Below are 115,343 nucleotides of genomic sequence, written 5' to 3'. Positions count from 1 at the left end.
CACGAGCTGCAGGCCAAGGTGGATGAGCTCATGCTCGCCAGCAGCGACATGGCGAACCTGCTCAACTCCCTCGACATCGCCACGCTGTTCCTCGACAGCGCGCTCAATGTCCGTCGCTTCACCACCAAGACGGCAAGCCTGATCAAGCTCATTCCGACGGATGTGGGGCGCCCGATCACCGATATCGTCTCGTCGCTCGAGTTTGCCGACATGGCCACCGATGCACAGGCCGTCCTGCGCACCGTGCAGCCCCTCGAAAAGGAAGTGGCGTCACGCGACGGGCGGTGGTTCGCCGCCCGCATCATGCCCTATCGCACGCACGATGATCGGATCGACGGGGTCGTGATCACCTTCACCGATATCACCAAGGCCAAGCAGCTCGAAGCCGAGCTGCGGGAGCGGCGCCCATGACCGAACGTCCCACGCCCCAGCATCCCATTCCGCCGCCCGCCAGCGCGGATGCCCTGCGCCTGATCCACGAGCTCAAGGTCCATCAGATCGAGCTCGAAGTGCAGCACGAGGAACTTCAACGCTCGCGCGCGGAGATCGACGCGACGCGCCGACGCTATACCGACCTGTTCGACTTTGCGCCGGTCGCCTATCTGTCGGTATCCCGTACGGGACACGTGATTGAGGCGAATCAGGCGACGACGAGTCTCACCAACGTCGCGCCGGGCCTGCTCACCGGCCGCCCGCTGCGCGATTTTGTCAGCGAAGCGGAACGCCCGGCGCTCGCGCGCGTAATCGCCGAGGCCTTTGCCACCCATGCCCGGCAGCGTGGAGAGTTTCACATCGTCCCCGAACCCTCGCCGGGTGCGACGATGGCCGAACCCGTGCCGACACAGATGGACGTGCTGGTCCCGGTGGACGGCGACCACGGGCTCGTCAGCCTGACCGATCTCTCGCAGCACCTGCGCTCGGAGGCGGCGCTGCGCGAGCTGCAGCAGGCGCTCCACGACAGCCAGCGCATGGAAGCGATCGGCCGCCTGGCGGGTGGCATCGCGCACGACTTCAACAACCTGCTCATGATCATCAACGGGTACGCCGAGGTCCTGCTCGCGGGGCTCCCACTCGATAATCCGATGCGGGACAGTGTCGATGAGATCGCCCACGCCGGCGCCCGCGCCGCGGCGCTCACCAAGCAGCTGCTGACCTTCAGTCGCAAGCAGGTGCTCGCCCTGCGGGTCCTCGATCTCCGGGACGTGGTACAGAATACGAGCGGCATGCTGCGGCGCCTGCTCGGCGAGCACATCGCCATCACGGAGGAGCTGCCGCACCGGGCCCTGCTCGTCCGCGGCGACGCGGCCCAGCTGGAACAGGTGCTCGTCAATCTCGCGTCAACGCGCGGGATGCGATGCCCCACGGCGGCACGCTGGCGATCACGCTCACCGACATCGAGGCCGGCCCCACGACCGGCCCGGGTTGCGAACAGCTCACGGCGGGGCCGCACGCGCTGCTGGTGGTCCGCGACTCCGGGGAAGGCATGGCGTCGGAGACACAGGCCCGCGCCTTCGAACCGTTCTTTACCACCAAACCCATGGGGAGCGGCACGGGGCTGGGGCTCTCCATCGCATATGGCATCGTACAACAAGCCGGTGGGGCGATTCTCATCGAAAGCCGGCAGCAGGCCGGCACCACGGTGCGCGTGCTGTTGCCCTTGGTCGCCACCGAGTCGGCGGTGACACGCGAGCCGCCGGACCCGGCCGCTGCCCTGCCGCGTGGCACCGAAACCATTCTGATCGCCGAAGACGAGGCCGCTGTCCGGGCGCTCGCGGCGCAGGTGCTGGGACGGCTGGGCTACACGGTCCTCGTCGCGAGCGACGGCGCCGCCGCGCTCGCCCTCGCCGACCGCCTCCAGGAGCCAATCCACCTGCTGCTGAGCGACGTCATCATGCCCCACCTCGGCGGTCGCGAACTCGCCGATGCGCTCACGGCCGCCAGACCGGGGCTGCGCGTGCTCTTCGCCTCCGGCTACACCGACGACATCATCCTGCAACAGGGGCTCGTGGCGGCCGAACGGCGGATGCTGCACAAACCGTATACTTTGGCAGCCTTGGCGCACGCCGTGCGGGAAACGCTCGACGCGCCCGACGCGGACGCGCCACATTGATCCCCGCCCTCGCCACCCCGCCGCCGTGACCATGCCTGCCACGCCCGCCACGTCGCTGACCGTCACGCGTCATCTCGCCGTGCCGGCAACCACCGTCTACCGCGCGTGGGCCGGCGGATTCGCGCACTGGTTCGCCGAGCCGGGCACCGTGCGCGGCACGGTGGAGGTTGGCGAGCCGTTCTTCTTCGAGGTCGTCCCGCGGGATGCCCAGGGCGCCGTGCTCGGGCGGCATCCGCATTACGGGCGCTATCTCGCCCTCGAACCCGATCATCGCGTCCAGATCACCTGGTTCACGCGCGGCACCGGCGTGGAGACCACGATCACCATCGAACTGAGCGGCGCGGCCGATGGCACCGCCCTCACGCTCACCCAGAGCGGCTTCGTGAGCGAAGAATCGTGCGCCAACCACGCGCAGGCGTGGCCGCATGTGCTCGGCGCCCTCGAGCAGAAGCTGCACGCCCTCGGCGCCGCCGGCATCCCGACCGACTCGCTGGCGGTGAATCGCTCCATCCCGCACGCGACCTTCATCCCGGTGCGCAGCTACCCCGACCTCTCGGTCGCCACGCAGTTTCTCGGCGACGTGCTCGGCGCGCGCCAACGGCTGCGCATTGGCGACCATCGCGTGCAGTTCACACTCGGCAATGGCGCCATGGTCGCCGCCCAGTGGAACCCCGAGGCCAACCCCGCCGGTGGCCGACCGCCCGCCACCCTCATGGTGCGCGTCGCCGATCTCGATGCTGTCTGGGCCCGCGCCCTCGCCATGGGCGCCGTTCCGGTGACCGAGCCCACGGATCACCCCTATGGCGAGCGGCAGGCCGTGCTCAAGGACCCGGCCGGCCACTCGTGGACACTCACGCAAACCATCGCCGACGTTGACCCGCCAACGTGGGGAGCCACGCTGGTCTGAACGGATCAGCGCACCTTCGGCGTCCACCGGTTGGCGTCGCGCGTCTCGACCTTGGCCATCATCCGGTCGAACGCCTCGTCCATGTCGATCCCTTCCCGGTTCGCCATGCAGATCAGGACGAACAGGATGTCCGCCATCTCCATCGCGAGGTCGGCATCCGGTTCGTCCTTCTTCTTGGGCTTCTGCCCAAAGCGGTGATTCACCTCGCGCGCGAACTCGCCGACTTCTTCGGTGAGACGTGCGAGGTTCGTGAGGGGATGGAAGTATCCTTCCTCGAACTGGCTGATCCAGCGGTCAACCCGCTGCTGGTATTGGGCGAAGGGCATGCCGAACGCTACGTTCACCAGATGCCGATCTCCAGTCGTTTCCTGCGCGGCAGCGGCGCCCTACTCGTGGCGGCCGTGCTCTTCACGGCCCCGGCTCACGCGCAGCCCGGTGTCATCCCGCACCGCGTGTGGCAAGCCAAGCCGCCCCTGGGCGTCTCCGCCGACGCCGCGCGCCGCAACAAGAAGGCAGGCGATTCGCTGAGCTTCCACGACATCACCGTCACCGTGCTCGCCACCATGGTGGACTCGAGCGGCGCCAAACCCGTGGACGTGGCGCGCGTGCGCCTCGCCGTGCCCGGTACGAACGCCGTGCGCGAAGTGCGCGAAGGGGCGGCGTTCAACTGGCAGGGCTACCACATCGCCGTGGTGGCGGTGTACGGCCCGGGCGAACTGGGCGCGGGGCTGGTGGCGCTGGAGATCGCGACGGTGGCGTCGCTGCCGCCAGCCATCGCCACTAGCGACAGCGCGGGCGGCGCCGCGATGCGCCTCCGCATTCCGCACCAGATCACGCACGTCACGTTGCACCACACCGGCGACACCAAGCCGCTCACCCGCGCCGACGACCCGGCGCAGCGCCTGCGCAATCTGCAGGAATGGGGCGCCCGCGACCGCAACTGGTGGGATGTGCCCTATCACTTCCTGCTCGATCTCGACGGCCGCGCGTTCGAGGGGCGCGATTACCACTTCATGGGCGAGACGAATACGACGTACGACCCCAGTGGCCACTTCCTGATCAGCATGATCGGCAACTACGACGTGCAGGAGCCGAGCCCGCAGCAGCTCGATGCGATCGCGGATCTGATGGCGTGGGCGCTCAAGCAGTACAACCTGCCCATCGACCGCATCGGCGGGCACTTCATGTACGCCGACACCGGCTGCCCCGGCAAATACCTGCGGCCGTACATCGGGAACGGAACGCTCAAGCGGATGGTGGCTGAGCGTCTGGCCAGGTAGTTGATCGGGATTCCGACTGCTGAGCCCGATCGGGATTCGGAATTCTGTTTCGCCTTCTGGCGTCTTCGGCTGGCCTCGGGATTCTGAATTCGGAGCCGAGGTCAGAATCCAGAGGCCAGTGCGCGATGGCAGACGGCGAGACCGAATTCCGAATCCCGATCGGGCGCAGAAGTCGGAAGCCCGATCAATACACGCGCACCCCTCGCACCATCCCCAGCATGCTGTGCGCCTTGCAGTCCTTCTCGAGCGTGCACGCCAACACGTAGTCGCGCCCCGCCTCGAGCGTGACCTGCAACTCCGCCGTGACCGTCTCGCCCACCGCCGTGTAGAGCAAGCCTTCGCCCGGATCGTAGAGCCCGTCGATATCACCACCGGCGATTTCCACGCGCAGGACGGAGTCGAGCGAAACACCCCGCTTCACGCGGGCAATGGCGACCTCGTGCGGCACGGTGCCATCGCTGCGAAACGCAAAGCGGGTGGGGCCGGGCGGCAGCGAATCCGGCGCCTCAAAGGCGAAGTCGTGCCCGACGATCTGCACGACCGGAACGGCCACCGGGTGCTCCGCGGGCGCCACGGTGCAGGCACTCCAGACAACGACCGCCGCTCCGAGATACCGCAATCGCGTCATTGGACCGTCACCAGTTTGAACATGCCGAGCGTGTTGTGCTTGGGAGCGCCGGCCGAATCGGCGAACTGACAGACGATCGCCCAGTGCTCGCCCTCCGCGAACTGCAGCCGCAACGACACGACCTCGTTCCGCTGCCCGGCCTCGGCGAACAGCACCGCACTGCCCGACGAACGCAGGGCATTGGTGCGCGCGCCCTTCGTCAGGGAGTCCGCGACCTCGCGGAGCGAGAGCCCGTCCTTGAGGCGTACGAACACCATCTCGTGGCGATGCTTCCCGCGGTTTTCGAACGTGACGACCGCCGGCCCCGCCGGCACCGTGTCCGGTGCTGTGAAGGCGTAGTCGAAGCCTTCAATGTGCAGCGCCGTCGGAGGCGCGGGCGGCGCCGCCGGCCGGGCGCAGCCGAGTACGGACGACGAGAGCGCACAAACAGCGAGCACAAGCGTGCGGGGGGCTGAGACCATGCGCCAACATGGCGGCCGGCTCATCCTCACGCCACTCGGACCGCCGGTCCGACTCGGCCATTCCATCCATCGACCAGCAGCGGGCTCCGAGAAACCGTATGTTTTCGTCGGATTCCCGCGCTTACCCTCTGCCCCGAGGCCCCGCATGACGCCGTCCCCGCTCTCCCGTCGCCAGTGGCTCAAGTCGTCCGGCATGGTCGCCGGCAGCGCGATCGCCGCTGGATCGCTCACGCCCGCCCTCGCGCAGGCACTCGACACCGATGCGCCGCATGTCGTGGACGGTATGACCACCGCCGCCGGCTTTGCCGCGCATGAGCGCATGATCGAAGCGATGCGCCGCGCCGATGGCCCCATTCGCCTCGCGTCGAACGAGAACCCGTACGGCATGGCGCCGAGCGCGCGCAAGGCGATCGAGGACGGCTGGAAGCAGCACTCGTGGTACAACGCGCCGGCGCTGCCCAATCTCAAGAAGATCTACGCCGCGTCGGTGGGCGTCCCCGAAGATCACATCATGATCGTGGCCGGCTCGAGCGAGCTGCTCAGCATCGTGAACCTCGCCTACGGCATGAAGGGCGAGATCCTGACCGCGTGGCCCACCTATGAAGGGCTGCCGCGCTACGCCGAGTCGCTCGGGCTCAAGGTGCACAAGGTGCCGCTCGCGGCCGACCTCACGCACGATCTCGACACGATGGACAAGCGGCTCACGCAGGCCATCGACCTCGTGTTCGTCTGCAACCCGAACAACCCCACGGCGAACCTCACCGAGAACAAGAAGCTCCGCAGCTTCGTCTCGAACGCGTCGCGCCGCGCCATGGTGCTCGTCGATGAGGCGTATCACGACTTCGTGACCGACCCGAGCTACAGCTCGTGCATCGACATGGTGAAGGCGGGCGAGAATGTCATCATCTCGCGCACCGGCTCCAAGATCCATGGCCTCGCCGGTCTGCGCACGGCGTTTGTCATTGCGCGCCCCGACATCATCGCGCGCATGCAGCCGCTCAGCACGAGCGCGCCCGGCGTGTTCGGTGCCCTCGGCGCCGCGGCCAGTGTGCAGGACACCGCCTTCCAGGCGATGGTCAAGCAGCGCAATACTGAAGGCCGCGAGATCATGAAGGCCGCCATCGCCAAGATGGGGCGCAAGATGACGGACTCGCAGACGAACTTTGTGTTCTTCCATACCGGCCTGCCGGTGGAACAGGTGCAGAAGGCGATGCTTGCGAAGGGCTTCCAGATCGGCCGCGCCTTCCCGCCGTACACCGACTGGGCCCGCATCTCGATCGGCACCCCCGATGAAATGCGCGCCGTGGCCGCGGCGCTCCCCGAGATCATCGGTGGCGCGCCCAAGTCCCTCGGCTCGTCAGGCCTCTAGTGCCATGACGCGGCGCACGCGGCGGTGGCGGTTCGCCCTGATGGCCCTCGTGGCCATCGCGGCCGCCGCCCCGTTCGCGTGGTCGCAGCGGCGACAATATCTCGAGCCCAATGTGCCGTACGATGGGAAGTTCACCTTCGTACGGCTTCGTTATACCCAGGGCTATCGGATGGCGTGGATCAATGACTATCCCGCGATGGAGCGGAATTTCATGACGATCCTCAAGGACCTCGCCAGCGTCAGGGTGCACGACAAGGGCAGCAATGTGCACACGCTCGACGATCCGCAGCTCGGCCAGTACCCCGTCGCCCACCTGACTGAGCCCGGCTACTGGTATCCCACCGACGAGGAAGCGCTCGCGCTCCGCAAGTGGATCCAGAAGGGCGGCTTCCTCTGGGTCGATGACTTCTACTTCGACCGCCAGTATCAGGTCTTCGAAGCCGCGATCAAGAAAGTGCTGCCCGACGCGCGCATCGAGCGCCTCGACATCTCGCACCCGATCTTCAACACCTTCTTCAGAATCAAGACGCTGGACGGTATGACGCACCCCGCCACGCGCGAGGCGAAAGCCGTGTACCTCGGCATCTACGAGAACAACGACCCCACACAGCGGCTGCAGGTCGTCGTGTCATACAACAACGACATCGGCGACTATATGGAGTGGTCGGGTGAGGGGTGGTATCCGGTGAATATGTCGAATGATGCGTATAAGTTCGCGACGAACTTCATTGTGTATGGGCTGACGCACTGACGGCTGAGACATCAGACTTGAGTAACCCCCGAGAGTTCAGGGGGAAGAATTTCAGGGGGGAGAGCTCAGGACTGCACGCGGTCCTGAGCTCTCCCCCTGACGTTCTCCCCCCTGAGCTCTCAGGGGTTCCGCCGTTTCACCAACGAGTCTGTCTCCGCCAACCGAAACCTCGTCGACACGATATACGGCAACTCCCCCGCCTTCCAATACCCATACGTCGTCCCCACCACCGTCCCATCCTTCAGTTGCTCGAGCCCCGGATAACTCGAGTCCCATCCGTCCGTATTGTCGCCGAGCCGCAGCCGATACTGCCCCGGGGTGCCGTTCACGAGATCGGCCCACTGCCCCACCCACGCGACCCAGTCGCCCTTCGTGGGCGAATCGGCGGCCATGTCGCGGAACGTCACCACCAGGCGTCCATCCTTCGCCACCTGCACCGTGTGGCGATCGCCGGTGAGTTCGCGCGCGAGCGGCTTGGGCACACTCCACGTCGCCCCCTCATCGGTCGTGAACATCACGTGCGATTCCTGGCGGCGTCGGTTTTCGCGCAGCAGCAGCGCGACGGTCTTGCCATCGGGGGAGCGGACGGCGCCCGGTTCACACAGGTGAATGGCATCCCCCTGCCAGATGGCACGTGGCGTGTCCCAGGTGCGCCCGCCGTCGCGTGAGCGCACCTGAAAGAGTGTGAACGTGCCCGTGGCCTTGCCGGCGTTCGCGAAGAAGCGGCCGTCGTCGTGAAAGAACGCGAGCAGGCTCTTGTCCTGCATGACCATCACGCTCCCCATCACCACGATCCCGCCCCAGTTGCCGATGGGGGCCAGCGGCGACCACGTCTTCCCGTTGTCGTCGCTCGAGGCGATTCGCGCCGGGTAGAGGCCACTGAACAGAATGAGCCGCGTGCCACCCTTCACCGGATCAGGGACCCGATGAATCGTCGGCACTTCCTTGCTCGTGGCCCAGTTCTCCGGCACCGGGAGGCGATCGCTCCACGTGCGCCCGGCATCGGTGCTGCGCTTCATCACGATCGCGCCCTGCCCGTGCCCCTTCGGGTACACCGCCAGCATCGTCTTCCCGTCGCCGAGAAGCGTCGTGGTCACATGACCGAGGTACTGCCCGGGTTCGCGATCCACCACCACGAGGCGGGAGGAATCACGCGACAGATCGAGCTGTGGCACGCGAAAGGGCACCGTCGGCGGCGCGAATTCCACGCGCCCGCCGGCCAGCGGCAGCACATGGTTCACCAGATGCATCAGGAAGACACCCGGCTGCTCCAGAAACGGCACATGCGCCGAGCGCTCGAGCGTGAGGAACTGTTTCTTGGGCGCCTGCAGCTGCTCGACGTACGCCTTGGCCGGTTCATATGGTGTGTGCAGGTCATGCCGCCCCTGCAGGATCACCACCGGCACGTCGAGCGTCGTGGGCAGCGTGAGCGGCGCCGCGTCCTTTCCCACCAGCGAGCGCGTGGTCCACTGCGTGGCCTGCATCTGCACGTCGAGATCCGCCTGCGTGTACTCGGGCGCAAACTCCGGCAGCGAAAAGAGCAGATCGAACGTCGGCTTGCCGTACCAGCCGCCGTTGAACGCCCGCGCCCATTTCCGCGTCACCAGCACGTCCTGAAGGGGCGCGCCAGGGCGTGGATAGGGCGCGATCGCCTTGAGTTCGCGCAGCGCCTGCGTATCGCCGCGCTGCGTCGCCAGCTCGAGCAGCTTGGGATAGAGCCACGCGTCTCCGCTGCCGCTCGTCTGCCCGGTGCCCACGTACACCGAAATCCACTCGGGATGCCGCGCCGCGACCTGCATGGCGAGCATCGTGCCGTACGAGTACCCCATCAGCACGATCTTGTCCTTGCCGAGCCGCTTCCGCACCCACTGCACCATCAGCTCGGCGTCGCGGACCAACCGCTCGCCGCTCATCGTCGCCGCGAGGGAGTCACGATTGGCCGTGCGCGCGTTCTTCCCCACCCCGCGCTGATCCCACTGCACCACCGTGAAGAAGTCCTCCCACGGCGCCTGATAGGCCCAGGATATCGGCATATTCGGCGTGCCCGGCCCGCCATGCACGAACAACAGCACGGGGTTGGCCTTGTTCTGCCCGCGGATCGAGACCCATTGCGTCGTGCCGTCGATCGACACCGGCTCGAGCGACTCGATCCCTTCCGGCGCATGGATCGTGCGCAGCTCGGCGAGCCGCGCCGTGATGTAGTCGTGCCCGGGGACGCGCACGGGCTTGGCGCTCTGGGATCGCGCCACAGCCGGCATCACGGTAAGCACCAACCCCGCGAGCCAGCCGTACGAACTCCGTCGTCCGCGCATCGTTACTCCCGGTCGCGCAACACGTTCAGATACGCACGCCACGGTCCGACGTCGTGGCGGTAGACCTTGGCCATCGTGCGCGCGATCTGCGTGAGGTGATCGAGGTCGTGCACGACCCAGGTCGCCAACAGCTGGCGGAGCGTGACGGCCCCCAGGGCGGGGTGCAGCCCCGGCCGATCGAGATCGGCGTCGGTCAGCGCGAGCCCCTGCAGCGTCTGCAGGCTCTCCCGGCGCAGCGCGGCAAAGGTCGCGAGGCGTAGATGCAGCGATTCATCGGTCGCATCCACGAACTGCGCCGTGCGATCGAACGGCGGAAATGCCTTGGGATTCGCCGACAGGATGTGCCGAACCCGGGGCAGCCAATCGGTGCGCTCACCGTGCACCAGATGCCCGAGTACGTCGAACGGCGACCAGGTCCCGTCGCCTTCGGTTGCACTGGTGAAGGTGGCCGGCAGGCCGCTCAGAAGCGCCGAGAGCGACGTCGGCGTGCGTTCCAGCAGGGCCACCGCATCGGCCAGCGAAAAGCGGGTTGCGTCAGACATCGGCACTCGGCGCCGTCGGGCGTTCGATGGTGTAGTGGAGCTCCACAAAGGCGGTCCCGACGGCCTTGGCGGAGCGCAGCTGGAGCGCTGGCGGCTGAATGCGGCGCGGCAGCAGCGGCTGCCCACTCCCCAACGTGGCCGAGCCGATCTGAATGAACAGGTCGTGCAACAGCCCCGCATCGTGGAACTGGCCGGCCAGATCGCCACCGCCGCAGACCCAGATATGCTTGCCGTTCGCCGCCCGCATCATGTCGGCATGCACCGGGCGCACATCCCCCTGCACGAAGCGGAGGTTCGCGCCGGGCACCATCTCCAGCGACCGGGTGGTGAAGACCCAGGTCGGCATCGGGTACGCCCACGGCTGGGGTGGGTCGGCATGGATGGCGTGCCGCAGCAGCCATTCGTAGGTGCTCGACCCCATCGCGATCGCCCCGATGTCCTTGATGAAGGTCGGGTAGGAGGTGTCCTCGGGATCCCCCAGGGCAAAAAGCCAGTCCAGGCTATGGGTCGCGTCGGCGATGAAACCGTCGAGGCTGGCGGCGGTGAAATACTGGGTGCGCGTCATCCAAAGATTTTCCTTGACAGGCCGCACTTTCGCCACCAAGCTTTGTTCGACCATCGAACAAGGCGGCCTCCAATCCCTCCCCGAGTCCGCCCCGTAGAAGCCCCGTTCCCCCCTGGAGCGCTTCCCCATGCCCGTCCGTGGCCTGACTTCCCGCCGCGCCATCGCCGTCCTTCTTGCCGGCGCTGTCGGCATTTCTGCTGGCTGTAGCCGAGACACGACCGGTCTCGAGCCGGCCCCATTCCCCTCGGCCGGCACGGTCTTCACCGACGCCTTCGCGCAGGGGGTCGATTTCCAGGCCTTCTCCGGGTCCAAGGTCGACGCCCTCGCTCCCGACGCCAACGTCAAGCGCGTCGGCAGCACCGCCCTCAAGGTGACCATCCCGGGACCCGGGAACGCCACCGGTGGCTATGCCGGCGGCGCCTTCGTGGCCAGTGTGGCGCGCGACCTGAGCGGCTACGACGCCCTCACCTTCTGGGTGCGCGCCAGCCGCACCGCCAAGCTCGACGTGGCCGGCATCGGCAACGACAACACCGGCACCTCGCGCTTCACCGCGCAGCGCACCCAGATCCCCGTCACCACCGAGTGGACGCAGATCACCATCCCGATTCCGGTGGCCGCCAAGCTCACCCAGGAAAAGGGGATGTTCTACTTCGCCGAGGGGCCGGAAGACGGCGCTGGCTACGATCTCTGGCTCGATGACATCAAGTTCGAAAAGCTGGGGACGCTGACGCCGACGCCCTCGATCGGCACCAAGTCGCTCAATCAGGAGGTCGGCGCCACGGTGACGGTCACCGGCACCACGGCGACGTACTCGATCGGCGGCACCACGGCCACGTATGACGTGGCCCCGGCGTACTTCACCTTCGCCTCGTCAAACGCGGCGGTGGCCACGGTGAGCGCCGCGGGCGTGATCACGGTCGTGGGCACCGGCACCGCAAACATCACCGCGACGCTCGGCGCCACGCCAGCGACCGGCACGATCACCCTGCGCGCGGTGGCCGCCCCGACCGCCGCCGCCGCGACGCCCACCCGCGTGGCCGCCGACGTGATCTCGCTCTTCAGCAACGCGTACACGAATGTGGCCGTGGGCACCTGGTCCGCCGATTGGGATCAGGCCGATGTGGCCGACACCAAGATCGCCGGCAACGATGTGAAGAAGTACAGCAACATGGTGTTCGCCGGCATCGAGTTCACCAATCCGCGGGTGAATGCGACGAGCATGACGCACCTGCATCTCGACGCGTACGTCTACGACGTCGCCAACTTCCGCGTGAAGCTCGTGGACTTTGGGGCCAACGGGGCGTTCGGCGGCGGCGATGACTCGGAGCATGAGCTGGTGATCCCGTCGGCGTCGCTGACGGCCGGCGCCTGGAACAGCCTCGATCTGCCGCTGTCGAGCTTCACCGGCCTCGCGGCGCGCGCCAATCTCGCGCAGATGATTCTGGTGGCGTCGAGCCCGACCGTGTACCTCGACAACGTCTACTTCTACAAGGTGCCGGCGCCGCCGACGCCGACCGCGCCGACCACTGCGGCGCCGACGCCCACCGCGGCGGCCGCCAACGTCGTGTCGCTCTTCAGTGACGCGTATACGAACAAGACCGTGGATACCTGGTCAGCGGACTGGGACCAGGCCGATGTGAGCGATGTGCCGATCGCCGGGAATGCCACGAAGCGGTACGCGAATCTGGTCTTCGCCGGTATCGAATTCACCAGCAAGCCCGTGGATGCGTCGGCCATGACGCGCTTCCACATGGACATCTGGACGCCCGACTCCACCGTGGCGCCGGCCAACTTCAAGATCAAGCTGGTGGACTTCGGCCCGAACAACGCGTTCGCCGGCGGCGACGATACGGAGCACGAAATCACGGTGACCCGCGCCACCACGCCGGGCTTCACCACCGGCAGCTGGATTGCGATCGATGTGCCGATGAGCGACTTCACCGGCCTCACGCGGCGCGCGAACCTGGCGCAGCTGATCATCTCCGGCTCGCTCAAGACGGTCTTCGTCGACAACGTCTACTTCTACAACACGGCCGCGGCCACGGCGCCGACGACGGCCGCGCCCGCCCCGACGTTCGCGGCGGCCAACGTCATCTCCCTCTTCAGCAACGCCTACACCAACGTCACCGTGAACACCTGGTCGGCGGATTGGGATCAGGCGGACCTGGCCGACCTCAAGATCGGCACGGATGACGTGAAGAAGTACTCGAACCTCGTGTTCGCCGGCATCGAGTTCACGGCGCCCCAGATCAATGCCACGAACATGACCCATCTCATGTTCGACCTCTGGACGCCGGAGACGGTGACGGGCAAGAACTTCCGGGTCAAGCTGGTGGACTTTGGCCCGAACGGGGCCTTCGCCGGCGGCGACGACACGGAACACGAGATCACGCTCACGGCGACCACGACGCCGGCGCTTGGCACCGGCACCTGGGTGCGCTTGGACCTCCCGCTTTCCAGCTTCACGGGGCTCACCCGTCGCGCGAACCTCGCGCAGCTGATTATTTCGGGAGATCTCAAGACCGTGTTCGTGGACAATGTGCTGCTGCATCGGTGAGGCTTCCACCGGTCGGCTGCACGCCGCCGGAGTGAGTGATGCCGTCATCGATGCCCCGCTGTCAGGTGGGGGCGCGTCAGCCCGACGCCACGCGCCCCCGCGATCTCGCGACCGCGATGCTGCGGTTGATCTGGGAGGAGCGCCGCATCTCGCGCGCCGACATCGCGCGGCGCCTCGAGGTGTCGCGCTCGACCGTGTCGGAGATCGTCGACCAGCTGCTCCCGGTCGGGCTGGTACGCGAAGCGGGCGTGGGCGCCTCGAGCGGGGGTCGGCGCCCCATCGTGCTGGAGTTCTGCGATGACGCGTACACGCTGCTCGGGGTCGACATCGGCGCGTCGCACGTCTCGGTCGTGCTCACCGATCTGCGTGGGCAGGTGCTCGCATGGGAACACCGTGAGCATCCGGTGCACGACGATCCGGATGGCACGCGCGCACTCGTCGTGGCGCTCTGCGATGCCTGCCGGGAACAGGTCGACCTCACCCGATCGCCGCTGGCCGGGATCGGCGTGGCCCTCCCCACGCCCGTCGATCCCAAGCATCCGGAGCGCGTCTCCCGCCTCGCCATGTCGCGCTGGCAGGAACGCCACGGGCTCGAAGCGCTCGTGGAACGCTACGGGGTGCCCGTCTTCCTCGACAACGACGCCAACCTGGGCGCCCTCGCCGAGCATTGGTGGGGCGCCGCGCGCGGCCGGCAGACGTTCACCTTCATCAAGGTCGGCACGGGTATCGGCGCCGGGCACTTCATCGACGGCCACATCTTCCGTGGCGCGAGCGGGGTGGCCGGCGAAATCGGTCATGTCTCCATCGATGTGCACGGCAAGCCCTGTGTGTGCGGGAATCGCGGATGCCTGACCACGTACGTCGGCGCCAAGGAGCTGGTGCAGCGGGCCCACGAGCTCGCGCCGGAGACCCCGGGGCACAAGCTCGAGCTCGGCACACTCTCGATCATCGAGCTCGAGAAGGCCGCACTCGTTGGCGATCCGCTCGCGCGGAAGGTGATCGAAGAAGCCGCCCAGCACCTCGGTACGGTGATCGCCGGCATGCTCAACCTCATGAATCCCGAAGCGGTGATTCTCTGGGGCCGCCTCGCCCGACTGCGCGAGCAGGTGCTCGTCCCCATTCGCGAGGCGGTCATGCGCCGCACCTTCGTGAGCGCCGTCGCCTCGTCGGAGATTCACGCCAGTGCCCTGGGCGATCGTGGTATCGCCATTGGCGCGGCGACGCTGGTGCTCGACGCTGTTCTGCACGACCCCACCTTGTTGCCGGCGACGCACTCCCCGTAGGTCGTCCCTCCCTCTCCTCCCGCCCGGTCCCGCCATGCTGACGCGTCGCTCTGCTCTGTTGTGTGCCACTCTGGTCGCGTTGGCGGGATGCTCCGCATCCGAAGGCTCGACCGTGCCCGATGGCTATCGCCTCGCCTGGTCCGACGAGTTCGATGGCGCCGCCGGTGCGCGTGCGAATGCGGCCACCTGGACCTACCAGCAGGGCACCGACTGGGGCAATCAGCAGCTCGAGTACGACACCGATCGCACCGAGAATGCAGCCCTCGATGGCAACGGCAACCTGGTCATCACCGCCAAGCGGGAAAGCTTCCGCGGGAGCAATTACACGTCGGCGCGCCTCAACTCCACGGGCAAGCGCAGCGTGAAGTACGGGCGCATCGAAGCGCGCATGAAGCTCCCGCGCGGCCGTGGCCTCTGGCCGGCGTTCTGGCTGCTGGGCAGCAGCTGCGCGACGGTGGGTTGGCCGTTGTGCGGCGAGATCGACATCATGGAGTACAAGGGGCAGGAGCCGAGCACGGTGTACGGGACGGCACACGGGCCCGGCTACTTCGCTGGCGGGGCGCTCTCCGGCAAGAAGACGCTCACCGCCGCGCGCCTCGACAACAGCTTCCACACCTATGCCGTGGAGTGGACGGCGACGCGCATCGACTGGTTCATCGACGGCGAGCGCTATTGGACCGTGCAGAAGGGCGCCACACCCGGGCCGTGGGTCTTTGATGCGCCCTTCGACATCATCCTGAACGTCGCGGTGGGCGGCAACTTCGTGGGCTCGCCGGATAACATCACGACCTTCCCGCAGTCGATGACGGTGGACTACGTGCGCGTCTACGAGGCGATTCCGTGAGCACCACGCGCGCCGAAGATCGCATCCCCTTCGTGGGGAAGGTGGCGTACGGGCTTGGCGCGTTCGTGAACAACCTGCTGGCGGCCGCGGTCGGCGGCATGATGATCATCCTCAATCTCGGGTTGGGGATGAATCCGGCGATGGTCGGGCTGCTGGGGGCCTTGCCGCGGGCGGCCGATGCCATCATGGACCCGCTGATGGGGTACGTGTCCGACACCACCCGCTCCCGCTGGGGGCGACGTCGGCCGTACATCTTTGCCGGCGCACTGCTGTCGGGGATCACGTTCATCGTGCTCTGGATGCTGCCGGCCGGGCGGAGCGAGTCGTTCTACTTCTGGTATTTCCTCGCGCTGTCCATCGTCTTCTACTTCGCGTACACCGTCTTCGCCGCCCCGTGGGTCGCGCTGGGGTACGAACTCACTCCCGACTACCACGAGCGCACGCGCCTGATGGGCGTGCAGAACTTCATCGGCCAGATCGCCTACCTCGTCTCGCCATGGTTCCTGTGGATCATGACGAACAAGACGTGGTTTCCCGATGCGATGTCGGGCGCGCGTGGCCTCGCGATCGGGGTGGGGGTGCTGGCGATGATCATGGGCATCATCCCGGCCATCATGCTGCGCGAGCGGTTCACCGAAGCGCACGTGCCGGCGCCGTCACCCGACGGGGCCTCGACCGGGCTGATGGCCAAGACCATGGCCTTCCTGCGCGGCTGCCGTTCCACGCTGCGCTCCCGCAACTTCCTGCGCCTCTGCTTTGCGACGTTCCTGGTGTTCAACGGGTTCATCATGATCTCGTCGTTCCAGTCGTACGTGATCATCTACTACGTGTTCGGCGGAAACCAGGAGCTGGGCGCCAAGTACGCGGGCTATGCGGGGACGCTGGGCACGATCTCCACGTTTGCGGTCATCACGATCGTCACCTCCATCGCGACCAAGGCCGGCAAGCGGGCAGCGTTCTTCACCTCCACCGGGCTGTCCATGGTGGGGTACGCGCTCAAGTGGTTCAGCTACAGCCCGACCCACCCGTGGCTCGTGCTGCTGCCGGCACCGCTCATGGCCTTCGGGCTGGGTGGCCTCTTCACCGTGATGGGGTCGATGATCGCCGATGTGTGCGACAGCGACGAACTCGAGACCCAGCAGCGCCGCGAAGGGATGTTCGGGTCGATCTACTGGTGGGTGGTGAAGGTCGGCATGGCGGCAGCGCTGGCGGGCGGCGGCTACCTGCTGAACGCGACCGGCTTCGACGTCGCGCTCGCCGGTGCGCAGAGTTCGCACACCATCACGCTGCTCCGTCTCTTCGATGCCGGCGTGCCGTTCCTCACCTCGGCCCTCGCGATCTGGATCATGCTCGGCTACGACGTCACCGAGGCCAAGGCCGGCGCCGTGCGCGCATCGCTCGAGGAGCGCAAAACGGCCGCGGGGAGTATCCCCGCGGCCGTCTGATCGCGAACGGACCGCTCGCGCCTTAGCGCGAGCGGTAGGAGAGGCCGTCGCCGCGCACGAAGCGCGGCGCGGCCGTCGCGAACGCCTCACCCGCCACACTCGGCCAGGTAAAGGAGAGGCGCCCGGTGAAGTCGTGCGCCCCGAAGAGCACGTCCGCCACGCCGGCGCCTTCGGAGCCGGGTAGCCACGCGGCGACGAACGCCGTGGACGCATCAAGCTCCTGGTTCACCACCAGCGGCCGCCCCGCCACGAACACGGTCACGACCGGCAGTCCGCGCGCCCGCAGCCGCTCGATGAGCGCCAGATCTTCGGGGTGCAGAGACGCCAGTTCGAGCGTCGCCCCGTACGGGTTCAGCGTGTGCGGCTTGACCTCCCGCTGCGAGCCGCGCTGCACACGCCCGCCCGACCGCAGGTCGCCCATGCCTTCGGCATACGGACGCTCGCCGATCACCACGATCGCCGCGTCGAACATCGCCGTGTCGGCCGCCGCGCCATCGGGAGAGAGCACCGCGTGTGGCGCGACCTCACGAATCCCCTCCCAGATGCTCGTGCCACCCACGATCGACTCGTTGTCGGTGACCCCCTGCCACGCCACCGTGAAGCCGCCGCACTGGTGCCCGCGGTTGTGCGCGCTCTTGCCCGCCACGAGCAGACGCGCGCTCGGCGCGAAGGGGAGCACCGCGCGATCATTCTTCAGCAGCACGAGCGACTTGCGCACCGCCTCGCGCGCCACGTTACGATGCGCCACGCTCCCGAACGTCGGCGACGCCGACATGGGTCGCTCCGACGGCCGCGGCCGCTCGAACAGCCCACTCCGCCACTTGACCGAGAGGATACGCCGCACCGCATCGTCGATGCGCGCCATGGGGATCTCGCCGCGCGTGACCGCGTCGCGCAGATGCGCGAGACACGCCTTCCACTCCACCGAGACCATCAGCATGTCGATGCCGGCATTCACCGCCATGGTGATTGCCGAACCGTAGTCCTCGTGCAGATAGTCCACGCCGTCCCAGTCGGAGACCACGAGGCCGTCAAAGCCCAGCCGTCCCTTCAGGACGTCCGTGAGGAGATAGCGATGCCCATGGCACTTGTCGCCGTTCCAGCTGTTGAAGCTCGCCATGACGGTGTACACGCCGGCGGCGATGGCCGGCGGGTACGGCGCCATGTGCACGCGCTCGAGCTCGGCCTCGGTACAGGCGGTGTCTCCCTGATCATTGCCGGCGGTGGTCCCGCCGTCACCGATCCAGTGCTTCGCGCACGCCAGCACCCCGCTGTCGCCGGCCTCGCCCTGCACGCCACGCACATACGGCCCGGCATACTGGGCGACGAGCGCCGGATCGTCGGAGAAGCTTTCGTAGGTGCGCCCCCAGTGCGGATTGCCCGCCACGGCGAGCGTGGGCGCAAACGTCCAGTCCACACCGGTCGCGAGGACCTCCTGCGCCATGATGCGCGCGGTACGCTCCACGAGCTCGGCATCGTGCGCGCAGCCCAGGCCGATGTTGTGCGGAAAGACCGTCGCGCCGAGCACGTTGGCGTGACCGTGAATGGCGTCCACGGCATAGAGCAGCGGAATCGGCACCCGGTCCGGTCCTTCGCTCATCGAGGCGGCCCAGTACGCGTCATTCATGGCGACCCAGTCCGCCAGCTGATTGGTGCCCGGGGCGGAGCCACCGCCACTCAACACGGCACCGATGTGCGCGTCGCGCACCTCGTCCGGCGTGATCGCCATGCGTTCGGGCATCATCATCTGCCCGAGCTTCTGCTCGACGGTGAGCTGCGCGAGCAGGGCCTCGACGGGGGCGGGCACCGTGAGGCGCGTCGAATCGGTGGTCAGTGTGGTCGACATGAGCAGTTCCGTCAGTCCACGAGGGTGAAGGACGCGTGGAGTTCAGCGGTGGCGTCGCCACCGACCCAGAGGTGAAACACCCCGGCTTCCGCGGTACGGCGGTGGTGCCGGTTGGAAAAGGCAAGGTCCGACTCGGTGAGCGTGAACGTCACCGTCTGCCGCGCGCCGGGCGCGAGTGCCACGCGTGCAAACCGACGCAGCTCACGCACCGGTCGCGTCAGCGACGCCACCGGATCATTCAGGTACAGCTGCACCACCTCGGTGCCCGCGCGATCTCCCGTGTTGAGGAGATCGACCGCCACGGTGAGCGATTCGCCACGGCGAAGCGTGTGATGCGACACCCGCAGCTGCTCATACGCAAAGCGGGTGTAGGAGAGGCCGTAGCCGAAGGGAAAGAGTGGCGTCGGATGCACGTCGAGGTGAAACGAGGTGTTCCCCACCGACAGCTGCGGCACACGTCCGGTGATAGTGGACTCGTGCACGATCGTCTCCGGCGTGGCAGGCTTGCCGGTGCGCTTGTGCGCGTAGTAGAGCGGCACTTGTCCGGTGACGCGCGGGAGCGAGACGGGCAGTCGCCCACTCGGCGACGCGTCGCCGCAGAGGACGTCCACAATGGCCGCGCCCCCCATGACGCCCGGATGCCAGGCATACAGCACAGCCGCCACGCCATCAAGCGCACCCTCGAGCGCGAGCGCCCGCCCCGCCATGATGACCACCACGACCGGCGTGCCGGTGGCCACGACGTCCGCGATGAGCGCCCGCTGGTCGCCCGGGAGCGACACGTCGGCACGACAGTGCGCCTCACCCGACAGAATGGCGTCTTCCCCGAGCACCAGTACCGCGACATCGGCCGCGGCCGCGGCGGCGACCGCCGCCGCATGCCCCTCGCGATCGCGCGCGCGGGGATGGGTGTGGCCGCGCTCGTAGCGCAGTGTCACCGCGTCCCCCAGCCGTGCGGCCAGCGCCTCACGTACCGTGACCGCGTGATCGGTGCGCCCATCAAAGATCCACGTCCCCAGCTGTTCCCACGGATCATCGGCGAGCGCGCCGACCAGCGCCACCGAGCGCAGCGAGGTCAGATCCAGCGGCAGCAGCGCGTGCGCATTGCGCAGCAGCACCAGACTGTCGCGCGCCACGTCGCGCGCCGCTGCCAGCGTGGCCGGCGCCCCCGAGGGCGGCACCGCCGCGGGATCCACAAGGGGCCGATCGAAGAGCCCCAGCCGCACCTTCACGCGCAGGATATGGCGGACCATGGCATCGATCGTCGCGTCATCCACGAGCCCCTCGGCGAGCAGCGCGGGCAGGTGGTGCGCGTAGGTCCGGCTCGCCATCTCCATGTCCACGCCGGCCTGTGCGGCCGCGAGCGCCGCCTCGCGATCGTCGGCCGTCAGCCCATGCGTGGTGAGCTGGGGCACTGCATCCCAGTCGCTGACCACCAGTCCGTCGAAGCCGAGATCATCGCGCAAAATGTCGCGCAGCAGGGTCGCGTTCGCCGTCGCCGGAATGCCGTCGACATCGGAGAACGACGTCATCACCGTCAGCACGCCGGCATCGACCGCCGCCCGAAACGGCGGCAGATGCACATTGCGGAGCTCATGCGGCGGGATGTTGGTGCTGTTGTAGTCCTTCCCCGCCTCGCTCGCGCCGTAGCCCATGAAGTGCTTCGCACAGGCGGCGAGCGCATCAGGGCGCGTGGGATCGTCCGTCTGAAAACCGCGTACGGCGGCAGCGCCCATCTCGCCAATCAGGTATGGATCCTCCCCGTACCCCTCGGCGACGCGCCCCCAGCGCGCATCACGCCCGACATCGAGCATGGGCGCGAAGGTCCAGTTGATCCCCACCGCCGTCGCTTCCTCGGCGGCGAGCCGCGCCGCCTGCTCCACGGCCTGCGGGTTCCAGGTCGCGGCCTGCCCGAGCGGAATCGGGAAGACCGTATGAAACCCGTGAATCACATCGCGCCCGATCAGCAGCGGAATGCCGAGCCGCGATTCATGGCGTGCGATCCACTGCAGACTGCGAATCGTGGCCGGATCCACCTCATTGATGATCGACCCGACCGCCCCTCGCCGCACCGCGTCGGCCAGATGATCGGCCACGTGGCCGTTCGTGCCCTGGACCTGTTGCAGCTGGCCGAGCTTCTCCTCTCGCGTCATGCGCGAGAGGAGATCGGCGACGAAGGCCTCCACTTACCAGTTCACCGAGAGGTAGGTGCGGATCTCCCACTCGCTGCCCCGCATGCCGGGTACGGTCGGATCGCACGTCAGGATGCCGGTCCGGTCGGCCGGGACCCGCTCGGGGCAGAAGCGCGGCGAGAAGCGATCAAGCGCACGCCACGATCCGCGGACACCCACCCGCGTCTCCGGCACATCGAACCACTGCGGCGTGCCGAGCACGTACGACACATCGGCCATGTACTGCTTCGGGAACGTGAGGTTGAAGTCGCGATGGTAGTCGAACGGGCCCCAGTCGTTGAACTTGGCAAACGCCTGGATCTTGAGCTGATGCGTCACGGCGCGCACGTCGAGCCCGGTGCGATGCAGCAGACGCGTGTCGTTGCCGTTCGGCTCAGCGGTACCCGTGTAGACGTTGGCCACGAGGCGCAGATCGCGGGCCACCTTCGAGACGATACGCGAGCGTACTTCGTAGAGGCTGCGCGCCGGCGTCGCCCCCGGGAACGCGAAGGTGGTGCGCCCGTTGGCGAGAATACCGATCGCGGCGTCCATCGTCGTGGGGAACTTGCGATAGACGTAGCCGAGGTTGAACGCGAGCTTCGCGTCTTCGCGGGCGTCGTTGTCCCACTGGTACATCCACGTGCCCGGCGTCGGATCGTAGGTCAGCAGCATTTCCGCGCCCTGCGTCTCGCGGTTGGCGCGTACCACGAATGGATCCTCGAGGATGTTGCGCGGCCGCGCCGGCGCCGGCGCGCCTGCACCCACCGGGCCCACGATGGGCTTCTGATAGAGCACGTTCGGCGCGAACTGCCACGACCCGAAGGTCGCGGTGAAGCCGGTGATCACGTTCCACTGGTTGTTGAGCCCCGTGTCCTTGAGGCTCCACCCGGTGAAGGTCTGCACCGACGTCGGTCCACCGTCGGCGACGAGCCCCATCACGGCGCCCTGCCCGTACCAGTTCACGCGACCGCGGGTGTACGTCAGCTTGCCCTTGGCGCCGAACGCATCGCTGTCCTTGATCCGATCCTGAAGCACCCGCGCCGTGCTTCCCACGCCATCGAGAATCTGGAAGGGCACGCCCACACGCGTCGACCCGGCCCAGATGGCGCCCGCTTCCACACCAACGCCCTTGATCGTATCCGCCAGCGCCAGCGTGGCGCGACGCGTCTTGGGGATGGGAATCGCGAAGGAGCTGTTGGTGGCATCCGTCGTGAGCTGCGCGAGGTCTTCCTGATAGAGACCCGTGACGTTCACACCACCCACCGACCGGTGATACTTGGCGAGTGCCGTGGGGTTGGCACCCCACCACAGCTCGGGTCCGATGGCGAACTTGAGGCCGGCCAGCTGCTTCTTGCCGGTGAACTCCATGCCGCTGGGCGCCCGACCGTTGTAGATGTCGATGTTGCGCCCGTAGTTCGCTTCGCGATACAGGCCGAAGAAGTCGCCTTCGTAGCCCCAGTGGTAGTGGCCGCTGCGATAGAACGCGTCGAGACGGAAGAGCTGGTCATCCCACGACACGTTCGCCCGATACACGGCCACGCGCTCGTTGTCGCCCACCCGCAGCGTCGATCCATCGAGCTGCGGGACGAACCGCGTACGCCCGCGATTCTCGTAGAAGATCTCGTCGATCGGATTCGTGGGCACGTTCCCGAGCACGTTCAGCGTCACATTCGCCTTGAACGTCTCGGTGGGGCGCGCCTCGATCGTGCCGTAGTACGAGTCGAGATGATCGAAGCCCTTGAACGCCGGATAGCTGTTGCTGCCGGCCACCGCGCGCGCCGGCGTGCTGATCTTGCTGCCACCGGTGCTGATCGTCTGCAGATCCATGCGCAAGCCACTGACGCGCAGCGTCTGCATCTCGGCGCCCATCGCGGCGCGATCGCCGCGCGCCTTGAGCGCCAGCGCCGCCGGTTCGATGGCGGCGAAGTGTGTCGCGATGCGACTACCGGTCACACCGCTCGCGTACGGATCGAGCTGATAGGCCTGCTGCAGGCCGTAGTACGCCGCGCGCGGATAGATCTCATAGAAGCCCTTGCTGTCGGTGGGCCCCTTGGCGGCAATGCCCCACCACTCCTCGTTCATGTTGTTCTGACCGGCGACGTAGTCGTCGGCATAGGCCGCGTTGCTCCACGAGGCGTTCACATCATGCTCGTCGAGTCGCGATTCCTGCCCGAACTTCCACCACCCGTCGGTCCACTGGAAGGTGAAGCCGCCGATCGCGTTGCCCTCACGCCCCTGGCCGGCAACGTGCTCGTAGATCTCCCGCCACTGGCTGAGCACGTACTTCGCCTGCGACACCTGATCCTCGCGCATCGTGCGCGCGTTCCACGCATCGGCGCCGAACTCCGTGAACATCACCGGCAGGCCAGCCACCTGCTTCACGCGCGTGAACAGATCGCCGAACGACGCGCCGCGATACACGTTGGTGCCGAACACGTCCACACCCTTCGCCTCGGCGGCGAAGATCTCGAGGTATTGCAGATCACCGTTCGCAAACGCGACCGGACGCGTGGCATCGTGCTGCTTGAGCGCCCGCGCCGCCTCGCCGACCAGCGAGTAGAGGTAGCGTGCCTTGGCGGCATCGCGCTCACCGACCGGGAGATTCTCCGTCGCGGCCGACTTCCACGTCAGCCCATAGTTGTTCTCGTTGCCCAGAAGCCACATGAGCACGCCGGGCGTTCCGCGGAACTGATCCACCAGCGCGGTGATCTCGCCCACGAGCGCGGCGCGCACCTTGGGATCGGCGTAGTTCGTCTGCGCCGTGTACACCCCATTGATGGTGGTGCCGTAGCGGCCCAGCGGATGGTTGAGCACCGTGAAGATGCCCCACCGTTCATAGATGTAGCGCACCCACTTGGGCGGGATGCCGTTGTACTGGCGAATGGCATTGACGCCCATTGCCTTGAGCAGCGCCATCTCGCGGTCGAGCGCCGCTTGGATGGTGGCATCCGGCTGCGTCCACAGGCTGTAGGCGTAGTTGGTGCCGACCGGGAAATAGTCCCAGTTGACCCCCTTCACGAGGAAGTCGCGGCCGTCGACCTGCAGACGACTGCCGCGGTCATCGGAGACCACGGCGATGCGGGGACCGGCTTCGGCCTGCGCGTGCAGCGCGTGCGCTGACGGCAGGAGGAGAGTCAGCGCGGCCATGCCGCCCTGCAACCGGCGCAGCAGACGGGGAGCGGTGGATGAACGGGCCAGCGGGCGACGCATGGGCACTCCTCCGCAGGAGGGAGCTACGGGGCGGAAGGCGGGGACCGAGGGTGGGATCGAACTTTGTTCGATTGTCCAACAAAGTGGGATTCGGTGGCCGGGCTGTCAAGAACGAGTTCAGGGAGCCCGGCCGCTACTTTATGGAGCATGGGCTCCCCGTCATCGATCCTGGTCGTGGCCGCGACGGCGCGTGAACTCGCGCCGGTCGACGGCTGGCGCATCCTCGAGTGCGGCGTGGGCCCGGTCGAGGCGGCGGTACGCACCGCGGCCGCCATTGCGGCCGTGCGCCCGGCGGCGGTGCTGCACGTGGGGATCGCGGGGGCCCGCCGGGCCGCGGCGCTCGCCCCGGCCACGATCGTGATCGGCTCCGAGGCGCAGTACAGCGATCTCGGGGTCGGCCCCGAGTGGGCACCCGGCACGGTCCCCGCCACGGCCGCGCTCCTGGCCGCGGCGCAGCGGGTGCTGCCGGACTCGCCCGTCATGCCGATCGGCACCAGCGCCCGGATCGGGGGCACCAGCGACACGCTGGTCGAGGCCATGGAGGGCTTTGCCGTGCTCCGGGCCGCCCAGCTCGCCGGCGTCCCCGCGCTCGAGGTCCGGGCCATCGCCAACGACATCGAAGAACAGGACCGCGCCCGCTGGCACTTCGCCGCGGCGTTCCATGCCATCACGGCGGCCACGCCGGCGCTCGTACGCACGATCGCGGCGGCCCTCTCCGACTGACCTGGTCGTGCACACCCTCACGTTCGGCTATTCGCCCTGCCCCAACGACACGTTCGCCTTTCATGCGCTCACGCATGGTCTGGTCGACGCGCCGTTTCGCATCGAGCCGGTGCTGCTCGATATCGAGGAGCTCAACCGGCGCGCCCACGACGGTGCGTTCGCCCTCACCAAGCTGAGCGTCGGTGCCTTCGCCGCCGTGGGCGATCGATACCGCCTCCTCCGAAGCGGCGCTGCCCTCGGCAAGGGCGTCGGTCCGCTGGTCGTGACCAAGGATCCGCTGCCGTTCGCCCACGCCGTGTCGCGCCGCATCGCGATTCCCGGGCGTGAGACCACGGCCTATCGCCTGCTCCGCCTCGCCGCCCCCGCCCTCGGCGAGGTGGTGGAGATGCGCTATGATCGCATCCTGCGTGCCGTCGAACAGGGGGAGGTCGACGCGGGGCTCATCATCCACGAAAGCCGCTTCACCTACGCCGATCACGGCCTCACCAAAGCCATCGACCTCGGTGATTGGTGGGAACGTGAGACGAACCTCCCCGTCCCCCTCGCCGGCATCTGCGCCCGCGCCGACCTCCCCGCCGATGTCGCCGCCGCCGCCGAGCAGGCAATCCGCGCCAGCGTGCAGTACGCGTTCGATCATCCCGACGCGAGTCGCGCCTACGTCGCGGCCAACGCGCAGGAGATGAGCGCCGAGGTGTGCGCGCAGCACATCGCGCTGTATGTCAACGAGCACTCGCTGGATGTGGGGGAGGAGGGACTTCGGGCCATAGAGCGGTTGGTACGGGGATGAATTTGGGGTTGCCTTGAGAGGCGAGACGCGAGTGGGAGTTGGAGTGATGGGCCTGCGTGGTGAGCGCACCACTCTCCCTCACCACCTAAACTCCCACTCGCCTCTCGCTTCTCAACGCAAACCCCTACCCAACTCCTTAGAGTCCGCGCGCCGTCAGCGACCCCGTCCGCTCCAGCTTCCCCCAGCTCGGAATCCAGCCGCGCGCCGCCGCCCGCATGGCTTTCAGGAGCGCGATGTAGAGCACCTGCCGGTAGGCGATCCGCTGCAGCGGCACCAGCAATGCCTGCCAGATCGACTCGCCCTTCTCGTAGCCCACGCCGATGAGCGCGGTGATGAAGTCGATGAGCAGGAAGAAGGCGTACAGGGAAACCACGGGGAGTGCGTGGCCCCACGCGGTGGTCCAGCCGAGAGGGGCGAACTCCATCGCGAGGCGCACCATGCTCCACACCAGCGCAATGTCCGCGGCCGGTGCCAGGAGCGGGAAGATGAGCTGAAAGAGCCAGATGTTGGGCAGCCCCACCATCCCCAGCGAGCCAGCGCTTCGACGCAGGAACGCCGCGCGGTGCTTCCAGGCACACTGCAGCGTGCCGAAGCTCCAGCGGAAGCGCTGACGGAGCAGCGCGTCCAGCGTTTCCGGTGCCTCGGTATACGCGATGGCGCGATCGGCGAGCGCGATGCGATGCCCGGCGCGCAGGAGCGTGAGCGTGAGATCCTGGTCTTCGGCCATCGTCTCATGCTTGAAGCCGCCCACGTCGAGAATCGCGCTGCGCCGCCACGCGCCAATGGCCCCCGGCACGACAGTGATGCAGTTGAGCATCACGAATGCGCGCCGGTCGAGATTCTGACTCGTGACGTACTCCACCGCCTGCCAGCGCGTCACCAGGTTCACGCGATTCCCAACCTTCGCATTGCCGGCGACCGCCCCCACGCGCTTGTCGGCAAGCGGGCAGACGAGCTGTCGGATAGCATCGGGCGCCAGCACCGTGTCGGCGTCGATTACCACGACCATGTCGCCGGTGGCGTCCACGATGCCGTGATTGAGCGCCAGGGCCTTGCCCCCGTTGGGCTGCGTGAGCACGACGACGCGCGGGTCCCGGACCGCCTGCGCCGCGGCCAGCGTCCCATCGGTGGAGCCGTCGTCCACCACAATGACCTGCAGTGCCGGATAGTCCTGCCCCAGCACCGACAGAATCGTGCGGGCGATGACGCGCTCTTCGTTGTATGCGGGGATGACCACCGACACGCTGGGCGTGAAGACGTCGTCGGCGAGTCGGCGCGCGTAGCGCGGCCGGAATCGCTGCGCCGTAGCGAGGCCGCCGATCAGCGCCAGTCGCACGAGCCCGAGCACCAGCGCCACGAGGAAGGCCGTGACCAGCGTGTACTCCACCACGTTCGCCACCTGCAACGTGGCGATCGTGAGCATCCGCTGCGGCGCTTCATTGCGGGGCACCGACGGATTGCCAGCGGTGGGCGCAGCATCGAGCAGCCCCGCAATGGTGGTGAGTTCGTAGCCGCGCGCCCGCAGGGTATCGATGAGCGGCCCGAGCGCCGCGACCGTGGCCGACCGATCACCACCCGCGTCATGCAGCAGCACCACACGGCCGTTGTTCTTCTCGAGGTCGCGAATGGCGTTCGCGATGATGCGCTGCGGGTCCTTTTCGTACCAGTCCTTCGGATCGATCTCGAGACCGGCGATGCGATAGCCCATCTCGTTCGCCACCGCCATCGGCCGCAGGCGCTCCTCCGTGCTTGGCTGCGCATCGCCGATGTACGGCGGACGGAACACGATGGGCCGCTCGCCGGTTACCGCTTCGATCGTGCGGCCAGCCGCAGAGAGCTCCATGCGGATGGCCTGCGGGCTCAGACCGGCAAAGTCCGGATGGCTCCACGAGTGATTGCCGATCTCGTGCCCTTCCTGCGCGATGCGTCGCGTCAGGATCGGCAGCCGCTGCACCTGGCGGCCGATCAGGAAGAAGCTCGCGATGGCATCGCGCGACGCCAGCGTGTCGAGAATGGCCGGCGTCCAGTCTTCGTCCGGGCCATCGTCGAACGTGATGGCCACCTTGTTCTTGTGAAACCCGCCGCGCGAGATGAAGTAGCCGCCCGGCGGCCGCACCAGCTGTTCGCTCTGGATGTAGCCCTGCCTGTCGAGCGCCACGGCGCGTTCGCCGCGCCCTTCGTAGCCCTCCACGGCGAGCACTTCGCCATCACCCACGATCACCGACGCGCCGTTGTTCGGCAGCCAGCGCAGCGAGTCCACCGGGGCGTTGAAGCCCTGGCGGCCAAGCACATTCCAGAGCGTCGCGTCTTCCGACCCCAGGCGCCAGATCGCGGCACCCGCCGCCCCGGTGCTGAGCCCGGCGCGAATCTGATTCCACGCACTCACCGCATCGAGATACCACACGCGATGCGAAAGCCCCGAGGTTTCGCGCCAGCCGGCCATGGGGTTGCGGGTACGCGCATCGAGATGCGGCCCGCCCGGGGCGGCGCGACTGAGCGCCATCGCCTCACTCACACTGAGGTTCACCGCCTCCGGTTTGTCGCTGCGCCAGTGATAGCCGTATTGCCCGATGCCCAGCATGAGCTGCGCCGGCGGCACCGAATCGAGCACCGCGTCGAGCCGCTCGGCGAACCAGCTCGCACTCGCCACCGGGCCAGCCTCATTGAGGCCGCCATGTTCATCGTACAGCATGGCCATGACGTAGTCGGCATTCGCCGCATACGCCTTGGTGGGATAGCCATCGCCTTCACTGATTGGCACCGCCACCGACAGGATCGCACTATCGGCCTGCAGCGCCGTGCGCAGCTCCTGCAGAAACGCGAGCATCGGCGGGTGCAGCGACGCTGGCAGATTTTCGAAGTCCACGAAGACGCCGGCGAACTCATTGGCCGTGACCGCCTCCATGAGCTGCGCCACGGTGGACGCACGCGCGGCGGGGGTGGCGATCACGTTCGCGGCCAAGAGCGAATCGAAGCCCGACGCGCCGTAGTTGGTGATCATCAGATGCGGCGCCGCGCCCCGTTCGCGCGCGGCGGCGATCAGATCCTTGTCCACCTCCACCGTGAGCTGCCCCGGCTCCTTGCCGCGGCCAAGGAAGACCGACTCGAACACCGCCCAGTCGAGGTGATCACCCACCCGCTTGAGCGCTGCCCGGCTGCCGGCGTCCCACTGCACCACGAAGGCGGCGACGATGGGATCGGCGACTGGTGTACCCTGGTGGCGCGGCAAGGCCATCGGCGGACAGGCCGGCCGGCCGCGCGTCCCGCACGCCTGTGCGCCCCCCTTTCCCCAGCTGCCGGCGGTGTCGGACATCGACACCACCTTGGTCATCGGGAGCGGATCGATGCGCGCCGGCCGGAGGACGGCAATGGCAAACCCACCCGCCAGCACCGCGCCGATGGCGCCGACGGTATACAGGGTCCGGCGCACCAGCGTGCTGCGCCGACCCGAGGGGTCGTGAAAAACGGGGCGAAAGGACACGCGTATATGATCGGCGTTTCAGGGTCGAGAGTGAATCGACGGCGGCAACCTTTAGCAGCCGCGCGCTTGAACCCCAGTCGCGGCGTCCCTACGTTCGCCGCATGGCTCTCGATCCCTCGGCGCGCCCGATCAGTCGTCGGGCGGCGGTCAGTGCGCTCTCGGCCGTGCCGGCCGCAGTCGCACTGAGTACCCTCAGTATCGCCGCCTCCGCCTGTCAGGGAGCTGACAGCCCGCTGGTCACCGTTTCCGAGGCGGGTGCCGCGCTGCCACCGGCGCTCGATCCAGCCCTGGTGCGGAGCATCGGACAGGCCTGGCTTGCCGCCCACCCGGCGGAGGCCACCCCCGAGGCGCTCACCAGTGCCCTCCGCGGTGCCCAGCGCGCCCGGCGGCAATGGCCCTGGCAGCCGCTGCCGCCGCTGACGGAGGTGATTCACGAGGAATACACCGTCGGCGCGACCTCGCTCCCCGACGGCTGGGTGATCGCCGACAGCGAAGCGCGCTGCTGTGCGCGCGTCGCCCTGGGCTGAGCGATGCACATCGACGCCCGTTCGCTCCCGAACGACACCATCGTCGACGCGGACCTCTGCATCGTCGGCGCCGGTGCGGCGGGTATTCCGATCGCGCTCGCGTTCATCGGCGCCGGCAAGCGCGTCGTGCTTCTGGAAGGGGGCGGTTTTGACCGCGAGGACGCGCTCCAGGCACTCTATCGCGGCTCCCTCTCCGGGCTGCCGTATTTCCCGCTCGAGGCCGCACGGCTCCACTACTTCGGCGGGTCCACCGGCCACTGGGGGGGCTACTGCGCGCCGCTCGACGCGGTGGACTTCACCACCCGCAGCTGGGTCCCCGGCAGCGGCTGGCCGATCTCGCGCGACGTGCTCGACCCGTTCTACGCCAAGGCCCATCCGCTGCTCGATCTGGGGCCCTATCAGTACGACCCGGCGTGGTGGGTCGCGCAGGACGCGCGCCGCGAGTGGCTGCCGCTCGATCGCGCGGTGCTGCACGAAAAGATCTGGCAGTTCTCCGCGCCCACGCGCTTTGGGAGCAAGTTCCGCGCGCCGCTCGAGGCCGCGCGCGATGTCACGCTCTACACGTACGCCAACGTCACCGCGCTCGAGATGCGCGAAGGCGGCACGGCCGTTGAGTCCGTACGCGTGTCGCACTTGGACGGTCGTGGCTTTCGCGTGCGCGCCGCCCGCTTCGTGCTCGCCGCCAGCACCATCCAGAATGTGCGCCTGCTGCTCGCGAGCACGGCGCAGAATCCGCAGGGGGTCGGCAACGCGTACGATCAGGTGGGGCGCGGCTTCATGGAGCATCTCGAGATGCCCGCCGGCTCGGCGGTCCTGCTCAAGCCGCAGTCGATGCGTCTCTATCGCTACGACTTTGGCGTCACCAAGACCCGCGCGGAGATCGCCCTCACCCCCGCTGCCCAGGAGCGGCTGGGCACGCTCAATGTCACCGTCGCGATCGAAGGCATGCCCGCCGAGGGCGAACCGCGTACGACCTTCGAGAACAACTCGCCGACCGATCTCGAGGAGTACCGGCGCGAAACACGCGACAGCCTGACGTCGATCATGAAAGCGGCCGAGCAGCCGCACGACGCTGCGAGCGTACGCGCGCAGCCGCGGGTCTCACTCGTGGCGCGACAGGAGCAGGCCCCCAACCCGGCCTCGCGCGTCACGATCACCCGCGAGCGCGACGCGCTGGGCGTACCGCGCGCCGACTTTCACTGGGCGCTCACGCCCCTCGATCGCCACTCGCTGCGCACGATGTACCTCACCCTCGGCCGCGAGTTCGCCCGCCTGGGCGTGGGGCGTGTGCAGCTCCGCGACTGGCTCCGCGCCGAGCAGGCCGACTGGCCGCCGTTCATCAGCGGCGGCTGGCACGATCTCGGCGCCCTGCGCATGAGCGCCTCTCCGCGCACCGGGGTGGTCGATGCCAACTGCCAGGTCCACGGCGTCGCCAACCTCTTCATCGCCGGCGGCGGCGTCTTCGCCACGGCGGGGGCCGCGAATCCCACGCTGACGATCGTGGCGCTGGCGTTGCGGTTGGCGGAGCACCTGAAGGGGCGGTGATAGAGAGGTTGCGTTTGAGAACCGAGAGCCGAGCCATGAGCATCGAGATGTGAGCTCAGAGACAAGAGTCTCACCGCTCACATCTCGCCGCTCACGGCTCGGCTCTCAGTTCTCAAAGGAAACCCCACCCTACTTCCGCACCTTGACCTCCTGCATCCGCCGCACCGGCGACACATAGGCGCTCACCAATGACTCCGCTCCGTCGGCGCCGATCGCCGCCACCCCGAACACGTAGTCATCGATCGACACGTTGGGCAGCGTGAAGCGGGTGACGTTCCCCACGATCTGCGACTTCTCCCAGTCGTTGGTCCAGGCGGTGCGCCAATAGACCTTGTACCCCGCCGCCCCCTCGCTCGGCTGCCACTGGAGCGCCGCGTCGTAGCCGCTCTGGCCGCGGCTCAGCGTCACGGAGGTGCCCTGCGGCGTGGTGACCTTGGGCGCGGCCGGTGCGAGGGCGATGGAGGCGGCGGCCGCCGCGTTCACCCGCGCGTTCTGCGCGAGGTAGCGGAAGTCCATCCCTTCCACCTTGTCCTCGCTGTTGTGCTGGCGGTTGTAGTTCTCGTTGGCTTCGCGGAACACGATCGCCGGAAAGTCGAACGCGGTGAAGCTCGAGTGGTCGGAGCCGCGCCCGAAGCGATCCTCACGCGCCATCAGGCGGATCGTGTGGCTCGGCACGTACACGCCGGCGATGCGGGCGATGTAGCGCGCCAGTGAACGGTTCATCGAGTCTTCCGGCCCGAGCGCATAGATGCGCACGGACTCGGCGTCGATGATGCCGTTGCCGCCAAGGCTCGATCCCACGATGTCGTTGTTCAGGTTGGCCTCGACCACCACCTTCTGCGCCGCGATCGTCTGCGCGTGCGCCATCGAGCCCACCAGCCCCTGCTCTTCACCGGCCCACGTCACGAACACGAGGGTGGCGTCGAACTGCAGCCCGCTGTTCGCAAAGACGCGCGCGAGCTCCATGGTGAGGGCGGTGCCGCTGCCATCGTCGTTGGCCCCGGGCGCGTCGGGCGTGTCGTAGTCCTGCCCGGCGCGCAGCATCGCATCGCCGACCGCCGCCCCGGACACGTTTGCCCCATTCACGCCGGCACTCGAGGTATTCCGCGGGTTTACCGAGTCATAGTGCCCCGAGACATACACCCGGCGCGCCGACTTGCCGGGCAGGATGGCGACCACGTTCACGATGTCCACATCCTTCGTGATGCGCCCCTGCTCGAGCACGTGATGCACATCGTACGACACCTGCAGCTTGGGGCTGTACGACTTGAACTCATTGTAGATCCACCGCCGCGCCGCCCCGATGCCGCGCGTGTTCGATACGGTATCGGACAACGTGTTGCGCGTGCCGAAGCTCGCGAGCTTGGTGACAATGGCCTGCAACCGCTCCTGCGACACCGACGCCACGAGCGCCGCAACCCTGGAATCAGCATCGGGACGTACCTGCGCCGGCAGAGACGTCGCAAGACTCACAGTGAACAGCAGGGCAAGACGCGCGGTGCGCATGGTTCGAACTCTCGTAAGTAGTCGATGAATCGTTGAACTGCTCGCACAGAGTCCACGGGGACCACAGGGTACACAGAGAACCGCTTGAAAGAAGAATCGTCGTTCCCTGTGTTCTCTGTGGCTCCCCGTGTGCTCTGTGCGATCAGTTCGTCTCAGGTCTCACATCTCAAGTCAGCCGCGCCAGCGCCATCTCCGCCGCCCCCATCGCCCGGCGCGCGCCGTGCGCCGACGCAATGCGCCACGCTTCCTCGACATCGAGGCGGGCGGCGGCGCGCGACCGGGAATCTTCGGCCAGCGTCACCTCTGCGCGGAGCAGATGCAGCATCGGCCCCCATACCACTTCACCGGTGCGGGCGAGCGTGGCAAAGCCGGCATCGATCGCGCGGCGCGCGTCGGCCACGCGTCCGGCAGCGAGGTACCCTTCGGTGAGGAAGCCGTAGTACTCCGTCACGCTGGCGAAGCACTGGAACATCGTGAGCATCTCGATCGCCTGCTCGAGCGTCGCGATCCCCTGTTCCGTCTTGCCGAGGCGCAGCTGCGCCGCACCGAGATACGCGGCGGTCCACAGCCGCTCGCTCGCCACCCCGTACTCTTCACAGACCATCAGCGCCTCGGTCGTCACGCGTTCGGCCTCCGCCGGCCGCCCGGCGGCGAGCTCGAACTCCGCCAGATGGAGCGCCACGTGGGCGCGGTCGCGCGGGTCACGCGAGGCGCGCACTTCGGCCATCGAGCGATCAAAGAGCGCGCGGGCGCCATCCATGTCGCCCGTCATCCAATGCGCACGCGCCGACTGGCAGCGGCTCAGGATGAGCAGGTCCGAGCCCACCATCGCACGAATCGCCGCCCGGATGTCGGGCGTCACCAGCACTTCGGCGCGTTCCTGCGAGGCCATGCTCAACGCCAGCTCGCCGCAGAACAGGGACCCGCCGCTCGTGGCACTTTCGGCAAGCGCCTGCAGCAGCGGATCGCCGCTCGGATACGCCAGCGACAGCATCTGCTTGCCATATTCGAACGCACGCGGCGAATTGCCGCTGGCGATGTGATACACCACGAGCCCCCACAACACCGGCACCAGCTGCGGCGTCTGCCCGCTCTTGAGCGACAGCTCATGCGCGCGGTTCATGTGCTCGAACGTCTCGGGGGCCTGGAAGCCGCGAGTGACCACGCTGGTGAAGCCAAGCGCCACGCGGAGCCCGATCTCGAGCGTCGTCCGCTCGGGGCCATCGGGCACAAGGGCGATCTGCGCCAACCCGCGAGCCGCCAGCTCGGCCGATTCCGTATAGGCGAACTTCTCCGCCGCGCGCGTCGCGCCGAGTGCGTAATAGCCGGCGGCCTTGGCCGGATTGCGCCCGGTTTCCCAGAGCACCGCCAGCTCCGCCGCGAGTTCGCGCGCCTGGGCGCCATGCCGCAATTCGAGCGCGCCCGCGACCTGTGCGCTCGTGCTCACGCGGCGCGACGTGGGCAAGCCGGCGTACAGCGCGTTCTGATAGAGCACGTGCACGAAGCGATAGCGCATCGACAGCGAGCGATCGGGGAGATCGACCTCGTCCACCGCCTTCACGAAGGCGTACACCTTCTCGAGCGTGGTGAGTCGTTCTTCGACGTCACCCTGATCGAGCCCCATCACGTCGGCCAGAATCGTGGAGTCGAAGAAGAACCCCTGTGTGCTCGCCGTCATGAGCAGGCGGCGATCACTTTCTTCCAGCTGCTCGATCTTGCGCTGGATCATGCCGCGCACCGAGGGCGGCAGGTCTCTCTCGAACTGCGGCATCGCGCCGGTGAGCTGCCAGGCGCCGCCGAAATCGGCGATCGCGCCCTGTGAGCCCAGCCAGCGCAACAGGTCCACGAGGAACAGCGGGCTCCCCTCGGTTTTCGCGTGCAGCAGTTCGGCGAACGTCGCCGGAAACTGGTTGCCGGGGTAGCGCCGCTCCAGCAGTTCGCGCACTTCGTCGAGCTCGAGGAAGTCGAGCAGGATCTCCGACGCCAGCCCGCGCGCCTGCAGATCGAGGTGCGCCGGCAGGAACGGATGGCGCGCCAACTGCATCTCGGTCGGGCGATACGTCGCAATGAGCAGCATCGGCAAGGTGTCGAGCCGATTGCCCAGATACGCCAGCAGATCCACGGTGGACGCGTCGGCCCAGTGCAGATCCTCGAGGAACATCACGAACGGGCGCACGCGCGCGGTCGCATCCACGAAGCCGAGCATCTCGCGCTTCATGCGCTCCGGCGAGGCGGCCTGCAGCCCCTGCGGGACGATCTCGCCGCTCTTGGCGTACGGGCTGGCCGCAAGCGTGGACTCGCCCAACTCGTTGTACCACGTCGGCGCGTGGCGCTGCAGCAACGTGCGCACCTCGCCACTCGGATCGGCGCGCACCGCGCTCGAGAGGGCTTCCAGAATTGGCAGGAAAGCTTCGGTGCCGGCGAGACGTTCCGAGCAGCGCCCGCGCGCGGCGATGATGCCGCTGCTGGTGGAGAGCTCGGCGAGGCAGGCATCCACGAACGTGGACTTGCCCACCCCCGGTTCGCCGGCCACGCCCAGCAGCTGGCCATGGCCTTCCTGCGCGCGCGTCCAGGCATCGAGCAGGCGTGTGCGATCGGCCTGCCGCCCCACGAGGGTCGCACTGCGTACGGTCGCCGTGCGCGGGTGATACGCGCTGGCGGCGCCGGTGGCACTCGGCGCAGGGCGCGACACCAGCACCGTGCGCGACTCCGGCGTCGCCACCGCGGCCACCGCTTCGAGGCTCGCGGCCACCTCCGCCGCGCTTGGACGCTGCGACGGATCCTTCCGCAGCATCGCGTGCACCAGCGAGGTCAGCGCCGTCGGCAGATACGGCCGCAACTCGGCGAGCGACGCCGGCTCCTTGGTGAGGATCGCGCCGACAACGGCCATGCCGCTGCTGCTCGCAAAGGGGTGTGCCCCCGCCAGCAGCTCGTACAGCACGATCCCGAGCGAAAAGACGTCGGCCGCCGACGTGACCGGATCGCCCGCGGCCTGCTCGGGCGACAGGTAGCGCAGGGTGCCAATGATGATGCCGGTGCCGGTCTTGAACTCCTCTTCGACCGGCCGTGATCCATCATGTTCGAAGAGACGCGCGAGTCCGAAGTCGAGCACCTTGAGGTACCCGTCTTCGCGCAGCATCAGGTTGTCGGGCTTGATGTCGCGATGCACGATGCTGGCATCGTGAGCCACGGCGAGTGCACGCGCCGCCTGCGCCCCCAGCCCGGACGCCGAGCGCACATCGAGCGAGCCATCGGCGAGCGACGAGAGCGTGCGCCCCTTCACCAGCTCCATGGCGATGTACCAGCCGCGATCGCCGCGACCGATGTCGTACACCGTAATGACGTTCGGATGATTGAGCGCACTCGCGGCGCGCGCTTCACGCAGGAAGCGCTCGGTGGCATCGGAGTCGCCAACGCGGGTGGGCGGCAGCAGCTTGAGCGCGAGTTCGCGCCCGAGACGCGTGTCGCGGGCGTGGTACACCTCGCCCATCCCACCGGCGCCCAGGCGCTGCAGGATTTCGAAGTGATCGAGTTGGGTGCCAGCGAGCATCAGCGATCTCAGACCGTCAGGTGCGGGTGGGCGGCCCGCACGTAGCCGCGCGCCAGTGGATAGAGCATCCGCTGCACGCGATTGAACCCGTAGAACTCCTGCATCAGCCGTCCGGCGCCCCGCCAGCGGAGTGCCGCCATCGGCGCCGCGTAGCGCCCAAAGCGACCGAGCTCCCACAGAAAGCGATTCACCACCCCGCCGCGCAGGTGCGCCGTGAACGACGCATCCGCCGCCGCAACGTAGTCATGCTGCCCCAGCAACGCCTGCGCCGCGAGCACGCCCGATCGGAGCGCGGTGCGTAAGCCAAAGGCCCAGAGAAAGTCCTGCAGCCCGGCGGCTTCGCCCACCAGCAGGGAGGCCCCGGCCCGCCACGCCGGGCGACCCGAAAAATGCACGAGACCACCGACCGCGCGCTCGTCCCGAATGGCCATGGGCCAGCGGGCGAACAGCGTCTGCCGCGCCGCCGCCAGACAGGCGCCCACCCGCCGGAAGTCGCTCCAGAGGGAGGTGCAGAGGCACCCCTCGCCGCCGCTCACCAGCAGGTAGCTGTAGCCCTTGAAGCCCGCGGCGTCATCGAGCAGCGCAGCCGCCACATCAGGTGCATCGGTCCGGAAGACAAAGCCCTTGCAGATCGCGTACGGGCGCCGCCCACGCGGGCCGGTGGCAACGATGTCGGCGGCTTCATCCGCGAGGGTGGCACCGAAGCGGATCGTCACACCAAGCTCCAGCGCCTGATGCTTGAGCACCTGATCGATCGCATCGGGCATCGTGCCCCGACGCACGAGATAGAAGGCCGGTCCCCCGAAGTCGTGGTAATCGGCCCGACGCCCGTTGAACTGCCAGCCGCTCGTGAACGGACGGGCCAGAAAGTGGGTCGCGAGCCCCGCCGCGCGGAGCTCGTCGAGCACGTCGTGCGGCGAGGAGAAGGACTCGAGCCCCTGCAGATCGCCCCCGAAGCGGGCCCCGCAATCCGCCTGCTGCTCATAGACCTCCACGGCCTCACCCGCGCGCGCCAGCACGATGGCGGCGGCAAGGCCGGATGGACCGGCGCCAAGGATGCGGTGAGGGCGCATGGCGAAGGCGAGAGACGGGGTGAGGCGGGCGTGCATAGTGTAGCGGTCGCACTCGGTGCCCGGGAGGGCGCGGCGATCGGTATGTTCCCGCCATGTCGACTGAACCCGTCCGCTCCATCACCCGAACGGCCTCCGGGCGGCCGCTCACCGAGTTGCCGTACGATCCCACCCTCGCTCCCGAAGGACCGCGCCGGGGCGAGTGGGACCGCTGCCAGGCGTTTCTGCAGAAGCTCTCGGGGATCGGGGTGGAGCACGCCGACGAATTCGTGATGACGCATCGCGATCTCAAGTACGGCGCCGTGCATCAGTTCTTCGGCACGATCTGCCCCGATCCGATGCTCAGCGGCACGCGCCCCAAGCGCAAGAAGACGCCGGGCGCGCCGAAAACGACGCGCGCCGAACAACGCGCGGCCAAGCGCACCAAGAAGGAGAGCCCGGCCGAGAAGGAGCGGCGCCTGCTGCGCGAACGCCGGGCGGCGCTGGGGCTCGTGCGTACGCGGACGGTCGAACAGCAGATCGCCGATCCGCACGAGGACGATCTGCCGAACTCCCTCCCCGATGCGCTGAACGAGTTCACGCAGCTCGAGGAATCCCATCAGTCGCGCCCGCTGACCGCGCTCGCGCAACACATCCAGCGCGAACTCGGCTTGTGCGAGGGGTGCGAAGCGCCGCGTCTGCCGCTGTGGGCCGATCGCAACCGCATGCTCCTCGGGCAGCGCGCCTTCATGACCAACCTGCTGCCTGCCGTGTTGGTACTGCTGTGCAAGTCGCTCCCCGAGGCCTACTCGGCCGGGCGCCCGGCGGCGGTGCTGATGCTCTCGGGCGAATTGAGCGACCTGCCCTATCATCGGCTCATCGGCACCATGCAGCTGCTGGTGACGGTCTCCACGCCGTACAGCTTCGAAGGCCCGTGGTATCCCGCGTTCGTGGCCGCTGAGGAGATGCAGCTGCTCCACGCCGGCGTACGCATGAACGTGGCGCCGCGTCTCGCCACGCCGCAGACGCAGCCGGTGGAGCGCGCACATGGCGGATGGACGGGGCAGAGCTACCAGGTGTGGCCCGGCTACGAGGCGTTCACGCGCGGTTGGCCCAAAAGCGATCATGCCAACAGCCGCCAGGTGGTCGTAAGCCAGACCGATATGCTCGCCACGATCATCGCGTTCTCGGTGCTCGTGATCGATGGCCTCAAGACCTTCGGTACGCCCATGACCGACGAAGAGGCCGACGCGTACTGGCACCTCTGGCGCGTCTTCGCCGTGCTCAAGGGCATTCATCCGCCGGGTCGGCCGCACGATGGCTCATGGGTGCCCGAAACGCTCGCCGACGCCCGCGACTTCTGGCAGACGTATCGGAAGATGTATCTGTGCGGCCCCGACTCGCGTGAGGGCAACTGGGAGGAGAAGGCGCGTGTCGATAATCCCGCCGGTTGTGCCCTCACCAGCGCGCACTGCCACATGATCGCGAAGATGCTCCGGAAGTGGCTCCCGTACGCGCCGATCAGCGAAGCCCGCTGGCTCAAGATCGTGCGCTGGTACGTCGAGTTGCTCTGTGGCGAGGAAGGAGCCGCACGCGTGGGAGTCCCCGCCGCGCGACTGGGGGCGCTCTCGCGCTGGTTCGCGTGGACGGCCCCAAGAAAGCTCGAAACGCTGCTCGACCGGCTCGACCCGAACCTGCACATCGCCATCAGCAGCTATGCGCTCGTGTCGCTCGTGAATCAGGAGTACGGCACACGCCTGGTCTTCCCGGTGCCGCAGACGCTCGAGGATCTCACGCAGGACAATCAGTCGTCGATTCGCGAGAAGCTGGCCGCCCGTGTGCGACGGGTCTTTTCGGCGAGCGAGGACTGAGCGTGTCCCGCGCGGCGTCCGGCGCGACCACGGGCAGGAGGGACTCGCTTTCCTAGGTCAGGGATGCAATATTACCCGGGTAATATGACAAACACACCCCAGACCCCCGGATTGCCCAGCCGCTGCACGGCCTTTGACGGCCACCGCCAACTGGTCAGCGGCTCACTCGCCGAGGCGGCCGTCGCGGTCGTGCAGGCGATGCGCGCGGGATCCAATGGCCCGCTCCTCATCTTCGATGACGCGACGGGCCGCGTGGTCGATATCGACTGGCGCGGTAGCATCGACGAGGTCGCCGCCCGCTACGCCGAGCCCCCTGCCGCGACCCGCGGCCCGGGGCGCCCGCGCCTTGGGGTGGTCCCCCGCGAGGTGACCCTGCTCCCCACCCAGTGGGACTGGCTCGCCCAGCAGCCGGGCGGCGCATCGGTCACGCTGCGCAAACTGGTCGATCGGGCCCGTCGGGAGACCGCCGCGAGCAGCTCGCTGCGCGTGGCCCGCGAGAACGCGTATCGGTTTCTGCATGCGGTGGGCGGCGATCTGCCGGACTTTGAGGCGCTCTCACGCGCCCTCTTCGCCGGCGATGATGCGCAGCTCCGGACCATCCTCGCGACCTGGCCGTCCGATGTGCAGACCTTTGCGCTGCAGCTGCTCACCCCGACCGCGTCGCTCTCGCCGTCGTCCTGAGGGGTCAGGTCGGGCGGCGGCGCGCCAGGCGGCGCACGGACTCCGCGACTCGGCTCACGCGGATCCCGCGGAGCGTCTCCAGCACCACCGCATCCACCTCCGCCAGCGGGGCGAGCAGGGCAAGCTCGATGTTCCCGCCCACCGGACACCGGCGATTCGACGTCGCGTGAACCGGAAAGAGTACGGCCGTCTCCGGCACGACGGCGATGTAGACATCACCCAGACTGACGCTGTGCAGCGGTCGCGCGAGAAACGAGCCCCCGTGGCGTCCCCGCAGCGTGACCGTAAGCCCAGCGGCCCCGAGACGCGCCAGCATCTGGCGGACGCGGACCGGATGCGTGCCGACGCTGCGGGCAATGGCCTCGGCGCGCAAACCGCGCCCGCCCGGCGCATCGAGGAGCACGAGAATGTGCAGGGCCGTGGAGAAGCTCGTATCCATCAGTCAAAAACATAATTTCAGGAGTTACGTTTTTGGGCGGTACTATGCGACGCGTCGCGCGACGCCCCGTTCTTCTCGCCGCCCCCTGAGGGATCCACGCCGATGACGTCCCGTCGTTCCTTCGTCCAGCAGGCCAGCGTGCTGACCGCGGCCGCCGCCCTCACACCGGGGCTCCTGCGCGCCGCCGGGTCGCCGGCGCCACTCCGGCTCCTTATTCTCGGCGGCACCGGCTTCATCGGCCCGCACCTTGTGCGCCTCGCCGTTGCCCATGGGCATCAGGTCAGCATCTTCACCCGCGGGCGGCGCGACGGCGATCTCCCCGCTGGCGTCGAGCGTCTCGTGGGCGACCGCAACGGGCAGCTCGACGCGCTCAAAGGGCGCACCTGGGACGCGGTCATCGACGACAGCGCCACCAACCCCACGTGGGTGAAGCTCACCACCGAGCTCCTGAAGGACAGCGGGCGCTATCTCTTTACGTCGAGTACGGGCGTCTACTACCCGTATCTCAAGACGGGCCTCACCGAAGCGGACCCCGTACACACCACGTTGGCCGACCCGAAAGACGGCAGCGAAAAGTTCGGGACCGACAAGGCGCAGTGCGAAGCGCTGGTGCAGCAGGCGTTCGGAGCGCGCGGCATCGTGGTGCGCCCCACGTACATCGTGGGTCCCGGCGACTACACCGATCGCTTCACCTACTGGCCCTGGCGCCTGCCACGTGGCGGCGAAATTCTTGCCCCCGGCAACCAGACCGATCGCGTGCAGTTCATCGACGTGCGCGACCTTGCCGCGTTCATGCTGCGCCTGGTCGAGACCAAGGGCAGCGGGATCTACAACGCCGTGGGCCCCAAGGCGCCGATGACCATCGCGCAGTTCCTCGCGCAGGCATCCGCTGCGCTCGCCGTCACGCCGCAGTTCACCTGGGTGAACGACTACGACTTCCTCGCGAAGTACGAGATCGACGGCGTCGTCCCCTGGATCCTGACGCGCGGCAATGACCTCGGCCATACCAGCGTGCTCACCACCCGCGCGCACGCCGCGGGCCTCACCTATCGCCCCGTGGCCGATACGGTGCGCGACACGCTGGCGTGGTTCCGTACCCTCCCCGCCGAGCGGCAGGCGGCGGCCAAGTGGGTCCTCACCGAGGCCAAGGAGAAGGAGATGCTCGCCGCGTGGAAGGCTCGGCGCGGGGGCTGAGACCCCCGCGCGCGCACTACCGCCCCAGCCAGTAGCTCGCCTTCACGAGGAACACGTTGTCGGGGCGCCGCGAGAAGATCTGCGAATAGGCGCGCCCGACCTCCGCGCCCGCCGAGCCGTCGTCGCTCGCGTCACGCCCCTGGCTCCAGACAAAGAAGAGCGTCGATCCGGGACGGTACTCCCAGCGCACGACGTTGTTCGTGCGCAGCTGACCAAAGCGGAAGCCGCCCGGCGCGCCGCGCGTGGTGTAGGGGCGGAAGCGCGTCTCCACATCGCGCGAGCGGCCGTCGGCCAGCGCACGCCAGTTGGTGAACGTGCCCGTCGCGACGAACGGCTGCAGATAGCTCTCCACACTGAGCGTCGGCGTGATCGTGTAGTTCATGCGCGCGGTGACCGAGCTCGTGTTCTGATAGAGGCGCGCGAAGGTATAACTCGTCACGCCCCCGTCCACGAAGTTGCCGTTCCACTGCTGGTCGTTGATGTTGCGGCCGTAGCCGGCGTTGATGCTGCCGTTGAACTGTGTCCCCAGACGCACCTGCATGCCGAGGCTCACATTCCAGTTCCCTCCGAGCCCATCTACGCGTCGGCCACCATTCAACCCGAGGCTGGGTGAGATGGTCTTGCGACTGTCGCCGTTGAGGTTTGCCCACAGGTTCACCCGCGGCGGCATGAAGAGCGCCGGACCGCCACGCGCATCGCGATCGGAGTAGGTCGGAATCACGTTGTTCACGCCGATGCCCCCGTTCGCGCTCCAGAAGTTCTTGAACTCGCCCCAAGCATTGGTGTTGCCGCCGCTGCCGATGACGAGGCCGCTCGTGTTCGCGGTCATCCAACCATTGAAATTGAGCTGGCCGCGCCGGAACTTGCCCACCGGCTTGACTGGCATCAGCCCGACCCACGTGCTGGCACCCATTTCATCGGCCCGCGTGCGGAAGCCCAGGTCGTTGATCTCGTAGCCGGGTGTCATGTACCAGACGCTCGTGTTGGAGCGCGTCAGGCCGCCCCCCTGCTTCTCCACCGACGCGGCCGCGAACCAGCCCATGAGGTTCGTGCGCGTGCTGTCGTACCGGAGATGCGTGGCATCGGGGCGCTGATACAGATGCACATTGGAGCGCTGCGTCAGCGCGATCGCCTGCGCCGTGCCGCTGACGTGCGAACCGGAGAGCTGCCCCGTGAGCTGCCAGCGATTCCCTGCAAAGCGGTGCCGCGCATCCAGCCCGCCCGTCCACGCGTTGTCTCGCAGGACATCGCGCGTCCACTGGTCGGTCTGCCGCGCCGTGTTCGTCAGCATGAGCCCCACGCCACTGTTGCCGCCGCGCAGATCCTGCTGCAGCCGCACCACCGCGTAGTTCGTCTGCGGCTCGATCGTGCGCTGCTGCACCCCGCGCGCCTCGCCGGTCACGGCATCGAGCAGCCCCACGGAGAGGCCATTGCCGAGCCGACCGGTGACCTTTGCCGCGCCCAGGATGCGGCTCTGCAACGGTGAGGCCGCGTCACCGTACGTGTTGCGGAGCTGGGGTGCGCGCCCGATGCGGCGCGAGTAGAAGAGACCCGTGCACTGCCCATCGTTGCAATCGATGTCGTAGCGGAAGATCCCCACGCCCTCCAGGAAGAACGGCCGCCGCTCCGCGAAAAACGGCTCGAACGCCGTCAGGTTCAGCACGCCCGGATCGGCTTCGACCTGGCCGAAATCGGGGTTCACCGCCGCATCGAGCGTGATGTTCGACGTGAGCCCCAGCTTCACATCCGCCCCGATCTGCGACGCGGCCGCGTTGCGCGGCGTGCCGTCGCCCTTGGGGCTGGCGCCGTACTTGGCCACACTGTACGGCAGCAGCTCCATGCGACGCGGCGCCGACAGCCCGGCGAAGCCCGGCATCTCTGCCCACTGGCTCACCATGCCCGTCTTCGAGCGCCGGAAGAGCGGCCACGCCAGCCGCTCGCCTTTGCGCGCAATGCGCCGCATCACCATGATGCCGAACGTGTTGTCACCACTTGGCACATAGCGCAGCTGACTGAGCGGAATGCGATACTCCGCCGTCCACCCCAGCGAATCCACGTGGGTGGCGCCTTCCCATACCGCGTTCCATCCCCAGTCTTCGTTGCCGTCGTTGAACATGTACCCGTCGCTCATCGTCCCGGCGGGCGTCAGACGGAACATGTATCCCGTGCGCTTGTCGTGATACGAGTCCACGCCCAGGATGATGTCATCGCTCAACGCCATGCCGTCGCGACGCTGCAGCACACTCAGCAAGCTGTCCGGATGCGGATCGTACATCCGCACTATCACATACAGATTGCGCGCGTCGTACGCGATGCGCGCCTCCGTCTTGAAGCTCGGATCGCCATTCTCGATCGGCTCCCACTGACGGAACGCGTCGATGATCGTGGCGGTGCGCCACAGGTCGTCCGTGTCGAGACCGTCGATATGCGGCGCGCTCACGGCGCGCGTGGGCGCCGGTACCGGCAGTGGGGCCGGATCACCAACGCGTTCGCTGACACGTTCGCCGACGCGTTCGCTCGCGCGTTCACGACGCGGCCCGCGCGATGCGAAAGTCACGACGGCGGTTGGCGCCTGGGCCAACGCGATCGATGTCGTGACGAATGGAATCAACAGCGCAGTGAAGCGCATGGCAGGGACGAGCTGAAGACACGAGGCCGAATTCGCGAGCAGCGGTGAGACAGCGCGAATCCCCTGAGGGTTTACAGACGGCCCGACGTGCGTGCCGCGCCTCGTGTTTCAGCAATCCCAACGACACAAATGTGTGTCGCAACTACACGGCGAGTAACGCCGCCACGTCATCGAGACCGCGCGTACGCGCCACATCTGCTGCGGTCTGTCCCTGCGCGTTGCGGACCGTGCGATCCGCACCATGCGCGAGCAGCACCGTGGCGAGCTCCATCGCCACCGACTCCTCATCAGGCACACAGAAGAGCGGCGTCGGATCGGACACCTCGCGCAGCGACGCATTCGCGAGCGCAGGCTCCGCATGCAACACCTCGGCGAGCCGCGTCACGCGGCCGCTGCGCACGAGCGCGCGCACATCACGCGACACCCGTGCCAGTCGCTCGGCGGCAGCATGACGCCCCGTCGCGACGCTCCAGCCAAGCGGTGTGCCCTGCCAACGCGGATCGCGGAGATCCACCGTTGCCCCGCGCGCCAGGAGCACCTCGATGACCTCCAGCGCATTCGCATGCGCCGCGCGATGCAGCGCCGTCGCGCCCTCCCCGTCACGCCCATTGATGTCGGCACCCGCATCGAGCAGACGCGTTACGGCGCGCGCGTGCTGGTGGCCGGCCACGATGGGCAACAGGGGCTGCCGCACGAGGGAGGGATCGGCGGCGAGCAGCGCCTGCACCGTGGGCTCGTCGTCGGCCACGAGCGCCGCGACGAGCGCGTGCGGACCACGCAGTGCTTCCGGCTGCGCGCCGTGTGCTTCGAGCAGCGTGACCATGGCCGTATCGCCGGCCAACCGCGCCACGGTATGCACCGGTTGTGCACTGTAGCTGTGCCGCGTGCGCGCGTCCGCGCCATGCGCCAGCAGCCACGCCGCCCGGTCATGATGACGATTGGTGACGGCGTTCCCCAGCAGATAGTTGAGCGTGCCCACCTTGATCCGGCCGCCGAGCCCACGCCCCTCGACCTGCTGCCATTCGGCGGTGCGACCGGCGGCCGCGCAGGCGGTCCACAAGGTCTCGAGCCAGTGCACGCGGTCGTACGCGATGGAGTCGTTGTAGAGCGCCTGTGTGTCGAACGGGTCCGCGCCGCGCGCGAGGAGCAGCGCGACGAGGGCGTCGGCCTGCGGATGCGTGGGCTTGACTCCTTCCCCCAGGCCAATCGCGCCGGTGATGCAGGTGAACGGGTTCCCCCATCCATCGTCGAAGGCAAAGCGCGGGTCCGCGCCGGCATCGAGCAGCAGCGTGGCGATCGTCACCGCCTGCTCGGCGTCGAGGCGACTGTAGCACACAAACGCGAGCGCCGTCCAGCCATGCGGGCCGCCGGTCGCCGTGGCGAGCGCGGGGTCACTCGCCAGCAGGGCGCGCACCGTCTCCACATCGCCGCAGGCGGCGGCGGTGAAGATGCTGTGGCGCGCGAGTGCCGGGTCCCGCGCCAACAGCCGCTGCGCCAGCGCGCGGTCGCCCCCCCATCCATGGCGGAGCAGCGCGTCGATGCGCTCCGCGTGCGACTGGCGATCGAGCGCGATGTCGTCGAGGGCGGCCAGCAGCGCCTTCCAGTCCGCAAAACCGTACTCGCGCGCGAGCGCGTGCTGCACATCGCGCAGCGTCAGGTCTGTGGGGGCGGTGGGCCAGCCATCGGTGAGACGCTGGCGGGCGGTGGCGTCGCCAGCCTGCAGCGACTTGAACCAGCGCTTGGCGTCCTGCTTGAGGACGTCCGGGGTGCTCTTGGCTGAGAGCGAACGGGGCATACGACACACTCCTTCCGGGAACGGCCATGCGTCCGCTTATGGCTGGCCAGGAAGAAGGACTCACTGGACCTGCAACAACTGACTGGGTGAGCGCAGGCGCTCTTGCCGCGGACAGGAGGCGCCCCAGGGCGCGCTGCGTGCAATGTCGCCCCGGCCCTGCAGGCCGGTCAAGCGGCCGTGGCAGCGCGATGCGACATGACCGAGGCAACCCACCGGCACTGGTCCGTGTCCGATCGACCATGCGTCCCGTCCATCGCCTCGGTTGGCTCGCCGTCGTCTGCGCCGCGGCGAGCGCTCGGCCACTCGCAGCGCAGCCGACCCTGCCCACGCGCGCACCCGTCACCGCCGACCTCGTGCGCGGCCGAGCCCGCGTTCCATTACAGCCCGACACCCGGCCCATCGTGGCCGCATGGATCAACGGGCACGGTCCGTTCCGCTTGCTCGTCGAGACCGGTTCACCGGTGTCGTATCTCACCGCCACGGCGATGCGTCGCGCCGAACTCGACAGCCAGCGCCCCACCGACTCCGTGCGGATTGGCGACGCGGTACTGCGGCAGTTGCCATTCAACACCGCACCGGCGCTGGGGGTCGCCGGGATCGATGGACTCCTCGGGCTCGATGCCTTTCGCTCGGTGACACTGACATTGGCCTTCGCCGAGCAGACGCTGCACCTCGAGGCGGACACGCTACCCGCGGCCGATCAGCGGGAGATTCTCCCCCTCCGACTCGCGGGCCCGTTCTGGGCGCTGCCGCTGCGCATGGGCACCGACACGGTCGATGCCGTACTCGACACCCAATCCGCCCTGGCGATCACTGCACCCACCGCGCTCGCGCCCAAACTTTCCTTCACCACCGCGCCGGTGACGGTGGGGCGGGCGCGCGGGCCAGCGATTGGTGATGTGCCGGTGCAGCGCGCACGGCTGGCGCACAGTGCGTGGCTTGGATCGCTTGAACTGCAGCAGCCGATCGTCGACGTCATGCCGATCGCCGCGGGGCTGCCGCAGACCTACATTATCGGGCTGCAAGTGCTCCGGCAGCTGGACCTCTCGCTCGATCAACGCACTGCCCGGGCACGCCTACGGCGCACCCCGCGGGTGATTCCGCCCCCGCCACCGCTCTACAGTACCGGCCTCGGGACCCTGCGCCTCGAGGATGGCACGCGGCGAGTATCCAGCATCATCCCGGGATCCGCCGCCGAAGCATCGTTCGCCGTCGGCGACATCGTGCTCGCCGCGAACGGACAGCCCGTGAGCACGTTCACCGATGACGCGTGGCGCCTGTTGACCACCGGGCCGGCGGCCATCACGCTGCGTGTGCGCCGCGGCAGCGACGAGCGTGACGTGATGCTGCAGCCGCGTGCCGTGGGCTTCTGACGTGACGGATTGTGGGCCCTAGCGCGCCGTCAGAAGCACCAGCTCGACCTTGAGGCCGCGCGAGGCCCACGCCGCGGGCCGCTGCGTGGGATGCCGATATCGCCACGCATCGAGTACCGCCGGCGCCAGGATCAGCGCGCCCACCGCGGGCTCGCGAAGCCGCGCTCCATACGCCATCGAGCGTGTGTCCCGCTCCGCCGGCCCGGTCTCGGCGAACGCGGCCAGCGCATACCCCGTCGATGTCAGCACGTTGAACGCAAGCACCCCCTTGGCGAACGGGGCGTGCTCATGGCGCAGCTGCGGATGCCGCGTAAGCAGCCACTCACTGGAGGCATGCTGCGACCAGAAGCCCGCTGACGAAATCACGTACTCCTGCCGCCGCGTCACGGTCGCACTGTGCGTGACCGCGAAGAACGGAATCCCGTGAAACTCCACCCGCTTGAGCGACACCCGCGCGCCGAACGCGACATCGGCCGCAACATGACTCAACTCGTGCGCCACGAACGCGCTCGCCGCGCCGCCCAGGAACGGCAGCACGGTGCGCGTGGAATCCTGCGCCCGTAGGCCAGCCGGCAGCAGCAGCGCGAGCAGGCCGGCCACGCGATTCATGCGGGGATCCGCTCCGCCTCGAGAATATCGCGGTCGCTTTCGAACAGCGCGGCCACCCACGCCGGCGGCGGCATCACCCCTTCTGCCCCGACGAAATCCATCATCTCACTCAGGGCCGCCGGAACGTCGCGCTTCCAGATCAGGGCGCGTGTGATGCCGATCGCCCGCAACTCCCCACGCTGCCAGAAGCGGTGAATGTGATAGATCCACTTATCATCCCAGCCGGCCAGCTCGAGTTCCACGTCGAACGCCGTCCACAGCTTGAGCGGTCGCCGGTAGATGATCTTCTGCGAACCGAGCGTGGGGGCGTAGCCGCGTTTGACGATCGCCTCGAACATCTTCGAGCGCGCGATCATCTCCCAGCGGATGAAGTCCATGTACATCGGGTACTTCGCCGCCGTCATCACGCGCAGCCCGTCGCAGTCGAACAACCGCACACGAAAGCGTCGCCGGATGGTGGCGTCGTACCGCACGCGCGGTCGCGTGTACCGCGACGCGAGCATGCGGCCAATGGTGAACCAATAATGAAGCACGCGGCGTCAGCTCAACGCGGAGCCGGTCGGTTGATACGCGTCGCGTGGTAGCGTTCGATCTTCCACTCGCCCTGCACCTTTCGCAGCACCGCCGTCTCGAGATAACGTCGCGGCGCCCCCGGTGCGCCGTTGGTGGGCGTGAAGACCTCCGTGTTGCGGAAGCTCGTCCACGCCACATCACCCGCAACCTCGGTGTGCCAGTCGGTGATCGTGGCGCGATCGGTGCCACTCCCAAAGCTGGAGACCACCAATCGCACGATCGCCTCGCGATCATAGCGGGTGGTGTCTTCGAAAATGAAAAACGTGGGCAGCAGGCGATTGAAATACGCTGCGGAGTCCTTGCGCTCCGAGGCGTCGTACCACGCGCGGATCGCCCCTTCAACCGCGCGGGCTTCGGCCTGAGGCGTCGGCGCGGCACCGCCACGCGTGCGACACGCGGCGGCGACCGTCAGCGCGACCACCGCACTCACCACGCGTGCGCGAAGGCGCCCGCTCACTGTCCCGCCGCGATCACGGCGAGCATCTCCGCCACGTCCACGATCTTCGTACGCGGGCGCCCACTCGCCGCACCGCGCGCCTGCTCCGCCTTGTCCAGCGCCTGCCAGTCGGCCCAGCTGGTGACCGTGACCCCGCGGGCGGCGAGCAGATCATCGATTCCCGTGGCCCCCGGCGCGTGCGTCAACGCGCCGGCCGCGGCATCGGCCAGGACCTGCGTGACGGTGTCCGTGGCGCACAGCTTGTTCGTACCGATGATCCCCTGCGGGCCGCGCTTGATCCAGCCGGCGACATACACCCCCGGCACCGGCGCCTCGCTCCCCGCCTGCTCCACTACCCGGCCGTTGAGGTTCGGCACGACGCCCTTCTTGTCGTCGAAGGGCACCTCGGCGAGCGGCTTGCCCTTGTAGCCCACCGACCGGAACACGAGCCCGACCGGCAGCGTGCGCGTCTCATCGGTCGCGACCGCCTTCACGCCGCCGCGGCCATCGCTCTCCAGGCGGTTGCGCACGACGGTCATGCCTTCGACGCGCGCGCTCCCGGTCAGCGCCACCGGCGACGCATTGAAGTGGAACACCACGCGCCGCGGCGCGCCGGTGAGCGGGCGCGCCGCCCATTCGCGCAGCACCTCGAGGTTCTTGGCCGGGTTGCGGTCTTCCATCGCCGCCAGCTCGGCCTCACTCGCCGCGTCCAACTCGAGGTCGCGCGGATCGACCACCACATCCACCCCCTCGAGCTCGCCGAATTCGCGCAGCTCAGGCGTCGTGCACGCCGCCTGCACCGGCCCGCGGCGTGCCACCAGGTGCACCGTCTGGACCTGACTCGCCGCGAGCGCCTGCAGCGCGTGCTCCGCCAGGTCGGTGGTGGCGAGCACGCTGGTGGGCTTGATGAGGATGCGCGCCACATCCATGGCCACGTTGCCGATGCCGACCACCGCGACCTCCCGCTGCGACAGGTCGAACGTGCGCGACGCGTAGTCCGGATGCCCGTTATACCAGGCCACGAACTCGGTGGCGGCGTGGCTCCCCGCGAGCGTCTCGCCCGGAATGCCAAGCGTCCGATCGGTCTCGGCGCCGTAGCAGAGGATCAGCACGTCGTACCGCGCGCGCAGCTCGGAGACCGTGACATCGCGCCCCACCTGCACATTGCCGAGGAACCGAAAGCCCGGCTGGGTGGCGATGCGATCGAAGATGCGCGTGACGGACTTGATCTTCGGGTGATCGGGCGCGACCCCCCCGCGCACGAGCCCGAACGGCGTCGGCAGGCGGTCGATGAGGTCAATGGCGATACCGGGGGCCGCCTTCTGCAGCGCCTCGGCGGCATAAAAACCGGCCGGGCCCGATCCAACGATCGCGACCCGCAACGTCGACGGAGGAGTGGACATGCGGGCAAATTAACCGCGGAACACCGCGTGCAGTCCACCACGACGCGCCGTGAAACCGTACGCCGACGCCGTCGTACGCCCTGACGTCTCGACTGGTCGCCGCTTCGCCCCTACACGCCGAGCCCCCCATGCCGCAGCCCGCCCGCAGCGCCGATGCCCCCGTCACCATCCCCGAGGCAGCCACCGCACCGGCCACGAGCACGACCGCCATATCGGCCTCCACGCTCGACGTGGCGCTGCACGCCCAGCGGAACGAGTTCTACCGCATCGGCGTCTTCAGCGGGGCCGGGTTCATCCTGCTCGCCGTGTTGATCTGGCGCTTCGGAATCGCCCGCGGGAAGCAGCTGGCCATGGAGGCGTTCCTCGCCCGCACCGAACGCCCGCGCGAGGACGACCGTCTGCAGCAGGCCGTCGATGCCATCGCCATCGAGGTGGAGCGCCTCTCCGAAGGCCAGCGGTTCATCAACAACGTCATGTCGACCCGCCGCCCCGAACGCGAGAGCGCGCCGCTCCCGCCGCGCATCACCACGCCGGTCGACGGGATGCGGATCACGCCGCACTGACCACGGGCGCGGTCGCCCTACATGAACTTTTCTTGACGAAGTGGGACGAAGCGTGCACGTTCGCGATCCGTAGCGGCTCGCGCCGTGTCGATTGTTTACACTTCCAGGAAAACAATGCAACCGCTTGCCCGTCTCCTCCATCGTGCGGCTGCGATGGCCTCGCTGTCGCTCGTCGCCTCGCTGGCGGTTGTGTTGCCGCGCACCAGCGCCGCGCAGTCGGTGCTCACGGCTCCCAAGGGCCTCGCCGCGGGCTCGCTCTATCGCATCATCTTCGTGACGTCCGCGGTCGGACCTGAGGCCAGCAGTACCGACATCTCCGTGTACGACACGTTCGTGAACAACGCCGCCAATGCGAACGGCTCACTGCTCAAGCCACTCGGCGCCACCTGGCAGGCCGTTGCGTCCACTCGCTTCGTCGATGCGTACACGCACATCGGCGGCGACTTTACCATTCCAGTGTACAACCTCGAAGGCAACCTGATTGCCAGCAACGCCGCCGACTTATGGGACGGCGCCATCAATACGCCCGTTTGGGTCGACGAGTTAGGAGTCGCGAAGCAGGGCGGCACGATTGTCAACACGGGAACCGGCGCGAATGGATTGGCTTCGCTGTCGCCGTTGGGTGGGGGTACGACGCCCGGGGAGGAGGGTTACATCTCCAATGGCAACGCGGGTATGCAAAGCGGCAGTTGGATCTGCTGCTCCGGACATGAAGGGATCGGCTCTACCCGGCCCATGTACGGCATCTCCGGTGCCCTTCGCGTGGGTGGTAACACGCCGACTATCGCCCCCGAACCGTCGACGTACGCACTGATGGCCGCCGGGTTGCTGTCACTGGGTGTGGTCACGCGCCGCCGCCGCACCCGCCCCGCGACGGACGCGTAGTCCAACTGGCGAGACGTCCATTGGAGCCGCAGCCTACTTCGGCGTAGCCTGCGGCGGCAACGACGAGATGTAGGCCCAGAGCGCCTTGAGCTCCACGTCGGTCATGTTCTTGGCGAACTTCGGCATGCCGGCCATCGGCTCCCGCAGCGCCCGTCCGTCCTTGCTCTTCGCTTCGGTGAGTGCGCGGTGGAAGTCCTCGTAGCTCCAGCCGGCCAGGCCGGTGGGCGTGAGGTTTGCCGCCGGTGGCCAGTCTGGTGGGCCGCCAATGATCTTGCCACCCGCGAACTGCGGACCGTGACACCCCGAGCAAGTCTGCGCGAGATGCTTGCCGAACGCCGCATCAGCCTGCGCCGGCGGTGGGAGCACGGCGTGGGTGATGGTGTGGTTGGTGGGATGATGTGCGGCGGCGAGGCGGATCTGATCGGTCGCGACGAGCACCTTGCCGAGCGGCCCCAGCGTCACCGGTATCTCCTCGTGGTCGACCGGCGGCAACGAGCGAATGTACGACACGATATCCGATAGCTCCCGGTCGGACATCTGAAAGAAATCCATTGAGGGCATCACGGTCCCGGTGCCACTCGGCTTCACGCCGTGCCTCACCATGCGGTCCCAGTCGGCCGCCGTGTAGGTCAGCGTCCGCGAGCCCTTGCCGAGGGTCAGGTTGGCGCCATGCGCCTTGCCGATAGACGGGTCGTCGACCATGACGCCGCCGCCGAAGTTCTGCCCATGGCATTCGCCGCAGACGTACACGGTGGTCACGAGATGCTTGCCCCGAGCGGCCGCCTGCTCCAGCGCGATCTGCGCCAGGTCGGCCTGCGGTTGCACCGCCCGCACCGAATCCGCCTCCGCGCTGTCGAGCGGGAACGGAATAGGGAAATCGACGCGGTGGACGTCGTACGTAGCGGCAAGCTTCGAGGCCGCAGTACTCGACGCCCACGCGTACCCGCCGGCCGCCAGCACGGCGACGCCGCCGACCAGCATGCCGAGGCCCATCGCGATCTTCTTGCCCGCACCCATGTGATGCTCCCGAGGCCGGTGAATCCGGCGAATGTGCGCGGAAATTCTCCGAGGCGGTAGGTTTTGGGACATGCTGCTGCGAACCCAGCCATGACGCCTCCCGACTCGCTCACCTCCGCCCTCGGCGACCGCTATCGCGTGCTCCGCGAACTCGGCGCCGGTGGCATGGCCACCGTGTATCTCGCCGAGGACGTGCGCCACAAGCGGCAGGTCGCCGTGAAGATGCTGCGACCGGAGCTCGCCTCGAGCCTCGGTGCCGACCGCTTCCTGCGCGAAATCGAGATCGCCGCTGGGCTGCAACACCCCAACATCCTGCCGCTCTTCGATTCGGGCGGCAGTGGCGAGGTGCTGTACTACGTCATGCCCTTCGTGGAGGGGGAGTCGCTCCGTGATCGGCTGACCCGCGCGGGAGCCCTTGCGGTCACCGATGCCGTCCGCCTGCTTCGGGAAATCGCCGACGCGCTCGCCTATGCGCATCAGCGCGGGCTCGTGCACCGTGACATCAAGCCGGAGAACATCCTGCTGAGTGGTGGCCACGCGCTCATCACCGACTTTGGCATCGCCAAGGCCGTCAGCGAGGCGCAGCCAGCCAGTGCGCTCACGGCAACCGGCCTCGCCATGGGGACGCCAGCCTACATGGCGCCCGAGCAGGCGATGGGCGAAGCCACCGTGGATCACCGCGCCGATCTCTATGCGTTCGGCGTCATGGCGTACGAGCTGCTCGCCGGGCAGGCGCCATTCAGCGGCAGCACCGCCCAACAGATCATTGCCGCGCACCTCACGCGCACACCCGAGCCGCTCGACCACGTGCGCTCGGCGGTCCCACCGGCGCTCGCGCAACTCATCGCCGCCTGTCTGGCCAAATCGCCCGCGGATCGTGTCCAGCACGCCGACGACATCGTGCGCGCCCTCGATACCAACGCCAGTGCGGCGAGCGGATCCGGAAGCCGTACGGCAACCGTCGTGTCAGCGGCGCCACAACGTCGGCGGCGTCTACTGGTCGGCAGCACGCTCGCGCTGGTGGTCGCCGCCGCGATCGGCACTACGGTGTACACTCGCGTTGGACGCGCCGGCACGCTCATCGGCAGTGACGCACTGAATGAGAACGACGTGGTACTGGTCGCCGAATTCGCCAACCGCACCAGCGACTCTACCCTCGCCGCGACGGTGACCGACGCTGTACGGACCGAGGTGCAGCAGTCGCGCGCGGTACGAGTGATGAGCCAGACCGATCTTTTCGCCGCCCTGACGCGGATGCAACTCGCCCGGAACGCGGCGCTCCCGGAAAGCACCGTGCGGGAGCTCGCGGAACGCGAAGGGGCCAAGGCCTACATCGTCGGTGACATCGCCAAACTCGGCGCCGGGTATCAGATCTCCGCGCGCGTGGTTGCCACCAAGGCCGGCAGTGATGCGCTCACGGCGCGCGCCACCGCGAAGAACGACGACGAGCTGATCGGGGCCGTTGAAGACGTCGGTCGCGAATTGCGTCGGCGCATCGGCGAATCGCTGCGCTCGGTCGCGGCGACCGCGCCACTCGCCAAGGTGAGCACCGCGTCGCTCCCCGCGCTGCGCGCGTTTACCGCCGGACAGCGTGCCGAAGCGGAGGGCGAACGACCGAAGGCGATTGCCATGGCGCAGCAGGCCATCGCCCTCGATTCGGGATTTGCGTCAGCGTGGTCACTGCTCTCGGTGATCTACTCCAATCTGGGGCGCATCACCGACGCCACCGAAGCCACCAATCGCGCCTATGCGCTCCGCGATCGCCTCTCGGACCCGCAGCGCCTGCAAGTGGCGGCGCGCTACGCGCAGGTGCGCGGGGATCTCGCCGCCGAGGAGGCCGCCTGGCAGAGTCTCACCGAGCTCCGCCCCGACTTGGGCGCGGTGAACTACGCCAACATGCTGCTGCAGCAGAGTCGCCTGCCCGAAGCGGAGAAGCAGGCGCGCCGGGCGGTGAGCGAAACGCCCAAGTCGACCATCGCGCTGTTCAATCTGGCTGAAGCCCAGGTGGCGCAGCACCACTTCGCGGCGGCCGACTCCACCGTCGTGCTGGCCCGCACGAACATTCCCAACAGCAACTATCGCTACTGGATCGAGCTGAATGTGCTGTATGGGAAGCGAGACTACGACGCAGTGGAGCGGTACGCCGCGTCGCCCGCCGGCGCACATGTGCCGAATCTCGCCCAGACCACCTGCGTCACCCATCTGCTGCGCGGGCGCCTCGCGGCCTGGCACGCGTGCGACGGCATCTACCAGCCGCCCATGAATCTGCGGGCGGTGTCCGCAGTAACGGAGTTCCGGCTGACGGCCGACAGCGCCCGCCTCCTCCGTATTCTGGAACCGTTTCTCACGCAGAAAGCCGCGGACCGTATCGCCGACAGCTACCCGTGGGTGATCGCCGCGCTCGCAGACATCGGTCGGGTGCCAGAGGCGCGCGCGCTGCTTAGTGAATGGCGCACACGGTTCGGGTCGAGCAATCCGGCGTTTCGTGCCGACTCGGCGCTGGCGGTGGGTGCGATCGCCGCCGCCGAGCGGCGATGGACCGACGCCGCCGCGAGTTTCATCGCGTGGAACCGCGCGCCGGCGGTCGCCGTGTTCACCTGGTACAACCGCGGGCTCGCCGAAGCTGCCGAAATGATGCATCGCGCGAACCAGCCGGACTCCGCCATCGTCCTCGGCGAACGGGCACTCGCCACGTCGAGCTTCGTGGCGAACATTTTGTACGAGAGCACCTGGTACATGCAGCTGCTGGAGACGCTTGGCGACCTGTACGCCGCCCGCGGCAACAGGGTGAAAGCCGCTTCATACTACCGCACCTATCTCGATCTGCTCAAGGACGCCCAGCCGCCAGTGACCGCGCAGGTCGGCAGCGTGCGCGACCGCCTCGCCAAAGTGACGGGCGAACCCGGCGCGCGCTGACGCGCTGCCCCCGGTTGACGGGGCGGCGGCCCGTGACTGCCGCGCCCCCACCGGTGCCGGGGGCGTGACGGGAAACTTGCTGAAACACGTATCGCGCCCCACACTAGGGGAATGGACGCCAGCGCGCTCGCCCAGCAGGCTGCATCCCCCGCCGCACCGGGGGATCGGCGCGACCTCGTCAGTCATGTGCTCGCGGCGCTCTCGCGCGGCTCGAGCATCGAGCAGCTGTATTCGAGCGCGATGGACGCGGTGGCTGAGGCGCTCCATGTCGATCGCGCCGCCCTGCTGATCTTCGACCACGACGAGATCTGCCGCTTCGTGGCCTGGCGCGGGCTCTCCGACGCCTATCGCGCCGCCGTGGAAGGCCATTCGCCGTGGACGCCACGCGATCTGGCGGCCACGCCGGTGGCGGTCGTGAACGTCATGCGCGACGATGCGCTCGCCCATTATCGCGACGTCTTCGCCGCGGAGAACATCTGCTCCCTGCTCTTCCTCCCGCTGGTCGGGCGCGAGCGCGTGTGGGGCAAGTTCATGCTGTACAGCGCCGACGAGCGCACCTACAGCCCCGAGGAGATCGAAGTTGCACAGCTCATCGTGCACGAGATCGCCGCGTCGCTCGACTGGCGTGAGCGCGACCGCGCGTTGCTTGAAGAACGGCAGCTGTTCGCGGCGGGCCCCACGGTCGTCCTCAAGTGGCGCAACGTGGACACGTGGCCGGTCGAGTTCGTGTCGGCCAACTTCGAAGCCGTCTTCGGGTACGCCCCGGAGGTGCTCACCAGCGGTCAGCGCACCTTCTGCTCGCTCGTCCACCCCGACGACCAGCAGCGCGTGCGCGACGAAATCACCGAGCACCTGCGGGCGGGCGATGAGCGCTTCGAGCAGGAGTATCGGCTGATCCACGGCAGCGGCCGGGTACGCCTCGTCTCGGAGTTCAAGAAGGTCGTGCGCACGGCCGACGGGAAGGCGACGCAGTGTCTCGGCTACCTCGTGGACATCAGCGATCGCCGCGCGCAGGAAGCCGAGCACCATCGCATTCAGGAGCAGGTCCGGAACGCGCAGAAGCTCGAGTCGCTGGGCGTACTCGCCGGCGGCATTGCACACGACTTCAACAACCTGCTGGTCGGCGTGCTCGGCAACGTCTCGCTCGCGATGGAGGAGATCCCCGAGCATTCGACGGCGCGGCCGCTCCTCGAGGATCTGCAGGTCGCCGCCAAGCGCGCCGCCGAACTCACGCGGCAGCTGCTCGCCTACTCCGGCAAGGGCAAGTTCGTCGTCGAGCCGGTCGATCTCTCCGCGCTGGTGCGCGAGATGGGGCGTCTGCTCAGCACGGCTGTCTCCAAGAAGGCGCAAGTGTCGCTCGAGCTGCGCGACGACCTGCCCAGTGTTCACGCCGACGCGACACAGCTGCGGCAGATCGTGATGAATCTCATCACCAACGCCTCCGATGCGTTGGGTGAGCTGCCGGGCACGATCACCGTGCGGACGCGGCGCATGTACGCCTCACGGGCCTGGCTCGCGAGCGCGCAGGTCGGGGCCGACATGCCCGAGGGCGAGTACCTCGTGCTCGAGGTCAGCGATACCGGGAACGGCATGGACGCCGACACGATGCCGCGCCTGTTCGACCCGTTCTACTCCACCAAGGGCGCGGGCCGCGGTCTGGGACTCGCCGCCGTCCTGGGGATCGTGCGCGGCCATCGCGGCGCGGTGCGCATCACCTCGGTGCGTGATCTGGGCACGACCGTGGCGGTCCTGCTCCCGGTCGACGACGCCACCGGTGCCACGCCCCCCGCGATCGCGAATGCGGCACCGGTGCGCGGCACCGTGCTCGTCGTAGACGACGATGAATCGGCGCTCCGCGTTGCCGAACGCATTCTGCTGCGCGATGGCTTCCGGGTGCTCACCGCCGAGAATGGGCGCGTGGCGCTGGAGGTCTACGCCGAGCAGGGGCCGGTGATCGATCTGGTGCTCCTCGATCTCACGATGCCGGTCCTCGACGGATGGGAGACGCTGCGTGAACTCAAGCAGCTCAACCCCGACGTCGTGGTGCTGCTCATGAGTGGCTATGCGCAGACCGCCGGCGCGCCCACGGAAGGGGCGGCGGGCTTTCTGGCCAAGCCGTATACGGCGAGTGAACTGCGCGATCTCGTGGTGAGCCTCACCGGCACGCGCTAAGCGCCGGACCCTTCAGCGCGTCCGCACCTCGAAGGTCACCGGCGCGCACGCGAGCGGCAGTGCGGCATGCGCGGCGCGTGCACGGGGCAACGACGCGGGGAGCGTCACCGCGTCATGAATCGTCACCTGTGGCGTGACGACATAGCGCCCCGGCACCGAGAGATCGAACACCAGCGCCAGATCCACGGAGGCCTGCCGGCGCTGACCCGGCGCGATGGAGAGATACTCATCGGCCTCCGGATCGCCCCGCTTGACCATCGCGCCGCCAAACGCGAGGGGCGCTCCGGCACGCGTGACCCGCACGAACGGCTCGAACCAGCCGTCCTCGAAGGGCGTCCCCCAGGTGAGCATCGCGAGCGCGGCCGCCCCGCGGTTGCGCACCGTCATGGTGAGTGGGACGCGTGCCCCCGACACCACCACCGGAGGCACACGCACCGCACACGCGAGCCGTGGCGGACCGGCCTGGGCCATCGCGGAGCGCACGCCCGGGAGGCTCACCGCCAATGCGACCAGCGCCGCGAGCCCCCGGATCCCACACGCCACGCGACGTGCCTCACTTCTTGGACGGCGTGTTCTCCGCGAAGTACTCGTGGCTGTCGGCATTGTCGATGGCCTTGGTCGGATCGGACACCGCCAGACTGCGCGCGGCCGTCTGACCGTACGCCCAGTCATCGGTCGCCGCCACGACATTGAAGTGGCTCATCTCGTGAATCAGCGTGCCGCCGCGCGAGTCGGTCCCGGCCAGCGGTGCGGCCCAGAACGCCTTGCAGACGTAGATCGTGTACGGCTGGTTCGGATAGACGTAGGCGTAGTACGTCTTCTTGCAACCGCAGTCCACCGTGACCGCCTTGGTGGCGAAGGCGTCGGCGATGGCGGCGAAATGCGCCTTCATGGTGTTGGCGCTGCTGGTCGTTGCCGCTCCGAACCACCAGGTGAAGCGGTCGCTGAGCGTACCGGCCAGATACGACTGGGCGTCGCCGGCATAGGTCTCCGCCTGCTTGAGCGCCGCCAGCACATCCGTCTGCTGCGTCGTGGTGCACCGCGAATAGGTCACGAGGCTCGTGAGCGACGTCGGCGTGCGCGGAATGACACCGTTGGTGGTGGGCGCCGTGCGTCCCGACACCCGCAGCTCCTGCGTGGCCGAGCGGAGGGTCGCGGCCGAGGTGCCCAGGCCGCTGCGGCCTTCGAACGCCACCGTGTAGCGCCCGTCGCGCGAGAGGTCATAGGCCCGCGACAGCTCGATCTGGTACGTGTACGAGGCGCCCGGCTCCACGCGGATGATCGCGTCGCTCCACGTCAGCCCCCGCTTGATGTGCGGCCCTTCATAGGCCACCGGCTGGCCGTCGCGGCGCACCACGAACTGGGCCGTTTCCATGTCTTCGCTCGGCAGCTGCGACTCGAGCACCTCGACGGCGTACGACGCCCGGTTGGTCAGGGTGACCTGCGCCACGACCGGCGCACTGCCGGTCACCTCACCAGCGAGGGACACGCGGACGTCGAGGCCGTTCGGCGACGCCATGGCGCCCGGCGAGGTGGCCGACGCTTCCGTGAGGGCCGGGCGGTCGGGGCTGCAGGCAGCGACCGCCAGCAGCAGGGCAAGGGCAGCGTGCTGCGAGACGCGGAGCGTGCGGGACACGAGGACTCCTGGGCGGGAGGACGGGAGCAGACCCGGTTGGGTCGGACGTCCTATTCTACCGGCACCGGCCCCGGCGTCCAGTCACGTCCCGTCACCGGTGGGGTGAGCCTTCGCCCACCGGGCGACCGCCTAACGCCCGGGCGCCCCGGGCCGTAACGTCTTCAGGCTCCCCTCGGAGCGCTTTTTGGTCCCCGATCGGCCGGCCCACCCGCCGGCCCGGCACACGCCCGGAGTTCACCCATGATGGCTCGTCGCCATATCCTCGCCCTGTCGGCGCTCACCCTCCTCGCCGGCGCCTCCTCGCGCGCGGCCGCCCAGGGCGGCATGGCGGGGATGGATCACAGCATGCACAAGATGGGGCCCGACATTGTCATCCCCAAGGGCGCCCTTTATACGAAGGCCGACGTCGAGTTCATGCAGATGATGATCGCCCACCACGCGCAGGCGATCGTCATGTCGCGCCTCGCCGAGAAGAACGGCGCCAACCCGCAGGTGCTCAAGCTCTCGCGCAAGATCGACCAGTCGCAGATGCCCGAGATCACCATCATGCAGGGGTGGCTGCGCCGCTACAACCAGGTCGCGCCGGACACCAGCTCGTGGCACACCGTCCGCATGGAGGGCATGCTCTCCGACGACGAAATGAAGGCCCTCGAGAACGCCAAGGGCGAGGAGTTCAATCGCCTGTATCTCGTGGGCATGATCAAGCACCACGCCGGCGCCATCAAGATGGTCGAGGATCTCTTCAAGTCCCCCGGCGCTGGTCAGGAAGTCGACGCCAATGTGTTCGCGAACGATGTCGTGACCGCGCAGACCGCGGAGATCGGCATCATGCGCAACCTGCTCGCCAAGTTGCCCCCGAAGTAAGACGCCCCTCGGCGTTGCCCCGCTCCCCTCTCACCACCACCTGGAGTTCGACTCGATGCGCGTACTGCGTGGCGTAGCACTCCTGCTGGCGGCGGCCGTTGTTCCGACCCTCGCGTCGGCACAGACGTACCCGTCCAGCAAGGATCCCCGCAACAACCTCAAGCCGGGCCGCATGGATGCAGGCACGACGGCGAAGAACATGAAGCTGCTGTCGTTCTCGCCCAAGCCGGCACAGTTCGACACCGTGCGCGGCCTGACGTTCGTGAACTCGGACCTCGCGTTCGGCACGCACTACGTCTATCAGGCAAACTTCGCCGGCTTCCAGATCTGGGACATCGCCGATCCCGCCAAGCCGGTGCTCACCTCGGTCGTGCGCTGCATTACCTCGCAGGGCGACCCGACGATCTACGGCACGCTGCTCTTCATCTCGGCCGAAGGCGCCGGGAACCGCAACGACTGCGGCGACGGCGGCGTGCAGGATCCGAAGGATCACATGGCCGGCGTGCGCATCTTCGACGTGAGCAATCCGAAGGCGCCCAAGCTCGTGAAGAACGTGCAGACGTGCAAAGGCTCGCACACCCACACGCTCGTGCCGAGCCCGACGGACAAGAAGGTCGTGTACCTGTATGTGTCAGGGCAGCAGGCGGCGCGTCCGGAGACGGAACTCGCCGGGTGCAAGAACGGCACCGATCCGGCCGATCCGACCAACTCGCTCTTCCAGCTCGACATCATCAAGGTGAACATCGATCACCCGGAAGAGGCGAAGGTCATCCCGGGGGCCCGCATCTTCACCGGCCTCGATGGCGCCGGCGAGTGCAAGCAGTTCTGCGAGCCGGTGAGCGCGCGTCGCGCCGCCGCGGGTGGCCGTGGCCGTCCGGCGCCGGATCCGGCGATGCCCACCGGTCCGCGCAACTGCCATGACGTGACGGCGTATCCGGACCAGCATCTCCTCGCCGCGTCCTGCTCCACGCACTCCATCCTCGTGGACATCTCGAACCCCGAGAAGCCGTTCCGCATCAGCGCCCTCGCCGACTCGAACAACTTCCAGGGGCGTCATACGGCCGCGTTCAGCAACGACGGCAAGAAGCTGATTCAGACCGACGAATGGGGCGGCGGCACGGGCCCGATGTGTCAGGCGTCGAGCATGATCGAGCTCGGCGGCAACACGGTCATCACGCTCGATGCCAAGAAGCAGCAGAAGCAGCGCGCGTACTTCAAGATTCCGTCGCAGCAGACGGCCGAAGAGAACTGCGTGTCGCACAACGGCGGGCTCATTCCGGTACCGGGGCGTGACCTGTACGTGCAGGGCTGGTATCAGGGCGGCGTGAGCATCATGGACTTCACCGATGCCGACAAGGCCTTCGAAGTGGGCTACTTCGACCGAGGCCCGATCGATCCGCCCAAGCCGGTGGACGTGCCGTCGGCCGCTGCGGCGAACGCGCCGCCGGTGCGTGGCAACGGCAACGTGATCGGCGGGTCGTGGGGCGCGTACTACTGGAACGGCCTCGTCTTCTCGTCGGAGCTCGATCGTGGCATGGACATCTACGAGCTCACCCCGGGCCCCGAGCTGTCGGCGAATGAAATCGCCGCCGCGAAGCTCGTGCAGTTCAAGCAGTACAACCCACAGAGCCAGCCCACGATGACGTGGCCCGCCGCGTTCGTCGTGGTGCGCTCGTACCTCGACCAGCTGGTGCGGAACGGCGGCCTGGCCACCGAGCGCACGTCGGCCATCGATGCCGCGCTGACGGCGGCCGAAGGCAAGAGCGGCGCCGCCCGTGCCTCGGCGCTGCGTGCCCTCGCCCTGCAGGTTGATAAGGACGTCGCCGGGGCCAAGGATGGCGCGCGGGTGACGAAGATGGCGAGCGAAATCCGTCGGCTCGCTGCGGCCACCAAGTAACGGGCGCCTGCGGCGCGACAACTGAACGAGGTGGGGGACAACGAACGAGGTTCATCGTAGAGATGATCCTCGTAAGTTGTCCCCTTCTTCGTTGGTTGTCGCCCGTAGGGCCCAGTTGCCCCCTTCTTCGTTGGTTGTCGCGTCGAAGACGCCCCAAAGAACGCTCGGAATCACCACGAATCTCGACATGGGCAAGAATCGCTTAGAAGCCTTCAGCGACGGCGTCCTCGCCATCATCATCACGATCATGGTGCTGGAGCTCAAAGTGCCGCACGGTGACGATCTGTCGGCCCTGCGCGCGCTCCTGCCGCAGTTCCTGTCGTACATCCTGAGCTTTCTCTACGTCGGCATCTACTGGAACAATCACCACCACCTGCTCCACGCGATGCGGCATGTGTCGGGGCGCGTGCTGTGGGCCAACCTGAGTCTGCTCTTCTGGTTGTCGCTGCTGCCGTTCGCCGCCGGCTGGATGGGCGAGAATCACTTCGCCGCGCTCCCCACCGCGTTCTACGGCGTCATTCTCGAGTGCGCCGCGCTGTCGTACTACATCCTGCAGCTGGCGATCGTCGCCACCGATGGGCCCGACTCGGTGCTCAAGGCCGCCCTTGGCGCTGACTGGAAGGGGAAGACGTCGCTGGGGCTCAACCTCATCGGGATTACCGTCGCCATGTGGTCGCAGCCGCTCGCGCAGGCCATGTACACCGGCGTGGCCCTCATGTGGCTGGTGCCGGATCCGCGCATTGAGCGAATCCTGCGCGGGGGCCCAGCGCCGGCGGGGCATCGATGAGCCGCCGTGTCCTTCGCATGGCGCGCGGCCTGGTGCTCACCGCCGCGCTGCACACCTCCGCCAGTGCCGCCCAATCGCCAGCGAAGCCGAACGCACCGGCCACCGCGTCGGCGCTGAGCCTCGACGCGGCCACCATTCAGCAGCTGGCCGCGGCGATGGACGCGGGCACCCTCACGAGCGAAGCACTCGTGCGGATGAGCCTCGCCCGCATCGATGCCTACGACGCGCAGGGGCCGCGCCTGCATGCGGTCCTCGCGCGCAATCCGAAGGCGCTCGAGCAAGCGCGCGCCCTCGACGTCGAGCGCAAGACGAAAGGCAAGCGCTCGCTGTTGCATGGCATTCCGGTGGTGCTCAAGGACAACTACGACACGTATGACCTGCCCACCACCGGCGGCTCGCTGCTGCTCGAAGGGTCACTCCCCCCGGATGACGCGTTCCTGGTGAAGAAGCTCCGGGACGCCGGTGCGATCGTTCTGGCCAAGGTAAACATGTCGGAGTTCGCCTCCGGCGCCGCGTTCAGTTCCCTCGGCGGGCAGACCCTCAATCCGCACGATCTCACTCGCACCCCCAATGGCTCATCCGGCGGCACCGGCGTGGCCATTGCCGCCGCCTTCGCCACACTGGGTCTGGGCACCGATACCGGCGGTTCCATTCGCGGCCCGGCCACCGTGAACGGCATCGTGGGACTCAAGCCCACCATGGGGCTCTTGAGCCGCGACGGCATCATTCCGCTGGCCCTCAGTTTCGATACCGGCGGTCCACTCGCCCGCACGGTTAGCGATGTGGCAGTCGCCCTCGGCTTGCTGGCCGGTGCGGACGCCGCCGATACGGTGACGCAGCGCAGCGTCGGGCGCGCCGAGCGCGACTACACCCGCTTCCTGAATGCCGACGCCCTCAAGGGGGCCCGCATCGGGATCGCGCGCGATTTCCTCGGGCAGGATGCCGACGTGGATTGGGTTGTTGAGGCGTCGCTCACCGCCATGCGCAATGCCGGCGCGACGATCGTGGATGTACGCCTGCCGCGCTGGCTGCTCGAGTCGAAAGGCGACTTCTACACCGCCGTGCGCTATCCGGAGTTTCCGGTGCAGATCGCGCAGTACCTCGCCACGCTCAAGCCCGGCTATCCGCGCACGCTCGCCGAACTCAGTGCGCGCGCCGACGCAATCGTGGCCACGCGCGCCGACGGAGCCGGCCCCAATCCCACCCGCTGGACGCTCTTCAAGCGCGAGCTCGCCAGTGGCACCATGCGCGAGGCGCGGTACACGGCCGTGCACGATCACGCGCTGCCGATGGTGCGGGCGCTGCTCGAGGGCGTGTTCACCGAGAACGCACTCGACGCGATCGTCTATCCCACCGCGTCGCGACGTCCGGAACGTTTGGGGGCGCCGCCCGATGTGCCGGGCGGGAGTGCGGTTGACGGCGAGAACCTTGCCAATCTCTCCGGCTTCCCGGACCTGGTGGTGCCAGCCGGCTTCACCACCGATCGGTTGCCCGTTGGGATCTCCTTCCTCGGGCGCGCCTTCTCCGAGGGTACGCTGCTCGGCCTGGGCTACGCCTTCGAGCAGCGCACGCAGGCGCGACGCCTGCCGGTGCATACGCCGGCGCTCCCCGGCGAGGTGGTGCGCCTCAAGTAGGCGCACCGCCGCATCGGGCGCTCAGCGCTGGCCGTCGAGCGAGAACGCGATCAGTTCGGCGTTGTCGCCGCCGCCCGATGCAATCACGACATACTGCACGCCATTGGCCGCTCGATAGGTGACCGGATTGGCATAGCCGCGCCCAGCCGGCAGTTCGAACTGCCACACCACCGCGCCGGTGCGCGTATCGAGCGCGTACAGCACCGAGCCGCCGCCGGTCGCGAAGATCAGGCCACCCTTCGTCACCGTACCCCCCACGGCGCCCGAGACGCCGAGGGGCGGCAGCGTGATGCCTTTGAGCAACGGGTGATTCCGGATCGCCGGCGTATCGCCCAGCGTGACCTGCCACCGCCGCTTTCCGGTGTTCAGGTCGATCGCCGTCATGGTGCCGTACGGCGGCTTGATGATGGGGAGCTGCTCGGGCGGCGTGTGATCACTCTTCCCCGAGTCAGGATCGGCCGTCACGCCCAGCGTTGCGTGCGTGAGATCCACGGTGTACTCGTAGCCGATCGTATCGTTCGGGACGCCCTTCTGTACGCGATACAGCGCCGGGTTATCGGAGGCCTTCACGTACAGCGTGTGCGTCTCCGGATCATACGCCGTGCTCCCCCAGCCGGCACCGCCGATCGCGCCCGGCATCACGATCGTCCCCTGCACCGACGGCGGCGTGAAGATCGGCCCGCTGCGGTACTTGGTGAACACCTCGAGCGCGCGGCGCTTGAGCTCCGGCGTGAAGTCGATCAGATCCTGCTCCGTAACCGACTGCCGCGCGAACGGCGCCGGGTTGGTCGGGATCGGCTGCGTGGGCGACGTCCGTTCCCCGGGCACATCGCTCGCCGGCACCGGGCGCTCCACGATCGGCCAGATCGGCTTCCCGGTCTCGCGATCGAACACATAGATCCACGCCGTCTTGCTCGGCACCGCGACCACATCGCGCGGCTTCCCCTGCCACGTGATCGTGGCCAGCACTGGTGGGGCGGGCAGATCGTAGTCCCACAGGCCGTGATGCACGAGCTGATAGTGCCACACGCGCGCGCCCGTCTTGGCATTGAGCGCCACGACGGATTCCGCGAACAGGTTATCGCCCTTCCGGTCGCCCCCATACCAGTCGTTGGTGGGCGTCGAGACCGGCAGGAAGAGCAGCCCGCGTTTCACGTCGAGGCTCATGGGCGCCCACACATTGGTGTGCCCCATCTCCTTGTACGAGCCGTTCTCCCACGTCTGCCAGCCGAACTCCCCCGAGTCGGGCACGGTGTGGAAGCTCCACACGCGCTTGCCGGTATGCACATCGAACGCCTGCACATCGCCCGGCGGATCGTTGGGATAGCGAATGCGGTCGCCCACACCATTGCCCACGATCACCAGATCGCCGTACACCACCGGCGGCGACGTGTTGGTGTACTGCAGCGGGTTCACCTTCCGGCGCAACTCTCGGGTGAGGTCGATCTCGCCGTTGGTGCCGAAGCTCGTAATGCGCTTCCCCGTTGCAGCATCGAGCGCGAACAGCTTCCAGCGCGCGTTGATGAACACGCGCCGTTCTCTCTGCGCCCCGCTCGACGCCCATGTCGCGACGCCGCGGTGCACGAAGCCCGTGCCATTCGACGGCTGCCCGGCGCGCCACACCTCCGGATCGAACTTCCAGAGCTCGCGCCCCGTGCGCGCGTCAAGCGCGGCGACCGCCGCGTACGGGGTCGAAACATAGAGCGTGTCGCCAATCACCACCGGCGACGCCTGAAACAACCCGGGGCGCGCCGCCTTCTGTTCACCGTTGGCGCGGATGCTCTTCTCGCCGGTGTTCCAGCGCCACGCCTCCTTGAGACGCGCCACAGTGGCACGGTTGATGTCGGCCAGCGCCGAGTAGCGCATGGCGCCAGGATCGCCACTCGGGGTGGGCCAGTCCACGCGCTGCGCCAGCAGTGGTGCGGCCGTGGCGCCCAGCAGCCACGCCACGGAGACCGCGGTCGAACGAATCATGGCTTCTTCGGCTCGCCGAGCTTGGCCGCCGCGCGCACATACTCCGCGGCGTCGGCATGCGTGGCCCACCAGACCTTGCCGACCCCCTTCGCCTGGATGTGCGCGATGAGCTGCTCCAGCGCCACGATACGCGATCGATGTCCACTGACGTGCGGATGCAGCGTGAGCACGAACATCGTGCCTTCTTCGTAGGCCTTGTCGAACTCGTCCATCCAGACCTTCGCGATGTCGCGCGGATTCATGTAGCGCTCGCCGCGTGGATCGAAGAGCGGCGCATCATCGAGAATCCACTGCACCGGCAGCTCCACCAACCCGGTCGGCTGCCCGCGCTGCACGAGCTCGTACGGCGCATCATCCGCCATCAGCGAGCTTTCGTAGCGAAAGCCCATCTCGCGCAGGATCGACAGCGTGTTGGGGCTGAAGTTCCAGCTTGGCGCCCGGTACCCCACCGGCTTCTTGCCGGTCATCGCCGTGAGCTCGGCCACCGCCTTCTGCAGGAGCGCCCGCTCCGCCGAGTCGGGGAGCGTCATGTTGAGCTCGTGAATCCACCCGTGTACCGCGATCTCGTGACGCCCGCTCTGCTGAATGAGCCCGGCCATCGACGGCGTGATCGCGAGACTGACGCTCGGGATGAAAAACGACGCCGGGATCTTGTGCCGGTCGAGCAGCTTCACGATGCGCGGCAACCCGACGCGCGCGCCGTACTGCATCTCGGCGAGGGAGCCCACCGTGGGCTCACCATACCGCACCGCGATCGTTTCGTTGTCCACGTCGAACGACAGCAGGACCGCGACCCGCGCGCCCTTGGGCCACGCCGCCGGCTGGAGCGAGCGTCCCGCCCGCACTTCGTTCACCACACGCGTGACGCTGTCCATCGTCCACTTCCACCCCGGCTTGGCGGTGGTGACGGGCACCGGTTGTGCCTGGGCGGCCAGTACCGAGGGCAGCGCGGCCAGTGCGAACACGAATGGGAGTCGACGCATGATCAGCGGGAGAGAGGGAAGGTCCATCGGCACGCGATCACCGGCTCCACAGCACCAGCGCCCCGCAGCTCCCCGCGTCCTTCAGGTCCGCGGGCGCCGTGGCGTAGAGCTCGATGCCGCCAAGGTCGTCGGTGAAGATCTTGTCGAGATCGGGGGGCAGCGCGCTTTCGTACGGGTACACCTGGAGTCCATCACGCACGACGGCGGCCCGACAGGTCGGATTGCCGCGCACGGCGAGATACGACTCGCCGTTCGGCCCCGAGGCGATGAATGCGCCCAGCGTCACCTTGAGCAGGTTCGCCAGCGGCCGGCCGTTCGCCGCCTTGAGCTGCGCGGCGGTGTAGAACTTCCCGGCGGCCTTGGCCCGGCGCGCGTCGAAGCCCACGAGCGTGAGCGGGGTCATGGCGCCTTTGGGCTTGGGGGCGGCCACCACGGCCAGAATCTCGAGGTCGATCGGCATCTTCACCGACGGCCCGCTCGTGAACTTGTCAAAAAAGGCCTGATAGCCCTTGGCCACCGCTTCCACGATGTGCCCGCCATCGTCCAGATCCGGCACGGTGACGATGCCGTTGGCATCGGTCACCCCAGCTTCGATCGTATGGTCGATGGTGATCAGTGCGCCACGGATGGCCACCGTATCCCCGGCCTTCCGGAAGCGGAGTGTGACGGTACGGGCATCCTGCGCCTGGGTCGGCGCGGTCAGCAGCAGGCCGGCCGCGAGGGAAGCAATTGCGAGGGAGAGGGTGAGTTTCATAGGAAGAAACGATACCTTCCGGGCGACATGACGGCGACTCCGGTTTCTCTGGCGCGCACCGCTGCTCCCCCGCCAAACCGCCGGGCGCTGCGGGCGATTGCCCTCTTCAAGTTCGGCAAGGCGTTGGCCTTCGTCGCGTTGGCTGCGACGGCCTTCGGGCTGCTCGGCGACGACGTCCGCAACGGCGCCCTCGAGCGGCTGACCGAGCTCGCCACGTCGCTGGCACGCGCGACCGAGTTCTCGGGGGTGCGCGGCTGGCTCGGCGGCGTCCTCGAAACCGTCGTCCATGGGCTGCTGCACCTCCTCGGCAACGTCACCGCCACCAAGCTGCAGGTCGCGGGCTTCGTCGCGCTGAGCTACGCCCTCGTGCTGACGGTCGAGGGCGCCGGGCTCTGGCTGGCCAAGACCTGGGCCGAATGGTTCTCGGTCGTGGTCACGGCGTCGCTCATTCCGTTCGAGCTGTGGGAAGTGGCGCACCGCTTCACCCCGGTGCGCGTGGGCATTCTGGTGCTCAACGTGGCGGTGGTCTGGTACCTCGTGCGCACCATTCGCGCGAATCGCGCCGCCCATCGCGGCTGATCGGCGCGCCGCCGCGTCAGCGCGGCAACCGCTCCCGCGTCGCCATCAACTCGCCGATCGCATCGGCCAGATGCTCCTCGGTGATGTGATGATCACCACGCTCACTGCGCAGCCGGTGGGCGCGCATCAGCACATCGGCATCGCGGAACCCCTCGGGCGTTTCGAACTTGTAGCAGGCCAGCTCGACCTTGAGCCCGTTCGGGTCGCGCATGTAGATCGAGTTCATGAAGCCGCGATCGCGTTCATAGAACTCGATGCCGCGCGCCTTGAGCCGTGCCGGTGCGGCGGCAAACGTCGCGCGCGACACGTTGAACGCGATGTGCTCCACGCAGCCGATCTCGCGGGGCGCGTGCCGACCGGCATCGGTACGCGACTCATCCGTGAACACGGTGAGCAGGCGCCCATCGCCGGGATCGAAGTACAGATGGTTCTCGGTGCTCTGACCGAGATTCGGCTGTTCGAAGATAAACGGCATCCCCAGTGCGCCCTCCCAGAAGTCGATCGCGCTCTGGCGCGTGGAGCCAACCAGCGTGATGTGGTGCACCCCCTGCACCTGAACGTGGGGGAGCGCAGTCGAAGCGGCGTTGGGCATGGCAGTCTCGCAGGGCGATGGAAGCGGCACACCGCGGGTGCGCCGACGCGCCCCGCATCCAGAACCATACGTCGCAGGCACCGTCATGCACCACCGGGCACGGGGCACGACGGCGGTCCCGCTGGACCTGCCCCGCCATTCTCACGACATTCCGACATGTCGAGGCCCCGCGCGTGATCCCCTTCGCCCCCGCTCCGCCGCCGGCGGAATGGCCCGCGCGCATGCCCACGCCGTTCGATCGCCGGGCGGTTCATCCGCTCGCCCAGCGCGCCGCCGCCGACCTCATGGCCGCGCTCGAGGCGCACGCGACCGACTGGAAGCTGCACGAACCGGGCAACGGCAAGATGTTCGGCGTGCTCGTCGCAGCCGCCCCCGATGGCGCCATCGGCTATCTGCGCGGCTTCTCCGGCATGATCAACGGACAGTGGGAGATCGACGGCTGGGTGCCGCCCACCTTCGATCGCGCCCGCCGCGATGCGACGTGGGGGCCCGGTGAAGCCGAGATGCTCGACTTCACCGCCCGCCGGGCCGCCTTGGTGGCCAGCATGCCGACGCATACGGAGAACCCGGTGGCCCGGCGCATCGCCGCGGCCATTCGCGCGCTCGATGCCGAACGCACCGCGCGCTCGCGTGAGCTCATGCGCCAAATCCAGGACAGCTACCAGCTCGCGAGTGCGCGCGGCGACGTTCGATCCCTGCGCGCCCTGTTCGCCCCTTCGGAACCACCAGCGGGCGCCGGCGACTGCGCCGCGCCCAAGCTGCTGGCGCACGCATACCGCCTCGGACTCACCCCACTCGCGCTCGCCGAATTCTGGTGGGGCGCGCCTGCGCCGACGGGCGATCGCCGGGCGGGCGTCTTCTACGCGGCGTGCCGCGGCAAGTGCCTGCCGATTCTCACCCACATGCTCGATGGGCTCCCGGTCGAGCCGCCACCGCTCTTCGGTACGGCGGCCCTCGATCCCGCCGAGCCGCGCGTGCTCTACGAAGACGGCTATCTCCTCGTCGTGCACAAGCCGAGTGGCCTGCTCACCGTGCCAGGGCGCAGTGCATCGCTGCAGGATTGTGCCGTATCACGCCTTCGGGCGCGCTACCCCGACGCGACCGGCCCGCTCGCGGTGCACCGCCTCGACCTGGATACCTCGGGCCTGCTCCTCGCCGCGAAAGACAGCACGACCGCCTCGGCGTTGCAGCGGCTCTTTTCGCTGCGCCAGATCGACAAGCGCTATGTGGCCTGCCTGGACGGCACCGTGGTGAGCGACCACGGCCACATCACGCTGCCACTGCGCCCCGATATCGACGATCGCCCGCGCAACATTCACGATCCGGTGCACGGCAAGCCGGCCCACACCGAATGGCGCGTGATCGCGCGCGCCGACGGCCGCACGCGCGTGCACTTCATCCCGCATACCGGGCGCTCGCATCAGCTTCGCGTGCACGCAGCGCATCCGGACGGTCTCGACGCGCCGATCGTCGGCGATCGCCTCTACGGTCGCGTGGCCCCCGACGACGACGAGCGGTTGCTCCTGCACGCCGATCGCATGGCGTTCACACATCCGGTGACCGGTGCGCCAGTCGTCGTTGAACACCCGGCGCCGTTCTGATCATGCCGGTGCTGACGACCGCGGAATGGCAGGCCCGCGCCGAGGCGCATCAGTCGCGCACGCAGCGCTTCACTGGGCCGTGGCGCGAGCGGCGCGCTCGCGGCGCGGTGCATCCGGTGTACGACTTCCTCTTCCAGTACTACCACTACTCGCCGGCAAAGCTCGACGCGTGGCATCCGGCGCCGTTCGAATCACTCGAAGACAGCCCGGAGGCGCGAGCGCGATTCCCCGAGCCGGTGTACGTCGCGGCTGGCGGTACCATTGCCCGCACGCCGGATGCCCTCACCGCATCGGAGCGCACGCAGCTCGCGCAGGCGCGGCAGGTGCTGGAGGCCACGCACGCGCGGCCGGCCCAGTTTGGCTGCTACGGAATGCACGAATGGGCCATGGTGTACGGTGGCCGCGACGTGCGCCACGCGGCCGTCGCCCCGCTGCGGTTGCCGCAGGCCGAGGTCGATGCCTTCGTGGAGAGTCGCCCCATCGTGTGCAGTCACTTCGATGCGTTCCGCTTCTTCGCACCGGCCGCCAAACCGCTGAACCGCGTGCCGCTGGCGTGGGAAGCCCGCTACGACTTCGAGCAACCCGGCTGCATCCATGCGAACATGGATCTCTATCGCTGGGCCTACGTGAGCATGCCCTGGATTGGGAGCGACCTGCTCTGGGCGTGCTTCGCACTCGCCGTGGCGCTCCGCGAACTCGACATGCAGGCTACACCGTACGATCTCCGCGACCTCGGCTTCGCGCCCGTGCGCATCGAAAGGCCCGAGGGGCGCGAGGAGTATCAGCGGCGGCAGCGCGAACTGAGCGCACGCGCGAGTATACTCCGAGAGCAGCTGCTCCACGCGCTCGCATCGATCGCCTGAACCCGCCCCCTCCCTTCGGCTTTCGTATCGCCCCATGCCGCACCTCCGCACCTACGCGAATCTCTGGACGTTGTGGGATCACCCGGCCCCCGGCGCCGGCGAATGGACGCTCGCCGAGAAGGTTGCGGCCGCGCGGGCCGCTGGCTTCGACGGTGTCATGGGCGATGCGGGGATGGGGCTGGGCGCACTCGCCCGCGCGGAGGGGCTCGCCTTCCTCGCCTTCGCCCGCCTCGACGTCGCCGACGACTTTGCCACCGCGTTGACCCGCTGCCGCGACGAGGGGGCGATGGTCGTCCAGGTGCATCTGGGGTGGCACGACACGACCGCCGAGTCGGCACTGGCCATGACGCAGCGGCTGATGACCGCCGCGCGTGACGTGGGCATCACCGTGGTCATCGAAACCCACCGCGACACCTGCATCGAAACGCCGGAAAAGACCGATGCGCTGTGCGCGCAGTTTCTGGCGGCCACCGGTACCCCACTCCCGCTGCTGTACGACTTCTCGCATCACGCCGTCGTCAAGCATCTGCAGCCGCCCTTTGCTCCGCGGGTGCTCACCGACGCCGCCGCCATTCGCCGCGCCCGCTGGTTTCACCTGCGCCCGTTCAACGGCCATCACGCGCAGATCCCGGTGCTCACCTCGAGCGGTGCGCTGGCCCCGGAAATGGCGGACTGGCTGGCGCTGATCGACGCCCTCTTCGCGCTGCTGCGAACGAGCGAACACGCACAGCTCTGGGTGTGCCCCGAGCTCGGTCCCGTGCGTGGCGGCTATGGGTTGGCGGCCTTTCCGCCAAGCTGGGAGCAGGCCATCGCTCTGCGCAGTCTGCTGCTCGATCGTTGGACCACACCCACCTCATCCACGGCACCCGTCGCATGACCGAATCCACGTCACCGCTCTCGCGCCGTGCCTTCCTGGCCGCGACCGGCGCGGCCGCCCTGGCCCTCCCGGCCGCCGGCGCGCTGGCCGCCCCCTTCGTGAACCGCGGGCGATACGCACTCTTCGGGGCCGGCGCGCCGGACTACTCGGCGCGCGCCATCGCGCTCATGCAACGCGCCCTCGTCATCGACATGTTGAGCCCCTTCACGCTCAACTTCACGCTCGGTGACCAGTGGATGGCGCGCCCCGAGCTGTTCGATGCGGCCGCCTTCGCGCGGTTCCGCAGCTCGGGGATCAACGTCTTCCACCCGGCCGTTGGCCTGGGCGGCCCCGAGGCCTACGAGCAGGCCATGCAGTTCTTTGCCGGCTGGAACAGCTTCCTCGCGGGCAGCGACGACAAGCTCATGCGCATCGACAGCGCCGGCGACTTCGCGCGCGTGAAGGCATCGGGGAAAGTGGCGGTGATCCTCGGCCTCCAGAACGCCGAGCATTTCCGTCGCCCGGCCGATGTGGATCTCTTCTACGGCTTCGGACAGCGCGTCGCGCAGCTCACGTACAACAGCCGCACGCGCATCGGCAACGGCTCCACGGAACGGCGCGACGAGGGGCTGAGTGACTTTGGCGTCGCGATCGTGGAGCGGATGAACCAGGTGGGGATGGCCGTCGATGTCTCACATTGCGGCGATCGCACCACGCTGGACGCGTTCGAGCTGTCGAAGAAGCCGGTGCTCATCACGCACTCCAACGTGCGCGCGCTGGCCAATGGTCATCCGCGCGACAAGAGCGATGAGGCCATCCGCGCGGTGGGCAAAGCCGGGAGTGTCATGGGCATCACCGGCGTCCGCATGTTCGTACGCGACCGTGAACCCACGACCATCGAGCACGTGCTCGATCACTTCGACTACGTCGCGAAACTCATCGGCCCCGAGCACCTCGGCGTCGGGAGCGACATCGATCTCGACGGCTACGACAAGATGCCTCCCGAGCTGAACAAGGCGCTGCGGGCGAGCTACAAGGGGAGTTACGGTTTCCGCGAGCGCATCGATATTGAGGGGCTCGATCATCCCCAGCGGATGTTCGATCTCACCGAGGGGCTCATCCGACGCAAGTACACCGACGCACAGATCGAAGGCATTCTGGGAGGCAACTTCCGCCGCGTGCTCAGCGCGATCTGGAGCGCCTGACGCGCGCCGGGGCGGCCGCGTGCGCCGCGTGCGCCGCGTCATGAAAGCGGCGCCGGAACTCCGTCGGTGTCATCCCCTTGGTCGCACGAAAGCGCCGGTTGAAGTTGGCCAGCGTCCCAAAGCCACAGGCGTAGGCAATCTCGGCGACGCGCTGATCGGATTCGGTGAGCTGCCGACACGCGAGCCCAATGCGCACCGCGGTGATGTGCTCCACGAGGGTGCCGCCGGTATGCTGGCGGAAAAACCGGGAGAACGCGGTCGGCGTGAGGTGCACGGTGCGCGCCACGTCGCGGAGCGACAGGCTATCCGACGTGGCGTGCGCGTCGATATACGCGAGCGCGCGAGCGAGACGGGGCTGCACCCCATACCGATCGCCTGGCGCATACCCGTCGCTGGCGAGCACCCTTGCCGCCTGGTCGCCGGCCAGCGTGTGCAGGATGCCCGCCAGGGCACTCCACGCCGTCAGACCGCGCTGCGTGGGCAGTTGCACCAGAGCCTCCTGCACCGCCGCGGCGGCGCGTGACGAGAAGGCGACCCCGCGCGGCGCACGGCGCAGCAGCGCGCGGATCGCGGCGAACTCGGGCGCCGCCACCTCGAAGAGTTCGGGCGGAACGTGCACCACAATCGCGCGATGCGAACGCGCGCCGCCCGCGCGCCCTTCCGATGACCACGTGTGCGGCAGATGGCCGCCCACCAGCACCAGATCCCCGGGCCCGAACGGCGCGATCGAATCGCCCACGAACCGCGTCCCCGCACCGGACTCGATGTACGTGAGCTCGAGCTCCGGATGCTGGTGCCACCAAAAGCGGAACGCCGACGCCGTGTAGCGGAACGCGGCAAATGACTGCCCCTCCGGGCGGGCTCGGCGAGGTTCGGCATCGGCGCGCTGCATGTTGGTAAAATAGTATCAGGGCGTGTCGGTGCCGTAGCAGCGTCGGGGCACCAGACGGGCTACCGTTCCCGCATGACTGCCCCCCCGGCGCCCCTCACCAGCGCCGAACACTCCGCGCCGCGCGGCACAGCCGCGCCGATCCCCGAGGCACTCCAGACGCTGCCGCTGGGTGCCATTGCGCCTCGAGGGTGGCTGCGCGAGCAGCTGCGTGCCAATCTCGACGGCATCACGGGGCACCTCGATCAGCTCGTGCCGGAGCTGGTGATCCACGACGACATCTACGGGCGCGATCGCCTCTCGCCCAGCGTGCGCGCCAAGGATGTGGGCGCGCTGGGTGTGCCCGAGGCGGACCGCGCCCAGTTTCTGTGGTGGAATAGCGAGACCCAGAGCAACTGGTGGGACGGCTTCATCCGCACCGCCATCCTCCTCGGCGACGACGACGCCCTGACGCGGGCGGCCGGTCAGGTCGAGGCGCTGCTCGCCACGCAGGACGACGACGGCTACCTCGGGATCTACGCACCGGCGCTCCGCTATACGCTCACCGGTGAGAATGGTGAGCTGTGGGCCAAAGCCACCGCGCTTCGCTATCTCCTCGCCTGGTACGAGTACACGCAGCGCGGCGAGGTGCTCGACGCCGTTCGACGCGCGGTCGATGAGCTCATGGCGCGCCTCCCCGCAGGGGCGTCGCGTCCGTTCCGCACCGATCGCCCGGATACCTGCGGGCTGACACATGGCCTCATGCTCAGCGATGTCCTCGAGCGGCTGGTGCAGCACACGGGCGATCGCCGCTATGCGGACTATCTCGTCTTTCTCTATCGGGCGTTCAGCGCGGAACCCCTCGCCGAAGACGCACGCCTGGACACGCTGCAGGACGACGCCCGACCGCTCGCCGGTCACGGCGTCCATACGTATGCCCATCTGCGCGCCGTGGCCGCCGCGTATGCCGCCTCCGGCGACGCCGCGCTGGAGCAGGCGCTCGCCGCGTATCTCCGGAAGCTGGCGCCGTGCCTCTCCCCCTCGGGCGGGCCTATCGGCGACGAGTTCATCAACGGCACCGGTGCCAACGCCACCACCCGCGGCTATGAGACCTGTTCCGTGCAGGAGCTGCTGCACAGCTATGCCAGCCTGTTTGCCAAGCAGGGGCACGCGGCCTGGGGCGATGCGATGGAGCAGCTGTTCGTCAACGCGGCACAGGGGGCGCGGCACCCCGATGGACGCGGTATTGCGTATCTCACGAGCGATAACGCGTACGCCATGACCGGCTCGCGCAACAACGACCCGGCGCATCCCACGCAGACGCGCTACCGCTACTCGCCCGTTCATCGCGAGGCGGCGGTGTGCTGCGTCCCCAATGCCGGCCGTATCACGCCGACCTACGTCCAGCACCTGTGGATGCGCCGTGGCGACACCCTGGTGGCCACGCTCCTCGGACCGAGTACGGTGCGCACCGTGATCGCCGACCAGGAGATCCGCGTGGCGATGGAGACCGAGTACCCGCACAGCGATACGCTGCACCTCACCATCGAGGGCGCGATCGCGGGGCTCTCCCTCCAGATCCGACGCCCCGGCTGGGCCCAGCGCGTACAGACCAGCGCCGTGTGTACCGACGTCGACGGCTTTCTGTGCTTCACCATCGCGCCGAGTCGCGAACCCGTGGTGCTGCACGTCACGCTGATCGCCGAACTCACGGTGCATCGCGACGCACACGGTGCCGCGTACTTCACCGATGGTCCCTGCGTCCTGGCGCGCGCACTGCCGGCCGACGAGGTCATCACCAGGCGCTATGCGCTCCCCGGCTTTGTCGATCGGAACTACACGACACCGGATCCCGTGCGGCATGCCTTCGCCGGTCCGCTCCGGGCCACACCGATCGCCGATCATCCGCGCCACTGGTCGGTCATGCTACACAACCCCGTCACGCAGCAGCCGGAGCCGGTGCGCCTGCAGCCCATGGGGACCACCATCCTTCGTCAGGTGACGTTCCCGCCCGTTCACCCCGCTTCCCGCCCATGATCAATACCCTTCGCCGGCGCACCACGCTCGTTACGCTCGCTGTGCTGGCCAGCAGCGCGCTCAACACGATACCAGTCACCGCGCAGCGTGCTGCGCCGCCGGCTGTGCGCCCCGCAGAGCGGGACCAGGTCTTCTATCAGCTCTTCGTCCGAAGCTTCCGCGACAGCAACGGCGATCAGCAGGGCGACCTCAAAGGCATTGCGCAGCAGCTGGACTATCTCCAGCAGCTCGGCGTGACCACACTGCTGCTCACGCCCATCGGCGCGTCGCCGTTCTATCACAACTACTTCCTCGACGACTTCACCGCCATTGATCGTGAGTTCGGCACGGAACGCGACCTGCGGGATCTCGTCCGCGCCCTGCACCAGCGAGGGATGCAACTCTATCTCGACATGGAGCTGCAGTACGTGAGCGGCAATCACCCCTGGCTCACCGAGTCCTTCGGCAAGCCCGGTTCGAAGTTCACGCCGTATCTGCTCTATCGGGACAGCGCCAACACGACGTACCAGACGGGATTCTGGGAGGTCCCCGAGGTGCCGCTGTACGACGGACAGCGGGTGCGGATCGCCACCGTGAACCTGCTCAACCCCGACGTGCAGCGTGTGCAGGCGCAGGCCTTCACGCACTTCCTGCGCCCCAGCGCGCCGGGGCGCAACGACGGGGTGGACGGGTTCCGCATCGACCACATGCAGGACACGCTCGACAACAAGCCAGCCCTCCCCGATCTCTTTCCGCGCTTCTGGTCGCCGCTCTTTCGCGAACTGCGCCGTGTCGATCCGCGCGTACGCATCCTGGCCGAGCAGGCCGACTGGGGCTACGGTGATGCGTGGCTCACCCGTGGCAACGCCGACATGGTCTTCGCGTTTCCGCTGCGCGGCGCCATCCTGAGCTTCGACAAGGCGCAGCTGACCAAGGCGGTGGCCGAAACGGATCGGCGCACCCCGGCCGGCAAGCAGCAGGTGCTCTTCATCGAGAACCACGACGTCGAGCGCTTTGCGAGCGCCGTGAAGGGCGATCTCCGCAAGGCCAAGGTCGGCGCCGCACTCAATTTGCTGCTCAAGGGCATTCCGCTGATCTACTACGGGCAGGAGCTCGGCATGACCGGTCGCCACATCAACGACCAGTCGTCAGACGGCGGCGACATCCCACTCCGTGAGGCGTTTCCGTGGACGGCGCGCGTGAGCAACGGCATGGCCGTCTGGTATCGCAACACGGGCACGTGGTGGGATCAGAGTCCGCTGGCCAAGGGAGGCGGGGTCTCGTTGGAGAGTCAGCGCGGCCAGCCCGACTCGCTGCTGGCGACCTACCAGTCGCTGCTGGCGCTGCGCCGTGCGCACGCCGCACTCCGCCGTGGGGATCAGCAGCTCCTGGAGAACGCGCATCCGGCGGTCTTCGCGTTCCAGCGCTCCGCGGGGAGCGATCGCGTGCTGGTCGTGGTCAACCTGAGCGATGCGCCCGCGAGCACCACCGTGCGCCCTGTCGCGAACGGCCGCCCGCGCGTACAGAGCCTCTTCGGAGCCGACTCGGCCGCGCTCGACGCCACCGGACAGCTGTCGATCACCCTGCCGCCCTACGCCGTCCGCGTCTATGGCCTCCGCTGATCCGTTCCGCGACGCCCGCACCACCCGCGGCGTGATGCGGTGCCCCTTTCAGGGGGAGGAGCTCCCCATGCTGCTGCGTCACGAGGACGTGCGGAACGCTGCGCGTGACTGGCGCACGTTCAGCTCCGATGCGCCCTTCCGCGTGCCGATCCCCTCGGAGGAATCGGTGCGCTCCATGCGGCAGCTCCCCATCGAGACCGACCCGCCCGATCACGGGGACTACCGCGACATCGTGGCCCCCTTCTTCAAGGAGGCCAAGGAAGCCGAGACCATCGCCTGGATGCACCGCCTGATCGGCGGCATGCTCGCGGATGCCCTCGCGCGCCCGTCCATCGAGGTCGTGCGGGAGTTTGCGCTCCCCATCCAGTCGCGCGCGTTGACGCACCTGCTGCGCATGCCGGAGGCCGAAGCCGAGATCTGGATCGGCTGGGGCATTCACGTCTTTCACGACGGCAGCGATAGCCACGAGAAGGGGTCCACCCTCGAGCGGTATCTGCACGCGCAGTTCGACCGCGCCACCGCCGCGCCGGGCGACGACTTCTTCAGCGCGCTCACGCAGGCCACCTTCCGCGGCCGCGCGCTCACGCGGGACGAGATGATGGGGTTTGCCAACCTCACCTTTGCCGGTGGGCGCGACACGATCATTCACACCATCTCCTCGGTGCTCGCGTACTTCGCCGGCCATCCGGACTCGCTCGCGCAGCTGCGCGCGGATCCCCGGTGTATTCCGCAAGCCGCCGAAGAGTTCTTCCGCTGGGTGTCGCCGCTCACGCATCTCGCACGCGTCTGTCCGGTGGAGACGACCGTATTAGGCGAGACGATCCCGGCCAACGGCCGCGTGTCGCTCAACTTCGCCTCTGCCAATCGCGACGCCACCGTCTTCGATGAACCGGAGCGGGTGCAGTTCGATCGCCGCCCCAATCCCCATGTGGCGTTCGGCACCGGCACGCACTTCTGCCTTGGGGCGCCACACGCGCGGCTCATCCTGCGCACGCTGCTCGAGCAGTGCGTGGCACAGCTCGACGGCCTCACCGTCCTCGCCGCCCACCCCAAGGTGGAGCGCGAAGCCCGGTACGAGCGCCAGGTGGGATACGAGGCGTTGACGGTGCGGCTGGCCTCGCGATCCGCGTGACGGATGCCGCGCGCGTCTCGCGCTAGGAGGCCGACAACAGCGTTGACACCAGCCCGATGCTCATGGCAACGATCGCCGTGTTGTACACGAAGGCGATCACGCCGTGTAGCAGCGCAAAACGCCGCACGCGCTGGTCATGAATGTTGACGTCCGCCGTTTGCGCCGTCATGCCGATCACGAACGCGAAATAGGCAAAGTCGAGATAGTCCGGGAGATCGGCGAGGCCGGGAAACTCAATGGGCGTCTCGGCCGCAGGTCGCTCGTGGTACAAGTGGGCGTAGCGGAGCGTGAAGACCGTGTGAATCAGCAGCCAGGCCAGCGCGACCGCCGAGAGGGCGATGCCAATCGCGCCCGTCCGCTCGGCGCCATGCAACCCGGCGCTGGCATTGAGCAGCAGCAGTACCGCCAGAAGCGCGGCCGCGGCGCCAAGGAGCACCAGCACCAGTGAGGCGCCACGCCCGGGGTCTTCAACTTGGGCGAGGGCATGAATCTCGCGCGGCTCGAGCGTGAGGATAGCCGCCCACGTGAGCAGGAGCGCCACCAGCGCGAACACGTTCCACGTCATCACGAGCGACATCTCGACGGGCGTCCCGCGCGCGAGCAGCACGCCGCCGGTCACGGCCGCCGCCACGATCGACCACATGATCTTGACCAGCGGCCGCATGTGGGCGATGCGCTGGCGTGGTCCACGATGCGGCGGATGGGACATCAGGCCGCTACGCCCACTTCAGCGACTCATCCGCAATCGGCAGCGTGCGGATCCGCTTCCCCGTCGCCGCGAAGATCGCGTTGCACACCGCCGGTGCGGCGGCCGGCAGCGCCGGTTCCCCCAGCCCCGTTGGAGGCGCGGACGACTTGATGAAGTGCACCGCGACCGCCGGCGGCGCCTGATTCATGCGCAGCATCGGATACTTGTTGAAGTTCGTCTGCGCGGCCGCCCCACGTTCGATCGTGACCTTCTGAAACCACGCCGCGCTGATGCCATCGAGCATCGACCCCTGCACCTGCGCTTCGGCACCACTGAGGTTCACGATGGTCCCGGCATCCACGGCGGCGGTGAGCTTCTTGATCTTGAGTTCGCCGGCCGGACTCACCGCGACATCGGCGACGATGGCGACATAGGCGTTGTTCGCGAAGCAGATCGCGAACCCCTGCCCCTCACCACGCGGACGCGGCTGCCCCCAGTTCGCCTTCTCGGTCGCGAGCTTGAGCACCGCGGTCATCTTCGTCGCATCAAAGCGCGGCGATGCCGGCACCTTCGCCAGCATGTCCAGCGTGAAGGCGAGCGGCTCCTTCCCGGCGGCGTACGCGAGTTCGTTCATGAAGCACTCGGTGGCCCACACATTCCCGTTGTCCCCCGGCGCACGCCAGTACCCCGTCGGAACGCCCCCGCGCAGCTTCGCGGAGCGTACCTGCGCCCCGGGCACGGCATTGAACGGGAAGCCACTGGCGGACATGTCGCCGGGCCCGCCCTGCATCTTCACGAACGCGTCGTGCAGCGCCACCACGGTCCCGTTGCTGTCGAGCCCTGCGGTAAAGAAGTGCCACCCGTTCGACCGATAGTTGTCGTGGGCGAAATCCTGCTCGCGCGTCCACGTGAGCTTGATCGACGTCCCGGCGAGCTTCTTGGCAATCGCCGCGGCCTCGAGTGAGAACTCATTGCTCCCGCGCCGGCCAAAGCCGCCGCCCAGTCGCGTGATGTGCACCTTCACATCCTTCGCCGAGAGTCCGAGCCCCTGCGTCACCAGCCCCTGGCCCGAGGCAGGGATTTGCGTGGGCGTCCACATCTCCATGACGCCATCTTTGAACCACGCGGTGCAGTTCTGCGGTTCGAGTGTGGCGTGCGCGAGGAAGGGATAGTGATAGACCGCTTCCACGACCTTGGCGCCCGCTGGCAGCGCCGTCGGCGCGTTGGCATTCGCCAGCGTTTGCGCCTGCGTGGCCATATCGGCGCTGCTTTGCGAGACCTGCGCGCCTTCGTTCCACTGCACCTTCAGGGCCTTCGTGGCGCTGAACGCGTTCCAGGTGGAATCAGCCACGATCGCGACGCCTGACGGGAGCCCGGCAATGCCACTGAGCACGAACGCATCACGCACGCCCGGCTTGGTCTTCACCTCGTCGAGGTTTGCGGTGCCCACTTCGCCGCCGAACACCGGGCACTTGGTGTACGTGGCGTAGAGCATGCCGGGCAGCTTCACGTCGATACCGAAGAGCGGCGCGCCCTTCACGATCTTGCGGTTGTCCACGCCGGGAACGCGCGTACCGAGCAGCGTGAAGGTGGCGGGATCCTTGAGCGTGACGTTCGCCGGCACGGGGAGCGTCGCGGCCTTGGTGGCGAGCTCACCGTACGTCGCCGTGCGCTTCGAGGGTCCGTGCGTCACCACGCCGTTGGCCGTGCTGCACTCGCTGGCGCTCACCCCCCACTGCTGCGCCGCCGCCTCTACGAGCATGGCCCGTGCCGCTGCACCGGCCCGGCGCATCGCGACGTAGTTCGACACGGTCGACCCGCTCCCCACGCTGAACTGCCGCCCGTAGGCCGGATTCAGATCGCCCTGCACCACCGTGACCTGCTCCCATTTCACATCGAGCTCTTCGGCGATGATCATGGGCAACGACGTCTTGATCCCCTGCCCCATCTCGCTGTTCGGCGCGATCAGCGTGACGGCGCCGCTCGGCGCGATGCTCACGAATACGTTGGGCGCAAAGTCCGCGATCGGCGCGAGGCCGGCGGTTGGTTCCGCCTGCGCGGCAGCAACGTGCTCCGTGGCATCCCACGCGCTCGCGACCAGCAGGCCACCGCCGGCCAGCGCACTGATCTTGAGGAACTGCCGCCGGTTGAGATTCGGGTCGGGTGTCATCAGCGCTTCCCACCGGTCGAGGTGGTCGCCGCCGCCAACTCGGCGGCGCGCTTGATGCCCGCGCGAATGCGCGTGTACGACGCGCAGCGGCAGAGATTGCGCGCCATCGCGGCATCGATGTCCGCATCCGTGGGATGCGGATTCGTCTTGAGCAGCGCGGCGGCCGCCAGGATCTGCCCGCCCTGACAGTAGCCGCACTGCGGCACATCGAGTTCGCACCAGGCGTCCTGCAACGCGCGAGCCTGGGGCGTATCAATGCCCTCAATCGTGGTCACCGTTGCCGCGCCAACGGTCGAGACCGCCGTCCGGCACGAGCGCGTCGGCACGCCGTTCAGATGCACCGTACACGCCCCGCACTGGGCAATGCCGCAGCCAAACTTGGTGGCCGGCAAGTCGAGCGAATCGCGCAGCACCCACAGCAGCGGGGTGTCGGGTTCAACATCGACCGACCGGGACGCACCGTTCACGTTGAGGGTGTACTTGGCCACCAGACGCTCCGCGAGAGGATGACGGGTGCGGTTGAGGCGCTGCCCACGCGTCTCCGAACCGTGCTTACCGCACCAGCTTCTTGTACTTGATCCGATGCGGCTGGTCCGCATCCGGCCCCTTCCGGCGCTTCAGATCTTCGATATACGCGCCGTAGTTGCCCTCGAACCACACCACTTCCGAGTCGCCTTCGAAGGCGAGGATGTGCGTCGCCACGCGATCGAGGAACCAGCGATCGTGGGAGATGATCACCGCGCAACCGGAGAAGTCGAGCACCGCTTCTTCGAGCGCGCGCAGCGTATCGACGTCGAGATCGTTCGTCGGTTCGTCGAGCAGCAGCAGGTTGCCGCCCTGCATGACGGTCTTGGCGAGATGCAGGCGGTTGCGCTCACCACCCGACAGGTTCGCCACGAGCTTCTGCTGATCCGCGCCCTTGAAGTTGAAGCTGGCGGCGTACGCGCGGCTGTTGATCTCGCGCTTGCCAAAGAGAATGCTCTCCTTGCCGCCCGAGATCTCTTCCCACAGCGTGCGCTTCCCTTCGAGCGTGCGGTGCTGGTCCTGATAGGAGATGCTCACCGTGGGGCCGATCTTGAGCTCCCCGCCGTCGGGCGTTTCGAGCCCGTTGATCATGCGGAAGAGCGTGGTCTTACCGGCACCGTTCGGGCCGATGATGCCCACGATGCCGGCCCGCGGCAGGTCGAAGTTGAGATCTTCGAAGAGCAGCTTGTCGCCATACGCCTTCCGCAGCCCGGTGGCCTTCACGACATCATTGCCGAGGCGGGGCGCCGGCGGAATGATGATTTCGTTCTGCATGACGCGGTCGTTCTGCGCTTCGCTGGCCAGCTCCTCGTACGCCTGCAGGCGGGCCTTGTTCTTGGCCTGCCGCGCGCGCGGCGCCATGCGCACCCACTCGAGCTCGCGCTGCAGCGTCTTCTGCCGGGCGCTCGCCTGCTTCTCTTCGAGGGCCAGGCGCTGCTGCTTCTGCTCGAGCCAGCCGCTGTAGTTCCCCTCGTACGGCACGCCCTTGCCGCGATCGAGCTCGAGGATCCACTTGGCCACGTTGTCGAGGAAGTAGCGATCGTGCGTGATCGCCACCACGGTGCCCGGGAAGCGCTCGAGGTGATGCTCCAGCCACGCCACGCTTTCCGCGTCGAGGTGGTTGGTGGGCTCGTCGAGGAGCAGCATGTCCGGCTCTTCGAGCAGGATCTTGCACAGCGCCACGCGGCGCTTCTCACCGCCGGAGAGGTTCGTCACCGCCCAATCGCCCGGCGGCAGGCGCAGCGCATCCATGGCGACATCGATCTTGTTGTCGAGGTTCCACAGATCGTGCTGGTCGATGTACTCCTGCAGCTTCCCCTGCCGCTCCATCAGCGCGTCGAAGTCCGCATCGGGTTCGGCGAACTTGAGCGAGATCTCGTTGTACTCGTTGAGCGCGTCGCGCTGCGCCTTGACCGCGAGCTCCACATTGCCGCGCACGTCGAGCGACGCGTCGAGCTCCGGCTCCTGCGGCAGATAGCCGATCCGCGTGCCCTTGTGCGCCCAGGCCTCGCCCTGAAACTCCTGGTCGATCCCCGCCATGATGCGCAGCAGCGACGACTTACCGGCGCCGTTCGGACCGAGGACGCCGATCTTGGCACCCGGGTAGAAGGAGAGCCAGATGTCGTCGAGGATGATGCGGGAAGGAGGGACGACCTTGCGGAGTCCCTTCATCACATAGATGAACTGCGGAGCCATGCGGGGCCTTCGGCGAGTACGCGGAGAAGAGGGAGCGGCGTCGATCACGTCCGCGGAGGGGCGCGGAGGGCGACGCGGAGCGGAACACGGCAGTAATGTAGTCGCCTCGGATCGTGCGTCATCGGCTGGCCACCGGCCGCGGACCACCGGCTACCTCCTCCCTCGCGCGAGTCGCCCCCATGCGCTTCCGCTCCCGAATCGCGGCCATCGCCCTCCTGCTGGCCGCGTCCGCCACCGCCGCCGTTGCGCGTGCCCAGGGCGCCCCAGCGACCTATACCCCCACGCCCGAGAACCTCGCGGCCCGGACCTGGTACCAGGACGCCAAGTTCGGGATGTTCATTCACTGGGGCGTATCCAGTCTGCTGCAGGACGGCGAGTGGGTGATGCAGAACAAGTCGCTGCGGGTGAGCGAGTACGAAACGCTCCCGCCGCTCTTCACCGCGCCGAACTTCGATGCCCGGGCGTGGGCGCGCACCGCAAAGACGGCGGGGATGCGCTACATCACGCTCATCACCAAGCATCACGATGGGATCGCCCTCTGGGACTCCAAGGTCTCCGACTGGACGATCCCCAAGCGCACCCCCTTCGGGCGCGACATCGTGAAGGAGCTCGCCGCCGCCTGCCAGGCCGAAGGGATCAAGCTGTTCTTCTACTACTCGCAGCTCGACTGGCATCACCCCGACTACTTCCCCCGCGGCGAAACCGGGCGGAACACCGGGCGGCCCGAGCAGGGCGATTTCGGGCGCTACCTCCAGTACATGGACGCCCAGCTCACTGAGCTGCTCACCAACTATGGCCCGGTGGGCGGCATCTGGTTCGACGGCATGTGGGACCGCCCCACCGCCGACTGGCAGCTGGCGCGGACCTACGGGCTGATTCACCGGCTGCAGCCGGCCGCTCTGATCATCCCCAATCACCATCAGGCGCCGCTGCCGGGTGAGGACGTGCAGACGTTCGAACGCGACCTCCCCGGCGCGAACGGGCAGGGGTTCAACACCACGCATGTCGGCACGCTGCCGCTCGAGATGTCGGAGACCATGAACGACTCGTGGGGCTTCCGCCTCACCGACCGGAAGTGGCGCTCCACGCGGGATCTCATCCGCGGGCTCGTCGCCGCCGCCGGACGGAACGCCAACTTCCTGCTCAACGTCGGGCCTCGGCCGGACGGCGCCCTCCCCGCCGAAGCGGTCGAGCGCCTCCAGGCGATTGGGGGGTGGATGAAGACCAACGGCGAAAGCGTCTACGGCACCCGCCGCGGTCCGATCCCCCCGCGCCCCTGGGGGGTCACGACGCAGCGGGGGGACACGGTGTACGTCCACCTGCTCGACGGGGCCGACAAGGTGCTCGCACTGCCGCCGCTCCCGAAGCCGGTGGCGAGCGCCTCGCTACTCGACGGTGGCGCGCCAGTGAGCTTTCAGTCATCGGCTAGTGGCGTCATGCTGACGCTGCCGAACAGGGATCCTGGTGCACCGGATCAGGTCCTCAAGCTGATTCTGAAGTCGCGGTAGGGACGGCTTGGGATCTCGCACGAAGGCAAGGAGGGCGGTCGGGAACGCGCGTCGTCCGGCCGGCATATCTTCCTCATCTATGCAAATCGACGTCACCGCCCAACTCTCGCAGAGCCCGGCTGCGGCAATCCCGCTCCTGTTCGGAGCCGGGGTGCTGACCAGCCTCACCCCCTGCGTGTACCCGATGATCCCCATTACGGCGGCGATCGTCGGCGGGCAATCGTCAGTATCCGGTCAGCAAGGCGACGCTGTCGTATCACGGTGGCGCCCGCTGGCCCTCTCGCTGGTCTACGTCCTCGGACTCGCGACCGTCTACGCCGGGCTCGGGCTCCTCGCCGGGCTCACCGGCACCATGTTCGGCACGGTGTCGGCCAACCCGTGGGCCTTCTTCACCATGGCCAACCTGCTGCTCATCGCGGCGCTGGCCATGCTGGATGTGCTCCCCGTGCGCGTTCCCGCGAGCATCATGCAGCGCGCCGCGAACGCCGGGACCGGAGGCCGCACCGCCGGCGCCTTCATCATGGGCGCCGCCTCCGGGCTGGTCGCCGCCCCCTGCTCGGCGCCGGTCATGGCCGCCGTGCTCACGTGGGTCTCCACGACCCATTCGGCCGGTCTGGGGTTCCTCTATCTGTTCGTCTTCAGCCTCGGCATGTGCACGCTGCTCGTGGTCGTCGGCCTCAGCGCCGGCACCCTGAGCCGCCTCCCGCGCGCCGGCGCCTGGATGCTGACCGTGAAGAAGGTGTTTGCCTTCGTGATGCTCGCGATGGCCGAGTACTACCTGGTGAAGATGGGTCAGGTCTACTTCTAACCCATGACCCACAACCAAGAACCGGAAACCCATGACTGATCTGTTCCGCGCCGCCCGAGCCGCCGTGGTGGCCATCGCCCTCGCCGCCGCGCCGGCCGCCGCGCAGGACCTCGGCATCGCCGTCGGTGAGCAGGCCCCCGGCGGCCCACTCGAGACCCTCGCCGGCGCCCCGGTGGACCTCAAGACGTATCTCGGGAAGGGTCCGGTGGTGCTCGAGTTCTGGGCCACCTGGTGCGGCAACTGCAAGGCGCTCGAGCCCACGATGCGGGCCGCGATGACCAAGTACGGCAGCCAGGTGAAGTTCGTGACCATCGCCGTCTCGGTGAACCAGTCGCTCGAGCGGGTGCGGGCCTGGCAGGCCCAGAACAAGCTGGCGGGCGAGATGCTCTTCGACCGGAAGGGCACGGTCAGTGGCGCCTACGATGCGCCGGCCACGAGCTACGTCGTCGTGGTTAACAAGACCGGCAAGGTGGTCTACACGGGGCTGGGCGGGACCCAGAACCTCGAAGCGGCGATCAAGAAGGCGCTGTAGCGGCGACCGGCAGCGCGGCCCCGTGGGTCGCGCTGTAACGATGTAACCCTTGCGAAGGAAACCGTTTTCAGGCAGGATGTAACAGCATTGTCTGTTTCACCGGACCCCACCAATGCCTCCTGCCGCTCGTCCCTCCTCCGTCACCATTCGCGATGTCGCCCGCGCTGCCGGCGTGTCCATCGCGACGGTCTCGCGCGTTCTCAATGACGCGGCCCGCGTAACGGATGAAACGCGCGAACGGGTGCGCACCGTCGTCGACAAGCTCGGCTACTCGCCGCACGGCGGCGCACGCAGCCTCATCACGCGTCGCACCCGCACGCTGGGCGTGCTGCTCCCCGAGCTCTCGGGCGAGTTCTTCTCGGAGTTCCTCCGCGGCATCGACGAGACGGCCAAGCGTCAGGGCTTTCTGACCCTCGTCACCAGCGCCCGTCGCGAGGCCAACGAAATCGCGGCCGCCGTGAGCAACATGCGCGGTCGCGTCGATGGCTTTCTCGCCGTGTCGCCGAGTGTGGCGGCTCGCGCGACGCTCGCCGAAGTCGCGGAGCGCTATCCCACGGTCCTCGTCGGCGCGGGGAGTGATGTGGGGGAGTTCGCCGCGCTCTCGGTGAACAACTTCCAGGGTGCGGCGTCGATGATGAAGCACCTGCTGAACGTCGGGCATCGTCGCATCGCGTTCATTCGCGGCCCGGTGGGTCAGGTGGACGCGGGCGAGCGGCTCCATGCGGTGCGTGAGGTCGCGAACTTCTACGATCACTGCGAGCTCACCGAGCTCATGGGCGATTTCCGCTTCGACACCACCTACGATGTGGTGACCGAGCTGCTGAACACGACCACCGCCCAAACGCGCCCCGACGCGATCTTCTGCGCGAACGACACGATGGCCATTGGGGCCCTCGCCGCCATTCGCGATGCCGGGCTGCGCGTCCCCGATGACATCGCCCTCGCCGGGTTCGACGAGCTGCCGGTCACGCGCTTTCTGTCACCGCCGCTCACGACGGTGCGCATGCCCATCTTCCAGCTTGGCGAGCGCGCCGCCATGCGCCTCATCGAAACGCTGCGCAGCGGTGAGACGCAGGTGCCGCCACATCATGAGGTGCTCCCCGCCGAGGTCGTGATTCGCGGGAGCTGCGGCGACAAAGAGGCAAATCACTCGATCGGGCGGCGCTGAACACATAGGTGGCCACGGATTTTACGGAAACGCACGGTGTCACTCCAGAGTGACACCGTGCGTTTCTGCGTCATCCGTGGCCAATGCTTACGGCGCCTTCACCCGCTTCTCGATTTCGTCGAGCAACCGCTGTTCAATCTTGCCACTACTGCCGCAGGGGATGCGATCGCTGCCGTTGCCACTCGCGAGATCCTTGCCCGTCGCCAGCAGCTGCACGCTCACCGCCGACTGGCCGTTCGGCGCGTCCTTCACCCGCACGATCAGCGACATGTAGATCCGGTAGGTGAGCGCATTCGGGCCGGTGATGCCGCCGCCGCAGTCCACGAGCTCGACCATGCGCTTGCCCATGAACTCGCGCGACCGATAGAAGTCGGCGTTGCCCACGCGCTTGGTGGCGGGATCGTCGAGCGTGACCGGAATCATGAACCCGGCAAACACCCCACGGGTCGCCGCCAGCACCGTCGCGGGCGCCGCCGCGATGGTGCGCATCTGATCGAGCGGCGCGTCGCTGTACATCACGCCCGAGTTGTCGCTCAGTACGGCGCGACGAACGTTGGGGTTGTCGGCGACGACCTTGGGTTTGGGGGCTTCGGGGCGTGGCTTGACGTCCGCCGCACCGCCTGCCGTGTACCCGCGCGGCGTACAGGCGCCGGACAGCATGGCGAGCGCGGCAAGGATCAGCGTGCGCGTAGTCTGATGCATGAGTCGCTCTCCCCTTCTCCAGGGCGCCGGCGGCGCGAAAACCAACGAGGACCGAGACAACATACGAGGATTTTCGCCGCGGCGAACCTCGTCCGTTGTTCAGAAAGCCGTTTATCCGTGGTGCTTCAGCACCCACTCCGCCTCGGCCTCCAACCCCTGCACCAGCGCCTCGATGTGCGCCACATCCGTTCGGGCGTTCATGACCGTGACGCGCAGCACCCGGCGGCCATCGAGCGTGGTCACCGTGATCCAGCCCCGACCGCTGCGGTTGTAGCGCTCACGCAGGGTATCGGTGAGGGCGTCCTTCTGGCTCTCGCGCACGCCAGGCGGGTTCCAGGCAAAGCAGAGAATGTTGGACTCGGGCGCGTGCAGCGGCGTGAAGACGCGATGCCCCTGCAGGCGCGCGTGGAGCGTGTGCGCCATGCGGCACAGGCGGTCGTACAGCTGCCCCATCGCATCGGCGCCGTAGCGCTGAAACGCGACCCAGAGCTTGAGCACATCGGCGCGGCGGGAGCACTGGAAGCTGCGCGGGCCCATGTCCCAGGCGCGAGCGTCACCGCCTGGTGCGAACAGGTAGGGCGCACTCTGCGAGAACGCGCGCTCGAGATCATGCTCTTCGCGCATCAGCAGCATGCCGGCGGCGAGTGGCAGCAGCAGCGTCTTGTGCGGATCGAAGGCCATCGAATTCGCGCGATGCGCACCGGCGAGTTTGTGCTTGTGCTGCGCCGACAGCAGGGCGCCGCCGCCGTGGGCGCCGTCGATGTGGAACCAGAGCGGGCCGTGGTCGTCGGCAAACTCTTCGCACAAGTCGGCGATGGCGTTGAAATCATCGAAGCTGCCGGTGGCGGTGCACCCGGCTGTCGCCACCACCGCCATCACCCGCTGATGCGCCCCGCGCAACTTCATCAGCTGTTCGCGCAGCAGCGGCACGCACAGCTTGTGATCGTAGCTCGGAATCGTCACGACGCGATTGAGGCCGAGCCCCAGTTCCCCCGCGGCGCGCGACACCGCGTAATGCGCATGCTCCCCGCACACGAGGACCGGTGGATGCGCGCCCACGCCATGTGCCCACACGCCAGGAATGGCGCGGGAGCGGGCCGCGAGCAGCGCGGTGAACGTGGCTTCGGTGCCGCCCGAGGTGAACGTGCCGCCGGCGAGATTGTCATCCCAGCCGATGAGATCCGTCATCCACTCGATCACCTGATGCTCGAGTGGCGTGAAGCTCGGCGACATCTCGCGCACCGCCATCGACTGATTGAGCGCGCTGATCAGTGCGTCGGTCCACGCGGCCGCCGGCAGCGGCGCTGACACCTGATGGCCGATGTACATCGGGTGCGCGAGGCGATTCACATCTTCGAGCAGAAGGCTCGAGAGGCGTCGCGCGACATCCGGAAGCGGGCGCGGGGCGCGCGGCAGCGGCTCCACCAGCCGGTCGGCAATGACCTCGGCGCTGTGCCACGTGGACACGGGTCCGTCGCCCGCCCGCGTGGCGGCGAAGTACTCGGCCGCCAGTTCGAGCAGCGGACGGGCTGCCTCGAGCGTCGTATCGGCCTCAAGCAGGGCAAGTGCATCGAGGTCACCGATCGCGACGTTGGATCGCGGCGTTCCGTCCACCCGCATCGTCCTACCCTCCGTTGGGCACCAGCGCGTAGCGGTGCGGATCCCACCGCCAATGGCGGGACGTGGTACAGTGGACGCCACCGATCCAGCGATCGATGCCGTTGGCCTTCAGCAAATCCGCCCGGTCGCGAATGATGTCTTCGCCAAGGGGCGTGAGTTGCACGACCCGATCCCAGAACGCCTTGCCATCCGTGTCCCGCAACGGCGCGATGACCCGGGATCCATTCTGATGGACGACAAGCGGATGCGCACAGTCACTGAGGCGCTGGACGTACCAGGCGAACCCCCAATCCCCGAGCCACATCCACGATTCGGCGCTCTGCTGCGCCGTGAAGAGCTTGCCGAGCGGCATCGCGCCCGTGGCGAGGACTTCACACAACTGTCGTTCCGTCCGCGACAATCCCGCCTTGGTGTCCGGATACTCCTCGAGCTGACGACGCAGGGCACCGACCAGATGCGGCAGGCGCACCGTGTCATCGTTCGCGTACGTTCGCCCGTGGACCTCCCGATCGAGGCGATCGGTGACCGCGAGCAGCGCCTCCGGGGTCTCGGCGGTGAACGCCTCCCACGCCACGCGCCCCTGTTCCAGATCCAGGGGCTGCAGCACGCGCCGCGCCTGATAGAGCGGCACGAACTTCTCGGGCTTGAGCGGACCGAGGTAGCAGTCGGCCGGGCAGATGGAGAGCCGCGGGAGTGTGGTCGCGTCGCGGCGCGCGAGACGTGCCAGAACCTGGATGAGCTGGAGCTGATCGAACAGGTCGGGCTCGAACCAGAAGACGATCTCATCACCGGCGCCCACACTGTCGAGCCGCGCATCCCGCTCCTCGAAGTCCGCAATCGCGGCCGACTGGCTCGTCCAACCCCGACTGGCGAGGAATTCCCCCCGGGCCCGGCGAAAGGCCGGCAGGTCGATGTCCGACGGCACCGGGCCATCGTGGAGGGAGTCGCGCCAGGAGAGAATGTCCCCCGGAAGGCCCGAACGGGCGAGCGCCGTCGCGGCCGCATCGCCGTTGGTGAGGTGCAGGGTGAGCATGGCTTGAGGTATGTTGTTCGTTGCCGAACGCTGGCGCCAGTCGGAAGGTGCCCGACGCACGCAAGACGGTCCAACGTCGGCCGGCAGTGTGGAGCCCTTCTTTTCCGCAGCGAGGTGCCAGAGGCTGATGCTTGAGCCCCGCGTAGTGAGTCCAAATGCGCCCACGTCGGTCACAATGGACCCGGGTGCGGCGGAGTTGACCGTCGAGGAATACGAACTCGATCCGTTGCTCGACACGAGCACCGCGATGTGGGCGGTCGTCTTCGCGGGCGGTATCGGCACGCGCTTCTGGCCGCTGAGCACCCCCAAGCGCCCCAAGCAGTGTCTCGCGCTGGTGAATGAACGGCCGCTCATCGCCGACACCGTCGCGCGACTGGCGCCGCTCGTGCCCGCCGAGCGCGTGCTCGTGGTGACCAGCGCCGACATCGCCGACGCGCTCTATGCCGCGATTCCCGAAGTCCCGCGCGCCAACCTGCTCGTCGAACCGCGCCCGTTGGGGACCGCGGCGGCCCTGGCGTGGGGCGCGCATGAGGTCGCGCGCCGCGCGGGCCCCGACGCGGTCTTCTGCGCGCTGCATGCCGATCTCTCGGTGGGCTACCCGGACGTGCTGCGGAACACGCTGCGCCGCGCCGGCTCGCTTGCCGCGGCCGAATCGCTCCTGGTCGTCCTCGGCGCCACGCCGAGCCGCTCGGAGACGGGCTTCGGCTATCTCCAGCCGGCCGCGCCGGTCGATCCGCTGGTCAGCCGGGCCGATGGCGGCGCCTGTTACGTGGAGCACTTCGTGGAGAAGCCGGGGGCGGCGCTCGCCGATGTGCTCATCGAAAAGGGCGCCCTCTGGAACACGGGCATCTTCGTGGCCCGCGCGCGCGTCGTGCTCGACGAACTGCATGCGCACACCAGCGAACTGCACGAAGGGCTCCCCAAGCTCGCCTTGAGCGACATGCCGGCCTTCGCCGAACTGGTGACGAGCGTGTCGATCGACCGTGGCCTGCTCGAACGCAGTCGCCGCGTCGTGGTCCTGCCCTGCGAGTGTGACTGGGACGACGTCGGTACGTGGGCCTCGCTCCGCCGGGTGCGCGAACTGGATGACACGGGCAACGGCATCATGGGCCCGGTGCACTGCATCGACTCGAGCGGCAATGTCATTCACGCCGAAAGCTGCTGCGTGGTGGCCTACGGCATCAGCGGCATGATCGTCGTGTCGATCGACGGCCTGACGTTCGTCACGACACTCGAGAAGGCCACCGAGTTGGGGCCGCTGCTCAACGCCCTGCCGGGCAGCCTGCGCTTCAATCCCGGACGGCCCGCATGAGCGCGACACCAGGGAGCGCGTTCGCGCATCTCACCACACACACCGACGCCGGCGTCTGCACGATCACGCTCAATCGCCCCGAGCGGCTGAATGCGGTGAACCCGGGGCTCGCCGACGAACTGCCGCGCGCGGTGCAGCAGGCGGCCGCCGACGATACCGTGCGCGTGGTGGTGATCACCGGCGCCGGCCGCGGCTTCTGCGCCGGTCTCGATCTCGCCGAGCCGGTGCAGCTGGGCACCACGCGTCATGAAGTGCTCGATCCGTATCAGTGGGTGGGCCGCTGGGTGCAGGCGATCACGCAGTGCGAGAAGCCGGTGATCGCCGCCATCAACGGGGCTTGCGCCGGCGCGGGCTTTGGCCTGGCGCTCGCCTGCGACCTACGGGTGCTGGCGGCGGGGGCGACCTGCACCGCCGGCTATATCCGCCGCGGCCTGTCGCCCGACGCCGGGGTGTCGTGGTTTCTGCCGCGACTCATCGGCCACGCACGCGCCGCTGACATCCTCTTCACGGGACGCGATATCAAGGCCGATGAAGCCGCGCACATCGGCCTGGTGAGCGCCGTGTATCCCGACGAGGCATTTGCCGGCGCCGTGGCCGCGTACGCACAGGCGCTCGCCGCTGGTCCGCCACTGGCCTTTGCGCACACCAAACGCTTGCTGCTCGCCAGTCATGACGCGCCGCTCGATACGCAGCTGCGCGACGAGCTGGCCGCGATCAAGCAGTGCTTCGTGAGCGCCGACGTGCGTGAAGCGATGGCGGCCTTCCGCGAAAAGCGGGCACCCGTCTTCCGCGGCTCCTGATTCGGGGCAAAACGAACCGCACGGGCCGCGAAACGCCATCGCGACTTGTCTGGACTCACGAAGCGATGTACAACGCGGACCTTCCGGGGCGTGTGTCGGGTGGCTAGGAATTGAGGGTCACGTGTGTCCCCCCCTCCCCTCCCGATATGCCCCGTTCTTCCGCCGCGATGCGTCTCCCCGACGAACCGATCAATGATCTGGGTCCGCTCGCCTGCTGCGACGCGCTCGCCCGGACCGCTGCCGAGACCTGCCGGCAGCACGAACGGCTGTCGCGATTGACGGCACTCGGCGTCTCGGTCAGCGAACTCGGTGCGGCCCACGCGATGGTCGATACCATCGATCTCGCGCTCGCCGAAGCGGTGAAGGACTTCGAGAAGACCTGCGCCAAGTCCCACGCCGCCGAAATCGGCGAGATCCGCTCGGCGGCCAACGCCATGTGGCTCTCCGCGCGGGAGTACCTCCGCCGCGCCTCGATCGCCGAAAAGGCCTCGCGCCAGCTCCAGCAGCATGACGCCGATGTGCTCGGCGATCTGCACTTCGAGTACGAGCTGGAGGCGTCCGCGCTGCTCGGGCTCAAGCAGGCGACGGCGACGTATCAGAAGCTGAGGCCGGAGCAGAAGTAGGGAGCGCTCGACACGATCTCAACCCCTGAGAGCTCAGGGGGCAGGCATCAGGGGGGAGAGCTCAGGACTGCACGCGGTCCTGAGCTCTCCCCCCTGAATTTCTGCCCCCTGAGCTCTCGGGGGTTCCGCTGTTTATCCCGTCAGCCTCAGATCGAACAACAGCTTCGACGGCTGCGGATCCCTCGTCAGATACACCGACAACCGCTCAATCACCGCCGGCTCCTCCACCCGCAGTGCCAGCAGTTCGCGCTCGCGCGCCGGGGTGAGCGTGGGATAGAAGCTGAGCGTGCAGTGCGGCGAGAACTGAAAGCGGGCCCGCTTGAAGGGCAACCCACTCCGCGCGATGCGTTCGTGCAGCGCGCGCAGCGGCCCGTTGGGATCGAGCGGCAGCGACACGATGTCGGTTTGCATGAACCGATGCGGCGCGCCGAAGGGGAGCGACATCGGCGCCGTGCTCGACGCAATGGGCTCGAGCGCGGCGCGAATGCGCTCGACCGGGGTATCGGTGGGAATCGCCCCCACGCCGGACGAACCCACCAGCGTGACATGCGGCGGCGTCAGCCGCGCGAGTTTGGGGTCATATTGCTGCTGAATCGCGCGCACGCGCGCGCCCGCTTCGCCAGGCAATTCTGCCAACACAAAGATGCCGAAAGACGCCGCCATGCGCGCAATCTAGCGGGGGGACGATGACGGAGTATCTTCGCGATATGGGCGAAGCCATGGTGGTGATCCGCGACTATGTGAACGAGATGGAAGCCCTCGTTGCGCGGAGTGTACTCGAAGCCCACGAGATCCCCGCCGTCGTCCTGCGCGACGACGCCGGCGGCATGCTGCCCCCCATGCACCTGCTCTTCCCCGTGCGTCTCGCCGTCCGCAGCATCGACGCGACGACCGCCCTGCGCATCCTCGACGCGCCCTTCGAAGATGATGGGACGCTGGGAGACGGGACGGTGCTGCACACGGGGCCGTAGCCACCCACCACCGGGGCAGACACGACCCACAACCCACGACCTAAAGCCCGGAACCCAAAACTGATCAGTTTAGGGTTCCGGGCTTTAGGTCTTGGGTCATGGGTTCTTATCGTTCGGGTGTGCCCATCGTCCCCGTCGACCCGCGTCATCCCGATCCCGTCATCATCGCCGAGGCTGCCGCGCGCTTGCGCGCGGGTGGGTTGGTCGCGTTTCCCACCGAGACCGTCTACGGTCTGGGTGCGAACGCGCTGGATGCGCAGGCGGTAGCGCGCATCTATGCAACGAAGGGGCGACCGGCGTGGAATCCGGTCATTGCCCATGTCGCCGATGTCGCCGCGGCGCGGGCGCTCAGCCGCGCCTGGCCAGAGAGCGCCGAGCGGTTGGCACAGGCGTTCTGGCCGGGGCCCCTGACGCTCGTGGTCCCCAAAGCGGCGCATGTCCCCGATGAAGCGACCGCGGGGCTCGACGCCGTGGGCGTACGCGTCCCGTCGCATCCGGTGGCGTTGGCGCTGTTGCGCGCGGCCGGCATTCCGGTGGCGGCGCCGAGTGCCAATCGCTTCACGCAGGTGAGTCCCACCACCGCGTCCCATGTGGTGCAGTCGCTGGGTGATCGCGTGCCGCTGGTGCTCGATGGTGGGCCGGCCACCGTCGGGATCGAAAGCACCGTCGTGGATTGCACCGGTGACACGGTGGTCATCCTGCGACCGGGGATGCTCGGGCGTGAATCGCTCGAAGCAGCACTCGAGGGGAGCGGCATTGCCGTCGCCGTGGCGAAGCCCTCCACCGTGGCCCATCAGGCGGCGGTTCCAGCAGAGACCCCGCGCTCACCGGGCATGGCCGACCGCCACTACGCGCCGCGCGCCGAGGTCTGGCTCTTTGGCGCCGAGGGGGCCGATGAGATCACGGCCGCGCTCGCCGAGCGCCGTGCATCCGCAGCAACCAGCGAGCCCGTGCTCGCACTCCTGCGCACCGTCGCGCTCCCCGAGGATGCGGCCATCGTCCGACGAATGCCGGTCGATCCGGTCGGCTATGCACAGCAGCTGTATGCGGCCCTGCACGAGGCCGACGCGCGGCAGGCCGCATTGGTGGTCATCGAGATGCCGCCCCCCCACGAATCGGCATGGGAGGGCGTCCGGGACCGCCTCACGCGCGCCGCGCGGTAGAGTATGTTTCGGCATGCTTCCCATCGACCTGACCGGCAAGCGCGCCCTCGTGGCCGGCGTTGCCGATGACAACGGTTTCGGCTGGGCGATCGCCAAGGCGTTCGCTGAGGCCGGCGCTTCGGTGTGTGTCGCCACGTGGCCGCCGGCGCTCAACATCTTCCTGAACCTGCTCGAACGCGGCAAGCTCGATGAGTCGCGGCAGATGCCCGACGGTTCGCTGCTGACCTTCGAGAAGATCTATCCGCTCGACGCAGTCTACGATTCGCTCGCCGAGACGCCCGACGAGATTCGCGAGAACAAGCGCTACAAGGATCTGGGCGACTTCACGATCGAGGGGCTCGCCAAGGCACTCGTCGCCGATTTCGGCGAGCAGCCGCTCGATATCCTCTTCCATTCGCTCGCCAACGGCCCCGAAGTGAAGAAGCCGTTGCTCGAAGTGAGCCGGGCCGGCTATCTCGCCGCCTCCAGTGCGAGCGCGTACTCGCTCGTCTCCATGGTGCAGCGTCTCGGTCCGCTCATGCGGAAGGGTGGCGCCGTCGGTTCGCTGACCTACATGGCCAGCGAGCGCGCCATCCCCGGCTACGGCGGTGGCATGTCGTCGGCCAAGGCCCAGCTCGAAAGCGATACGCGCACGCTCGCCTACGAAGCCGGTCGCAAGTGGGGGCTGCGCGTCAACACGATCAGCGCCGGCCCGTACGCGTCACGCGCGGCCAGCGCCATCGGCATCATCCAGACGATGGTGCAGTACTGCAAGGAGAACAGCCCGCTCGCCGAAGAGCTCGACGCGCGCGAAGTGGGAACCACGGCCGCCTTCCTCTGCAGCCCGCTCGCGAGCGGCATCTCGGGGTCCACGGTGTATGTGGACAAGGGCTATCATGCGATGGGGATGGCCGTCTCGGGTGTAAACCTCCCCGGCTGACCGCCGCACCGTGGCTGCCACACGCCTGACGCCACCGGAGCCCGCTCCGCCACCGATCCCCGAGGTGCGCGGGACCGGGCTCCGTGTCCGTCTGGGTATCACGGTACTCGCCGCGATGCTCCCACCGGTGCTCGTGGCATTCTTCATCGACCTCGACACGGTCGGCGTCCGCAGCCTCCTCATCTTCGTGGCGGCGCTCGCCGCCTCGGCGTCGTTCGTGGCGTACATGGCACGGCAGATCGTCGATCCGCTGCTGACGCTCACCAACGATGCCCATGCGCTGGCCGCCGGCGTGTCGGGGCACCGCTCGGCGATCACGTCGAACGATGAAATCGGTGCCCTCGCCGCGGCGCTCAACCGCATGGCCGAGACGGTGGAGAAGCGCAACGCGGCGCTTGCCGACAACGAACGGCGCTATCGCTTCCTCTTCGATTCCAATCCGCTCCCCATGTGGGCCTGGGACGCGGATACGATGAACATCCTCGCCGTGAACGAAGCGGCAGTGGAGAAGTACGGCTACGAGCGCGAGCAGTTCCTGTCGCTGCGCATCACCGACCTGCTCGAGCCGAGCGAGTTGCCGCGCTTCGGTGGCGCGCGCCTCCCCTTCTCGGAGTCGCGCCAGAATGCGGGCACGTGGATGCATCGCACGGCCACCGGGCGCCGCATCGAGATGGAAGTGGTGACCACCAGTTCGCGTCGACTCGGACGCGCGAGCTGGCTCTCGGTCGGCATCGATGTCACCGCGCGGCGCGAAGCCGAGCGCGCGCTCGCCCGGAGTGAAGAGCAGCTCCGGCAGGCGCAGAAGATGGAGGCGATCGGCACGTTCGCCGGGGGCATCTCCCACGACTTCAGCAATCTCCTCACGGGGATGCTCGGCTACTGCGACCTGCTGCTCGCCACCATGCCCGACGACTCGCCCCATCGTGAAGATGTGAGCGAGATCCGTGCGCTCGCCGTGCGCGGCACCGAGCTGTCGCGTCAGGTGCTCGCCATCAGTCGTCGGCAGGTGCTGCAGCCGATCGTGTGCGACGCCAATACGGTCGTGCATGGCCTCGACCGTCTGCTGCGGCGCCTCATCGGTGAGAACATCGAGCTCACGACCCGCTTGAGCACCGAGGTGCGCAGCACTCGCGCGGACGTCGCGCAGCTGGAACAGGTGCTGCTCAATCTCGTCGGCAACGCTCGCGATGCGATGCCCAACGGCGGCAAACTCGAGCTGGAAACGGCGTTGCTGAGCGCCGCCGAACGCGATCGCCTGGGGCTCGATGCCGCACGTGACTGGATGGCGCTGCGCGTGAAGGACACGGGGGTGGGCATGACCACCGAGGTGATGGCCCACATCTTCGAACCGTTCTTCACCACCAAGGAGAAGGGCAAAGGCACCGGGCTGGGACTGGCCCTCGCGTCGAGCATGATCGATCAGATCGGCGGCGAAATTCGCGTCGACTCGGCACCCGGTCTCGGCACCACCGTTCATCTGCTGCTGCCGCATCTGGATGAACGCGCCACGCAGACGCCGGTGCTCCCCGAGCCGTCTCCGGCGCTGACGGGTCACGAGACGATTCTGCTCGCCGAGGATGAAGATGCGGTGCGCGCGGTCACCATGGCGGCACTCGAGCGCCGCGGCTATCGCGTGCTTGCGGCGCCCGATGGGGAAACGGCGCTGGCCATCTCCAACGCCTTTCCCGGGGTCATTGACCTGCTCATCACTGATGTGGTGATGCCCGGGATGAACGGGCGGGAGCTGGCGGAGCGGCTCGAGCGGACGCGCCCCGGATTGCCGGTGGTCTTCGTTTCGGGCTACACCGATGATGCCGTGCTGCTGCAGGGGATTTCCACCGACGCGCGCACGCTGCTCCCCAAGCCGTTCACGTCGTTCGAGATCGCGCAGCGCGTGCGGGCCGCCCTCGATCACACCCGCGCGAGCTCGGGCGCCCCATGAACTGGATCCTGCTGGTGATGGGGGCGATCGTCTCGGTCGTCGTGGCCGTGCTGGTCGCCGGCTTCCTCGTGCCCGGCACCTACGAGACCACGCGTGCCCTGCAGCTGCGCGCCGATTGGCGTACCGTGCGCGCCGCGCTGATCGAGCTGGCACAGTGGCCGCTGTGGATGGAGCTCACGCGCACACCGCGCGTGGAGACCAGCACCGAGCAGTTGGTGAACGTGTCGGTGTGGACCGATGACCAGCAGCAGGCGAGCACGTTGCGCTTCGTGCTCGATCCCTCCGCGGGCGGCACCCGCGTCGTGCTGCATGAACGCGGCACGATCAACAATCCGGTCTCGCGTCTGCTGCGCCACTACCTCACGGGCCACCACGGCCCCGCCGAAGCCACGTTGCGCGCGCTCGCCGAGTCGCTGAACGAGCCGGCGACCTTCGTCAGCGCGTGAGTGCGGTGACGGCGGACGCGCGCACGCCGTCCGCGATCCCGGCGATGGAGCCGGATACGCATCCCGACCGCTGGCGCATGCTGGCGCTTCTCTCGCTCGCCGAACTGCTGGGCATGAGCGTGTGGTTTGCCGGCAGCGCCGTGGCCCCGCAGCTGCGCGCGCAGTGGCTGCTCACCGATTCCCAGGTGGGCTGGCTCACCACGGCCGTGCAGCTGGGCTTCGTGCTGGGCACCGCTGTGTCGGCGCTGCTCAACCTGGCCGATCTGATTCCCGGGCGCACACTGTTCGCGAGTGCGGCGCTGCTCGGCGCCGCCAGCAACGCGGCGCTCGCGGTGGCGCCGTCGTTCGAGTGGGCGCTGGTGACGCGCGTACTCACCGGCTGCTGTATGGCCGGTATCTATCCACCGGCGATGAAGATGGCGGCCACGTGGTTCAAGGCGCGTCGCGGCCTCGCGGTTGGCGCGGTGGTCGGCGCCCTCACCGTGGGCAAGGCGGGACCGTATCTCGCGCAGGCGTGGCCGCAGGTCACGGTGCTCGGCGTCGTCAGCGCATCGTCGCTCTCGACGCTCGTTGCCGCCCTGGTGGTGTGGCTGGGCTATCGCGACGGGCCCTATGCCTTTCCCCCGCGCCGCTTCTCATGGAATCTCGTGGGGGCAGTGGCGCACCAGCGGCCATGGCGCCTGGCGATGGGCGGCTACCTCGGCCACATGGCCGAGCTGTACTCCTACTGGACGTGGATCCCCGCCTTCCTGCTCGCCAGCGCGACGGCGCACGGTGATGCAGCTGGCCATCGCGGACTGCTCGGCGCGCTGAGTTTCGGCGTGGTCGCGGTCGGTGGCGTTGGCTGCGTGTGGGGCGGTCTGGTGGCCGATCGCATCGGGCGCGAAGCGCTGGTGATTCGCGCGATGGCCATCAGCGGCAGCTGTGCCGCGTTGATCGGGCTCGCCTTCGGCCGCTCGTGGTGGCTGCTGGCGCCGCTCGCGCTGGTGTGGGGCTTCTTCGTGATCGCCGATAGCGCGCAGTTCTCCGTGCTCGTCACCGAGAGCGTGCCCCCCGACGCCGTCGGGACGGCGCTGACCATTCAGACGAGTCTGGGCTTTCTGCTGACGACCATCACGATTCAGCTGGTGCCGCTAGTCGTCGCGCGCGTGGGGTGGGCGTGGGGGTTCGCGTTCCTCTCAATCGGCCCCGCTCTGGGGATTGTGGCGATTCGGGCATTGCTGCGAGACAAACAACTCGGACAACCCACGAGGTGAGGGACAACAACGAGGATCGCTGCGGCAGCGATCCTCGTCGTTGTCCCCAACGTCGTCGTTGTCTCTGCGGCTAGCGGCCCCAGTTCACCACCGGCAGCACTTTGCGCCCCTTCGGATTGTTGCGCACGATGTTGATCACACCGACCTGCGCACCGTGGAGGGATCGCGCGTAGTTCACCACCCCGATCGTGAGCCCGCGCTGACGGCCGCGAATGTCATTGAAGGCGCTGATGCCCACGCCGTGGAGTTCGCCGTCGCCGCGGTGGTCCACGTCGGCAATGCGAATGGTGTAGGCCGCGGCAAAGACGCCAGTCAGACGCTGGCCGCCCACGCCGAGTCCGGCCGCCGCGATGCCGCGAATGGCCGTGGCGCCCACACCGACACCACTCAGCGCCAGACCGTGCAGCGTACCGCCGGCACCGGTGCCGACACCGGCGAGGGCGATGCCGGTGAAATTCCCACCGCTGCCAGTGCCGACGCCGGCGATCGACAGACCACGGAAATTGCCGCCCACGCCGGTGCCGACGCCGCCGATCGCAATCCCTTCAAAATCGCCGCCGACGCCGGCCCCGACGCCGCCGACGAGCAGCCCGCGACCATTGCCGCCCGTGCCGACCCCGACGCCGCCGATCGTGATGCCCTCGACACGGCCACCGGCACCGGCGCCGACGCCCGCGATGTTGATGCCGCGCAGCGATCCGCCCGAACCGAAGCCCACGCCGGCGAGATGGATGCCCACCACGTCACTCCCGGCACCACCACCAACGAGGGACAGGCTCAGCCCCTTCATCGATTCCTCCACGCCGTAGCCGCCGCCGATGGCAATCCCCTCAAACCGCTTGGCGCCACCCAGCGGGGCATTGAGCGCGATGCCGCGCACCACGCCGTGACTGGTCTTACGGGGTGACCACACCGTGAGATTGATGCCGTCCATGCGCTCGAGACGCGTGTCAACGGCATTGAGTCGGATCCCCTTCCACCGGGGCGAGTCGCCGATGCTCAGGCCGGCGCCGTTGGCGCCCAGATCAAGGGAACGACGTGATTCTTGCGCTCGGAGCAGCAGCGGGGCGACGAGAAGCGCAGCACTGAGGGAAATGATACGCATACGAAAAGGGGTGAGGGTCATTGGATATGACGGCCTCACCCCTTCCCAGGGTTTCACCGATGACGCCCGCGGGCCGATGCGGCCGGCGGGGCACGCGTTACGGCGTGATCACCGTGTTCGGCTTCACTTCGATGGCCGGCAGGTTGTGCTTCTTGCGCAGCTCATCGATGGCCGGGAGCAGCTCCTTGTAGGCCTTGCGCAGTTCCACGAGGTAGCCCTCGAGCTCCTTCGTGAGCTGCTCGAAGACGACCTGCGACTGCTTCGTGGGGCGCGCTTCGGTGCCACCCACGACACCCGCCAGCGCCGCGATCTGGTTGTTGACCTTGATCGGGAAGTTGAGCGGATCCTGGCTGGACTGGTTCTTCACCTGATAGATCTCGGCTTCCTGCTTGCTGATCGCCGTGTTGAGCGAGTCCACCAGCTTGGCGTACGTCGCTTCGTCCTCGGCCATCTTGCCCTTGCCGGCCATCGCCTGCCCGCGGACGTTGCGCACCGTGCGCACCGCGTCATTGGCGTCGGTGGTGCGATCGCGAATCGCCATGAGCAGCTTGTACTGCGTCACGAGATCCGCGGCCGTTGCTTCGCTGCGCGGGTCCTTCTTGACCAGCAGCTTCTGCTCCGCCGCCGGCTGGCCGTCCACGATGAGCCGCACGGTGTAGTTGCCGGGGAGCACGAGCGGACCCGTCGTGACGCCAGCCCACATGATCATGCCGGGGAACGTCGTGGCATCGGCTTCGCGCAGGTTCCACGAGAAGGTGTTGAGGCCGACCTTCGCGCTCGGCGGCGCATCGGCCGCGACCGCGCGACGGCCGCCCGCCGGGGCGCCGGCCGCACTGCCCGCGGTGTCGCTCGAGAACGAGCGCACCGTGCGGCCGGTGGAATCGCGGAACTCCACCGTGACGCGCTTCGCGCCGTCCTTGAGCCAGTAGTATACGATCGCGCCGTTCGGCGGATTCTGCCCGACCGGGCTCGTCGGCGCCCCGATCTGGAAGCCACCGCCCCAGTTGATGCGATACGCCGGCCGCGGCGCAAAGAGATGCGCCTTTGCGCTGATCACCGGCGCGGCGATCTGCCGCAGCACACTGATGTCATCGATGATGTAGAACGACCGGCCGTGCGTGGCGGCGATGAGATCGCCGTCCTTGATGGCGAGATCGTGCACCGGCACGATCGGCAGGTTCTTGCGCAGCGATGTCCACGTGGCGCCGTCGTCGAGCGACACGAAGATGCCGCGCTCGGTGCCGGCAAAGAGCAGCCCCGGACGCACCTCGTCTTCCCGGATGGCGCGCGTGAACTCAGAGGCCGGAATGCCATGCGCCGCGCCGCTCTGATCGATGCGCGTCCACGTCTTGCCGAAGTCGGTGGTCTTGAAGAGGTAGGGCTGCTGATCATCCATCTGGAAGCGGTTCGCCGCCACATACGCCGTGCCGGCGTTGAAGTGCGACGCTTCGATGATGGAGATGCGCGCCCACTCCCGTTCCTTGAGGATGGGCGGCGTCACGTTCGTCCAGGTGAGCCCACCATTGCGCGTGACATGCACGAGGCCATCGTCGGTCCCGGCCCAGATCGTGCCCTTGGCGATCGGGCTTTCGGCGATGGCGAAGACCGTGCCGTACGTCTCCACGCCCGTCTGGTCCTTGGTGATCGGGCCACCCGATGCGCCGAGCGTGCGCGGATCGTTGCGCGTGAGATCGGGGGAGATGGCGGTGTAGCTGTCACCTTCGTTGGTGGTCTTGAAGATCACGCTCGAGCCGACGTAGATGGTCTTCGGATCGTGCGGGCTCACCGTGATGGGGAAGGTCCACTGCATGCGATACTTCGCGTCCTTCGCATCGTGGCCCATCGGGTTGAGCGGCCACGGGTTCACGTCGCGCGTGAGCCCGGTGCGCATGTCCTTACGCGTGAGCAGGCCACCGTAGCTGCCGGCGAAGACGATGTCGGGGCGATCGGGGAGCGCCGTCACGAAGCCCGACTCACCACCACCCGCTTCCTGCCACATCTCGTACGTGATGCCGCCCGGCGCGCGCGACGGGCCGCACAGCGTGCTGTTGTCCTGCTGCGCGCCGCAGATCTTGTACGGGAAGTGATTCGTGGTGGACACATGGTAGAACTGCGCGGTGGCGAAGTCCTGCTGCGTCCACGTCTTGCCGGCATCGGTCGACACACTGGCGCCGCCGTCGTCGGCTTCGATCATGCGGTCGCCGTTGTCGGGCGCGATCCACAAATCGTGCGAGTCGCCATGCGGCGGATTGAGATTGCTCCACGTCTTGCCGCCATCGCGCGAGACCTGGAAGTTCACGTTGCTCGCGTACACCAGGTCCGGATTCTTCGGATCGGCGTAGATCTTGGAGTAGTACCAGGCGCGCTGGCGCAGCTTGCGCTCGTCGTTCACGCGCGCCCACGTCGCACCGGCGTCATCACTGCGGAACACGCCGCCTTCATCGGCTTCGATGAGGGCGTACACCCGGCGCGGGTTCGCCGCGCTTACGGTGATGCCGATGTTGCCCCAGAGGCCCTTCGGCAGACCGGCGTTCTTGGTGATGTCCGTCCACGTGTCGCCGCCGTCGGTGCTCTTGAACATCCCCGAGCCCTTGCCGCCGGAGACGAGCATCCAGGGCTTGCGGTGCGCCTGCCAGAAGCCGGCGTACAGCACATTCGGGTTCGTCGGATCCATCACCAGATCGGCCGCCCCCGTCGAGTCATCGCGGAAGAGAATCTTCTGCCAGTTCTTGCCGCCGTCCTTCGAGCGGTAGATCCCGCGCTCGTTGTTCGGCCCCCACACGTGCCCGAACGCCGCGACGTACACGAGGTCGGGGTTCGTAGGATGGACGCGCACCTTGGAGATCTGGCGCGAGTCGTTGAGGCCGATGTTCGCCCACGTCTTGCCGCCGTCGGTCGTCTTCCACATGCCGTCGCCGTGCGAGACGTTGCCACGAATGGCAAACTCGCCGCCGCCCACGTACACGATGTCGGGATTGCTCGGCGCGACGCCGATCGCGCCGATGGTGCCGCCGAAGTAGCGGTCGCTCATCGGCGTCCAGTTATCGCCGCCGTCGGTGCTCTTGAAGACGCCACCGCCCACGGTGCCCATCCAGTACTCCTTGGGGCGCGCCACACTGCCGGCCACGGCGACCGAGCGACCGCCGCGGTAGGGGCCGATTTCGCGCCAGCGAATGGAGGAGAGGGCGCTGGTATCGAACGGCGCGGCGAGCGGGCCGGGGGCCGCGGCCTTGGGCGCGGTCGCGGCCGGCCGGGCGGCCGGCTTGGCGGCCTGAGCCGTGGCCAGAGTCGGCATCAGGAACCCGGAGGCCAGCGCCGTAGCCTGCGCGATCCGGAAAAGACGGGGGGACGACACGAGCAGCAGCTCCTTCGCGGGGGTTAGGGCAGCAGCATGGATCTCTCACAATTGGGAGAGACGGGGGGCGGCCGCAAGGCGGGACCACCCGGAACCCATGACCGAAAGCCCGGAACCCGGAACTGATCGGTTTGGGGTTTCGGGTTTTTGGTGGTGGGTTCTGGGTTGGCTGCGGACTGATCAACGGGTCAGAGTCGTTGAACGCGGCGATCAAGGTGTCAGAGTCGTTGACTGAGAAGTTCCGCCTTTTGGAACACACAACCCACGACCTAGAACCCGAAACCCAGAACGGATCGGTTGTGGGTTTCGAGTTCTAGGTCATGGGTCGTGGGTTGAAACTCCCCCCGCGGGGCTGGCGTAGGGTGCTAACGAAGTGATATCACTTCAATACCACCTCAACTGGAACCCGCTCAATGCTCCGCGAAACCGAGGCGAAGGCCGTCCCGGGCCTCCTCATGGTTGTCCTGCTCATCGCCGCCATCCTGGGCGGCGTGTTCCTCATCCTCACCGGCGCCGCGCAGGAAGCCCCGGCGTTCTCCATCGCCGGCGCGGTCCTGGTCACGATCGTCTCGCTGGGGTTCAAGGGTGTCTTCACGGTCGCCCCGAACGAGGCGCAGGCGCTCACGCTCTTCGGCAACTACGCCGGCACCGTGCGCACGCCGGGGCTCTGGTGGGTCAACCCGTTCATGACGCGCAAGAACATCTCGCTGCGCGTCCGCAACTTCGAAACGAACAAGCTCAAGGTGAACGACGCGCGTTCGAACCCGGTCGAGATCGGGGCGATCGTCGTGTGGAAGGTCATCGACACCGCCGAAGCGCTCTTCGAAGTGAACGACTACGTGCAGTACGTCGCCGTGCAGAGCGAATCGGCGATGCGCGCCCTCGCCTCGGCGCATCCGTACGATGCCCATGGCAACGGCGAAATCGCACTCTCCACGCACCAGACCGAGGTGAACGCGGGGCTCATGCAGGCGCTGCACGAGCGCCTGGCCAAGGCCGGCGTCGAAGTGATCGAAGCGCGCATCAGCCATCTGGCCTACGCGCCCGAGATCGCGGCGGCGATGCTGCAGCGCCAGCAGGCGAGCGCCATTGTCGCGGCGCGCGCCACGATCGTGGAAGGCGCGGTGGGGATGGTGGAGCAGGCGCTGGCGTCGCTCAAGGAGCGCGACATCGTGGAGCTCGACCCCGAGCGGAAGGCGGCGATGGTCAGCAACCTGCTTGTGGTGCTCTGCTCCGAGCGGTCGGCGCAGCCGATCGTGAACGCCGGCACGCTCTACACCTGACGGACGCGTTTCGTGGCTGATCGCAAGTCGTTCCTGGTACGTATCGATCGCGAAGTGCTGGACGCCGTCCAGCGCTGGGCGAACGACGACCTGCGCAGCTTGAACGGCCAGATCGAATACCTGTTGCGGCACGCGCTCCGCGAAGCGGGGCGCGCGCCGAAGCAGCAGGCCGCCGGAAATCCTGAACCCGTCTCCGAGGAGACGGAGGACCCATGATCCATCTGATGTTTCGCGGCAAGCGCCCCACGCCCGCGCTCATTGCCGCCACGCTCTTCGGACTCGTGCTGGGCTTTGTAGTGAATTTCTGGGCTCGCCGCGCCGGCGCGCAGCAGGCGCCGGTGACCTTCGTGTATCTGCAGAATGCCGACACGGTCGGCGTCGAAACCGTCACGCCCGGCCAGGGGGTCGTTCGCGGAACGCTCGGCTTCCGCGGTCAGCCGCGCGTGGAGTGGGAGCAGCAGCGGCAGCCCATGCAGCTGACGCTCCGCGTGTTCGCACCTGGGGCCGCCGAGAGCGCCGCGCCCGCGCAGCAGTTCGTCTTTCATCTGCGCGGCGACAGCATGGCCGTGGATATCACCGCCAATGGCCAGACGCGCACCCAGATGGCCGCCAGCAAGGCCAACGCCGTGCCGCTCATGGGGCAGTCGGTCTTGCACGCCGCACTCATGGCGCAATACGCGCGGTCACAGGGATTGACGACACTCCCGGTGTTCATGACGTCCGGCGGCCAGACGCTCGAGGCCAGCGTGCAGTTCACCGGCGACTCGAGTGTGTTCACCGTGGCCGGTCTTCCCATCCGTACCCAGTGGGTGGACGGCCAGCCGCAGGAGATCCGCATCCCCGCCCAGAACCTCCGCGTCGTGCGGGCGACGGGCGCGGTGAAGCCACCGGCGCCGGTGAAGATTGACTACAGCGCCCCAGCCGACGCGCCGTACACGGCGGAGCACGTCGTGATTCCGACGACCCGCGGCTACACTCTCGCCGGCACGCTGACCAAACCCAAGGGCGTCGCCAAGGCGCCGGTCATGATCACGATCAGCGGCAGCGGTCCGCAGGAGCGTGACGAGCGCCTCGGCAGTGTGCTGCCCGGCTACGCGATCTTCCGCGAGATCGCCGATACCCTGGGGCGGCGTGGCATCGCCGTGCTGCGCTACGACGATCGCGGCGTGGGCGAAAGCGGCGGCGCCGATTCACGCGCCAAGGCGACGAGCGCCGATTTCGCCGATGACGCGCAAAGTGTCATCGCGTATCTGCGCACGCGTCCCGATATCGATGCGACGCGCATCATCGTGAGCGGCCACAGCGAGGGCGGGCTGATCGGCCCGCTCGTCGCCGTGCGTGAGCCCGCCGTGCGCGGCCTCGTGATGCTCGCCGGCCCCGCCTACGACGGACGCCGCGTGCTGCAATACCAGATCGGCAACCAGTTCAAGGCGCTCGCCGCCGCCAAGAGCACCGCCGACTCCGGCCTCGCGAATGCCATGGCGCGCGGCGACGACCTCTCCACCTACATCCGCACGCGCACCGACAAGATGATCGACTCCATGCGCGTGGAGCCGTGGATGCAGTACTTCGTGGACACGGACCCCAAGGCCACACTGCGCCAGGTCACGCAGCCGGTGCTCGTCCTGCAGGGCGGCACGGACATGCAGGTGACGCCGGAGCAGGCCGACACCGTGGTGGCCGTGCTGCGTGCCGCGGGGAATCGCCGGGTCACCTCGAAGGTGTTCCCGGCGACGAATCACCTGTTCGTGCCGGACCCGTCGGGGGTGCCGAGCGAGTACCCGAAGCTCAAGGATGTGAAGGTGCGGCGGGAGGTGCTGGGAGCGGTGGCCGACTGGGTGGCGGCGCTGGTGCGGTGATCGGACTTCCGGCTCTCGACGCGGACGTCGGACACCGGACAACTATGGACGGTGGGAGTCGGGATATTGGTCGGAGGTGGGGGTCGGAGTGCCGTCGGCGGGGGGGGTGCTGCGCTCCGGTCCCAGGGACGTGAGAATTGAGGATGTGCTTACGCAGGCCGTAGGTCATGCGACGCACGCGGGCGACGTCCTGCGCAAGGCCATCGATTGATTGATCGAAGGCCTTCAGCTTTTGCAGAAGGATCAGCAGCCGCTCGACTTCATTGCAGGAGCCAATGGCGACGTCGAGCAGCGCAGCGGATTTTGTCGGCGCGTGGTACCCACATGCCTCGCTGAGATTGAGACTGATGGAGGTCGCCGCCCGGAGCAGCTGATTCCGGATGCCGGGAGATAGGTCGCTCAACGTGCGCTTGCAGCGCTCCGCGAGCTGGTGCACCTCCACAACCACCGCGTCAGCGCGGGCGATGACTTCGAGTTTGGCAGGATTGTGCGGCATGCGCCACGATAGGCACTTCCGCGTACGCCTGTGTCATCATTCGAACGCACATCTCCGCAAGGCCCGCAGGGCCGAGCCCTCTCAGCAAGGCCCGCAGGGCCGAGCCACTCGCCATCGGCAGCGCAGCAAGCCCCAACCGACGGCACTCCGACCCCGACTTCCGACAGAAATCCCGATTCCCATCGTTCATAGTTGTCCGTAGACCGGCGTCCGACTCGGACATCTGAACCAGGGGTCCAGACTCAGCGCCCGCTTCCTCCCCCCCGTAAACTCCAGCGCGCTCCTTCCGAGCCCTTCCCTCCTCCTTCGCCCCTCATGCGACGCATCGTTCTGTCTCTCGCGGCCACCGGCGTGGCCGCCGGTGCCTGCACCAAACCCAAGCCCGCGCCGGCTCCTGCGCCGGCCCCCGTGCAACAGGCCCCCGCCCCCACCCCCGCGCCGGGCCGCGGCGGCCCCGGCGGTGGAGCCGCCCAGCCTCCCGCCGGTGGCGGGTTCGGCGACGGCCAGGGCGGCGCCAATGCCAACCAGGATCCCCAGCCTCGCCCGTACGCGCAGGTCATCACGCCGCGCGCGGTGACCAAGAACGGCGTGTTCAAGGTCCACCAGGTTGGCTCGCGGCTCTACTTCGAGATCCCCAAGAGCGAGCTCGGCAAGGACTACGTGGTGGTCACCACGCTGGCCGGTACGCCCGATGAAATCGGCATTCGCGGCACGCAGGGCGGCAACAACCTCGTGCGCTTCGAACGGCGCGACAACCGCATCTTCGTGCGCGAGGCCGACTATCGCGACATCATCGCCGACACGGCCAAGTCGCAGCAGCTGGCGGCCGAGCTGATCGGCGTCACCAAGATCCTCGCCGCGTTCAACATCGAGGCCTACAGCGCCGACAGCGCCGCGGTCATCGAAGTCACCCGCATGTTCACCGGCGGCGTGCCGGAGTACACGGCGCTCGGTCGCCGCGCGCAGGTCGATGCGACGCGCAGCTACATCGAGCGCTTTGCCGCCTACTCGCGCAACGTGAACGTGACCGCCGTGCAGAGCTTCACGCCGCAGGGCGGTGCACCGGGTGGCGGGGGTGGCTTCCCCGGCGCGGCGGCCGCCAGCACGGCACCCACGACCGAGAAGTACACCTTCTCGATCGCCAAGCTTCCCGACGTGCCGATGCAGCCGCGTCTGTACGACGAGCGCGTGGGGTACTTCCCCACCACGCAGCGCGATTTCTCCGGCAATACGCAGCGGGTCGAAACGCGCCGCTTCATTTCGCGCTGGCGCCTCGAGTGCAGCGACAAGAAGGTCGGCAATCTGTGCGTCCCCAAGAAGCCGATCACCTACTACCTCGATCCGGCCACGCCGGCGTGGCTCAAGCCGTGGATCAAGAAGGGCATTGAAGCCTGGCAGCCGGCGTTCGAAGCAGCCGGCTTCTCCAAGGGCATCGTGGCCGCCGAAGCGCCGGCCAACGATCCCGACTTCTCCGGTGAAGACGCCACGGTGAGCATGGTGCGCTGGCTCCCGAGCGCCACCGAGAACGCAGTGGGGCCGAGCCTCAAGGATCCGCGCACGGGTGAGATCATCGACGCCGACGTGCAGACGTACCTCAACGTCATGAACCTGACGCGCTCGTGGTACTTCACGCAGGTCGGGCCGCTCGACAAGCGCGCGCAGAAGCTCCCCTTCCCCGACTCCCTCACCGGTCGCCTGCTCGAATACGTGACGGCGCACGAAGTCGGTCACACGCTCGGCTTCCCGCACAACTTCAAGGCGAGCTCGATGTACCCGGTGGACTCCGTGCGCTCGCGCACGTGGGTCAAGAAGATGGGCCACACGCCCACGCTGATGGACTACGCGCGCTACAACTACGTGGCGCAGCCGGAAGACAACATCGACCTCGACGATCTCATCCCGAAGGTCGGCCCGTACGACAAGTACGCCGTGATGTGGGGCTACTCGCCCATTCCGAATGCGAAGACGCCGGAAGCCGAGAAGGCCACGCTCGACAAGTGGGCCAAGATGCAGGACACGATCCCGTGGTATCGCTTTGCGAGCGACGCCGGTGCTGGTGGCGCCGATCCGGGGGAGCAGAGCGAAGCCGTGGGTGACGCCGACGCCGTAAAGGCCACGACGCTGGGCGTGAAGAACCTCAAGCGCGTGATGGGCTTCCTCGAAAGCGCCACGGCCTGGAAGGAAGGCGATACGTACGACGATCTCGAAGAGCTCTATGGCCGTCTGGTGGGGCAGTGGGCCACCGAGATGGGCCACGTGGCGCGCATCATCGGCGGGGAGTACAAGCAGGAGAAGGCGGTGGGCCAGAAGGGCCCCGTCTTCCGCCCGGTGGAGCCGGCCCGCCAGAAGGCGGCGCTCCAGTTCCTCCAGGACAATGCGTGGACCACGCCGACCTGGCTGGTGGACGAAAGCATCCTGCGCAAGCTCGAGCCGAACGGCTCCCTCGCCCGCATCGGCGGGGCACAGGCCCGGTCGCTCGCGGCCGTGGTGAGCAACGACCGCCTGCAGCGCATGGTGGAGATGGAGGCGCTCGCGCAGAACAAGAGCGAGGTCTATCCGGTCGCCGACCTGCTCGCCGACCTGCGCAAGGGGCTCTGGAAAGAAACGGAGACCGGGGCGCCGATCGATGCGTTCCGTCGTCGCCTGCAGCGCACGTATCTCGAAGCGATGGCGTCGAAGATCAATCCGCCCGCCTCACCGGCGGCGGCCCTGCCGCAGCAGGGTGGCGGTCGCGGTGGCGCGGCACCGGTGACGGCCGTCGAAGTGCGCGCGATTCTCAAGAGTGAGATGCGCGCGCTGGATGCCGATCTCGCGACCGCGATCGGCAAGACCAGCGACCGCATGTCGAAGGCGCATCTCGAGGATGCGCGCGACCTGATCCGGAAGATGCTGGACCCGAAGGACTGAACTCCACCGCCGCGGCTCGATGGCGGCAAAAGAAGCGGGGGCGATGGTCGCGTGCAGCGACCATCGCCCCCGCTGTTTCGTGCACTACGGGCGGACGCGGCGGAGCGACGCGGTGGACGACGAGTCGACCGGCGCCAACACCGTGATGCCGAAGTTCATGGACAACGCATCGCTGGCGTACTGCAGGCGGTAACTCCCGGCCTCGCCGGGGGCGACGACGAACGGGACCGCGGCGATCCCGCGCTCATCGCTGGTGGACACGCCGGTGACCAGCACGGTGCCCGAGGCATCGAGCAGCGACGTCGTGAAGGCAAAGTTGGCAATGGCATTGCCGAAGTCGTCGGTGACCTTGACCCCGCCACCCGTGTACGCCTGTCCGAACGTGAGGGTATCGCTGAGCTCGGCCATCGCCTGGAGTCGCGACGGGGTCGCCGGGTCGATGATGACATCGAAGGTTGCCGGATCCAGACCGGCGATCGTCCCCGTAATGTGCGCGGTGCCCACGCGCGTGCCGGCCGCGAAGATCGCCGAGGCGAAGCCACGGGCATCGGTGCGGGCGCTGCTCGTGACGAGCGTGCCGGCGTCGTCCGCCGACCAGGTGACGGTCGCATTGGCGATGGGCCCACCGTCGGCACCGACGACAAACACCGTGAGCGTATCCGCCAACGTGCTGCCGGCCGTGACGTGCGAGCCGTCGCCGGCGTAGCTGAAGGCGCGCGCCGGCGCCGCGGCCGTAGCGGGCGCGGTCGTGCTGTCCGAGCACGCCGTGAGCAGCAGGGGAGCAATCAGCGCAGACGCGATCCAGCGAGTCGAGTGGGACATGGTGAGGCTCCGCGTGGCAATCGGGTGGTCAACCAAACTGTGTGATGATGGTCACTCCAGTGTGGTGACGAACCGATTTCTGCGCGGTTTCGCGCGTCACGGCCGTTGTTACACACGTTCATCACATCGTCGTGCGCTTTCGTCACGGCGAACGCGCGCGGCGTGCGGCGTGACGGAGTTTTCCAGTCGGTGTCTACCACTCCACCACGCCAAGGATCTTGTCCTTCACCATCACGGTGCGCGCCGGCACCACCGTCCCCGGCGCGAGATGGCAGCCATCCACGTAGGCGAACTCGCCGATCTGCACCCCCGCGCCGACCTTGGAGCGGAACACCACGGCGCTGGCACCGACGATCGTGCGATCCTCGATCGTGGTCAGATCTTTCGCCTCGGAGAGGTCATCGGCCCCGCCGTGCACGACCGCGTGAAAGCCGATCATCACGTGGTTCCCCACCTCGATGTTGCTGTGCTCGAGGGCGTGGAAGGTGACATGATCGGCGAAATGATTGTCGCGTCCGAAGCGGAAGTGTTCCCCTTCATCCGCCCGCAGCGACACGCTGTGCCCCATGGCGCGGTCGAGCGTGCGCCAACCGTCGGCAATCGTCACGCCGCCGATCACGCGCACATTCATCGTGGGGTGCGCGCGCGCCTGCCCCGCAAACGACGGCTGATCCGCGTCATGATTGAAATCGGAGTGCCCGGGGTCGCGCCCTGCCCCCAGCACCGCCGTGGGCGCCTCACGCGCCAGCGCCGCGTACCCCGCCGCCAGCGCGTTGTTGACGTGCAGCACGCCGTGCATGAAGGCGCGGTCGGCATCACTCACCTTGACCACCTTCCCGAGGGCTTCGTTATCGGCCTCGGCCTGCGTCCGGATCCATTTGCCGGGGAGCACCTTGGTGCCGGCATGAATCACGATGCCCGGAGAGACCTTCACGAGATGCGTGACCATCGCGTCTGGCTCCACGACGGCGCCGTCGATGACGGAGTTGAAGCCGACGAAGGCCGGCAGACCGTCGGGGGCGCCAATCGTGGCCGGGCCGAGGATCGTGGCGCCATGCGCAATACTCACGCGGTCGCCAATCCGGACGCTCCCCGCGACCGTCACGTTGTCCTGCAGGTTGCTCGCGGTGCCGATGACGAGCGTTTCGCCCTGCGGATCGATCTCCACGAAGGGCGCCACGAATGAGCGGCAACCGATGTGCACCCGCGCCGGTCGCGTGCGCTGCACCGTGCGGTCGACATAGCTGGCCACCGCGGGTGCCGCACTCGCCGGATAGATGGCGCCGCGTGCCGTGAGAAGCGACACCGACGCACACGCCGGGGCGGCGTGCGCGTCGCCCTCCGGTGCGCCGGCCGCCTTGGCGACCGTGTGCTGCGCGCCAAGCGGCGCAGCGAGAAGAAGACTGGCCAGCGCCACCGCACGTCCGCGCATTTCATCCTCCGGAATCCTGCAACCCGATTCGGCGCGCATCGACGCGCGCTCTACGCAGAAGTGTCGGCGGCTCGTGGTTGGGGAGGTGTGAGGGATTGCCCGACGGCCCTCGTGCCAGCGCGGATCTGCCCGTAGACTCATGCGGGCCCGACTCTCGGGCGCCTCCCCTTCCTCATTTTCTCAGGTCCAATGCGTCTTCGCTCTCTCCCGCTTGCCGCGGGACTGGCGCTGGCCGCGTGCCATCCGGCCAAGAAGCCGGCTCCGGCTCCGGCTCCGGCGCGCCCCACCACGAATGGCGCGGCGTCCGCGCCCACGCCGGGGGCGCCCGTCCCCGG

92 protein-coding genes and 2 pseudogenes (1 of these 94 running past the window's edge) are annotated in these 115,343 nt (G+C 67.9%); 53 read left to right on the top strand and 41 right to left on the bottom strand.

All coding sequences use genetic code 11. The features are described from left to right. The 5 genes and pseudogenes from K2R93_05950 to K2R93_05930 all read left to right on the top strand — a co-directional run. Positions 1-411: the final stretch of a PAS domain-containing protein gene (locus K2R93_05950; GenBank protein ID MBY0489364.1), read on the top strand. It extends 2,130 nt beyond the left edge of the window; 411 of the gene's 2,541 nt are visible here — the last part of the coding sequence; the start codon falls outside the window, past its left edge; the stop codon is at positions 409-411. Continuing rightward, positions 408-812: pseudogene (locus K2R93_05945) on the top strand (PAS domain-containing protein). Before K2R93_05950 ends, K2R93_05945 begins: the two are co-directional and overlap by 4 nt. A 9-nt stretch (positions 813-821) precedes the next feature. Further along, positions 822-1,166: pseudogene (locus tag K2R93_05940) on the top strand (hypothetical protein). A 188-nt stretch (positions 1,167-1,354) separates the two neighbouring features. Beyond that, positions 1,355-2,110, top strand: a complete 756-nt coding sequence (locus K2R93_05935; protein ID MBY0489363.1) for a response regulator — start codon at positions 1,355-1,357, stop codon at positions 2,108-2,110. Between the two features lie 25 nt (positions 2,111-2,135). Next, complete coding sequence (locus K2R93_05930) at positions 2,136-3,017, top strand: SRPBCC domain-containing protein (GenBank protein MBY0489362.1); 882 nt, start codon at positions 2,136-2,138, stop codon at positions 3,015-3,017. Positions 3,018-3,022: 5 nt separating this feature from the next. Here K2R93_05930 and K2R93_05925 read toward each other — a convergent pair whose 3' ends face one another. Beyond that, positions 3,023-3,343, bottom strand: a complete 321-nt coding sequence (locus tag K2R93_05925; protein ID MBY0489361.1) for a nucleotide pyrophosphohydrolase — start codon at positions 3,341-3,343, stop codon at positions 3,023-3,025. A gap of 21 nt (positions 3,344-3,364) precedes the next feature. Here K2R93_05925 and K2R93_05920 point away from each other — a divergent pair, with 21 nt between their 5' ends. Continuing rightward, complete coding sequence (locus K2R93_05920) at positions 3,365-4,297, top strand: N-acetylmuramoyl-L-alanine amidase (GenBank protein MBY0489360.1); 933 nt, start codon at positions 3,365-3,367, stop codon at positions 4,295-4,297. A 184-nt stretch (positions 4,298-4,481) separates the two neighbouring features. On the opposite strand, the gene K2R93_05915 is transcribed toward K2R93_05920, so the two are convergent. Together K2R93_05915 and K2R93_05910 are read right to left on the bottom strand one after the other, a co-directional pair. After that, positions 4,482-4,925, bottom strand: a complete 444-nt coding sequence (locus tag K2R93_05915) for a hypothetical protein (GenBank protein ID MBY0489359.1) — start codon at positions 4,923-4,925, stop codon at positions 4,482-4,484. Beyond that, positions 4,922-5,386 carry a hypothetical protein gene (locus K2R93_05910; GenBank protein ID MBY0489358.1) on the bottom strand — a complete coding sequence of 155 codons (465 nt, stop codon included), beginning with the start codon at positions 5,384-5,386 and terminating at the stop codon, positions 4,922-4,924. Before K2R93_05910 ends, K2R93_05915 begins: the two co-directional genes overlap by 4 nt. A 145-nt stretch (positions 5,387-5,531) precedes the next feature. Between K2R93_05910 and K2R93_05905 the strand changes: the two genes are divergently transcribed. Next, the gene (locus tag K2R93_05905) at positions 5,532-6,755 is read left to right on the top strand and encodes a histidinol-phosphate aminotransferase family protein (GenBank protein MBY0489357.1); all 1,224 of its coding nucleotides are present in this window, start codon (positions 5,532-5,534) and stop codon (positions 6,753-6,755) included. 4 nt (positions 6,756-6,759) lie between these two features. Next, a complete protein-coding gene (locus K2R93_05900) occupies positions 6,760-7,506 on the top strand; it encodes a DUF4159 domain-containing protein (protein MBY0489356.1) in 747 nt (248 codons plus the stop codon). A 119-nt stretch (positions 7,507-7,625) separates the two neighbouring features. Here the strand turns inward: K2R93_05900 and K2R93_05895 are convergent, their stop codons facing one another. From K2R93_05895 to K2R93_05885, 3 genes are read right to left on the bottom strand one after another with little or no spacing between them, the layout of a single operon-like run. After that, entirely contained in the window at positions 7,626-9,818 is a 2,193-nt protein-coding gene (locus K2R93_05895) for an alpha/beta fold hydrolase (GenBank protein MBY0489355.1), read from the bottom strand. A 2-nt stretch (positions 9,819-9,820) separates the two neighbouring features. Beyond that, positions 9,821-10,360 (bottom strand): DinB family protein, encoded by a 540-nt coding sequence (locus K2R93_05890; protein ID MBY0489354.1) that lies wholly within the window; start codon positions 10,358-10,360, stop codon positions 9,821-9,823. Then, positions 10,353-10,925, bottom strand: a complete 573-nt coding sequence (locus K2R93_05885; GenBank protein ID MBY0489353.1) for a dihydrofolate reductase family protein — start codon at positions 10,923-10,925, stop codon at positions 10,353-10,355. Before K2R93_05885 ends, K2R93_05890 begins: the two co-directional genes overlap by 8 nt. Positions 10,926-11,052: 127 nt before the next feature. Between K2R93_05885 and K2R93_05880 the strand changes: the two genes are divergently transcribed. From K2R93_05880 to K2R93_05865, 4 genes are all read left to right on the top strand, one after another. Further along, complete coding sequence (locus tag K2R93_05880; protein MBY0489352.1) at positions 11,053-13,482, top strand: hypothetical protein; 2,430 nt, start codon at positions 11,053-11,055, stop codon at positions 13,480-13,482. A gap of 38 nt (positions 13,483-13,520) precedes the next feature. Further along, positions 13,521-14,765, top strand: a complete 1,245-nt coding sequence (locus K2R93_05875) for an ROK family transcriptional regulator (GenBank protein ID MBY0489351.1) — start codon at positions 13,521-13,523, stop codon at positions 14,763-14,765. Positions 14,766-14,877: 112 nt separating this feature from the next. Continuing rightward, entirely contained in the window at positions 14,878-15,609 is a 732-nt protein-coding gene (locus K2R93_05870) for a glycoside hydrolase family 16 protein (GenBank protein ID MBY0489350.1), read from the top strand. Beyond that, on the top strand, positions 15,606-17,054 hold the full coding sequence (locus K2R93_05865; GenBank protein MBY0489349.1) for an MFS transporter: 1,449 nt from the start codon (positions 15,606-15,608) through the stop codon (positions 17,052-17,054). The genes K2R93_05870 and K2R93_05865 overlap by 4 nt, the downstream gene beginning before the upstream one ends. 22 nt (positions 17,055-17,076) lie before the next feature. Here the strand turns inward: K2R93_05865 and K2R93_05860 are convergent, their stop codons facing one another. Genes K2R93_05860 through K2R93_05850 form a run of 3 tightly spaced genes read right to left on the bottom strand, consistent with a single transcriptional unit; the run spans position 17,077 to position 24,281 of the window. Next, positions 17,077-18,900 carry a glycoside hydrolase family 3 protein gene (locus tag K2R93_05860; GenBank protein ID MBY0489348.1) on the bottom strand — a complete coding sequence of 608 codons (1,824 nt, stop codon included), beginning with the start codon at positions 18,898-18,900 and terminating at the stop codon, positions 17,077-17,079. An 11-nt stretch (positions 18,901-18,911) separates the two neighbouring features. Beyond that, positions 18,912-21,086: a glycoside hydrolase family 3 C-terminal domain-containing protein gene (locus K2R93_05855; protein MBY0489347.1), complete on the bottom strand. Its 2,175-nt coding sequence runs from the start codon at positions 21,084-21,086 to the stop codon at positions 18,912-18,914. Beyond that, positions 21,087-24,281, bottom strand: coding sequence for a hypothetical protein (locus K2R93_05850; protein MBY0489346.1), 3,195 nt, complete (start codon positions 24,279-24,281; stop codon positions 21,087-21,089). A gap of 147 nt (positions 24,282-24,428) precedes the next feature. Between K2R93_05850 and K2R93_05845 the strand changes: the two genes are divergently transcribed. Both K2R93_05845 and K2R93_05840 read left to right on the top strand, forming a co-directional pair. Next, positions 24,429-25,004 (top strand): hypothetical protein, encoded by a 576-nt coding sequence (locus K2R93_05845; GenBank protein ID MBY0489345.1) that lies wholly within the window; start codon positions 24,429-24,431, stop codon positions 25,002-25,004. Then, on the top strand, positions 24,943-25,791 hold the full coding sequence (locus tag K2R93_05840) for a 1,4-dihydroxy-6-naphthoate synthase (GenBank protein ID MBY0489344.1): 849 nt from the start codon (positions 24,943-24,945) through the stop codon (positions 25,789-25,791). Before K2R93_05845 ends, K2R93_05840 begins: the two co-directional genes overlap by 62 nt. Positions 25,792-25,927: 136 nt before the next feature. On the opposite strand, the gene K2R93_05835 is transcribed toward K2R93_05840, so the two are convergent. Further along, complete coding sequence (locus tag K2R93_05835; GenBank protein ID MBY0489343.1) at positions 25,928-29,272, bottom strand: glycosyltransferase; 3,345 nt, start codon at positions 29,270-29,272, stop codon at positions 25,928-25,930. Between the two features lie 101 nt (positions 29,273-29,373). Here K2R93_05835 and K2R93_05830 point away from each other — a divergent pair, with 101 nt between their 5' ends. Then, positions 29,374-29,799, top strand: coding sequence for a hypothetical protein (locus K2R93_05830; protein ID MBY0489342.1), 426 nt, complete (start codon positions 29,374-29,376; stop codon positions 29,797-29,799). 3 nt (positions 29,800-29,802) lie between these two features. Further along, positions 29,803-31,344 carry a GMC family oxidoreductase gene (locus tag K2R93_05825; GenBank protein ID MBY0489341.1) on the top strand — a complete coding sequence of 514 codons (1,542 nt, stop codon included), beginning with the start codon at positions 29,803-29,805 and terminating at the stop codon, positions 31,342-31,344. 129 nt (positions 31,345-31,473) lie between these two features. On the opposite strand, the gene K2R93_05820 is transcribed toward K2R93_05825, so the two are convergent. The 3 genes from K2R93_05820 to K2R93_05810 all read right to left on the bottom strand — a co-directional run bounded on the left by K2R93_05820 (position 31,474) and on the right by K2R93_05810 (position 37,473). After that, positions 31,474-32,850, bottom strand: a complete 1,377-nt coding sequence (locus K2R93_05820) for a M28 family metallopeptidase (GenBank protein MBY0489340.1) — start codon at positions 32,848-32,850, stop codon at positions 31,474-31,476. Positions 32,851-33,016: 166 nt separating this feature from the next. After that, on the bottom strand, positions 33,017-36,400 hold the full coding sequence (locus K2R93_05815; protein MBY0489339.1) for a protein kinase: 3,384 nt from the start codon (positions 36,398-36,400) through the stop codon (positions 33,017-33,019). 8 nt (positions 36,401-36,408) lie between these two features. Further along, positions 36,409-37,473, bottom strand: a complete 1,065-nt coding sequence (locus K2R93_05810) for an NAD(P)-binding protein (GenBank protein ID MBY0489338.1) — start codon at positions 37,471-37,473, stop codon at positions 36,409-36,411. 92 nt (positions 37,474-37,565) lie between these two features. Here K2R93_05810 and K2R93_05805 point away from each other — a divergent pair, with 92 nt between their 5' ends. Together K2R93_05805 and K2R93_05800 are read left to right on the top strand one after the other, a co-directional pair. Further along, positions 37,566-39,320, top strand: a complete 1,755-nt coding sequence (locus K2R93_05805; GenBank protein MBY0489337.1) for a DUF2236 domain-containing protein — start codon at positions 37,566-37,568, stop codon at positions 39,318-39,320. Between the two features lie 84 nt (positions 39,321-39,404). Further along, positions 39,405-40,001, top strand: a complete 597-nt coding sequence (locus tag K2R93_05800; protein MBY0489336.1) for a DUF2239 family protein — start codon at positions 39,405-39,407, stop codon at positions 39,999-40,001. A 4-nt stretch (positions 40,002-40,005) separates the two neighbouring features. Here the strand turns inward: K2R93_05800 and K2R93_05795 are convergent, their stop codons facing one another. After that, the gene (locus tag K2R93_05795; GenBank protein ID MBY0489335.1) at positions 40,006-40,440 is read right to left on the bottom strand and encodes an Rrf2 family transcriptional regulator; all 435 of its coding nucleotides are present in this window, start codon (positions 40,438-40,440) and stop codon (positions 40,006-40,008) included. A 102-nt stretch (positions 40,441-40,542) separates the two neighbouring features. Here K2R93_05795 and K2R93_05790 point away from each other — a divergent pair, with 102 nt between their 5' ends. After that, positions 40,543-41,634 (top strand): NAD-dependent epimerase/dehydratase family protein, encoded by a 1,092-nt coding sequence (locus K2R93_05790; protein ID MBY0489334.1) that lies wholly within the window; start codon positions 40,543-40,545, stop codon positions 41,632-41,634. Between the two features lie 16 nt (positions 41,635-41,650). Here the strand turns inward: K2R93_05790 and K2R93_05785 are convergent, their stop codons facing one another. Both K2R93_05785 and K2R93_05780 read right to left on the bottom strand, forming a co-directional pair. Further along, entirely contained in the window at positions 41,651-44,263 is a 2,613-nt protein-coding gene (locus tag K2R93_05785) for a carbohydrate binding family 9 domain-containing protein (GenBank protein ID MBY0489333.1), read from the bottom strand. Positions 44,264-44,405: 142 nt separating this feature from the next. Continuing rightward, complete coding sequence (locus K2R93_05780; protein ID MBY0489332.1) at positions 44,406-46,058, bottom strand: ankyrin repeat domain-containing protein; 1,653 nt, start codon at positions 46,056-46,058, stop codon at positions 44,406-44,408. A 239-nt stretch (positions 46,059-46,297) separates the two neighbouring features. Between K2R93_05780 and K2R93_05775 the strand changes: the two genes are divergently transcribed. Continuing rightward, the gene (locus tag K2R93_05775; protein ID MBY0489331.1) at positions 46,298-47,431 is read left to right on the top strand and encodes a PDZ domain-containing protein; all 1,134 of its coding nucleotides are present in this window, start codon (positions 46,298-46,300) and stop codon (positions 47,429-47,431) included. A gap of 18 nt (positions 47,432-47,449) precedes the next feature. Here the strand turns inward: K2R93_05775 and K2R93_05770 are convergent, their stop codons facing one another. Genes K2R93_05770 through K2R93_05755 form a run of 4 tightly spaced genes read right to left on the bottom strand, consistent with a single transcriptional unit; the run spans position 47,450 to position 50,452 of the window. Then, positions 47,450-48,040 (bottom strand): hypothetical protein, encoded by a 591-nt coding sequence (locus tag K2R93_05770; protein MBY0489330.1) that lies wholly within the window; start codon positions 48,038-48,040, stop codon positions 47,450-47,452. Next, positions 48,037-48,573, bottom strand: a complete 537-nt coding sequence (locus K2R93_05765) for an acyl-CoA thioesterase (GenBank protein ID MBY0489329.1) — start codon at positions 48,571-48,573, stop codon at positions 48,037-48,039. The genes K2R93_05770 and K2R93_05765 overlap by 4 nt, the downstream gene beginning before the upstream one ends. Before the next feature lie 11 nt (positions 48,574-48,584). Then, positions 48,585-49,070, bottom strand: a complete 486-nt coding sequence (locus K2R93_05760; protein MBY0489328.1) for a nuclear transport factor 2 family protein — start codon at positions 49,068-49,070, stop codon at positions 48,585-48,587. Beyond that, positions 49,067-50,452, bottom strand: a complete 1,386-nt coding sequence (locus K2R93_05755; GenBank protein ID MBY0489327.1) for an FAD-dependent oxidoreductase — start codon at positions 50,450-50,452, stop codon at positions 49,067-49,069. Before K2R93_05755 ends, K2R93_05760 begins: the two co-directional genes overlap by 4 nt. 128 nt (positions 50,453-50,580) lie before the next feature. On the opposite strand from K2R93_05755, the gene K2R93_05750 reads away from it, so the two are divergent. Both K2R93_05750 and K2R93_05745 read left to right on the top strand, forming a co-directional pair. Continuing rightward, positions 50,581-51,015, top strand: coding sequence for a hypothetical protein (locus K2R93_05750; GenBank protein ID MBY0489326.1), 435 nt, complete (start codon positions 50,581-50,583; stop codon positions 51,013-51,015). A gap of 153 nt (positions 51,016-51,168) precedes the next feature. Then, entirely contained in the window at positions 51,169-51,900 is a 732-nt protein-coding gene (locus K2R93_05745) for a PEP-CTERM sorting domain-containing protein (GenBank protein MBY0489325.1), read from the top strand. Between the two features lie 33 nt (positions 51,901-51,933). Here K2R93_05745 and K2R93_05740 read toward each other — a convergent pair whose 3' ends face one another. Continuing rightward, on the bottom strand, positions 51,934-52,917 hold the full coding sequence (locus K2R93_05740) for a c-type cytochrome (GenBank protein ID MBY0489324.1): 984 nt from the start codon (positions 52,915-52,917) through the stop codon (positions 51,934-51,936). A 90-nt stretch (positions 52,918-53,007) separates the two neighbouring features. On the opposite strand from K2R93_05740, the gene K2R93_05735 reads away from it, so the two are divergent. Further along, positions 53,008-55,833 (top strand): protein kinase, encoded by a 2,826-nt coding sequence (locus tag K2R93_05735; protein MBY0489323.1) that lies wholly within the window; start codon positions 53,008-53,010, stop codon positions 55,831-55,833. A 111-nt stretch (positions 55,834-55,944) separates the two neighbouring features. After that, positions 55,945-58,005 (top strand): response regulator, encoded by a 2,061-nt coding sequence (locus K2R93_05730; protein ID MBY0489322.1) that lies wholly within the window; start codon positions 55,945-55,947, stop codon positions 58,003-58,005. A 12-nt stretch (positions 58,006-58,017) separates the two neighbouring features. Here the strand turns inward: K2R93_05730 and K2R93_05725 are convergent, their stop codons facing one another. Beyond that, positions 58,018-58,548, bottom strand: a complete 531-nt coding sequence (locus tag K2R93_05725; GenBank protein ID MBY0489321.1) for a hypothetical protein — start codon at positions 58,546-58,548, stop codon at positions 58,018-58,020. A 10-nt stretch (positions 58,549-58,558) separates the two neighbouring features. Further along, on the bottom strand, positions 58,559-59,641 hold the full coding sequence (locus K2R93_05720) for a hypothetical protein (protein MBY0489320.1): 1,083 nt from the start codon (positions 59,639-59,641) through the stop codon (positions 58,559-58,561). A gap of 240 nt (positions 59,642-59,881) precedes the next feature. Between K2R93_05720 and K2R93_05715 the strand changes: the two genes are divergently transcribed. The 4 genes from K2R93_05715 to K2R93_05700 all read left to right on the top strand — a co-directional run bounded on the left by K2R93_05715 (position 59,882) and on the right by K2R93_05700 (position 64,823). Continuing rightward, positions 59,882-60,505, top strand: a complete 624-nt coding sequence (locus tag K2R93_05715; protein ID MBY0489319.1) for a DUF305 domain-containing protein — start codon at positions 59,882-59,884, stop codon at positions 60,503-60,505. A 55-nt stretch (positions 60,506-60,560) separates the two neighbouring features. Then, positions 60,561-62,402 (top strand): hypothetical protein, encoded by a 1,842-nt coding sequence (locus K2R93_05710; protein ID MBY0489318.1) that lies wholly within the window; start codon positions 60,561-60,563, stop codon positions 62,400-62,402. 187 nt (positions 62,403-62,589) lie between these two features. Further along, on the top strand, positions 62,590-63,189 hold the full coding sequence (locus K2R93_05705) for a TMEM175 family protein (GenBank protein ID MBY0489317.1): 600 nt from the start codon (positions 62,590-62,592) through the stop codon (positions 63,187-63,189). Next, positions 63,186-64,823 carry an amidase gene (locus K2R93_05700; protein ID MBY0489316.1) on the top strand — a complete coding sequence of 546 codons (1,638 nt, stop codon included), beginning with the start codon at positions 63,186-63,188 and terminating at the stop codon, positions 64,821-64,823. Before K2R93_05705 ends, K2R93_05700 begins: the two co-directional genes overlap by 4 nt. 21 nt (positions 64,824-64,844) lie before the next feature. Here the strand turns inward: K2R93_05700 and K2R93_05695 are convergent, their stop codons facing one another. Genes K2R93_05695 through K2R93_05685 form a run of 3 tightly spaced genes read right to left on the bottom strand, consistent with a single transcriptional unit; the run spans position 64,845 to position 68,534 of the window. Continuing rightward, on the bottom strand, positions 64,845-66,797 hold the full coding sequence (locus K2R93_05695) for a pyrroloquinoline quinone-dependent dehydrogenase (GenBank protein MBY0489315.1): 1,953 nt from the start codon (positions 66,795-66,797) through the stop codon (positions 64,845-64,847). Continuing rightward, a complete protein-coding gene (locus K2R93_05690; GenBank protein MBY0489314.1) occupies positions 66,794-67,780 on the bottom strand; it encodes a polysaccharide deacetylase in 987 nt (328 codons plus the stop codon). The genes K2R93_05695 and K2R93_05690 overlap by 4 nt, the downstream gene beginning before the upstream one ends. A gap of 37 nt (positions 67,781-67,817) precedes the next feature. After that, positions 67,818-68,534 carry a Plug domain-containing protein gene (locus tag K2R93_05685; protein ID MBY0489313.1) on the bottom strand — a complete coding sequence of 239 codons (717 nt, stop codon included), beginning with the start codon at positions 68,532-68,534 and terminating at the stop codon, positions 67,818-67,820. A 27-nt stretch (positions 68,535-68,561) separates the two neighbouring features. Between K2R93_05685 and K2R93_05680 the strand changes: the two genes are divergently transcribed. Then, positions 68,562-69,113, top strand: coding sequence for a DUF2127 domain-containing protein (locus tag K2R93_05680; GenBank protein MBY0489312.1), 552 nt, complete (start codon positions 68,562-68,564; stop codon positions 69,111-69,113). Positions 69,114-69,129: 16 nt separating this feature from the next. Here the strand turns inward: K2R93_05680 and K2R93_05675 are convergent, their stop codons facing one another. Continuing rightward, positions 69,130-69,705, bottom strand: a complete 576-nt coding sequence (locus K2R93_05675; protein MBY0489311.1) for a VOC family protein — start codon at positions 69,703-69,705, stop codon at positions 69,130-69,132. A 173-nt stretch (positions 69,706-69,878) separates the two neighbouring features. Between K2R93_05675 and K2R93_05670 the strand changes: the two genes are divergently transcribed. From K2R93_05670 to K2R93_05655, 4 genes are read left to right on the top strand one after another with little or no spacing between them, the layout of a single operon-like run. Further along, positions 69,879-71,306 (top strand): RluA family pseudouridine synthase, encoded by a 1,428-nt coding sequence (locus K2R93_05670; protein ID MBY0489310.1) that lies wholly within the window; start codon positions 69,879-69,881, stop codon positions 71,304-71,306. 2 nt (positions 71,307-71,308) lie between these two features. Beyond that, positions 71,309-72,169, top strand: coding sequence for a hypothetical protein (locus tag K2R93_05665; GenBank protein MBY0489309.1), 861 nt, complete (start codon positions 71,309-71,311; stop codon positions 72,167-72,169). A gap of 34 nt (positions 72,170-72,203) precedes the next feature. Next, positions 72,204-73,046 (top strand): hypothetical protein, encoded by an 843-nt coding sequence (locus K2R93_05660; GenBank protein MBY0489308.1) that lies wholly within the window; start codon positions 72,204-72,206, stop codon positions 73,044-73,046. Beyond that, a complete protein-coding gene (locus K2R93_05655; GenBank protein ID MBY0489307.1) occupies positions 73,043-74,230 on the top strand; it encodes a dipeptidase in 1,188 nt (395 codons plus the stop codon). Before K2R93_05660 ends, K2R93_05655 begins: the two co-directional genes overlap by 4 nt. On the opposite strand, the gene K2R93_05650 is transcribed toward K2R93_05655, so the two are convergent. Next, positions 74,208-75,122, bottom strand: coding sequence for an AraC family transcriptional regulator (locus K2R93_05650; protein ID MBY0489306.1), 915 nt, complete (start codon positions 75,120-75,122; stop codon positions 74,208-74,210). The two genes, K2R93_05655 and K2R93_05650, sit on opposite strands and share 23 nt — an antisense overlap. A gap of 72 nt (positions 75,123-75,194) precedes the next feature. On the opposite strand from K2R93_05650, the gene K2R93_05645 reads away from it, so the two are divergent. Genes K2R93_05645 through K2R93_05635 form a run of 3 tightly spaced genes read left to right on the top strand, consistent with a single transcriptional unit; the run spans position 75,195 to position 79,868 of the window. Continuing rightward, entirely contained in the window at positions 75,195-77,135 is a 1,941-nt protein-coding gene (locus K2R93_05645) for a glycoside hydrolase family 127 protein (GenBank protein ID MBY0489305.1), read from the top strand. Further along, positions 77,132-78,736 carry an alpha-glucosidase C-terminal domain-containing protein gene (locus K2R93_05640; protein ID MBY0489304.1) on the top strand — a complete coding sequence of 535 codons (1,605 nt, stop codon included), beginning with the start codon at positions 77,132-77,134 and terminating at the stop codon, positions 78,734-78,736. Before K2R93_05645 ends, K2R93_05640 begins: the two co-directional genes overlap by 4 nt. Beyond that, positions 78,723-79,868, top strand: coding sequence for a cytochrome P450 (locus K2R93_05635; GenBank protein MBY0489303.1), 1,146 nt, complete (start codon positions 78,723-78,725; stop codon positions 79,866-79,868). Before K2R93_05640 ends, K2R93_05635 begins: the two co-directional genes overlap by 14 nt. A gap of 22 nt (positions 79,869-79,890) precedes the next feature. On the opposite strand, the gene K2R93_05630 is transcribed toward K2R93_05635, so the two are convergent. From K2R93_05630 to ettA, 4 genes are read right to left on the bottom strand one after another with little or no spacing between them, the layout of a single operon-like run. Then, a complete protein-coding gene (locus tag K2R93_05630) occupies positions 79,891-80,577 on the bottom strand; it encodes a DUF1345 domain-containing protein (protein ID MBY0489302.1) in 687 nt (228 codons plus the stop codon). Between the two features lie 7 nt (positions 80,578-80,584). Continuing rightward, positions 80,585-82,726 (bottom strand): molybdopterin-dependent oxidoreductase, encoded by a 2,142-nt coding sequence (locus K2R93_05625; GenBank protein MBY0489301.1) that lies wholly within the window; start codon positions 82,724-82,726, stop codon positions 80,585-80,587. Continuing rightward, positions 82,726-83,325, bottom strand: coding sequence for a (2Fe-2S)-binding protein (locus K2R93_05620; GenBank protein MBY0489300.1), 600 nt, complete (start codon positions 83,323-83,325; stop codon positions 82,726-82,728). The genes K2R93_05625 and K2R93_05620 overlap by 1 nt, the downstream gene beginning before the upstream one ends. Continuing rightward, positions 83,279-84,946 (bottom strand): energy-dependent translational throttle protein EttA, encoded by a 1,668-nt coding sequence (gene ettA / locus K2R93_05615; GenBank protein ID MBY0489299.1) that lies wholly within the window; start codon positions 84,944-84,946, stop codon positions 83,279-83,281. The genes K2R93_05620 and ettA overlap by 47 nt, the downstream gene beginning before the upstream one ends. A gap of 179 nt (positions 84,947-85,125) precedes the next feature. On the opposite strand from ettA, the gene K2R93_05610 reads away from it, so the two are divergent. From K2R93_05610 to K2R93_05595, 4 genes are all read left to right on the top strand, one after another. Beyond that, positions 85,126-86,454 carry an alpha-L-fucosidase gene (locus K2R93_05610; protein MBY0489298.1) on the top strand — a complete coding sequence of 443 codons (1,329 nt, stop codon included), beginning with the start codon at positions 85,126-85,128 and terminating at the stop codon, positions 86,452-86,454. A 79-nt stretch (positions 86,455-86,533) separates the two neighbouring features. Continuing rightward, the gene (locus tag K2R93_05605; GenBank protein ID MBY0489297.1) at positions 86,534-87,262 is read left to right on the top strand and encodes a sulfite exporter TauE/SafE family protein; all 729 of its coding nucleotides are present in this window, start codon (positions 86,534-86,536) and stop codon (positions 87,260-87,262) included. A 31-nt stretch (positions 87,263-87,293) separates the two neighbouring features. Further along, complete coding sequence (locus tag K2R93_05600; GenBank protein MBY0489296.1) at positions 87,294-87,794, top strand: TlpA family protein disulfide reductase; 501 nt, start codon at positions 87,294-87,296, stop codon at positions 87,792-87,794. A gap of 112 nt (positions 87,795-87,906) precedes the next feature. Beyond that, complete coding sequence (locus K2R93_05595) at positions 87,907-88,962, top strand: LacI family transcriptional regulator (protein ID MBY0489295.1); 1,056 nt, start codon at positions 87,907-87,909, stop codon at positions 88,960-88,962. An 87-nt stretch (positions 88,963-89,049) separates the two neighbouring features. On the opposite strand, the gene K2R93_05590 is transcribed toward K2R93_05595, so the two are convergent. From K2R93_05590 to K2R93_05580, 3 genes are all read right to left on the bottom strand, one after another. Continuing rightward, positions 89,050-89,664 carry a hypothetical protein gene (locus K2R93_05590; GenBank protein MBY0489294.1) on the bottom strand — a complete coding sequence of 205 codons (615 nt, stop codon included), beginning with the start codon at positions 89,662-89,664 and terminating at the stop codon, positions 89,050-89,052. Positions 89,665-89,775: 111 nt separating this feature from the next. Further along, the gene (locus tag K2R93_05585; protein ID MBY0489293.1) at positions 89,776-91,284 is read right to left on the bottom strand and encodes a hypothetical protein; all 1,509 of its coding nucleotides are present in this window, start codon (positions 91,282-91,284) and stop codon (positions 89,776-89,778) included. Positions 91,285-91,288: 4 nt separating this feature from the next. Continuing rightward, on the bottom strand, positions 91,289-92,317 hold the full coding sequence (locus K2R93_05580) for a DUF1835 domain-containing protein (GenBank protein MBY0489292.1): 1,029 nt from the start codon (positions 92,315-92,317) through the stop codon (positions 91,289-91,291). Positions 92,318-92,444: 127 nt separating this feature from the next. On the opposite strand from K2R93_05580, the gene K2R93_05575 reads away from it, so the two are divergent. From K2R93_05575 to K2R93_05565, 3 genes are all read left to right on the top strand, one after another. Beyond that, positions 92,445-93,629 carry an NTP transferase domain-containing protein gene (locus K2R93_05575; GenBank protein ID MBY0489291.1) on the top strand — a complete coding sequence of 395 codons (1,185 nt, stop codon included), beginning with the start codon at positions 92,445-92,447 and terminating at the stop codon, positions 93,627-93,629. Continuing rightward, the gene (locus K2R93_05570) at positions 93,626-94,429 is read left to right on the top strand and encodes an enoyl-CoA hydratase/isomerase family protein (GenBank protein ID MBY0489290.1); all 804 of its coding nucleotides are present in this window, start codon (positions 93,626-93,628) and stop codon (positions 94,427-94,429) included. Before K2R93_05575 ends, K2R93_05570 begins: the two co-directional genes overlap by 4 nt. A 146-nt stretch (positions 94,430-94,575) precedes the next feature. Continuing rightward, a complete protein-coding gene (locus K2R93_05565; protein ID MBY0489289.1) occupies positions 94,576-95,052 on the top strand; it encodes a hypothetical protein in 477 nt (158 codons plus the stop codon). Positions 95,053-95,184: 132 nt separating this feature from the next. Here the strand turns inward: K2R93_05565 and K2R93_05560 are convergent, their stop codons facing one another. After that, a complete protein-coding gene (locus K2R93_05560) occupies positions 95,185-95,715 on the bottom strand; it encodes a 2'-5' RNA ligase family protein (GenBank protein ID MBY0489288.1) in 531 nt (176 codons plus the stop codon). A 44-nt stretch (positions 95,716-95,759) separates the two neighbouring features. Here K2R93_05560 and K2R93_05555 point away from each other — a divergent pair, with 44 nt between their 5' ends. The 6 genes from K2R93_05555 (at position 95,760) to K2R93_05530 (ending at position 101,749) form a co-directional block, all read left to right on the top strand. Next, positions 95,760-96,023 (top strand): hypothetical protein, encoded by a 264-nt coding sequence (locus K2R93_05555; GenBank protein ID MBY0489287.1) that lies wholly within the window; start codon positions 95,760-95,762, stop codon positions 96,021-96,023. 119 nt (positions 96,024-96,142) lie between these two features. Next, positions 96,143-97,186 (top strand): threonylcarbamoyl-AMP synthase, encoded by a 1,044-nt coding sequence (locus tag K2R93_05550; GenBank protein MBY0489286.1) that lies wholly within the window; start codon positions 96,143-96,145, stop codon positions 97,184-97,186. A gap of 13 nt (positions 97,187-97,199) precedes the next feature. Beyond that, positions 97,200-98,105 carry an enoyl-[acyl-carrier-protein] reductase gene (locus K2R93_05545; protein MBY0489285.1) on the top strand — a complete coding sequence of 302 codons (906 nt, stop codon included), beginning with the start codon at positions 97,200-97,202 and terminating at the stop codon, positions 98,103-98,105. A 10-nt stretch (positions 98,106-98,115) separates the two neighbouring features. After that, the gene (locus tag K2R93_05540) at positions 98,116-100,047 is read left to right on the top strand and encodes a response regulator (protein MBY0489284.1); all 1,932 of its coding nucleotides are present in this window, start codon (positions 98,116-98,118) and stop codon (positions 100,045-100,047) included. After that, positions 100,044-100,493: a hypothetical protein gene (locus K2R93_05535; GenBank protein ID MBY0489283.1), complete on the top strand. Its 450-nt coding sequence runs from the start codon at positions 100,044-100,046 to the stop codon at positions 100,491-100,493. The genes K2R93_05540 and K2R93_05535 overlap by 4 nt, the downstream gene beginning before the upstream one ends. Continuing rightward, positions 100,490-101,749: an MFS transporter gene (locus K2R93_05530; protein MBY0489282.1), complete on the top strand. Its 1,260-nt coding sequence runs from the start codon at positions 100,490-100,492 to the stop codon at positions 101,747-101,749. The genes K2R93_05535 and K2R93_05530 overlap by 4 nt, the downstream gene beginning before the upstream one ends. A gap of 70 nt (positions 101,750-101,819) precedes the next feature. Here K2R93_05530 and K2R93_05525 read toward each other — a convergent pair whose 3' ends face one another. Beyond that, positions 101,820-102,854, bottom strand: coding sequence for a hypothetical protein (locus tag K2R93_05525; protein ID MBY0489281.1), 1,035 nt, complete (start codon positions 102,852-102,854; stop codon positions 101,820-101,822). 97 nt (positions 102,855-102,951) lie between these two features. Then, positions 102,952-106,149 carry a glycosyl hydrolase gene (locus K2R93_05520; GenBank protein ID MBY0489280.1) on the bottom strand — a complete coding sequence of 1,066 codons (3,198 nt, stop codon included), beginning with the start codon at positions 106,147-106,149 and terminating at the stop codon, positions 102,952-102,954. A gap of 473 nt (positions 106,150-106,622) precedes the next feature. On the opposite strand from K2R93_05520, the gene K2R93_05515 reads away from it, so the two are divergent. Genes K2R93_05515 through K2R93_05505 form a run of 3 tightly spaced genes read left to right on the top strand, consistent with a single transcriptional unit; the run spans position 106,623 to position 109,351 of the window. Continuing rightward, positions 106,623-107,492 (top strand): SPFH domain-containing protein, encoded by an 870-nt coding sequence (locus tag K2R93_05515; GenBank protein ID MBY0489279.1) that lies wholly within the window; start codon positions 106,623-106,625, stop codon positions 107,490-107,492. Positions 107,493-107,504: 12 nt separating this feature from the next. After that, the gene (locus K2R93_05510; protein ID MBY0489278.1) at positions 107,505-107,708 is read left to right on the top strand and encodes an Arc family DNA-binding protein; all 204 of its coding nucleotides are present in this window, start codon (positions 107,505-107,507) and stop codon (positions 107,706-107,708) included. Continuing rightward, on the top strand, positions 107,705-109,351 hold the full coding sequence (locus K2R93_05505; protein ID MBY0489277.1) for a lysophospholipase: 1,647 nt from the start codon (positions 107,705-107,707) through the stop codon (positions 109,349-109,351). The genes K2R93_05510 and K2R93_05505 overlap by 4 nt, the downstream gene beginning before the upstream one ends. Here K2R93_05505 and K2R93_05500 read toward each other — a convergent pair. Beyond that, positions 109,281-109,847: a four helix bundle protein gene (locus tag K2R93_05500; GenBank protein ID MBY0489276.1), complete on the bottom strand. Its 567-nt coding sequence runs from the start codon at positions 109,845-109,847 to the stop codon at positions 109,281-109,283. The two genes, K2R93_05505 and K2R93_05500, sit on opposite strands and share 71 nt — an antisense overlap. Positions 109,848-110,162: 315 nt before the next feature. Between K2R93_05500 and K2R93_05495 the strand changes: the two genes are divergently transcribed. Then, complete coding sequence (locus K2R93_05495) at positions 110,163-112,754, top strand: zinc-dependent metalloprotease (GenBank protein ID MBY0489275.1); 2,592 nt, start codon at positions 110,163-110,165, stop codon at positions 112,752-112,754. A gap of 84 nt (positions 112,755-112,838) precedes the next feature. On the opposite strand, the gene K2R93_05490 is transcribed toward K2R93_05495, so the two are convergent. Together K2R93_05490 and K2R93_05485 are read right to left on the bottom strand one after the other, a co-directional pair. Continuing rightward, entirely contained in the window at positions 112,839-113,576 is a 738-nt protein-coding gene (locus tag K2R93_05490) for an Ig-like domain-containing protein (protein ID MBY0489274.1), read from the bottom strand. A gap of 193 nt (positions 113,577-113,769) precedes the next feature. Further along, positions 113,770-115,008, bottom strand: coding sequence for a hypothetical protein (locus K2R93_05485; GenBank protein MBY0489273.1), 1,239 nt, complete (start codon positions 115,006-115,008; stop codon positions 113,770-113,772). Between the last annotated feature and the right edge of the window lie 335 nt (positions 115,009-115,343).

It is taken from the genome of Gemmatimonadaceae bacterium, from assembly GCA_019752115.1.
GTDB lineage: Bacteria > Gemmatimonadota > Gemmatimonadetes > Gemmatimonadales > Gemmatimonadaceae > Gemmatimonas.
Note: the sequence above shows the minus strand (reverse complement) of the source record. Positions and strands in the feature narration are given on the sequence as shown.

Excerpts from the sequence above, each read along its gene's own strand:
- K2R93_05880 (MBY0489352.1), top strand. The coding sequence starts at position 11,053 with ATGCCCGTCCGTGGCCTGACTTCCCGCCGCGCCATCGCCGTCCTTCTT.
- K2R93_05635 (MBY0489303.1), top strand. The coding sequence starts at position 78,723 with ATGGCCTCCGCTGATCCGTTCCGCGACGCCCGCACCACCCGCGGCGTG.
- K2R93_05840 (MBY0489344.1), top strand. The coding sequence starts at position 24,943 with ATGCCATCACGGCGGCCACGCCGGCGCTCGTACGCACGATCGCGGCGG.
- K2R93_05785 (MBY0489333.1), bottom strand. The coding sequence starts at position 44,263 with ATGCGCTTCACTGCGCTGTTGATTCCATTCGTCACGACATCGATCGCG.
- K2R93_05915 (MBY0489359.1), bottom strand. The coding sequence starts at position 4,925 with ATGACGCGATTGCGGTATCTCGGAGCGGCGGTCGTTGTCTGGAGTGCC.
- K2R93_05895 (MBY0489355.1), bottom strand. The coding sequence starts at position 9,818 with ATGCGCGGACGACGGAGTTCGTACGGCTGGCTCGCGGGGTTGGTGCTT.
- K2R93_05660 (MBY0489308.1), top strand. The coding sequence starts at position 72,204 with ATGCCGCACCTCCGCACCTACGCGAATCTCTGGACGTTGTGGGATCAC.
- K2R93_05695 (MBY0489315.1), bottom strand. The coding sequence starts at position 66,797 with ATGATTCGTTCGACCGCGGTCTCCGTGGCGTGGCTGCTGGGCGCCACG.
- K2R93_05830 (MBY0489342.1), top strand. The coding sequence starts at position 29,374 with ATGGCTCTCGATCCCTCGGCGCGCCCGATCAGTCGTCGGGCGGCGGTC.
- ettA (MBY0489299.1), bottom strand. The coding sequence starts at position 84,946 with ATGGCTCCGCAGTTCATCTATGTGATGAAGGGACTCCGCAAGGTCGTC.
- K2R93_05935 (MBY0489363.1), top strand. The coding sequence starts at position 1,355 with ATGCCCCACGGCGGCACGCTGGCGATCACGCTCACCGACATCGAGGCC.
- K2R93_05680 (MBY0489312.1), top strand. The coding sequence starts at position 68,562 with ATGACGGCGACTCCGGTTTCTCTGGCGCGCACCGCTGCTCCCCCGCCA.
- K2R93_05850 (MBY0489346.1), bottom strand. The coding sequence starts at position 24,281 with ATGCGTCGCCCGCTGGCCCGTTCATCCACCGCTCCCCGTCTGCTGCGC.
- K2R93_05590 (MBY0489294.1), bottom strand. The coding sequence starts at position 89,664 with ATGCATCAGACTACGCGCACGCTGATCCTTGCCGCGCTCGCCATGCTG.
- K2R93_05820 (MBY0489340.1), bottom strand. The coding sequence starts at position 32,850 with ATGCGCACCGCGCGTCTTGCCCTGCTGTTCACTGTGAGTCTTGCGACG.
- K2R93_05520 (MBY0489280.1), bottom strand. The coding sequence starts at position 106,149 with ATGCCGACTCTGGCCACGGCTCAGGCCGCCAAGCCGGCCGCCCGGCCG.
- K2R93_05625 (MBY0489301.1), bottom strand. The coding sequence starts at position 82,726 with ATGACACCCGACCCGAATCTCAACCGGCGGCAGTTCCTCAAGATCAGT.
- K2R93_05745 (MBY0489325.1), top strand. The coding sequence starts at position 51,169 with ATGGCCTCGCTGTCGCTCGTCGCCTCGCTGGCGGTTGTGTTGCCGCGC.
- K2R93_05710 (MBY0489318.1), top strand. The coding sequence starts at position 60,561 with ATGCGCGTACTGCGTGGCGTAGCACTCCTGCTGGCGGCGGCCGTTGTT.
- K2R93_05610 (MBY0489298.1), top strand. The coding sequence starts at position 85,126 with ATGCGCTTCCGCTCCCGAATCGCGGCCATCGCCCTCCTGCTGGCCGCG.
- K2R93_05690 (MBY0489314.1), bottom strand. The coding sequence starts at position 67,780 with ATGCGTCGACTCCCATTCGTGTTCGCACTGGCCGCGCTGCCCTCGGTA.
- K2R93_05560 (MBY0489288.1), bottom strand. The coding sequence starts at position 95,715 with ATGGCGGCGTCTTTCGGCATCTTTGTGTTGGCAGAATTGCCTGGCGAA.
- K2R93_05735 (MBY0489323.1), top strand. The coding sequence starts at position 53,008 with ATGACGCCTCCCGACTCGCTCACCTCCGCCCTCGGCGACCGCTATCGC.
- K2R93_05495 (MBY0489275.1), top strand. The coding sequence starts at position 110,163 with ATGCGACGCATCGTTCTGTCTCTCGCGGCCACCGGCGTGGCCGCCGGT.
- K2R93_05640 (MBY0489304.1), top strand. The coding sequence starts at position 77,132 with ATGATCAATACCCTTCGCCGGCGCACCACGCTCGTTACGCTCGCTGTG.
- K2R93_05650 (MBY0489306.1), bottom strand. The coding sequence starts at position 75,122 with ATGCAGCGCGCCGATGCCGAACCTCGCCGAGCCCGCCCGGAGGGGCAG.
- K2R93_05730 (MBY0489322.1), top strand. The coding sequence starts at position 55,945 with ATGGACGCCAGCGCGCTCGCCCAGCAGGCTGCATCCCCCGCCGCACCG.
- K2R93_05800 (MBY0489336.1), top strand. The coding sequence starts at position 39,405 with ATGACAAACACACCCCAGACCCCCGGATTGCCCAGCCGCTGCACGGCC.
- K2R93_05555 (MBY0489287.1), top strand. The coding sequence starts at position 95,760 with ATGGGCGAAGCCATGGTGGTGATCCGCGACTATGTGAACGAGATGGAA.
- K2R93_05715 (MBY0489319.1), top strand. The coding sequence starts at position 59,882 with ATGATGGCTCGTCGCCATATCCTCGCCCTGTCGGCGCTCACCCTCCTC.
- K2R93_05570 (MBY0489290.1), top strand. The coding sequence starts at position 93,626 with ATGAGCGCGACACCAGGGAGCGCGTTCGCGCATCTCACCACACACACC.
- K2R93_05490 (MBY0489274.1), bottom strand. The coding sequence starts at position 113,576 with ATGTCCCACTCGACTCGCTGGATCGCGTCTGCGCTGATTGCTCCCCTG.
- K2R93_05580 (MBY0489292.1), bottom strand. The coding sequence starts at position 92,317 with ATGCTCACCCTGCACCTCACCAACGGCGATGCGGCCGCGACGGCGCTC.
- K2R93_05585 (MBY0489293.1), bottom strand. The coding sequence starts at position 91,284 with ATGCGGGTGGACGGAACGCCGCGATCCAACGTCGCGATCGGTGACCTC.
- K2R93_05675 (MBY0489311.1), bottom strand. The coding sequence starts at position 69,705 with ATGCCCAACGCCGCTTCGACTGCGCTCCCCCACGTTCAGGTGCAGGGG.
- K2R93_05775 (MBY0489331.1), top strand. The coding sequence starts at position 46,298 with ATGCGTCCCGTCCATCGCCTCGGTTGGCTCGCCGTCGTCTGCGCCGCG.
- K2R93_05600 (MBY0489296.1), top strand. The coding sequence starts at position 87,294 with ATGACTGATCTGTTCCGCGCCGCCCGAGCCGCCGTGGTGGCCATCGCC.
- K2R93_05815 (MBY0489339.1), bottom strand. The coding sequence starts at position 36,400 with ATGCTCGCTGGCACCCAACTCGATCACTTCGAAATCCTGCAGCGCCTG.
- K2R93_05575 (MBY0489291.1), top strand. The coding sequence starts at position 92,445 with ATGCTTGAGCCCCGCGTAGTGAGTCCAAATGCGCCCACGTCGGTCACA.
- K2R93_05665 (MBY0489309.1), top strand. The coding sequence starts at position 71,309 with ATGCCGGTGCTGACGACCGCGGAATGGCAGGCCCGCGCCGAGGCGCAT.
- K2R93_05790 (MBY0489334.1), top strand. The coding sequence starts at position 40,543 with ATGACGTCCCGTCGTTCCTTCGTCCAGCAGGCCAGCGTGCTGACCGCG.
- K2R93_05805 (MBY0489337.1), top strand. The coding sequence starts at position 37,566 with ATGTCGACTGAACCCGTCCGCTCCATCACCCGAACGGCCTCCGGGCGG.
- K2R93_05535 (MBY0489283.1), top strand. The coding sequence starts at position 100,044 with ATGAACTGGATCCTGCTGGTGATGGGGGCGATCGTCTCGGTCGTCGTG.
- K2R93_05505 (MBY0489277.1), top strand. The coding sequence starts at position 107,705 with ATGATCCATCTGATGTTTCGCGGCAAGCGCCCCACGCCCGCGCTCATT.
- K2R93_05500 (MBY0489276.1), bottom strand. The coding sequence starts at position 109,847 with ATGCCGCACAATCCTGCCAAACTCGAAGTCATCGCCCGCGCTGACGCG.
- K2R93_05885 (MBY0489353.1), bottom strand. The coding sequence starts at position 10,925 with ATGACGCGCACCCAGTATTTCACCGCCGCCAGCCTCGACGGTTTCATC.
- K2R93_05630 (MBY0489302.1), bottom strand. The coding sequence starts at position 80,577 with ATGTCCCATCCGCCGCATCGTGGACCACGCCAGCGCATCGCCCACATG.
- K2R93_05910 (MBY0489358.1), bottom strand. The coding sequence starts at position 5,386 with ATGGTCTCAGCCCCCCGCACGCTTGTGCTCGCTGTTTGTGCGCTCTCG.
- K2R93_05755 (MBY0489327.1), bottom strand. The coding sequence starts at position 50,452 with ATGTCCACTCCTCCGTCGACGTTGCGGGTCGCGATCGTTGGATCGGGC.
- K2R93_05780 (MBY0489332.1), bottom strand. The coding sequence starts at position 46,058 with ATGCCCCGTTCGCTCTCAGCCAAGAGCACCCCGGACGTCCTCAAGCAG.
- K2R93_05905 (MBY0489357.1), top strand. The coding sequence starts at position 5,532 with ATGACGCCGTCCCCGCTCTCCCGTCGCCAGTGGCTCAAGTCGTCCGGC.
- K2R93_05655 (MBY0489307.1), top strand. The coding sequence starts at position 73,043 with ATGACCGAATCCACGTCACCGCTCTCGCGCCGTGCCTTCCTGGCCGCG.
- K2R93_05825 (MBY0489341.1), top strand. The coding sequence starts at position 29,803 with ATGCACATCGACGCCCGTTCGCTCCCGAACGACACCATCGTCGACGCG.
- K2R93_05620 (MBY0489300.1), bottom strand. The coding sequence starts at position 83,325 with ATGCGGACCAGCCGCATCGGATCAAGTACAAGAAGCTGGTGCGGTAAG.
- K2R93_05485 (MBY0489273.1), bottom strand. The coding sequence starts at position 115,008 with ATGCGCGGACGTGCGGTGGCGCTGGCCAGTCTTCTTCTCGCTGCGCCG.
- K2R93_05700 (MBY0489316.1), top strand. The coding sequence starts at position 63,186 with ATGAGCCGCCGTGTCCTTCGCATGGCGCGCGGCCTGGTGCTCACCGCC.
- K2R93_05810 (MBY0489338.1), bottom strand. The coding sequence starts at position 37,473 with ATGCGCCCTCACCGCATCCTTGGCGCCGGTCCATCCGGCCTTGCCGCC.
- K2R93_05890 (MBY0489354.1), bottom strand. The coding sequence starts at position 10,360 with ATGTCTGACGCAACCCGCTTTTCGCTGGCCGATGCGGTGGCCCTGCTG.
- K2R93_05900 (MBY0489356.1), top strand. The coding sequence starts at position 6,760 with ATGACGCGGCGCACGCGGCGGTGGCGGTTCGCCCTGATGGCCCTCGTG.
- K2R93_05525 (MBY0489281.1), bottom strand. The coding sequence starts at position 102,854 with ATGCGTATCATTTCCCTCAGTGCTGCGCTTCTCGTCGCCCCGCTGCTG.
- K2R93_05740 (MBY0489324.1), bottom strand. The coding sequence starts at position 52,917 with ATGGGTGCGGGCAAGAAGATCGCGATGGGCCTCGGCATGCTGGTCGGC.
- K2R93_05685 (MBY0489313.1), bottom strand. The coding sequence starts at position 68,534 with ATGAAACTCACCCTCTCCCTCGCAATTGCTTCCCTCGCGGCCGGCCTG.
- K2R93_05750 (MBY0489326.1), top strand. The coding sequence starts at position 50,581 with ATGCCGCAGCCCGCCCGCAGCGCCGATGCCCCCGTCACCATCCCCGAG.
- K2R93_05845 (MBY0489345.1), top strand. The coding sequence starts at position 24,429 with ATGGGCTCCCCGTCATCGATCCTGGTCGTGGCCGCGACGGCGCGTGAA.
- K2R93_05860 (MBY0489348.1), bottom strand. The coding sequence starts at position 18,900 with ATGTCGACCACACTGACCACCGATTCGACGCGCCTCACGGTGCCCGCC.
- K2R93_05565 (MBY0489289.1), top strand. The coding sequence starts at position 94,576 with ATGCCCCGTTCTTCCGCCGCGATGCGTCTCCCCGACGAACCGATCAAT.
- K2R93_05515 (MBY0489279.1), top strand. The coding sequence starts at position 106,623 with ATGCTCCGCGAAACCGAGGCGAAGGCCGTCCCGGGCCTCCTCATGGTT.
- K2R93_05595 (MBY0489295.1), top strand. The coding sequence starts at position 87,907 with ATGCCTCCTGCCGCTCGTCCCTCCTCCGTCACCATTCGCGATGTCGCC.
- K2R93_05795 (MBY0489335.1), bottom strand. The coding sequence starts at position 40,440 with ATGGATACGAGCTTCTCCACGGCCCTGCACATTCTCGTGCTCCTCGAT.
- K2R93_05920 (MBY0489360.1), top strand. The coding sequence starts at position 3,365 with ATGCCGATCTCCAGTCGTTTCCTGCGCGGCAGCGGCGCCCTACTCGTG.
- K2R93_05770 (MBY0489330.1), bottom strand. The coding sequence starts at position 48,040 with ATGAATCGCGTGGCCGGCCTGCTCGCGCTGCTGCTGCCGGCTGGCCTA.
- K2R93_05875 (MBY0489351.1), top strand. The coding sequence starts at position 13,521 with ATGCCGTCATCGATGCCCCGCTGTCAGGTGGGGGCGCGTCAGCCCGAC.
- K2R93_05545 (MBY0489285.1), top strand. The coding sequence starts at position 97,200 with ATGCTTCCCATCGACCTGACCGGCAAGCGCGCCCTCGTGGCCGGCGTT.
- K2R93_05645 (MBY0489305.1), top strand. The coding sequence starts at position 75,195 with ATGACTGCCCCCCCGGCGCCCCTCACCAGCGCCGAACACTCCGCGCCG.
- K2R93_05925 (MBY0489361.1), bottom strand. The coding sequence starts at position 3,343 with ATGCCCTTCGCCCAATACCAGCAGCGGGTTGACCGCTGGATCAGCCAG.
- K2R93_05605 (MBY0489297.1), top strand. The coding sequence starts at position 86,534 with ATGCAAATCGACGTCACCGCCCAACTCTCGCAGAGCCCGGCTGCGGCA.
- K2R93_05705 (MBY0489317.1), top strand. The coding sequence starts at position 62,590 with ATGGGCAAGAATCGCTTAGAAGCCTTCAGCGACGGCGTCCTCGCCATC.